Here is a 111,789-nt window from a genome sequence, read left to right on the forward strand (position 1 = left end):
TCGGGGCAGCCCTTAGGCGCAGGCACTGACAGCCCGTCGGGGAATCGATCCACACCGTTCTTGGGTGAGTTGACGTATCAGGCCAGGAGCACGGCCGCCGACACGATGGTCAAGGGGCCCTCTGAGGAAAGCGATTGGGTGCGATGCGTGTGCCCACGTCTGCGGAGCGCGCTGCAGAGCCTGAGCGGTCCGGCTACGTCGTGCCACCGCACGTGTCAGAGGGTTGTCACCTGCCTCACCCCCGGGCGGGACTCTGGTCCGTGACTGGTCCGGGGGCAGTCCTCGTGCAGGACGGCCATCGACTTGAGGCAGCCTGTTGCTTACCCAGAGTGACTCTGACGTCGGGCTACCTGGAGGGCAACGGCGCCTCCAGGCAGCCCGACTTGAGGCTCTAGAAGAACCCAAGTTTCTTCGGGCTGTATGAACAAAGAACGTTCTTCGTCTGCTGGTAGTGGTCCAGCATCATCTTGTGGTTCTCGCGGCCGATGCCGGACTGCTTGTAGCCGCCGAACGCCGCGTGGGCCGGGTAGGCGTGGTAGCAGTTGGTCCAGACGCGGCCCGCCTGGATGGAACGGCCCGCCCGGTACGCCGTGTTGATGTCGCGGGTCCACACCCCGGCGCCGAGGCCGTAGAGGGTGTCGTTGGCGATTTTGATGGCGTCGTCGTAGTCGGCGAAGGAGGCCACGGAGACGACCGGGCCGAAGATCTCCTCCTGGAAGATCCGCATGCGGTTCTGGCCCTCGAAGATGGTCGGCTGGACGTAGTAGCCGCCCGCCAACTCGCCGTCGTACTCGATGCGCCCGCCACCCGTGAGGACCTTCGCGCCCTCCTGCTGGCCGATGTCCAGGTACGAGAGGATCTTCTGGAGCTGGTCGTTGGAGGCCTGGGCGCCGATCATCGTGTCGGTGTCGAGGGGGTGGCCGGGCTTGATGGCCTCGGTGCGGGCGATCGCCGCGTCGAGGAACTCGCTGTAGTGACCCTGCTGGATGAGCGCGCGGGAGGGGCAGGTGCACACCTCGCCCTGGTTGAGGGCGAACATCGTGAAGCCTTCGAGGGCCTTGTCGCGGAAGTCGTCGTCCTTGGCCCAGACGTCGTCGAAGAAGATGTTGGGGGACTTGCCGCCGAGTTCGAGGGTGACCGGCTTGATGTTCTCCGAGGCGTACTGCATGATCAGGCGGCCCGTCGTGGTCTCGCCGGTGAAGGCGACCTTCGCCACGCGGGACGAGGAGGCGAGGGGCTTGCCGGCCTCGACGCCGAAGCCGTTGACGACGTTCACCACGCCTGGCGGCAGGAGGTCCTTGATGAGGTCGAGCCAGACGTGGATCGACGCCGGGGTCTGCTCGGCCGGCTTGATGACCGCCGCGTTGCCGGCCGCGAGGGCCGGGGCGAGCTTCCATGTCGCCATCAGGATGGGGAAGTTCCACGGGATGATCTGCGCGACGACGCCGAGCGGCTCGTGGAAGTGGTACGCGACCGTGTCGTCGTCGATCTCGGAGAGGCTGCCCTCCTGCGCGCGGACCGCGCCCGCGAAGTAGCGGAAGTGGTCGATGGCGAGGGGGATGTCGGCGGCGAGGGTCTCGCGGACCGGCTTGCCGTTCTCCCAGCTCTCCGCGACCGCGAGGAGTTCGAGGTTCTGCTCCATGCGGTCGGCGATCTTCAGGAGGACGTCCGCGCGGGCGCCGGGCGCCGTGCGGCCCCAGGCGGGGGCGGCGGCGTGCGCGGCGTCGAGGGCGCGCTCGACGTCCTCGGCCGTGCCGCGGGCGATCTCGGTGAACGGCTGCCCGTTCACGGGGCTCGGGTTCTCGAAGTACTGGCCGCGGGCGGGCGGTACGTACTCGCCGCCGATGAAGTGGTCGTAGCGGGCCTGGTAGGAGACGACGGAGCCCTGCGTGCCGGGCGCTGCGTAGCGGGTCATGGTGGCTGGCCTCCTGTGCGGCTGCCCGCCGTTGGGCAGCGTTCGAAGGGGAGGCTAGGAGTCCGGACGTTGCAGTCACGTTGCAGTCACGAGCGGAGTTCCGCGTCGAGTGCGGCGGCTCGGGCCAGGAACGGTGGCGTCGGGCGGAGGGCCGCGAGGGCGCGCCACACCTCCAGGTCGTCCTCGCCCCACGGCGCGTGCGCCCAGTCGGCCAGAAGGTCGGGGTCGCCGCGGGCGATCAGGGCCGCCCGGAGTTCGTCCGTGAGGCGGCGGCGGATGCGGGCCACCGCAGGCGCCTGCGAGCCGGGCAGGAGGGGGCCGGTGTACGCGGAGGCCGCCGCCGTGACCGCCCCGGACGCGAGGCGGCGCTCCACCGTGGTGAGGTCCGAGTCGACCGGGGCGGACAGGCGGTAGGGCCGGGAGCGCAGCACGTCCGGGCCCACCACGCGGCGCAGCCGGGCCAGTTCGGCGCGCAGGGTCACCGGGGTCACCGACTCGTCCTCGTACAGGAAGCAGAGGAGCTCGTCGCCGGTCAGGCCCTCCGGGTGGCGGGAGAGGAGGACGAGGAGCTCGCTGTGGCGGCGGCTCAGGCGGAGTTTGTGGCCGGTGGGGGTGAGGAGCAGCGCCTCGTCGCGGCCGAGCGCGGTGAGGCGCAGGGTCGGTTCGGTCGTGGGTGGTGGTGCCTGGAGGGCGAGTTGGGACTCCGCCGCGCGGGCCACCGCCTGTACGAACGCCAGGCTGTGCGGGTGCGCGAGGCGGTCGCCGCCGGTGATGTCGATGGCGCCGAGCAGGCGGCCGGTGTGCGGGTCGTGCACGGGAGCTGCCGCGCACGTCCACGGCTGGACCCGGCGGATGAAGTGCTCGGCCGCGAACACCTGCACCGGACGGTCCACCGCCACGGCGGTACCCGGCGCGTTCGTGCCCATCGCCGACTCCGACCAGCGGGCGCCCGGCACGAAGTTCATCCGGCCCGCCGCCTGCCGCGTACCGGTGTGGCCCTCGACCCACAGCAGCCTGCCGTGCGCGTCGCACACCGCCAGCAGGTGCTCGCCGTCCGCCGCGAACGTGCCCATCAGCTCGCGGAAGAGCGGCATGACGCGGGACAGCGGGTGCTCGGCGCGGTAGGCGTCGAGGTCGCCCTCCGGCATCTCCACCGAGGCCGCGTCGTCCGGGCTGACGTGCGCGCCCGCCGAGCGGCGCCAGGACGCGGCGACGACCGGGCGCACCGGACGGACCACGGTGCCCGCCGTGGTGAACCGGTCGTGCGCGCGGCGCAGCGCCCGGACGCGCTCGGACGGATCGGTGCCCGGCTCCAGGGCGACCCACTGTTCGGTCAACTCGGCCTCCAGGGCGGATCCGTCGCGACGGTGCGGTGGCGCGACCATCGTCGCTCCGGGGAAGCGGGCCGACAAGGAGCGGAACACGGATCGGGCGATTCGGCACATGCCGCACACGCGTGTGGAGACGTGTGCCGTCGCCCACCGGGTAGGCCGGACCCGGGGGAGTGCCGCCCGGGTCAGGTGCCCTGGACAAGGCGCATGTACCGCTCCCAGTCCCAGTAGGGACCCGGATCCGTGTGGTCCGTGCCGGGCACCTCCACGTGCCCGAGGATGTGGTCGCGGGTCTTCGGGATGCCGTAGCGCGTGCAGATCGACGCGGTCAGCGCCGCGGACTCCCGGTACATCGCGTCGGTGAAGTACTGCGGTTTGTCGACCCACCCCTCGTGCTCGATGCCGATGCTGCGCGTGTTGTAGTTCCAGTTCCCCGCGTGCCAGGCGACGTCCTTCTCGCGCACCATCTGGGCGATGTGTCCGTCGGAGGAGCGGACGACGTAGTGCGCGGAGACCTGCTTGGCCGGGTTCTTGAAGATGTCGAGCGTCGTCGCGTAGTTCTCCTGCGTGACGTGGACGATCACGAAGTCGATCGGGTACGACAACGGGCGCCCGGACACCGTGTAGTTGGACTTGCTCGCGGGCACGGACTCGGCCTTCGGGTAGTCCACCGCGAGCGATCGGGCCTCGGCCCGGCCCGTGGCCAGGAGGGTGGTGGGCACCGCGGCGAGTGCCCCGAGCTGGAGCATGCGGCGCCGGCTCGGGAAGGGGGAGCTTGCGTTTGTTGCTCGGTCCATGTCAATCCTGCCTCTCGGGTCACCGGTGGGGCGGTCGGAGCGGGGGGTGCAGGGTGCGGCGGGCGGTGTGCAGTGTGCGGTGCGGTGCGGTGAGTGGGTGAGTGGGTGAGTGGGGGTGGGCTCAGAGTTCCGGGCGGGGCAGTGTCGTCGCGCTCTCGCGCAGCCGGGCGTGCAGCCCGCGGTGCGTCTCGCGGGCGGGCAGCCACTCCTTGCGGAGCTTGGCGACGCACGTGTAGTTGGTGTCGCAGACGTTCGCCAGCGGCGATTCCACGGTCTGCGTCACGAACTGGTAGGCGTCCAACTCGCTGAACCCGTAGTCCCGTACGAGCCACTGCACCAGGTCGAGCTGCGATATTCGGAAGGCGTCCTCGAGGGGGCGCGCCGAACCGGTCGAGACGAGGTGCGTGTCCGACTCGATGCGCGGCCACGGCGTCGTCACGCCCTTGAGCAGTTCCACGATGACGACGGTCCGCATGGCGCACTCCACGGCCACGCCGCAGGTCTCGCCCTCGCCCTGCCGGGCGTGCCCGTCGCCGAGGCTGAGCAGCGCCCCCGGCACGTTCACCCCGAGGTAGCAGGTGACGCCCGCCCGCATCTCCGGCGTGTCCATGTTCCCGCCGTGTGCGTCCGGGACGAGGGCCGATCGCACCTCCAGGTTCGCGGGCGCGACGCCCACCGTGCCGTGCATCGGGTCCATGGGGAGTTCGACGGTGAACTCGCTGTCCCTGGCCGCGAATCGGGCGGTGCGGCGCGACCGGTCGAGCTGCCAGATCCAGACGGTCTCGGGGAGCGGCGGCTGCAGCGTCGCCGTCGTGTGCGTCGAGGTCAGCGCGCCGAACAGCGGCACAGTCGTGGACGCCGCCCAGTCTCGCGCGGGCTCCACCGACACGAAGTGCACCGCGACGGTGTCGCCCGGCTCGGCGCCCTCGATGTGGAACGGGCCCGTCTGCGGGTTGAGGAACGGAAATTCGCAGACCTCCGATACGAGGTCCTTCTCCGAGCGCACCCGGCCCGCGAAACAGTCCTCCGTGCAGAGGTCGAGCGCCGTGCCCGGCGCGATGCGCGCGACCGGTGGCGCGCCGCCGAACGTCCAGGCGTACTCGCCCGGTTCGGGGCGGACGGTCAGCATCCGGAGATCGCTCATGGGGACTGCGCTCCGCTCTGTGGGGAGTGGGTGAGGGCCGTGGCGCCACGCACCAGCGGTATGCCCGCGACTGGACCCGCGTAGACCCAGTCGTTGATGTCTCCCGACACGGCAATCCCCCTCCCCGTGCGCGCGCCGTCCCCGCCGGACGGACAGGAGCAACGGCGCCTCGCGTGAATCACGTTACGGGGCCCGCAGGTTGGGGCGGAAGGGGGCGCGGAAGATCTGTGGACAACCGGCGCGTTGTGAACAACCGCACGTCAGAGGTCCGAACCAGTGGCACTGGGGCACCCCGTCCCGATGCCGGAGCTACGCCGCGGTGACCGCCCCCATCGGATCGTCCAGCACCGCCCGTACCACCGAATGCGCCGCCCCCAGCAACGGCCCGTCCGAACCGAGCCCGGAGACGAGGACGCCGTCCTCCGGTGATGCCGTACGACGGGTCAACTCACGTTCCAGGGACGGAAGGAGCCACGGCGCGAGGCGGGACAGCGCGCCCCCGAGGACCACCGCACGCGGGTCCACGAGGTTCACCGCCCCGGTCAGCGCGATGCCGAGCGCCGTGCCCGCCGAACGCAGCGCCCGCCGCGTCGCGGTGTCACCGTCGGCGGCCCGCTCGGCGAGCAGCGTCACCCGGTCGGGGCCCGGCTCGATGCCCGCGGCGTGCAGCACCGCCTCCTCACCCGCGTACTGCTCCAGACAGCCCCGCCCGCCGCACGGGCACGCGGGCCCCTCGGGGCGCACCGGCACATGGCCGAGTTCGCCCGCGAACCCGCGTGTGCCGCGCAGCAGTTGACCGTCGACGACGAGCGCCGCACCGATGCCGATCTCCGCCGAGACGTGGAGGAAGTCGGCGGGGGACTCCTCGCCGAGCCACAGTTCGGCGAGGGCGCCGAAGTTGGCCTCGTTCTCGACGGTGACCGGCACGTCGCCCTGGAGCAGGGCCGCGACATCCGTGTCGTGCCAGTCGAGGTTGGGGGCCCGCACGACGGTCGTGGTGCCGCGTGCCACCAGGCCGGGCACGGCGATCGCCAGTCCGGCGGGGTGCAATCCGGCCGACCGCGCCTGCGCGCCCACCTCCCGTACGAGTTCCGCGAGTTCGTCCAGTACGGGCTTGGGCGCACGCCCCCGGTTGCTCACCCGGCGCCGTGCGCGCGCCCGCACCTCGCCGCGCAGATCCACCGCGCACACCGCGAGATGGTCGACGCCCACCTCGGCGCCCAGCCCCGCGGGACCGCGGCCGCTGACGGCGAGCGCGGAGCCGGGCCGGCCGACGCCGCCGGGACGCTGCGGCCCCAACTCCTCCAGGAGCCCCGCCCGGATCAACTCGTCGACGAGGGTCGAGACGGCCGCCCTGGTGAGGCCGATGTGCTGCGCCACCGCGGCCCGCGACAGCGGTCCCTCGGCGGCCACCGCGTGCATGACGCGGGACAGGTTGCGGCGGCGCATGGCCTGCTGGGTGTCGGACGTGCCCGGTCGCGGCCGGTGCAGTGGTGCGGTCATACGGACATGCTCCCAGGGGCGGTGGGGTGCGGTGGGGTGGAGTGGCGTGGACGCGGGTTCGGCCCGCGAGGGGGCCGCTCAGCCCTCGCCGACTCCCTCCGCGTCGCCGAGCAGCACCCCGGCACCCGCCAACACCCCGGAGATCCGCTCCATCGTCGCCTCGTCCCTGCGCTCCACCGGATCGAGCAGCGGCCCCCGCGCGGTGTCCCAGCGCCGCGCCACCGCCCCCGGGTCCTCGCCGGTGAGCAGGGCCGCGGCCTGCGCCGCCGCGCCCAGCGCCACCAACTCGCGGGCCTCGGGCACCTGCACCGCCCGCCCCGACAGCCGCCGCACCGTCTCCTGCCAGGCCGTCCCGCGCGCCCCGCCGCCGATGAGGAGCAGGGGAGCCGTCGGGTCGGCGTCCGCGTCGAGGACCCGGTCGAGGGCGGCGAGCAGCGCGTGCACCGCGCCGTCGTACGCCGACTGAAGGAGCTGGCCGCCCGTCGTGTCGTGCCGCAGACCCGTCAACAGGCCGGAGGCGTCCGGCAGGTTGGGGGTCCGCTCGCCGTCCAGGTACGGCAGGATCGTCGCCGTGCCGCCCGGCTCGACCGCCTCCCGGTCGAGGCCGAGGAGCGCCGCGATCCGGTCCACCGCGAGCGTGCAGTTCAACGTGCAGGCCAGCGGCAGCCAGTCGCCGCGCGCGTCCGCGAAACCCGCGACCGTACCGGAGGGGTCGGTCGGGCGGTTCCGGGACACCGCGTACACCGTGCCCGAAGTGCCCAGGCTCAGCACGGGAGTTCCGGGGAGCAGGCCGAGGCCGAGCGCCGCGGCGGCGTTGTCGCCCGTGCCCGCCGCCACCAGCGTGCCCTTGGCGAAGGGCAGTTCTCCGCCCGAAGTGTGCACCGTGCCCGCGACCTCACCCGGTCCGACCACTCTCGGCAGCAGCGCCGGGTCGAGGCCCACACGCCCCAGCACGTCCTCGTCGTACGCCTCGGTCGCCGACGCCCACCACCCCGTACCGGACGCGTCGCCCCGGTCCGTCGTGCCGTCACCCGTCAGCCGTCCGGTCAGGTAGTCGTGCGGCAGCCGCACCGCGGCCGTCGCGCGCACCGCGTCCGGCTCGTGCTCGGCCAGCCACGCCCACTTCGACACCGTGAAAGAGGCGGCCGGCACGCTGCCGAACCGCTCCGCCCACGCCTTCGCGCCGCCCAGCTCGGTCACGAGCCTGGCGGCCTGCGGCGCCGAGCGCACGTCGTTCCACAGCAGCGCTGGACGCACCGGGCGCCCCCGTGCGTCCAGCGTCACCAGTCCGTGCTGCTGCCCGCCGACCGACACCGCCGAGGCGCGCCGGGCCGCGTCGCCGCACTGGGCGAGCGCCTCGCGCAGCGCCCGGTACCACTCCTCGGGGTCACTCTCGCGGCCCGCGCCAGAGGTGACGGTGTGCGGAGCCTGGCCGCTCGCCACCGTCGCGCCCGTGGCGACATCGACGACCAGGACCTTCGTGGACTGCGTGGAACTGTCGACTCCTACGACGAGGGGGCCATCGGCAGCTGACATGCGGCTCTCCTGAAATCTCGGCAAGTCTCTGTCTGTACATGTCGGTCTGTACATCTCGGTCTGTGCATCTCGGTCTGTACATCTCGGGAAATCTGGGTCTGTGACGCGGTCGGCTCTTCCCAGCGGCGTTCCCGCATACTAATTTGTAAAGCGCCATGACGAAATAGTCGGCGAGGGAGCCGCAAGATGACGTACCAGCCCACCCCTGACGACAAGTTCAGCTTCGGCCTGTGGACGGTCGGCTGGCAGGGCCGCGACCCGTTCGGCGACGCCACCCGGGCGGCGCTCGACCCGGTGGAGTCCGTGCAGCGCCTGTCCGAGCTCGGCGCCTACGGAGTGACCTTCCACGACGACGACCTGATCCCGTTCGGCGCCTCCGAGGCCGAGCGCGAGTCCCACATCAAGCGCTTCCGGCAGGCCCTCGACGCCACCGGCATGGTCGTCCCGATGGCCACCACGAACCTCTTCACGCACCCGGTCTTCAAGGACGGCGGCTTCACCGCCAACGACCGCGACGTACGCCGCTACGCGCTGCGCAAGGTCATCCGGAACATCGACCTCGCCGCCGAGCTCGGCGCCAAGACGTACGTCGCGTGGGGCGGCCGCGAGGGCGCCGAGTCCGGCGGAGCCAAGGACGTGCGCGACGCGCTGGACCGCATGAAGGAGGCCTTCGACCTCCTCGGCGAGTACGTCGTCGAGCAGGGCTACGACCTCAAGTTCGCCATCGAGCCCAAGCCGAACGAGCCGCGCGGCGACATCCTCCTGCCGACCGTCGGCCACGCCCTCGCGTTCATCGAGCGCCTGGAGCGGCCCGAGATGTACGGCGTGAACCCCGAGGTCGGACACGAGCAGATGGCGGGCCTCAACTTCCCGCACGGCATCGCCCAGGCTCTGTGGGCGGGCAAGCTGTTCCACATCGACCTCAACGGCCAGTCCGGCATCAAGTACGACCAGGACCTGCGCTTCGGCGCCGGCGACCTGCGCGCCGCGTTCTGGCTCGTCGACCTCCTGGAGCAGGCCGGTTACGAGGGCCCGCGGCACTTCGACTTCAAGCCGCCGCGGACCGAGGACTTCGACGGCGTGTGGGCCTCGGCCGCGGGCTGCATGCGCAACTACCTGATCCTCAAGGACCGGGCCGCCGCCTTCCGCGACGACCCGGAGGTCCAGGAGGCGCTGGCCGCCTCCCGGCTCGACCAGCTCGCGCAGCCGACCGCCGCCGACGGCCTCTCCTCGCTGCTCGCCGACAAGAGCGCATTCGAGGAGTTCGACGTCGAGGCCGCCGCCGAGCGCGGCATGGCGTTCGAGCGCCTCGACCAGCTGGCGATGGACCACCTGCTGGGTGTGCGCGGCTGACACCACACGGGAACCGGGCCCCTCAACTCCGTTGAGGGGCTCGCGTGTTGGCCGTCGGGAGGCAATCCTGGAGGGGTGTCCCTTCCACCGGTGCCACCGTCACCGCCACCGCCGCCGAACGATGCCCCACCGCCCGGCGGCGGCTTCGGCGCGCCGCCGCCCGACGGGCCGCGCCGTCCGGAACGGCAGCGTAGATTCCTGCTGATCGCCGTCGTCCTGGCGGCGCTGATCATCACGTCTGCCGTGGCCCTCGTGGTGACGCGCGATCTCGACTCCAAGGAAGAGAAGAAGTCGCCCGACAAGAGCAGCCAACGGGCCACGCCCTCGCCCTCGTTGAGCATCCCGAGCGAGCTGCCGTCCTCGCTGCGCAGCAAGCTGCCGAGCGAACTCCCCAGCAAGCTGCCGAGCGGACTGCCATCGGAGTTGCCGAGCGAATTGCCTACGGGGCTGTTCGGCTAGGACCTGATCCGAGCGGCAGGCTCTGGACGTGCCGCGCCGGGCCCCACCTGTAGGCGCCGCGCCACCTGTAGGCGCTGGGTCACCTACAGGGCGCCCTTCGGCAGCTTCACGCGCGTCACCTTCGTCTCGACGCCGCTGTCCACGAGCCGGCCGTCCGCGTCGAAGGCCTCGGCGCCGTCGGTCATCCCGAAGTCGTTGTCGTTGATGAGGGCGAGTTCGTCGCGGCCCGCGAGCGCGATGCCCTCGATCTTGTCCGGTACGCCGTCCACCTTGTCCAGGTCCACCACGAGGCGCTTGCCGAGGACCGGGACGCCGCTCGCCGCCGGGTCGGGCAACTGCTCCAGGGACGGGGACATGGCGTCGTCGTCCCAGCGCCCGCCCAGGATGTCGGCGCCGCGCGTCAGGCGCACCTCCTGAAGGCGGGCCGCCTTGTCGGTGCGCTCCTCCACGAGCAGCCGGTCGCCGCCGACCGCGACGATGGACGAGATCTTCAGCTCGGAGGGGTCGTCCTCGCCCGGGTCGACCACGTCCACCGGGTCGAAGCGGTACGCGTACTCGGCCGTGACCGCCTGGCTCTTCGGCGAGAACCGCAGCAGGCGCGTCGTCCGCGAGGCCTCGCCCGCGTCCTCGTCCGGCAGCGACAGCGGACTCTGCACCGCGAGCACCAGGTCACCGCCCGGCAGTTGGGCCAGTCCCTCGAAGCCCCGATTGACCTTGCGGTGCAGCAGCACGGACGGCAGCGACTCGACGACCGGGTAGTCGGCGCCCTTCAGGTTCAGGCCCTTCGGCACGTGCCGGGCGAGGACCTGGCCGTCCGCGGACACGTGCACGAGCGAGGGGCCGTACTCGTCGACGAGCCAGAAGCCGCCGTCCGCCGCCCGCACGATGCCCTCGGTGTCGAGGCCGTTCGGGTCGTACGAGAGCGGGGACTCGGCATCGTAGGAGTACGGCTTCTCGTCGCGGCCCTCCTGGTTCGACAGGCCGGTGACGGGCTTGCCGGACCGTGTGGTGAGCGGGATCGCGTCCAGGACCTGAACCTTCTCGCCCGCCACGCGGATCTTCACGATCGCCGGGTCGAAACCGGGCACCGGGAACGTGCGCCGCTTCGTCCCGTCGACCTTGATCTGGCCGTTCGGGCCGCGGTCGGTCACCGTCCAGAACTCGCCGTCGCGGCCCGCCGGGAAGAGGTCCGAGCCGATGCCGCCGAGGTCCACGCCCCGGTCGTTGCCGACCGAGTCCGGCAGCAGTGCGTTGGAGAACTCGCCCAGGGGTATGTCGCCGAGCGTCGCGCTGCCGGTGACCTCGGCCGCGCCGGACCCGGTGGGCGCGCCCGTCGCCGCCGGGGCCGCACCGAGCGCCACGAGCGCGGCGATCGGCACGCCGGCGGCGACGGCGAGTCCGACGGTGCGGCGCTTGCCGGGAACGAGCGGGGACATGGAGACCTCCTGCGGCGCGGGAACGGTGTGCGGCTGTAACGGTGTTGTGCGGCTGAACCGATGTACCGCGCACACGCTCTGCCCCCGCCCCGAACACGGAGTGACGCCAGGGTGAACAGGGCGGCTCAGGAAGGCGACTTGATCTCGACCGGGAACGCCAGCTTCACCGAGAGCCAGGCGTACACCGGCCCGAGCGCGTTCATGGCGACCACGCACAGCCAGGCCGCCCAGGGATTGCCCGCGTCGTAGCCGAACCCTCCGAAGAACGTCGCGAAGTAGCTCGCGAAACCGAAGAACATGCCGGGAATGAGCGAGAAGAACCGGACCCGGCCCGTGTACATCAGTGCGCTGTTCAGGACGAGGATACAGACGGCCCCGAAGGCATTGCGGGCCAACTGGCTCTCGCCGAACGCCGTCCCCGCGTTCGTCTCCAGGAGCACGATGAGCAGCGCGTACGTCGACCCCACCGGCATCGCGCACCACAGGCGGCGCGCGTTGGCGAGGCTCGGGCCGCCCAGCAGGAACGTACCCGCCCATGAGATGAAGATCGCCCACGGTGGCAGGTGCAGGGCCGTTCCGCCCACGAAAGCGGTCGTCGCGGCGAGCACCGACGCCACGATCTCGTGCGGAATCCGGTCCCGTACGACGGGTGTCACCTGGGTCGCCGGGGTCGTCCCGGTCGTCGCCTCGGCCATGTCACGCCACCTCGCCCGCGATGAGGGAACCGTCGAGTTCGGCGGAGAACGCCGAACGGGCCACCACCCGCCCCGACTTGACGACCGCCGTGCGCGCGGGCCGGTCCAGGAGCAGCGTGGCGTGGTCCCGGGTGTCCAGGACCACGAGGTCCGCCACCGCGCCCTCGCGCACCCCGTAGTCCGCGTCCGGGACGCCGATCACGCGCGCGGCGTCGTACGTCACCATGCGCAGCACGCGACGCAGGTCGGAGGGGCCCGAGAGGTGTGCGACGCGGGCGAGCAGCAGCGCGGTCTCCAGGACGTCGCCGGTGCCGTACGGGGTGAACGCGTTGCGGATGTTGTTCGTGGCGCAGGCGGTCAGGACGTCCGCGTCCCAGAGTTCGCGCACCGGGGCGAGGCCGCGGCGCGGCGCCGTGTCGTCGCCCCGGCCGCCCAGGAACAGGTCCGTCGCGGGCAGCGGCACGACCGCCACCCCGGCGGCCGCGAGCGCGGCGAGGGCGGCGCGCCGCTCGGTGGGCGGGCGGCCGCCGAGCGAGGTGGCGTGGCCGAGGGTGACACGTCCCTGGAGGCCGCGTTCGGCGGTGCGGGAGGCGATGAACTCGGCGAGCGCGAAGCGGGGGTCGGCGGCGTCGTCGCCGAAGTCCGCGTGCAGATCGGCCGGGACGCCGTACTCCGCCGCGAGGTCGAGGACCAGCTCCACGTGCCGGTGGCAGTCGGCGAGCGAGGCCTCGTTATACGTACAACCTCCGACGGCGTCGGCGCCCGCGTCGAGCGCCTCGCGCAGCAGCTTCTCCGTGCCGGGCGCCTTGAAGATCCCTTCCTGGGGGAACGCGACGACCTGGAGGGTCACCAACGCCGCCCACTTCTCGCGCAGTTCGAGCAGGACCTTGAGCCCGGTGAGCCCCGCCACCGGGTCGACGTCCGGGTGGGCGCGGACCGCCGTCGTCCCGTTGAGCACGCACATCCGGAGCACCTGCTCGGCACGCGCGCGTACTTCGTCATACGTAAAACCCGCCTTGAGCTGGGCGGTGATACGGATGGCGTCGGCGAGCGAGCCGGTGCCCTCCGGGCCTTCCTGGGGCAGGCCGTCGAGCAACGCCTTGTCAGGGTGCAGGTGGGCCTCGATGAGACCGGGTATGACGACGCGGCCCGCGCAGTCGACGACCTCGGCGCCGATGCCCTCCGGTGGTGCGAGGCCGGGGCCGATGGCCTCGATGCGGCCGCCCCGGACGCGGATGTCGGTCGGGTCGGGGGAGTCCTCCACACGCGCATGGCGCAGCAGCAGAGCGGTCACGGTGGTTCTCCTTCGGTTGGGGGAGCGTGCCGACGGGTGCGGGTGCGGGTGCGGGTGCGGGTGTGGCTTGTGGGTCCGGAATCTTGGTCACGTTCCGGCGGGGAAGTCCGCCTTGCGGATCAGGCAGTGGACGCCCTTGATCTGGTCGACGACCTGCGAGACCTCGAAGTCGGCAGCCGCGCTCAGATACGCGTACGCCGTGGCCCGGTCCATGCCGGTACGTGCCGTCAGGAAGCCGAGCGCGGAGCGCACGCACTGGCGCATCGCCTCGTCGAGGTCGGCGTCGAGGCCGAGCGCGATCCAGTGCGTGCGGGTCTCGGCGAACGGCTCCCCGAGCAGCCCGGTCACCCGGCGCGCCGCCGCACCCCGCACGACGGACAGCTGGAACGTGGCACGCAGCGGTGCCTCAAGGGCGGTCAGTGCCACCTCGCCGTTGCCCTGGGCGAAGTGCGGATCGCCCGCGTAGAAGCCGGCGCCGTCCGTGCGCACCGGCAGATACAGGGTCGATCCGCACGTCAGGTGTTTGATGTCGAGGTTGCCGCCGTAGCGGCCCGGCGGCACCGAGCCGAGGGTGTCCGGGCCGTCGGCCGTCACGCCCATGATCCCGACGAACGGGTCGAGCGGGAATCGCGCGCTCAGCGTCGGCGTACAGCGCAGCACCCCGAACTCGGCGCCGTCGCCGTCGCGTTCCACGGTGCAGAACGTGGAGACGGTGCCCTCCTGGGCGCGCCGCGTGTCAGGGCCGGTGAACTCGGCGGCCGGGTCCGGGAGTTCGTCGGGGAGGGAGCCGCGCGTGTGGCGGTTGGAGACGATGCCGTAGTGCGTACGCCGGTACAGGCTCAGCGTGCGCACCGCCAACAGGTCGCCGGGCCTGGCGCCGCGCACCGCGACGGGGCCGGTGACGACGTGTGGGCCGAGCATGCCCTCCGGGCCGCGCGCGAGGTCCGATGCCGCGATCTCCTGGGCGTCGCGCGGCACTTGCTCGGCCGGAACCCCGTACGAGCCGAAGAACGCGACCGGGTCCCGGCCCTGGTCCGGCAGGATGCCCTCGTGGGAGACGAGGTCCAGGGTGACCGTGTCTCCGTCGGCGACCTTCAGCACGGGGGCGCTGTCCGCGCGGGGGAGTTCACCCCAGCGCACGGTGTCGGGCGTGGTGGTGAGGTGGTGGCGGCCGTCCGGAGGCAGGCTGTCGGGGGTGGGGTCGGCGGTGGTCAGCGTCATGGGTGGTCCTCCGGCCGTCGTGGGGGAGTGGGCTGCTGAGAGCGTGAAGTGATCTTGCTTCCGGCGTGTTAAGGCTCCGAACCCGTCGTGTTTCGGGTCCCGCCGCCCACCCGGGGATCCGGCACGACACGTGTCCCGGTCGCGCCGCGCAGCGCGTCGCTCAGGGCGCCCGGCGACGTGATCAGGACCCGGTGCCCGCCGGCTGCCAGGAAGTCCAGGGCGGCCCGCACCTTCGGGCCCATGCTGCCCTCGGGGAACTGCCCCGCCGCCAGGTGCTCGCGGGCCTGCGTCGCGTCCATGCGGTCGAGGTCGCGGTGGCGCGGCGTGCCCCAGTCGAGGGCGACCCGCTCCACCCCGGTCGTCACGATCAGTTCGTCCGCGCCGAGCGCCGAGGCGAGCAGCGCGGACGTCGCGTCCTTGTCGACGACCGCCTCTACACCGCGCAGCGCCCCGTCGGCTCCGCGTGTGACGGGAATGCCGCCGCCCCCGCCCGCCACCACGACGTGCTCGGCGTCCAACAGGGCGGCGACGGCGCCCAGTTCGACGATCGCGCGCGGCTCCGGCGAGGGGACGAGGCGACGCCAGCCGCGCCCCGCGTCGTCGGCGACCGTCCACCCGTGCCGGGCGGCGAGCCGCTCCGCCTCCGCGCGCTCGTAGTGGGCGCCGATCGGCTTGGTGGGCCGGGCGAACGCCGGGTCGTCCGGGTCGACGACGGTGTGCGTGAGCAGCGCCACCGGCCGGGACCCCGGCGGCAGGGCGTCCGACAGTCCGCGTACGAGGATGTAGCCGAGGCTGCCCTGCGAGTCGGCGACACACATGTCGAGGTCGAGCAGCGGGAGTTCGGGGGCCAGTTCGGCCGCGAGGTCGGCGCGCCGCTTGATGAAGCCGACCTGCGGGCCGTTGCCGTGCGTGACGACCACGCGGTGTCCCGCGCGGACGAGTTCGGCGACCGGCCGCGCCAACTGCCGGGCGGCGGTGAACTGTTCGGCGATGGTGGCGCGCGGGCCGCCGTTCAGCAGGGCGTTGCCGCCGATGGCGAGGACCGTGACGGGGGCGGGGGGAGGCGTCACGGTCGCCGGTCGCGCGGCGGAAGCGGCAGGTGGAGGCGCGGTTCCAGGAGGCATGCCAGGACGATAGGAACGCCGGACGCGGCGGTCATGGGCAGTCGGTGCCAGCGTGTGTGCGGGGGAGTTGACGCTCGCTGACAGTGCCTCGGACGGGCGTCGGTGGTGCCGGTCCTGTGCCCCGTCGTGGTCCGGTGGGTGCGCCCAAGAATCGTATACAACCTTGCGTCACGAGCGTTTACAGCCCCCGGAAGGGCGCCCATAGTGAGCTGCGTGACCCCTGTTCCGCGCACCGTGACGGCGCCCCGTCCCGCAGGGGCCGCGGCCCTGACCGTGGCCCAGGCGCTGGAGCTGCCCGCGCTCGCGGGCGCCCGCCTGGCGGCAGGGGAGCGGGGCGCGCGCCGCCCGATCCGGGTCGCCAACATCATGGAAGTGCCGGACATCATCCGCTGGATGCGCGGCGGCGAGTTCCTGCTCACCACCGCCTACGCCGTCCGCGACGACGAGCGCGCGCTCACCGGACTCGTCCCCGAACTCGCCGACCGGGGCCTCGCCGCCCTCGGTGTGAAGGTGGGCCCCTATCTGCCGCGCCTGCCGGGTCCGATGCTGCGCAGCGCCGACGAACTGGGCTTCCCCATCGTCGAGTTGCCCGGCGACGTCATGCTCAACGACATCCTCTCCGAGGTCATCGGCACCGTACTCAACCGGCAGGCCCTCAGCCTGGAGCGCTCGCAGGCGCTGCGCGACCGGCTGTCGCAGGCCGTCCTCGGCGGCGGCTCCTACCGCGAACTCGTCGCGCTGCTCGCCGGGGAGACCGGCTGCCCCGCCGCCATCCGAGGCCCGGACGGCGCGCTCCTCGCGGCGGCCGGCCACGTGCCCGAGCACGCGCCCGCGTCCGTGACCAGGCCGATCTCGGTCGGCCACCGCAGCGGCGGCGAGGTCGCCCTGTGGGCCGGGCCCGGCTGCGTACCCGACGAGGAGTGGGCCACCGCAGCGGACCACGTGGCGAGCCTCGCCGGGATGCTCGCCGTGCAGGAACGGGTCCTCGCCGAACGCGAACGCCGTTACCGCACCCTGCTGTTGACCGAACTCGTCTCGCATCCGCCGCGCGATCGCGCGGAGTCGGCGCGGCGGGCCGCGGCCCTCGGCTGGGACCTGGAGAGGCCCCGCGCCGCCGTGGTCGTCGAGGCCGCGGCGGGACCGGAGGGCGGCGGCGTACGCCTCACCGAGGAACGCCTGCTCGCCGCCGCCCGCACCGCACTCGGCGCGCACACCCCCGCCTGGGGTACCCCCGGAGGGCTGACGGCCCTCGTGGCGTCCGGCGGCGACGAACTGCGCGCCCGGTGCGAGGAGTTGCGGCGCGCCGTCGCCGCCGCCTGCCCGGGGCGGGTCGTCGCCGTCGCGGCGGGCACCGTCCGCGACGACTTCGCCGAACTGCACCTCAGCCACAGCGAAGCCCTCAGCGCGCTCGCCCTCGGCCGCGAACTCGAAGGCCCGGCACGGTCGTTCGTGCGGCTGCACGAGGAGAGCGGCGTCTACCGGCTGCTCGACCAGTTGCCCACCGGTGAGCTCCAGGCGCTCGTCGACGACGCCCTCGGTCCGCTCCTCACCTACGACGCCGGGCACGACGGCAGCCTCGTGCACAGCCTCACCGTGTATCTGCGGCGCGACCGCAACGGCGTCGAGGCCGCCGAGGAACTCCACGTGCACTACAACACGCTGCGCTACCGCCTCAAGCAGATCGAACGGCTCACCGGCGCACCCGACAAGGATCCGATGCGCCGGCTCCAGACCGAACTCGCGGTCCACGCGCACCGGTTGCTCAGCGCGCGCGCTCGCTGAGCGCCGCCGCGGGCCCGCCGACCGCTGTGGCGGCGGCCGGACCCCGGCGACGTAGCCGCCGCGCGGAGAACAGCAGATACAGCACCGCGCCCGTCAGCGGCAGCACGTGCCACAACTCGTCGCCCAGGACGAATCCGAGTACGAGATTGATGGCGAGGCCGACCGAGAACGCCGCCACCGCACGCCAGTTGACCGCCGCCACGGCGGCCTCCGACAGGTCGTAACTCCCGCGCCGTACAAGGAAGTAGTCGGCGAGCAGGATGCCCGGGATGAGGGGGATGGCGTAGCCGAGATAGCCGAGGTACGTGAGGAACGCGTCGAGGATTCCGGCGGAGAGACCGTAGTACGCGAGGCCGCAGGCGAGCAGGCCCGCGACGGCGTTCACCGCGATGCGCGGCACGTCGAAAGCGGACCGCCCGGCCAGCGACGCCGCGTACATGTTGTTCACCTCGTGCGGAAAACCCTGCACGAAGATGGCGACGGTGGCGAGCGCGCCCACCCCGACGACGGCGAACGCCGCGCCCATGTCGGACTCGCCGACCCCGAGGCCGAGCAGGATGCCGAGCAGGTTGAAGCCGAGGTTGCCGACGATGAACTCGGCGATCGTCGTCGTCCACACGACTGTGTCGCTGCGCGCGAAGCGGGTGATGTCCGGGGTGACGGTCGCGCCCGTCATCCACTTGTTGACGCCGAGCGCGAACAGGCCGAGCGCCGTCGCCTCCCCGGCCCGCACCGGGTCGCTGCCCACGACGGCGCCGAGCCCGCCCGCGTGCCGGACCGTCGCCACGACCGCGACCAGTACGGTCACCAGCATCAGCGGCACACTGACCCGGCCCACCCACGTAAGCCCCTTGCCGAAGCCGACGATCGACACCGCCGTGTACGCGGCGCTGAGCACGACGCAGTAGCCGAGGCCCAGCCACGGGTGGTCGCCGCCCGGCAGCACCCCGGCCGTGATGCCCGTGCTGTAGCCGACGAACCCGGCCGACAGCAGCGCGATCACGAACGACGGGATCCGGCTGCCACCCCGCCCGAACGCCGCCCGCAGCCCGAGCGCCGTCGTGATCCCCTCCCGGCGCCCGATCAGCCCGCACAGGATCGACACCGCGCTGACGACGACCGACGAGCCGAGCGCGATCAACAACGCCGTCCAGAACGGGAAGAAGAGCCCGAGCGACATCCCGTACAGCAGATCCGTCGCCGAGACCGTGAACCCCATCCGCACCAACATGATGGAGAGCGTCGGGCGCGAACTGCCGGGCGGCAGCCGCTCGTCGGCGAAGTCCTCGGTCGCGGCGGCGGCGCGGTGGGCGCGGGTCGGTGGGGTGTGGGCGGGTGCGGTGCGAGGCGGTGGGGTGTGAGGCGGTGGGGTGTGGGGGTCGGTCATGGGGGACACCTTTCGAATGCGTCTACGTCGACGGGGGTGGCCGGTGTGGTTGCGGGTGTCCCCGACCATGCTGGTGCGCGCCCGCGCCGCCGGTCACTGTCAGTCGCTGCCGGTGATCCACACCCGCGCGCTGGCACCGCTCGCCGAAGACCACGGCCGGGAGGCGGCCGTAGCGTCGATGGCATGGAGCCCACCCCGCCCGCCACCGACGGCCCTTCCGCCACCGACGACTCCCGCGCCCCGGGCACCCTGACCACGAACTCCGTGCGGTGCGACGCCTACGCCGACTCCGTCGCCCTGATGCGCGCGGCCCAGCACCTCACCGCGCTGCCCGGCATCACGGCCGCCAGCCTCGTCATGGCGACCGAACCCAATCTGCGGCTGCTCGCCGACGCCGGACTGCTCACCGACGAGGGCCGCGCCGCACGGCCCGCCGACCTGATCGTCGCGCTGCGCGGCGCCGCCGAGGCCATCGAGGGCGCCCTGCGCGAGGTGCCGACGCTGCTCGAACAGCCCGCCGCCCCGGAGGCCGATGCCGCTGACGCCTGGGTGCCACGCGCGCTCGTAGAGGCGGACCCCGCTACCTCGCTCGCGCTGATCTCCACCCCCGGCCCGTACGCCGCCGCCGAAGCGCTCAAGGCGCTGCGCGGCGGCATGCACGCCTTCGTCTTCAGCGACAACGTGCCGCTGGAGCAGGAGATCCGCATCAAGGAGGAGGCCCACCAGCGCGGTCTGCTCGCCATGGGGCCCGACTGCGGCACCGGCATGCTCGACGGCGTACCGCTCGGCTTCGCCAACGTCCTGCGCCCCGGCCGCGTCGGCCTGATCGGCGCCTCGGGAACCGGACTTCAACAGGTGTCGTGCCTGCTCGACGCGGCAGGTGAAGGCGTCCGGCAGATGATCGGGACGGGCGGCCGTGACCTGAGCGCGGAGGTCGGCGCGCGCACCACCCTCGACGCGCTCGACCTCCTCGCCGCCGACCCCGGCTGCGAGTTGATCGTGCTGGTGTCGAAGCCGCCCGCGCCGGAGGTGGCCGAGCGGGTCGTCGCGCGCGCGGCGCGTGCGGGCAAGCCGGTCGTCGCGGCGTTCCTCGGCACCGAACGCCCGGTGGCGCGTGGGCAGTTGACGGGTGGGCGGGTGTCGCCCGGGTCGGTGTCGGTGGTCGGTACGCTGCGCGACGCCGTGCGGGAGGCGGTGCGGACGCTGGGCGGTGCCGCTCCGGAGCCGTGGACACCGCCACCGGACGTGTCACCAGGCCCCGGCCGGTACCTGCGCGCCTTGTACGCGGGCGGCACCTTCGCGTACGAGGCGCGGCAGCTGCTGCCCGGAGCGGCCACGGAGCTCGCGCCCTACGTTCCCGGGCGCGAAGTCCGCCTCCCGGAACGCCACTTGGTGCTCGACCTCGGCGACGACGCCTACACCGCGGGCCGCCCGCACCCGATGATCGACCCGACGGTGCGCGCTGCCCACCTGCGCGCCGCGCTCGCCGACCCGCGCACGGCGGCCGTGGTGCTCGACGTCGTACTGGGGCATGGTGCGGGGCCCGATCCGGCCGGGGCGCTGGCGGCTGAGCTGGAGCGGGGGCGTGTGACGGAGCGGGGACGTGTGACGGAGCAAGGACGTGTGACGGAGTGGGGGAGGCCGCCGGTCATCGCGTTCGTCGTCGGGACGGAGGGCGATCCCCAGGGTGCGGCGGCGCAGCGGGAACGTCTTGAGGAGGCCGGCGCGCGACTGGCACCGACCAGTACGGACGCCGCCGAATGGGCCGTGTCGCTGGTGGCCGGTCGGCCCGGCCCGAGCGCCCACGATGCCACCCCGACTCTTCGCCAGGAGGCCGAACATGACCACGCACTTGGTGCCTGATCCGGTGTCACCCGCGCCGGACCTGCTCGGCGCGGGTGACACCCCGCCACGTATCGCCGCCGTCGGCGTGGCCGATTTCGCCGAGGTGCCCCGCACCGCGGGCGCCCACGTCAGCACGCTCGACTGGCGGCCCCCGGCCGGCGGCGACCCCGACCTCGCCTGGAAGCTCGCCGAACTCACCGGACACGCCCGCGTCGAGGCGGCCAACCGGACCGCCGTCGACCGGCTGCTCGCCGTCCGCCCCGTGTGGCGCGACGTGCGCACCGCCCGCGACGTCCTCCCGGTGCTCGACGACCGCGCCACCGGCGAACGCGTCCTGCTGCACGCCGGACCCCCCATCGCCTGGCCCGACATGTGCGGCCCGATGCGTGCCGGTGTCATCGGCGCCGTACTCCTCGAAGGCTGGGCGGACACCCCGGAGCAGGCCGAACGCCTCGTCGACGCGGGGGAGTTGCGCTTCGAGCCGTGCCACCACCACGAGGCCGTGGGACCCATGGGCGGCATTACGTCCCCGTCGATGCCCGTGCTCGTCGTCGAGGACCCGGCCACCGGGCGCCGCGCCTACGCCAATCTCAACGAGGGCGCGGGCCGTTGCCTGCGCTACGGGGCGCTGGGCGACGACGTGATGGACCGCCTGCGCTGGATGGCCGACGTGCTCGCCCCGGCGCTGCGCGCCGCCCTGGCCGCGCGGCCCGACGGGGTGGACCTGCGTTCCGTCGTCGCCCAGGCGCTTCAGATGGGCGACGAGTGCCACAGCCGCAACACCGCCGCTTCCGCCCTGCTGCTGCGCGAACTCGCCGCGCCGCTCGCCCGCGTACCGCACGGCCCCGAGGTCCTGGAATTCCTCGCCGACAACCACTACTGGTTCCTCAACTTCTCGATGGCCGCCGCGAAACTCGCCACCTCCGCCGCCCACGGCGTCGCCCACTCCACGCTCGTCACCGCGTTCGCCCGCAACGGCGTCGAGGTCGGCATCCGCGTCAGCGGCCTCGGCGACGCCTGGTTCACGGCGCCCGCCGCCGAGGTGCGGGGGCTGTACTTCGCTGGATACGGGCCCGAGGACGCCAACCCCGACATCGGCGACAGCGCCATCACCGAAACGAACGGCCTCGGCGGCTTCGCCCTCGCCGCCGCGCCCGCCATCACCGGATTCGTGGGCGGCACCGTGGCCGAGGCGCTGCGGACCAGCCGTGACATGGCCCGCATCACCCTGGCCCGCCACGAGGCGTACCGGCTGCCCGCCCTCGGCGGTATCGGCTCCCCGGTCGGCATCGACGTGCGCGCCGTCCTCGACACCGGCATCGAACCGGTCGTCACGACGGGCATCGCCCACCGCGAGCCCGGCATCGGCCAGATCGGCGCGGGCCTCGCGCACGCCCCGCTGGAGTGCTTCCGCAAGGCGCTGGCCGCGTTCGCCGTGCCGGACCTGGCGGCGTCCGCCGTACCGGACCTGGCGGCGTCCGCCGTACCGGACGCGGCGGACGCCAACCCGCTGGCGCAACCGGCTCACGCGACCCACCAGTACCCATGAGTCCCGCCCAACTCCTCTGCGCCGCGAGCACTTTGGCCCGCGAAACCCTCACCGGGCCGCCCCGCCCCGCCCGTGTCATCGCCGTCGCCCGGCAGGCGCTGTACCTGCTCCCGCACGGCGGCGACACCCCGCTCGCCGTGCTGGCGCCGCAGGCCGTGCGGGTGCCGAACGCCGTCGTCGTGCCGAACGCCGCGGGGGAGCGGCCGTTCCACGGTGTCGCGGTCGGCGACGCGGGGCGCGTCGGGTGCGGGCGCCTCGCGATCGGGCCGCTGCGCCTGGCCGCGCGGGAGTTCTGGGCACCGCCCCGCGCCCAGGACACCCCACCCGGCCCGACGCTCGACCGGCTCGCCCGCCTGCGCCCACCCCGGCCGCTTGCCGCGCAGGCCCGCCCCGCCGCGACAGCGCTCGTCCGCGCGCTCGCGCAAGGGGCACCGACCGTTCAACGCCGCGCGGCAGTCGCCCTGTTGGGCCTCGGCCCCGGCGCGACCCCGTCCGGCGACGACTTCCTCTGCGGACTGCTGCTCACCGCCCGACTGGCGCGACGTCCCCCCGCCTGGCTGCCCGCCCTCGCCGACATCGCGACCCACGCGGAAGCGCACACGCCGCCGGTCTCCGCCGCACTGCTACGGCATGCCGCCGCCGGCTACTGCGTCCCGCAAGCGGCAGCGCTCCTCGACGCGGCGGCGACCGGAACCGACCTCACGGCGCCGGTCGCCGCCCTCCTCGCCGTGGGGCACAGCTCCGGAAGCGACCTGCTGCACGGGCTGTGCGCGGGCGCCCGGCTCGACGATCGGGCGCGGCACCCGGCCCTCGCCGTCAGGCGCCGATCCACACCGTCGTGACGTTGCAGAACTCCTTGATGCCGTGGTCCGACAACTCGCGCCCGTAACCGGAGCGCTTCGCGCCGCCGAAGGGGAGCGCCGGGTGCGAGGCCGTCATGCCGTTGACGAAGACGCCGCCCGCCTGGCTGTCGCGGACGAACCGCTCGATCTCGTCCTCGTCCCGCGTCCACAGGTTGGAACTCAGCCCGAAGGGCGTGTCGTTGGCGACGGCGATCGCCTCGTCGAGGTCCGCGACCCGGTACAACGTGGCCACCGGGCCGAACGTCTCCTCCCGGTGGATGCGCATCTCCGGCGTCACATCCGCGATGACGGTCGGCTCGTAGAACCAGCCGCGGTCGGCGAAGTCCTTCGGCCGCTGCCCACCGCACAGCACCGTCGCCCCGCTCTCGACCGCGTCGTCGACCAGCTCCTCCAGATCGCGGCGCCCCTGCTCGCTGGAGAGCGGCCCGACGTCCGTGTCCTCGTCGAGCGGATCGCCCACCCGCAACTCCCGCATCCCGGCCACGAACGCGTCCCGGAACTCCTCGAACACCGTCTCGTGCACGATGAACCGCTTCGCCGCGATGCACGACTGCCCGTTGTTCTGCACCCGCGCCGTGACAGCCGTCCTCGCCGCCTTCGCCACGTCCGCCGAAGGCAGCACCACATACGGGTCGCTGCCGCCCAGCTCCAGAACCGTCTTCTTCACCTCGTCGCCCGCGATCGACGCCACGGAACGCCCGGCCGGCTCACTGCCCGTGAGTGTCGCCGCCACCACCCGCTCGTCGCGCAGAATCCCCTCGACCGCACCCGACCCGATCAGCAACGTCTGGAAACACCCCTCAGGGAACCCGGCCCGCCGGAACAGATCCTCCAGATAGAGCGCCGTCTGCGGAACGTTCGACGCGTGCTTCAACAGGCCCACGTTCCCCGCCATCAGCGCGGGCGCCGCGAACCGCACGACCTGCCACAACGGGAAGTTCCACGGCATCACCGCGAGCACCGGCCCGAGCGGCCGGAAGCGCACATGCGCCCGCGCCGCTCCCGAGTCCTGCACGTCCGGCTCTGCCGGATGCTCGTCCGCCAGCAGCCGCGCCGCGTGCTCCGCGTACCAGCGCATCGTCTTCACGCACTTCAGTGCCTCGGCCCGGGCCGCCGCCACCGGCTTGCCCATCTCGGTCGTCATCACGCGCGCGATGTCCGGCGCGTCCGCCTCCAGCAGGTCGGCGGCCCGCTGCAGCAGCCTCGCCCGGTCGAAGAACGTCGTCGTGCGGTACGCGTCGAACGCGCTCGCCGCCAGGGCGACCCTGCGCTCGATCTCCTTCGAGGACAGGGCCTCGTACGTCTTGAGCGTCTCGCCGTTCGCGGGGTTGACCGTCGCGATGGGCATGCTGCCGACCTCCTCTGCGCGGTTCCTACGACCTTCCCGCGCGCCACCGGGCCGCGCAACGCGGGCCGCGGTCGCGGCACCGGGTACCCGTGGCGCGGCACGTCAGACGTAGATCGCCGCCCCGTCCGCCCGCGCCGCGACGGCGCCTCACAGCAGCTCCGCGAGCCGGTCCACGAACACCGTCTGCGCCTTCGCCATCCTTCCGCGCGCCGCGTCAAGACCGAACCAGGCCACCCGGTCCAGCTCGGGGAACTCCGCCGTACGACCGGAACCGCGCGGCCACTCCATCGTGAACGTCCCCGGCACCACATCCGCCGGATCCAGATCCGCCTCCATCGCCCACACCGTCACATGCTTGCCCCCCGACTGCACCGTCTCGCCCAGCGGCAGCGCCGCCCCCTCCGGCGGCGGCAGCCCCAGCTCCTCCCGGAACTCGCGGCGCGCCGCCTCCCACGCCGTCTCACCCTCCTCGTATTCGCCCTTCGGCACACCCCACGCCCCCACGTCCTTGCGCGCCCAGAACGGGCCGCCCATGTGCCCGAGCAGCACCTCGACGCCCTCCGGCGCGTGCCGGAAGAGCAGTAGGCCCGCGCTGCGCTTCGTCCGCCTCGTCCCGTCAGCCATGCGTCAAGTCTCGGTGCAGGAAGCGGATGACCGCGAGCACACGGCGATTGTGATCCTCCGAAGACGGCAGGCCCAGCTTCCCGAACACCGCCGCGACATGCTTCTCGACCGTCCCCGCCGACACATGCAGGGACTCGGCGATCGCCGCGTTCGACCGGCCCTCCGCCATCAGCTCCAGCACATCCCGCTCCCGCTCCGTGAGCGAACCCAGCTCCTCCGCCGCTCGGCCCGCCCCCGCGAGCTGGGTCACCACCTCGGGGTCGAGCGCGGTGCCGCCCGCCGCGACCCGGGTGAGCGCGTCCGTGAACTCCGCGACGTTCGCCACCCGCTCCTTGAGCAGATACCCGACACCCGCCGAACCCTCGGCGAGCAGCCGTGTCGCGTACTTCGTCTCCACGTACTGCGAGAACAGCAGCACCCCGGTCCCCGGATACTCCCGTCGCAGGTCGATCGCCGCCCGCAGCCCGTCGTCCGTGTGCGTCGGCGGCATCCGGATGTCGACCACCGTCACGTCCGGCCGGTGCTCCGCCACGGCCGCCCGCAGCGCGTCGGCGTCACTGACGGCCGCCACCACCTCGTGCCCCCGCATCGAGAGCATCTGGGCCAGCAACTCCCGCAGCACGGCGGCGTCCTCGGCGATCACTACACGCATGGCCGGGATCGTCTCACGGTCCCTCACCGCATCCTCCTCACTCCCGTTCCGTCCGTCCGCGCCTATGTGCGCAGCGGCAGCGACACCGTCACCGACGTCGGCCCACCCTCCGGACTCGTCACCTCAAGTGACCCGTCCACGGTGCGTGCCCGCTGCACAAGCCCCGCGAGGCCACCGCCCGGTTCCATCCGTGCGCCCCCCTTCCCGTCGTCCGTCACCCGCAGCCGCAACGTGCCGTCCCCCGCCGCCACCTCCACCCCGCACCGCTTCGCCCCGCTGTGCTTTATCGCGTTGGCCAGCAGCTCCGCCACGCAGAAGTAGGCGAGGCTCTCCATCGCGGGCGCCGGGCGCCGCGGCAGATCCACGCTCACGTCGACCGGCAGCGTGCTGCGCGCCGCGAGCGTGCCCAGCGCGTCCCCGAGCCCGCCGTCCAGCGCGGGCGGATGCAGTCCGCGCGAGAGGTCGCGCAGCTCGGTGAGGACCTCCGTCGCGTTGTCCCGCGCCGTCTCCACCATGCGGTGCAGCTCCGGCCGGTCCCGGTCGTCGAGCTGCTCGCGCACCATGTCCAGGCTCATCGCGAGCGCCACGAGCCTGACCTGCGCACCGTCGTGCAGATCCCGCTCCAGCCGCCGCAACCGCTCGTTGGCGTCCTCCACCGCCAACGCCCGCTTCTCCTCCAACTCCCGTACACGGGCGTCCAGTTCGCCCGGACCGAGCAGCGCCGGCAGCAGCGTGCGCTCCGCCCGCACGGCGATCCGCGTCACCCACGGAGCGACCACCACGATCAGCAGCCCACGCAGCGCGACCTCGAAGGCCCCGCCCAGCGAGTGCACCTGTGGCTGCCCGCCCCACGGCAACGGCGAAACCAACGTCAGATCGTTCGGCGCGACCGCCCACCGCACCGGAGCCACGACGTTCACCGCGCCGACCACCCACCACACCACCCCGTACAGGCCCACCGTCGCCAGCGGCAGCTTCACCAGCACATACGCCACCGCCCGCCACGCCGCGCCGTCCCGCAGCCGCGCCTCCCACCGCGCGAACACCCCGCCCTCGGCCCGCGGCGCGGCCGGCGCCGCGACCCGCTCGCCGAGCAGCGCGCCCGCGAGCCACCGGTGCAGCGCCCCGAGGCCGCGTGCAAGGCCGAGCCCCGCCAGCAGGAACAGCACACCGAGGACCGCCCCGACCACCGTCAGCGTCAGCGCCGACCCCACGGCCAGGGCGACCACGACGAGGAGGAACCCCGCGAGCGCGGGGACGTAGGACAGGAGGCAGTACGCCGCCTCCGCCCACGCCCGCCGCGTCACGCACGCCGTCAGGGCCGCCCGCAGGCTCGGCAGGCCGACGGCCGGGAAGTCAGGCATCGCGGCGCGCCAGCAACCGGTCGCCCACGGCGAGGAACGCCGCCGTGTACAGGCACAGCACCAGGAACCCGGCCCACGGCGACAGCATCCCGTCGACCGGCACCGTCACCGCCAGCGAGTTGCCCGCGATCATCGTCGGGAAGAACTTCGCTATCGACGTCCCCGTGGTCCCCGCCAACAGCGCGGGCAGCACGTAGGTGATTCCGACCAAGACACCTATCGCACTCGCCGTGTGCCGTGTGATCGCGCCGATCCCGAGACCCATCAGGCCGACCATCGCCAGATACGCGCCCGACATGAGCACGGCGCGCAGCACCGCGGGGTCGCCCAGCGAGGGGTGCGGCACACCAGGGGCGAGCGCCGCGGTCCCCGCGAGGAACGTCACGAACGTGACCACCTCGCCGATGACCAGGGCGAGAACGCCGAACACCGCCGCCTTCGCCGCCAGCGCGAGCCGCCGGTCCGGTACCGCGGCCAGGGTCGAGCGGATCGACCCCGACGAGTACTCGCCGGACATCACGAGGACCCCGAGCACCCCGATGATGAGCTGGCCGAGGGCCACGCCCGCCAGCACATTGTTCGTCGGATCGAAGGACGCCACCTTAGCGGCGCCCTGTGGCGCCTTGGTGTTGGCCATCGTCACGACACCCATGGCGATCATGCCGACCACCGTCAGGAGCAGCGAGTACATCGTGGACCGCAGGCCGCGGAGTTTTATCCACTCCATCCGGGCGGCCTGCCGGAAGCCGTAGTGCCCCGCCGGGACGGGCGGCGCGTACGTCGTGGTGCTCATCGGACTCCTCCTGCCCGGTACATGGCCGCGCCCTGCGTGAGCGCGAAGAACGACTCCTCCAACGAACGCCCGCTCGCCGTGAGTTCGGCGACCGAGGTGTCCGCGAGCAGTCGGCCCTGGCCGATCACCAGGAGGCGGTCGGCCGTCAGCGCCATCTCGCTGATCAGATGGCTCGACAGCAGGACCGTACGTCCCTCCGCGGCGAGCGAACGCAGCAACTCCCGTATCCAGCGGACCCCTTCGGGATCCAGGCCGTTCACCGGCTCGTCGAACAGCAGCACCGCCGGATCCCCCAGGAGCGCCGTCGCGATGCCGAGGCGCTGCGCCATGCCGAGCGAGAACGACCCCGCCCGCTTGTGCGCCACCGACGCCAGGCCGACGGTCTCCAGCACCGTGTCCACCCGCGCCGGATCGATCCCGCCGCCCGCGGCGAGCGCCGCGAGATGGCCGCGCGCGCTGCGGCCCGGATGGAACGTGCGGGCCTCCAGGAGCGCGCCGACCTCGCGCAGCGGCCAGGCCAATTCGGTGTACGGGCGGCCGCCGATCGTGGCGCGCCCGGCGTCCGGCCGGTCGAGGCCCATGATCATGCGCATGGTCGTGGACTTGCCCGACCCGTTCGGCCCGAGGAAGCCCGTGACGCTCCCGGGGCGCACCCGAAAACTGAGGTCCTCCACGGCGACCGTCTCGCCGTACCGCTTGGTGAGACCCTTGGCCTCGATCATCACGACTCCCTGTGCCCATGCGTCCTGCCCGGATGCCGCGCCGACTGTCGACGAGCTGTGTCGACGCGCCCTTCGTCCGACATCCACGCTAGAAATCGGGACGATCCGCCGGAACGAGGTTGTCCTCCGACCTGCCTGGGGGAAATCCCCCAGGCCACCGACACACCCCACCGACACACCCCACCGACACACCCCCACCAACACACCCCACACCCTCACGCACCCCGCACACGACGGAGGAGCTGGCGTCCGCTCAGCCCCGCCCCCGCGGCACCACACCCAGCGCCGTCGCGTCCGCGAGATGCTGCCCCAAACGCAGCTGCAGCGCACCGAGCGGCCCCGCCCGCTCCGACAGCAGGCTCAGCGACCCGACCGCCGCCGCCCGGTCCTCGGCCCGCAGCGGCACCGCCACCACGCACGCGAAACCCAGGCTGCGCGCCATCGCGGTGTACGACGGCCAGTTGGCCCGCGCGTACGGATGCGCGAGCGGAACACCGCTGATGGCCGTCGACGAACTGCGGCAGTCCCGGCCGGGGCCCTCGCCCCAGGTCAGCGCGGCCTGCTCCAGGCGAAGGACGCGCGGGTCCGACGCCGCGACCTCGAGCCGGCCCGCCGGCGGATTCAGCACCGCCACTGCGGACGCCACACCGAGCAGGGACACACAGCTGCCGACGAGCGCCGAAAGGGCCTGCGGGCCACCTCGTACGGCGGCGTCGGCCACTTCCACGAACGCCGTCGCCAGACGCTCGCTGTCCACCTGGTACGCCTCGTACGGCACGCCACGCATGACGGCCCCCTCGACCTTGTCCCGTCCGCCCCGCACAGCGCATCCACCCGCCCTGTCGGCCGACGGCCGAGCGGACTTTGCTCAGGGGGTATGCCCCGTGGATGGGCCGCGCGAACCGGCGTCGCGTAAACCAGCGGCGCGCAAACCGGCGTCGCGCGAACCCCGTCACAAGCCCCCTCACATGTGCACGGCACCCTCGCCCGACGTCGCCTTCGGCGGCCCCGCCCGGTACAGCAGCAGCGTCACGACGACGCCCACCGCGAAGAACGCGGCCGACCACCAGTAGGCGGTCGAATAGCTCTCGATCGCGGCGTTCGCGCGCACCAGCGGCGTGGGCCGCTTGCCGACGAGGTAGTTGGTCGCCGCGGTCGTGGCCAGCGTGTTCAGCAGCGCCGTACCGATCGAACCGCCCACCTGCTGGCTCGTGTTGACCATCGCGGAGGCCACGCCCGCGTCGTGCGCGGCGACTCCGGACGTGGCCAGGTTCATGCCCGTAGCGAAGATCATGCCCATCCCGACGCCCTGCACGAGCAGCGGCGGCAGCACATGCGCCGCGTAACTGCTGTCCAGGTCCAGGAAGGTGAGCCACACCATCGCCAGCGCCGCGAGCGCCATGCCCAGCGGCACGATGGGCTTCGGACCGAGCTTCGGCACCAGGACGTTCGTCGTGATGATCGACGAGACCACCATGCAGGCCACCATGGGCAGGAAGGCCACACCCGTGGACACCGGCGAGTACTGCAGGATCTGCTGGAGGTAGTACGTCAGGAACAGGAACACGCCGAACATGCCCGCACCGGCGATGAACATCGCCAGGTACGAGGCGCCGCGGTCCCGGTCGAGGACCACGCGCAACGGCAGCAGCGGATGCTTCGCCCGCGTCTCGAACCAGGCGAAGACCGCGAGCAGCACCACACCGGCGACGAGGAACCCCCACACCTGGGCCTCGCCCCAGTCGTGCGTCTCCGCCTTCGAGAACCCGAAGACGATGCAGAACAGTCCTACGGAGACCAAGGCCGTGCCCGGCACGTCCAGTTGCGGCCGGTCCGCGGGGCGCCCGCCGATCAGCAGCCGCGCGCCACCGAGCATGGCGACGACGGCGAAGGCCAGGTTCACGAACAGGCACCAGCGCCAGTCCAGGTACTCGGTCAGCACCCCGCCGAGCAGCAGGCCGACGGCGCCGCCCGCACCGGCGATCGCGCCATAGACGCCGAACGCCTTGGCACGCTCCTTCGGGTCGGTGAACGTCGTGGTCAGCAGCGACAGCGCGGCCGGCGCCAGCAGCGCGCCGAACATGCCCTGCAGCGCACGGGCGATCACCAGCATCTCGAATCCGGTCGCCGCACCACCGAGCGCCGAGGCCACGGCGAACCCGGCGAGGCCGATCAGGAAGACCGCCTTGCGGCCCACCAGGTCGGCGATCCGCCCACCGAGGAGCAGCAGGCTGCCGAAGGCGAGCGAGTACGCGGTCACGATCCACTGCCGGTCGCCGTCGGAGAACCCCAGGTCCCGCTGGGCGGACGGCAGCGCGATGTTCACGATCGTGGCATCGAGGACGACCATCAGCTGCGCCAGGCCGATCACGGCGAGGATCAGCCAACGGTGCTCGTGCCTGCCCCCACCCGCGTACGGCACGGAGCCGCCCTCAGGAGGGGCGTTCTGTATGCCGGGTTCCGCGGGGGCCTGCGGGGTGTCGGGCGAGCGATCCATAGGGGCCTCCAAACCACCCGTGCCCCCCGGTCGGCTTCGCCCACTACGCTAAGCGCCCTGGTCATGGCGGGCGACTGGAGAGAGAACGGGGCCGTTCCCCACGGTTGGAGAACGGCCCCGGAACACGTACAGCGGCTCCGTCATACGTAAAACGGAGTCCCGTCATATGTGACGCGGTCGCCCGTCATACGTATAACGCCCGCGCGTCTCCACGCGCCCCGCCCGTCATACGTAAAACGTCACCGGCTGTGCTCGTCGACCGGTGCCGGCTTCTCCTCCGTGCGCGGCTCGGGAACGGCGTCCACCGCTGCCTTCGTCGGTGTCGACTGCTGCCGGAACAGCCGCTGCGCGAGCGGCTGCGCGTACCGCGCGGTCAGCGGTCCGACGATCACCAGGATCAGCACGTACGCCGTGGCCAGCGGGCCGAGGCGGGGCTCGATGCCGGAGGTGACGGCGAGGCCCGCGATGACGATGGAGAACTCGCCGCGCGCCACGAGGGCGCCGCCGGCCCGCCAGCGTCCCTTGACGGAGACCCCGGCGCGGCGCGCCGCCCAGTAACCCGTCGCGATTTTCGTGCAGGCAGTGACGACGGCGAGCAGCAGCGCGGGCAGCAGCACCGGCGGGATGCTCGCCGGGTCGGTGTGCAGGCCGAAGAAGACGAAGAAGACGGCCGCGAACAGGTCCCGGAGCGGGGACAGCAGCGTATGCGTGTTCTCGGCGACCTCGCCGGACAGCGCGATGCCGACGAGGAACGCGCCCACGGCCGCGGACACCTGGAGCTGCTGGGCGAGCCCCGCGACCAGGATGGTCAGACCGAGCACGACGAGAAGCAGCTTCTCCGGGTCGTCGCTCGACACGAACTTGGAGATGTGCCGCCCGAACCGGACGGCGATGAACAGCACCAGGCCCGCGGCGCCGAGCGCGATGGCGAGCGTGAGCCCGCCGGCCGCCCAGCCGACCCCCGCCAACAGCGCGGTGATGATGGGCAGATACACGGCCATCGCCAGGTCCTCGAGGACCAGAATGCTGAGGATCACCGGCGTCTCGCGGTTGCCGAGCCGGCCCAGGTCACCGAGCACCTTCGCGATCACGCCCGATGACGAGATCCAGGTGACACCGGCGAGCACCACCGCGGCCACCGGACCCCACCCCATGAGCAGCGCGGCGACGGCGCCGGGCAGGGCGTTGAACGTCATGTCGACAAGACCGGCCGGGTACTGCGTCTTCAGATTGGAGACGAGATCGCTGGCCGTGTACTCGAGACCGAGCATCAACAGCAGCAGGATCACACCGATTTCGGAGCCGATGGCGACGAACTCCTCGCTCGCGCCGAGCGGCAGCAGACCGCCCTCGCCGAACGCGAGCCCCGCCAGCAGGTACAGCGGAATCGGCGAGAAGCTGAATCTGCCCGCGAGCCTGCCGAGCAGCCCGAGGGCCAGCGTGATCGCCCCGAACTCGATGAGAAACACAGCGCTGTGCATACGTTCACTCCCGCCCCAGAATGGTGGCCGCCGCGTCGACGCCCTCGCGGGTGCCGATCACGATGACCGTGTCGCCGCCCGCGAGCCGGAAGTCCGGCGTCGGCGACGGGTGGGCGTCGGCGCGGCGCAGCACGGCCACGATCGAGGCGCCGGTCTCGGTCCGCATCTTCGTCTCGCCCAGCAGCCGGCCGTTCCAGACCGAGGCGCCCGGAATCTCGATGCGTTCGGCGACGAGCCCCAGGTCGGTGGTGTGCAGCAGGTTCGGGCTGTGGTGCGAGGGCGTCAATGCGTCGATCAGATACGCGGCTTCACCCGACGTCAGCTTCAGCGACAGATCGCAGGCGTCCGGATCGTCGGCCTGGTACGCGCTGAGCGTGCGGCCCCCGTCCCGGTGCGCGACGACCGACAGCTGGCGCTGTTCGCGGGTCGTGAGGTCGTAGCGGTAGCCGATCCCCGGCAATGGTGTCCTGCTCAGGCGTGAAGCGGGCACGTCTCTCCCCTTGTCCGTGCGTGGTCCCCGTGTGATCGCCGTCCCGGCGACCATTAGGTGGCGGATGCATCATTAGTTGGATGTCCGTCACCCTATCCGGGACAAGGTTTGGCAAAAAAACGGTCAGGCGTCGAGCGGCGGATGCGCGGCGAGCACCGTCTCCACCGTGTCCGCCTGCGTGGCCGTTTTGTCCTCCCGGTACCGCACCACGCGCGCGAAGCGGAGCGTCACGCCCGCCGGATAGCGGCTGGACCGCTGCAAGCCGTCGTAGGCGATCTCCACGACCAACTCGGGACGTACGGTCACCACATGCCCGTCGTCGTTGACGGCCAGCTCCAGCAGGCGCTCCGTCTGCCAGGTCAGGAGCGCGTCGGTGAGCCCCTTGAAGGTCTTGCCGAGCATCGCGTACGTGCCGTCGGGGCGGCGCGCGCCCAGGTGCAGATTGGACAGCTTGCCGGTGCGCCGCCCGTGCCCCCACTCGGCGGCGAGCACGACGAGGTCGAGCGTGTGCACGGGCTTGACCTTCAGCCAGGAGGCACCGCGGCGCCCCGCGCTGTACGGGGCTTCGAGCCCTTTCGCGACGACACCTTCGTGCCCGCGCCCGATGGTCTCGGTGAAGAACGCCTCGGCGGCGTGCCGCTGTTCGGCGTCGGCCTCGTCCTCGACGACGACGCGCCGCACCCGCATCGGTTCCGGCACGAGCCGCGTCAACTGTTCGTGCCGCTTGGCGAACGCCAGGTCGAGCAGATCCCGCCCGTCGACGTACAGCACATCGAAGAAGACGGGGGAGACCGGCAGGGCGGCCGCCGCCCGCGCGACGTCGACCCGCGACCCGACCCGCCCGGCGACGTCCTGGAACGCCCGCGGCCGCCCGTCCTCGCCGAGCGCGATCACCTCACCGTCGAGAATGAACCGCTCGCTCGCGAACTCCCTTACGGCGCCGGTGACTTCAGGGAGCCGATCGCCGATCTCGTCGAGCGTCCGCGTGTAGACACGCACCTCGTCCCCGTCCCGGTGCACCTGTACGCGAATGCCGTCGAGCTTCTCCTCCACGGCGCAGGCGCCCAGCTTGTCCAGCGCCGCGCCCACGTCACCCGCGCTGTGCGCGAGCATCGGCTGCACGGGCCGGCCGACGGTGAGCCGGAACTCGTCGAGCGCGTCGGGCCCGCGCGCCAACAGCGCTCGCGCCACGTCCTGCAGCCCGCCCGCCACCATCACCGCGCGCCGTACGTCGGCGGGCGCGGCGCCGGTCGCCCGCGCGAGCCCCTCGGTCGCGACCGCGTCCAGGGCGCCCTGCCGCACCTCGCCGCTGACGAGCCCGAACAGAAACCGCTGCTCGCCCTCAGTGGCGGCCCCCATCAGCTCCCCGACGAGCCGCTTCCGCTCGGCCTGCGAACCGGCGCCGGACACATCCCCCAACTCGGTCATCACGGCGTCGACGTCCTGCACGCTCAACCGCGGCTCCGCCGCCGCCTCCACCCGCTCGCTCAACACCCGCCACCCGACCCCGAGCCGCCCCTGCGGCAGCCGCCCCGCCAGATACGGAATGACGATCGGCACGTCATCGGGCTCGGCATCGCGGAACAACTCGGCGAGCAACTCGACCTTCCGCGAGCGTGCGGAGGTAGCGGCGACTTCCTGTGACACCTGAGCGAGCCGGGCGAACAACATGCGGCCATCGTGCTACGGAGGGGCCGGACACGCACCCGTACGCCCCGGCCCCGCCAAGGGGGTGTCAGCTGCCCGCCGCGAGCTCCCGCTCGATGGCCGCCACGACCTCGGGGGCGTCCGGCGTCGTCTGCGGCGAGAAGCGGGCGACGACGTCTCCGGCGGGATTAATGAGGAACTTTTCGAAGTTCCAACGCACGTCGCCCGTGTGCCCCTCGGCGTCCGCCGTGGCCACCAGGTTCACGTACAGCGGGTGCCGCCCCTCGCCGTTGACGTCGACCTTCTCCGTCATCGGGAACGTCACCCCGTACGTCGCCGAGCAGAACTCGGCGATCTCGTCGGCGGTGCCGGGCTCCTGGCCCATGAACTGGTTGCACGGCACCCCGAGGACGGTGAAGCCGCGGTCCGCGTACTGCTTCTGAAGCTCTTCCAGGGCGGTGTACTGCGGGGTCAGGCCGCACTTCGAGGCCACGTTGACGACAAGGACGGCCTTGCCGAGGTACTGGTCCAGGTCGGCGGATCCGCCCTGAAGGCTGTCAATTTCCACTGCGTCGTAAACGGTCATGAAGCGGAGCGTACGCCGCCATTGCACCGTGATCACGACCTGCCCCTCGTGAGGCGACGGATCTGCAACGTAGGAAGTCCGCACTACGGAGGAGATCCGCAGATGAGGAAGAGTCGCGCAGTGACCATCGGAGGCCACCAAGGAGTAGCGCCTGGCTGGTGTCTGAACCGAGTGTGTCTCGATCACGACCCACAAGCACGGCAGCGCAACGGCGGGGCAGTCCGGCGGGACGACGGGATCCGCTTCAACGGCGTTGAGTACTGCCTCGATGGGAACTTCCAGTTCTCGGGGGTGGCCTGGCACGCAGTCGACGCCATATGCAGGTGTGGCCGCTCACGTAGAGGTTCCTGGGGCCGAGCCAACGACGCAGTGCTCACTTCTTCGAACTCTACGGCGTCGTGTCGGCGTGGTTCAGCGGTGGTTCTTGAAGTGGTCGACGAGCTCGTCGTGGCACGTGCCCTCGCCCTTGGTGCCGATCGAGACGGCCGTGAGGGTGTGGACCTTTTCGGCGCCCTCGTCGCCCTCGTCGTTCTGTCGCGTCTTGGCCAGTTGTTTCTCGAAGTCGGCGATGGCTCCGGCGCATTCGGCGCGGGCCGGGTCCTCGGGGTGTGTCGCCTGGGCCGAGGAGGAGTTCAGCGCGGCGGTGGCGGCGAGTCCGGCCGCGCACAGCGCCGCCCACGCGGCAATCCACGTGCGGCGGTTGATGGGTGGGCGCTTGGGCATCCCGGCATCGTAGAGCCTGTCCGGGCGGCCGTGGGCGGAGCCCGGCGAACTAAGGACGTGCACATGGTCAAGGACAAGAGGGCTCTGGGCTGTGCACTCGCGCTGGTCGTCGCGGTCGGTGGCGTGGTGACGACGGCCGGCCCGGCGGCCGCTGCCGCCACCGGGTCGGCCGCCCGGCCATCCGACGCCGATCACGGTCGCGGCCGTGGGCATGACGCCCGACTCCAGGCGATTCTGGGCAGGTTGACGAGCGTCGACGGCGCCCCCGGCGCGCTCCTCGACGCGCGGGACCGGCGCGGCGGCGCGACCCTGACCAGTGGTGTCGGGGATGTACGAAGCCGCGCGGAGGTGCGTCCCGACAGCCGGTTCCGGATCGGCAGCATGACGAAGATGTTCACGGCGACCGTGGTGCTGCAGTTGGTGGCGGAGCGGCGCGTCGAGCTGGACGCTCCCGTGGAGCGCTACCTTCCGGGTGTCGTGCGTGGACACGGGAACGACGGCCGCGGGATCACGGTGCGGCAGCTGCTCCAGCACACCAGCGGGCTGCCCGACTTCCTCGACCACCTCAAGCCGCAGGACGTACTCAAGGATCCGCTCGCACACCACGACGCCCGTGAACTCGTGGACATCGCGCTCGCCCACCCGCCGACCTTCGAGCCGGGGACCGGATGGAGTTACTCGAACACGGGGTACGTGCTGGCCGGAATGCTCGTCGAAGACGTCACCGGACGCGACTACGCCGACGAGGTCCGGCGGCGCGTCATCGGTCCGCTCGGGCTGCGTGGAACGTCCGTGCCCGGTGACTCCCCGGCGATCCCCGGGCCGCACACGCGCGGATACGCGAACCCGGGCGGGGACGGCGAGTTGATCGATGTCACCAGGGTCAATCCGACGATCGGGGGAGCGGCGGGCGGCGTGATCTCCACGGGTCGGGACCTCAACCGTTTCCTGGGCGCGCTCCTGGGTGGCCGGCTGCTGCCGCCCGCCCAGCTGAAGGCGATGATGTCGCCCCGGCCGACCGGCAGTGCGGACGGGCGGGCCTACGGGCTCGGTCTTGAGCGCACGCAGCTGCCCTGCGGGGGCAACTACTGGGGGCACACAGGCGACTTCCTCGGTTTCGAGACGGCGAGCGGAGCCACCCTCGACGGGAGGCGGGCGTCGGTCATGGTCAACTCCGGCCCCGGTGGCTCGCAAGCGCAGAGCGACGACATCAAGTCCGCTGTAGAGACGGCGCTTTGCCACGGCGGCCGACCGTAGTCCGGCGCCCGGTGGCGCGGATGCGAGACTACCCCCGCGCCCCCTAGGGTCACTCCCCGGACGTTTCCCCCAGATACGTCGCCCCCTCTCGTTTTGTTCACTTACCTCCCGTTAGCTGAGGGTATGCCCGACGTCCTGCTCTATGGCCTTCTCGTTCTGTGCGTCATGCCCCCGCTGGTGCCGAATTCATGGCTGCTCATCACCGCCGGGGCCATGGTGGCGGACGGCCGGCTCTCGCCCGCCCTGGTGCTGTTGGTGGTGGCGGGCGCCGCCTGCGCAGGTGACCTGATGGTGTACCGGTGCACGCGCCGGTTCGGCGGGCCGGTGCTGCGGTGGCTGCGGCGGAGTCGGCGGCGGGCCGCGCTGCTCGACTGGGCGGCGCTGCGGGTGCGTCGGCACGGCATCCCGTTCGTCATCGGGATTCGTTTCCTGCCCACCGGGCGATTCGTCGGTGCGGTCGCCGCCGGTCTCGTCGAGTTCAGGCTGAGCCGCTTCCTCTGCGCGTCGGGAATCGCCGAGACGGTGTGGGCCTCGTACTCGCTGGCTGTGGGTGTGCTCGGTGGGATCGCCGCAGGTGGGCCGTTCTTCGGGGCGCTGGCCGGGGTGGCGCTCTCGTGCGCCGTGGCGACGTTGGCGGGCGGCGTGCAGTGGTTCGCGCGGTGGCCCGAAGGTGTCACATCGCGCGCAGGAACGTCGTGAGTGCCTCGTTGAAGGCGGCCGGCTCTTCCATGTTCGGGTAGTGCGCGGAATCGGGAAGGGACATCGAACCGCCGTCGGCGACGCTCTTCGTCAGGCGCTCGGCCATGCCGATGTGGTCCGGTGAGTCGAGGGCGCCGTTGATGGCGCGGACCGGGACCGTGAGTGCGGCGGCCCGGTTCCAGGTGTCGGGCAGCGGGACACTCCAGTCGGGTTCGTCGGCGGTGTGCTTGGACATGGTGCTCCATGTCATCGCGCGCAACCGGTCGACGACTTGGGGGTCGAGATCGTCGAGCGCCCGGTGCGGGCCCGCACCGAAGGCCGTGAACGCCTCGACCGCGGCCGCCACGTCACCCGCGGCCATCGCGGACTGCCACGTGCCCCAGAGCCCGGTGGTCCACGGGTCCGTGAAGTACGGCTCGCTCGTCCCGGCGCCGCTGATGATCACGCCGTCGACCAGCTCCGGGTGCTCAAGGGCGGTGTCGACGGCGAGGCTCGCGCCCATCGAGACGCCCACCAGGACCGCCGGGCCGAGCCCCAAGTGCCGCAGCAGCGCGGCCAGATCGTCGGTGTGCCGGAAGGGCGCCGTGGCGTTGGGTGACTGCCCGTGGCCCCGGGCGTCGGGCGCGATGACGCGATGCTCCGAGGACAGGAAAGGGATCTGGTCGTCCCACATGCGGTGGTCGAGGAAGCCGCCGTGCAGGAGGACGAGCGGGCGGCCGGAACGGGTGCCTTCGTCGAGCCAGAAGAGGTCGGACATGACAACCAGGTTGTCATGTCCTGCGGTCACCGGCAAGGCGAATGACAACCCAGGTGTCATGATGGCGGGGTGAGTGAGAAGAGAGCAGACGTGGCGGAACGCCTCTTCGAGGTCTTCGACCTCGTGGGCCCGCTGTACCGCCGTACGTACGTCAAAGTGGAGCGCGACGTCGCCGCCGAAGGGCTGTCCGTAGGGGTGCGCGCCGTGCTCACCATGCTGTACGGGAGGGGCCCCATGACGGTCCCGCAGATGGGCCGGTTCCAGGCGCTGAGCCGCCAGTTCGTGCAGCGCATGGTCAACGACGCCGCCGCGCTCGGCTACGTGGAGACGGCACCCAACCCCGCCCACAAACGCTCCTCCCTGATCCGGCTGACCGAGGAGGGGCGCACCGTCATCGGCTCCGTGCACGACCGCGAGCGGGACGCCCTGCACGGAATCGCCGGAGACCTCACCGAGGAGGACATCGACACGACCCTGCGCGTCCTGTCCAGCCTGCTCACCGTCATGGACGACTGAGCCTCGCTGTCGTGGACGCCTGAGTCCCGCCGTCATGGACGACTGAGCCGCCCCCGCGCCACCAGCTCCACCGTCGTCGCCACCGCGATCGCCTGTACGGCCATCAGCGCCACCAGCACGAACAGTTGCACCGCACCGGCGTTCACCGGCGACGCCCCGCCCAGCAGCATCCCCACGAACGCCCCGGGCAGCGTCACGAGCCCCACCGTGCGCGTCTGGTCCAGGCCGGGGAGCAGGGCGTCGGACGCGGTGGGGCGGGCGATCTCCAGGCGCGCCTCGTGGGGGAGCAGGCCGAGCGCCAGGCACGCCTCCACCTCGCCCTTGCGCGCCGTCAGTTCGTCGAGGGCGCGGCGCCCCGCGAGCACGGTCGCCGTGAGGGCGCCGCCGATGAGGATGCCGGTCACCGGGATCACGGCGATGCCCCGCAGCGGGAGGAGGCCGCAGGCGATGAGCGCCGCGACGAGCGGCGCCACCGGCGCCACGATCGGCAGCGCCGCCCACACCCAGGTCCGGTTCGACGTGAGACGGCGGCCCGCCGTGCGCGCGGCCACCGCCGACATGAGCAGCAGGAAGGCCAGCAGCGCCGCGCCGTGCCGCACCACCCAGCCGATCACGAGCGACACCACGGCCAGCTGCGCCGCCGCCCGCACCCCCGCGACCGCGATGTCCCGGGCCCGCCGCCGCGAGCCGTCAGGGGAGAGCCGGTACACCGCCGCCACGGCGGCCGCGATCGCCAGCAGGGCGACGAGCGCCGCCGCGAGGGTGCCGCCCACGGGGAGGAGGGTCGCCGCTGCCTGGACTCGAACACGCACGCAAGCAGCGTAGAGCGCCCCGACCTGGGAACCGGTGCTGTTCACTGCTTGATCAGTGAGCGAGGATGGGCGGGTAACGATGCGCGATGACGATGCGTGAAGTTGCCGCGACTGAGAACGCGACTGAGAAAGAGGGCTGACCGTCATGGCACAGCAGGTGCAGGGCGTGATCGCGCGGGCCAAGGGCGCCCCCGTGGAGATGGCGACGATCACGGTGCCGGACCCGGGTCCCGGCGAGGCCGTGGTGAAGATCCAGGCGTGCGGGGTCTGCCACACCGATCTGCACTACCGGGAGGGCGGGATCAACGACGAGTTCCCGTTCCTGCTCGGTCACGAGGCGGCGGGTGTCGTCGAATCGGTGGGGGACGGGGTGAGCGAGGTCGCCCCCGGTGACTTCGTGATCCTCAACTGGCGCGCGGTGTGCGGACAGTGCCGCGCCTGCAAACGAGGACGCCCGCAGTACTGCTTCGACACCCACAACGCGAAGCAGCGGATGACCCTGGCCGACGGCACCGAGCTGTCGCCCGCGCTCGGCATCGGGGCCTTCGCCGAGAAGACCCTCGTCGCCGCCGGGCAGTGCACCAAGGTGGACCCGGCCGCCTCGCCGGCCGCCGCCGGCCTCCTCGGCTGCGGCGTGATGGCCGGGCTCGGCGCCGCGATCAACACCGGGAACGTGGGGCGCGGCGACTCCGTCGCCGTCATCGGCTGCGGCGGCGTGGGCAACGCCTCCGTCGTCGGCGCCCGCCTGGCAGGCGCCGCGAAGATCATCGCCGTGGACATCGACGACAAGAAGCTCGCCACGGCGCGCGAGCTGGGCGCCACCCACACCGTCAACTCCCGCTCCACCGACCCGGTCGAGGCCGTGCGCCAGCTCACCAGCGGCTTCGGCGCCGACGTCGTCATCGACGCGGTGGGCCGCCCGGAGACGTACGAGCAGGCCTTCTACGCGCGCGACCTGGCGGGCACCGTCGTCCTCGTCGGCGTGCCGACGCCGGAGATGAAGCTCGAACTGCCGCTGCTCGACGTGTTCGGGCGCGGCGGCGCGCTCAAGTCGTCCTGGTACGGCGACTGCCTGCCGTCCCGCGACTTCCCGATGCTCGTCGACCTCTACCTCCAGGGCCGCCTCGACCTCGACGCGTTCGTGACCGAGACCATCGCCCTGGACGACGTGGAGAAGGCGTTCGAGCGGATGCACCACGGCGACGTACTGCGTTCGGTGGTGGTGTTCTGATGACCGGGACGACCGCTGACGGGGCCCGCGTCGACCACCTCGTCACCTCCGGCACGTTCTCCCTCGACGGGGGCACGTGGGACGTCGACAACAACGTGTGGATCGTCGGCGACGACCGCGAGGCGATCGTCATCGACGCCGCGCACGACGCCGACGCCATCGCCGAGGCCGTCGGCGAGCGGCGGCTCGTCGCGATCGTGTGCACGCACGCCCACGACGACCACATCGACGCCGCCCCCGCGCTCGCCGAACGCACCGGCGCGCCGATCCTGCTGCACCCCGCCGACACCGAGCTGTGGGCCCGTACGTACCCGGACCGCAAGCCCGACGGTGAGCTCGCCGATGGCCAGCGACTCGTCGTCGCGGGCGTGGAGTTGACGGTGCTGCACACGCCGGGGCACTGCCACGGCGCGGTCAGCCTGTACGCTCCCGCGCTCGGCACCGTGTTCACCGGGGACACCCTCTTCCAGGGCGGCCCCGGCGCCACCGGGCGGACCTTCAGCGACTTCCCGACCATCGTGGAGTCGATCAAGGAGCGGCTGCTCACGCTGTCGGCCGAGACCGTCGTACGCACCGGACACGGCGACAGCACGACGATCGGAGCCGAGGCTCCGCACCTCGACGAGTGGATCGCGCGGGGTCACTGACCCTTCGGTCCGGGGTGGGTCCGACGGCGTTTCGGCCGCGGGGCTCCGCCCCGGACCCCGCTGCTCAATCGCCGCAGGGGCTCAAGTGGGCCAGAACCGTCTTGCCGCCCCTCGGGTCCGCCCGCACGCTCCAGCGGCGGGCGAGTGCCTGCACCAGGGTGATGCCCCGGCCCGACTCGGCCGTCCGGGAATCCGGCTTCAGGTGGGGGACCCCCGGCGCGTCGTCGTGCACGGCCACGGTCAGCTCGCCGGAGTCCAGGCGCAGGCTCATCCGGCAGTGATGTCCCCGCTCCTTGGTCGCGTTGGCGACCAGCTCGGACGCCACCAGCTCGGCGTCCGGCGCGGTGGCTCCGCCGTGCCCGGCCAGAAACCGTCGGGTCAGCCGCCGGGCCCAGCGGGCGGCGCCCGAGCCCTGCGGCATCAGGAATTCCACGCGCGCGGCACGCCGGTCGGCGTCCCTCGACGCACGCATGACGACCACTCCCTCTCTCGCTTTCCGTACGCGGGTGGTGCCCGGTGACGGTCCCTCTTCCCGCCGCGCCGCGGCGCCACCCACACCTCGTGCACCGAGTGCCCCGCACCGGCGGGTTCAGGCCGTGTCAGCCGCTTTCGGTGGGATGCGGGTGCGCCAGGGTGTCGAGGAAGCGGTCGAGCGCGGGCGAAGAGGCGCCGTCGGCGCAGTGGGAGCGCTCCACCTGCGGTATCGGCAACTTGCCCAGATGTGGTGCACGGGTTTCCAGGGCCCGGGTCAAATGGAGCCGCTCCAGGGCCCGCTCGGCGGCGCAGGAGCGTACGTACTCGATCACGGTGACGCCCAGATGGTCCGCGTGACTGCGGACCGCGGCGTACTCATCGGGCGTGAAGAGCTCCCGCAGGAGCGCGGTACTACCGTCCATGTCGGCATGATGCCGCCCCGCGTCCCGCCGCGCGGGCGGATGGCATATTCACCCCTCGTTAGCGTGGAGTTGGGGTCGTTCGATGGCGCGCGCCCGGGGCGACGCCACTCAGAAGCGGTCGGGATCCGCCGCCGCCCAGTCGGCGGCCCAGGCCGCGGGCGGCTCACCGGTCAACTCGCCGGGCTCCAGCCACTGGTGGAGGTGCGCGTAGGACACCGGCAGGTCCGCCGTGTTGCGCCGCATGAGCTGGTGCGGGCGCAGTTCGCGCGGATCGCTCACCCCCATCGACGCCATGATCTGCGTGGCGCTGCGCACGGTCGCCTGCTGGTAGCGGTGGACGCGCTCGGCCTTGTCGGCGACGTCCAGGGCGCGCACGCGCCGCGGGTCCTGCGTGGTGACGCCGACCGGGCAGGTGTTGGTGTGGCAGCGCTGGGCCTGGATGCAGCCGACCGCGAACATCATGGCGCGCGCCGCGTTCGTGAAGTCGGCGCCCTGGACGAGGCGTTTGACGATGTCGGCGCCGGTGGCGACCTTGCCGCTCGCGCCGATCCGGATGTGCTCGCGCAGGCCAGAGCCGACGAGCGCGTTGTGGACCGTGATCAGGCCTTCGGTGAGCGGGGTGCCGAGGTGGTCGGCGAACTCCAGCGGCGCCGCGCCCGTGCCGCCCTCCGAGCCGTCCACGATCACGAAGTCCGGCGTCACGCCCTCCGCGGCCATCGCCTTGCACACCGCGAGGAACTGCGCGCGCGAACCCACGCACAGCTTGAACCCGACCGGCTTGCCGTGCGTCAGCTCCCGCAACTCGGCGAGAAATCTCACCAGTTGGCGTGGCGTGTCGAACTCGCGATGGTACGGCGGTGACACCACGGTCCGCCCTTCGGGCACGTCCCGTACGCGGGCGATCTCCGCGTTGACCTTGCCGCCCGGCAGTACGCCGCCGATCCCCGGCTTCGCGCCCTGTGACAGCTTCAGGGACACGCACTTGACCCGGTCGTCGGCCGCCTTGTCGGCGAACTCGGCACGGTCGAAGCGGCCGTCGCTCGTGCGGCAGCCGAAGTAGCCGGTGCCGATCTCCCACACCAGGTCGCCGCCGTGCGCGAGGTGGTGGTCGGACAGGCCGCCCTCCCCGGTGTCGTGCGCGAAACCCCCGAGGGCCGCGCCCTTGTTGAGGGCGCGGATCGCGTGGCTGGACAGGGCGCCGAAGCTCATCGCGGACACGTTGAGCAGCGCCATGTCGTACGGCCGGGCGCAGTCGGGGCCGCCGACGCGGACGGTGGGCGGCCGCTCGGGCGGGTCGACCGGGCGCAGTGACGGCACCAGGAACTCGTGCCCGGAGGCGTACACGTCGCGCTCGGTGCCGAACGGCTCCTCGGCCTCCGCCCGCTTCGCCCGCTCGTACACGATGCTGCGTACGTCCCGGTCGTAGGGCCTGCCGTCGTAATTGCGCTCCACGAAGTACTGCTGCATCTCGGGGCGCAGGGACTCCATCAGGAAGCGCAGGTGCCCGGCGATCGGATAGTTGCGCAGGACGGAGTGGCGCGACTGGACGAGATCCCACACGCCGAGCGAGGCGAGGGCGAGGAGCGGGCCCGCGGCCGCCCACCACCACGGTGAGAGCAGCAGCGACAGAGCCACGGTGGCGGCCGACCCGGCGACGGCGACGAGGAACACGACGAATCTGCGCACCCGTCGAGTCAATCGCACACGGAGCCGCGCGTCATTCCGGCGGGCGGGGTGGACCCCCGCCGATGATCTCCGATAAGTTAGGCAAGGCTTACCTAATGGAGGTTCGGGATGGGTGTCCGACAGATCGCTGCCGCCGTGCCCAGCACGGCGGCCCACGCACGCTCCGTGCTCGCCGCCGCATGGACCTGCGGCGTCACCACCGATGTGGGGCAGGACGACCTCGTCGGCGCGCACCGCGTCGCCGACGACGGCAGCGTGCGCATCACGCCGCCGGACGACAGTGTGCTGGCCGCCGCCGTGCTCTGCTCACCGCACGGACGGCCCACCGCACTCCTGGAGTTCGCCGACGCGGCGCCCGTCCCCGTGCGCGACCGGGTGCGCGCGCGGGTGTGGCTGTCGGGTGAACTGGTCCCGGAGGGCGAGGAGTTGGTGCTGCGTGCCGAACGCGCGGTCGTGCAGAGCCGCGGCGAGCGCGTCGGCGTCGACCTCGACGAACTCGCCGCCACCGCCCCTGACCCGCTGGCGCTCGCCGAACCCCGCCTGCTCACCCATCTCGCCGACGCCCACCCGGAGGCCGTCGAGCAGCTCACCCGGCTCATCACGCCCGACAGCCTGCACGGCGTCGTCCGCGTGCAGCCGCTGGCAGTCGACCGGCACGGTCTGACGCTGCGTCTGGAACGGGCGCGCGGACAGGCCGACGTGCGCCTCGCGTTCCACCGGCCGGCCGACGACCTCGGCTCGCTCACCGAGCGCATGCACTGCCTGCTCGCCTCGGCGCAGTCCGTCAGCCGCCGCCGGCGCTGACCTTCTCGCGGGCCGCCGACTGCTCGGGCAGCGACTGCCGCCCGCTCGGCGGTCGCCGGAACGCCCAGTCCATGCGGGGCTCCACGACGTACCGGAACACGCGGCGCACCGGCTCCGTGCACAGCACCGTGATGAGCGCGATCGCCGCCGCCGTCACGGCCAGTTCGCCGAGCGGGGTGTGCAGCCACGGGTGGTCGTACCACTGCCCGAACCGGGAGGCCTTGATGACGAAACCGTGCAGCAGGTACGCGTAGATCGTCCCCGTCCCGAGCACCGTGAACCACAGCCTGCGACCCGGCACCCACGCCAGGAAGCAGGCGGTCAGCACGAGCGCGAGGACGAACAGGGCGGGCGTCGCGAACAGGCCCGCCCACGCGGGCACGCCCCGCCCCACCACGCTGCCCCGGTGGAAGAACCAGCCCGCGTCGAACCACGGCGCCGCCCAGTACGCCGCGACCAGGGTCACGAACGCCACCGGCAGCGCCGCCCACCGCACCCGCCACGTCCGCAGCCGCGAGAAGTGCTCGGGCCGCAGCACCAGGCCCACCACGAAGAACGGCAGGAACTGCAGGACCCGTTGGAGCGCCAGGTCGCCGCCGGTGTCCGGGGACATCGACACGGCGGTGGCCACGACGAGCGAGATCAGCACGGGGTGGCGCAGTTGCAGCCACAGCGGCGTGGTGAGCCGCCAGATGAAGAGGGCCACCAGGAACCACATCAGATACCACGGGTCCAACAGGCTGATCGGATAGCCCGGATCGTCCTGCGCCCAGCGGTAGAACAGCGTGTACGCCACCTCGAAGACGACGTACGGCACGACGACGCCGGTCACCAGGCGCTTCAGCCGCTTCGGCGCCATGTCGAAACTGCGCGAGAAGTACCCCGAGACCAGCGCGAACGCCGGCATGTGGAAGGCGTAGACGGTCAGATACACCGCCGTCACCGCGCGCGAGCCGTACGTCAGTGGTTCCCACGCGTGGCCACAGGCCACGAGGACGATCGTCAGGAACTTGACGTTGTCGAAGTACGATTCGCGCGCCATAGGCCGTTGGTTGAGCGATGCCATCGCGTGGTGTGTGCCCCTCGTCGAAAGACGGTCCAAGCCCCCGCCTGTACCCGTCGCCGACCGTTCCATGACTTGAGGCGTGAAACAAGGGTCTTTTGGGGCAGTAGAGGCATTCTTTGGTCACGAGGCACACGAAAGGGGCCCTCGGCGACGGTGGGGGAACCGTCGCCGAGGGCCCGTCCGGGGCGGTGGATCAGACCGCGGTGTACGCGCCGTCCACCAGGTGGTAGCTGCCGGCGACGAACGATGCGCGGTCCGACAGCAGGAACGCGATCAGTTCGGCGACCTCTTCGGCGTGACCGAGGCGGCCCGCCGGGTGCAGCGCGACGAGACCGTCGTGGGCGGCCTTGTCCATCTCCTTGAGCAGCGGCGTCTCGATGAAGCCAGGGCCGACCGCGTTGACGCGAATGCCCTTGGCCGCGTACTCGGCGGCCGCCGTCTTCGTCAGTCCTACGACGCCGTGCTTCGCGGCGACGTACGCGGGCGATCCCGCGAAGCCGACCGAGCCGAGGATCGAGGCGACGTTCACGATGGCGCCGCCCTTGCCCGCGGCCTGCATCGCGGGGAGTTCGTAGCGCATCGAGTAGAAGACGCCGTCGAGGTTCGTGCGCACGACGCGGTTGTAGACGTCGATGTCGTACTCGCCGGTGGGCGCGCTCGCGCCGCCGATACCGGCGTTGTTCACGGCCAGGTCGAGCCCGCCGAACGTGTCGACGGCGAAGCCGACGGCCGCCTCCACGGAGGCCGGGTCGGTCACGTCGACGGCGACGGCGGCGGCCTTCAGGCCCTCCGACTTCAGCGTCTCGGCGGCCTCCTTGGCGCCCTGCTCGTTGTAGTCCGCGATGACGACGCTCGCGCCGCCTCGGCCGAGGCGGCGGGCGGTGGCCAGGCCGATGCCGGAGGCGGCGCCGGTGACGAGGGCGGTCTTCCCCGCGAACTCGGCGGCGTAGTCGGGAAGTTGGGCGGTGGTGGGGGTGGTGCTCATGGTGCGGTTCACTTTCTGGTGGCGTCTTCGGGGGCTGCCGCGCGGGCGGCCTCCGCTATGAGGGCGTCGTAGGCCCGCGCGACCAGATCGGCGAGGTCTTCGGCGTCCGTGCTGTCCGCGCCGCGCGCCCAGGTGCGCAGCGCGGCGGTCAGCACTCCGGCGGCGGCGCCGACGACGACCTCGGGACGCGGGTCCCTGGTCGGGTCGGTGCCGAGCCGGTCGGCGATGATCGTTACGGATTCGTCCTGGGCGTCCACCCGGATCCGTTCGTACGCGGCGAACAGGGCGGGCTCCGCGTCGACGACGGCGTACAGCTCGCGCAGCCGCGGACGGTGGTGCCAGGCGGGGGTGGACCGGTCGGAGAGGTAGTCCGCGACCGCGCCCCGGTAGGCGAGCAGTGGGGGCTCGTCGGCGGGGCGGGCGCGCAGCGCCGCGTTGATGCCGGCGCCGTCGGCGCGGGTGAAGTCGAGGGCCGCGTCCTCCTTGCCGGAGAAGTGCCGGCTGAAGGTGCGGCGCGTGACGTCGGCGCGTTCGGCGATCGCCTCGACGGTGACGTCCGCGAGCCCGCGTTCCAGGACCAGCTCCACGGCGGCCTCCGCGAGCGCCTCGCGCGTCCGCCCGGCCTTGGCCTTGCGGCGGTCGCCGGTGGGCGGGGTGGTGGTCGCGTCGTTCGCCTTCATGCCTTCGAGGGTACACCTTCATGTCCCGATGGGACATATGTCCCGTTGAGACATTTCTGCGGGGTCCTGGGGAGTGGCGTCAGGCGTGCCAGTGCCCGTGCAGGGCGGCGGTGGTGAAGCCGGGCCCGTAGGCGACCATCGTGCCGCGGGCGCCTGCGGCGGGCGGTTCGTGGTGGGTGCGTTCCAGGACGCGCAGGACGCTCGGCGCCCCGAGGTTGCCCTCGTCGGCCAGCGTGTCCGTGGAGTGCCGTGCGGCTTCGGCCCCCAGGTCGAGCGCCGCCGCCGTGTCGGTGATGATGCGCGTGCTGCCGGGGTGGATCACGGGGAAGTCGGTTCTGCGGCCGTCCAGCCAGCCGACGAGCGCGGGCAGTACGTCGTCGGCCGCCGTCAGAGCCGCCTTGGTCGAGTCGAAGTGGAAGCCGTCCGGTGCGACCCGGCCGCTGTAACGGTCGACGCTGTCCGGGAGCACGTACTCGAAGCTCTCCTCGACGGCCATGCCAGGGCCCCGGGGCCGGGCCGTGACGATCGCCGCGGCGGCCGCGTCGCCGAAGAGCGCCTTGTAGATCATCGACTGGATGGTGGTGTCGCTGTGCTGATAGACGCCGGAGATGGCCTCCGCCGCGACCACGAGCACGGTGTCGTCCGGCCGGGCCGCCACCAGGTCCGCGGCGCGGATCAGGGCCTGCGTGCCACCGGCGCACGCCAGGGTGGTGAGGGCGATGCGCCGGGTGGTCGGCGGGAGCCCGAGCCGGTTCATGAGGTGGATGTCGAGGTTCGGGACGGACCAGCCGGTCGAATGCGTCGTGATGACGGCGTCGATGTCCCCGGCGGTGAGCCCGCCCGCTTCGAGCGCGGCCGTGGCCGCCTGCTCGGCGAGGTCGAGCGCGTCCAGGAACGTGGTGCGGGACCGTTCCTGCACCCCCGAAGTGCCCGACACCGTCGGCGAGTCGAGCGGCCGGGCGAAGTACCGCGTGCGGACGCCGCAGTTGGCGATGACGCGCAGGATCGCGGCGAGGCGCGGGTGGTCGTGGTGGTGGGAGCGGATGTCCTCGGCGATCTCGGCGGTGCCTATCTTGTGGGCGCCGAAGACGGTCTGGGGCTGTGATATGTAGGCGGGCACGAAGCGACTCCCACTCGGCTGGGTTCGGGCGTGGGGGGTGTCGCTCAACGTACTTCACCGTGCCGAACGGGTCTCCTGTCGCCTCCGTTCAGCTCGCGTGAAGGTAGGGGGCACGCAGATGGGCCCGGCGCGAACCGGGGTGGAAGACGAGGATGATCAGGCGGGCGCCCGGGGCCGTGAGCGGCTGGGCGGCGCAGGTGGTGACCCAGCCCGGACCGTGCTTCGCGTGCAGCAGCGGGCGTTCGTCGCCGTCGGGGTGGACGGACGCGCCGCCGGCCTCGTAGATGGGCGCCGCCTCGGGGTCTGCGAGGATCTCCTTCTCGATCTGCAACAGGGTGTCGTCGTCGGGTCGCGAGGCCAGTGCCGCGCGCAACTGGGGCATGACCAACGGGGCCCACGCCGTGGACCAGTTCGTCAGGGACGTGCGGGCCGCCGCGTCGAGCAGCATCCAGCGCATGGTGTTCGTCGGGACCCGGGAGTCCGGGAACAGCTCGGTGAACGCCGCGTTGCACGCCAGCAGGTCCCACGACGCGTCCGTCACATAGGCCATGTGCGAGATGCCGTCGACCGCCTCCTGCCACACGCCGGGAACCTCCTTGCCTGCGCTGAAGTTCAGCGGCCCCGGAGGGTCCTGCAGCAGCGCGTACCGGCAGAGCAGGATCCACTCCTGCTCGTTCAGCCCGAACAGCCGGGCCACGTCCCGCAGCAGCTCCGCCGGAGCGTTGGGGTAGGTGCCCGACTCCAGCCGGTGATAGGTGCCGAGCGTCCGGTGCAGCAGCTGGTCGACCTGGTGCTGGGAGAGTCCGGGGGCGCGGCGCCCCTGTCCCGTCGGCCTGCTGAAGCCATGGGATTCAGGGGCGATGAGGGCGCGCCGTTCACGGAGCAGGGCGCGAAGCGCCTTCTTGTTCATGGTGGGTAATCCCTCGTTGTTCACGCCGAGTTGAGCGAGAGCAGTCTAAATAGTCCTAAGGTCTTTGGTAATAAACATTGCCCGAAGAAAACGATCAGACGGTGCGTCATGATGAGCGGAGTTGGGTTGCCCACCTGCTGGTTTCTTCGGTCATGAGCGAGTGAGCACGGCCGCGCGGCACCTGTGCCGGGCCGCTCGAAAATGGCCGAAATTTCCCGCTGGAGGTAACCCACGCACCTCCGGGGCCGTTCACGTGAGTGCGAGTGGGGCCGGGCCACCAATTGCGATCGATGTGGCCGGAAAATGCGTTGCGAGACGCAAACGCCCACGCTCGTCCGGGCGGCCGACGGAGGTCACTGGCTGCGGTCGGTGCCGTCACTCGCCATCACGTAGCGGCCACGGTACCGACCGCGCCCGGTCCTCACGGCCGTGTCACCCACCGGCCCTGTGCACCGCGCGCACATAGTCCTCCGCCGCCGCGTCGAGACCGATGTCGTGCTGGGCGCGCTCCGACAAGTACCAGCGGTGTTCCAGGAGTTGGTGGTACAGCTCGGCCGGATCCATGGCGCTGGGAACGCGGTCGCGGACGGCGCGCACCGTGGGGCGGAACACGTCACGGACCCAGCGGTGGGCGAGCACTTCCGGCCGCGCGTCGGTGGCGTCCTCCTGCGTCGCCATCCAGCTCTCCAGGTCGCCGAGCAGCCGCCGCGCCTGGTTCTCCTCGGCGTCCATTCCGGTCAGCCGCAGCAGCTGACGCTGGTGGTGCCCCGCGTCGACGACCTTCGGTACGAAGGTGACGGTGTCGCCGTGCGGGGAGCGCGATATCTGCATCTCGGCCACGTCGAAACCCAGGTCGTTCAGGCGGCGGATGCGGCGCTCCATGTAGTGGTGCTTGCCCGCCGGATACACGGACGTGCGGGTGAGCTCGCTCCACAGGTCCGAATAGCGCGACACGATCTCCGTGCCGAACTCGATCGGGTCGATGGAGGGGTGCAGCGCGCCCGAGGCCTCCAGGTCGAGCATCTCGCCCGCGATGTTCACGCGCGCGAGATCGATGTCGTACTCGCGCTGCCCGTCGCTCAGCCGCGGATGCAGCTCGCCGGTCTCGGCGTCCACGAGATACGCGGCGTACGCGCCCGCGTCCCTGCGGAAGAGGGTGTTGGACAGCGAGCAGTCGCCCCACGCGAAACCGCTCAGGTGCAGGCGGACGAGGAGCACCGCGAGCGCGTCCATCAGACGGTGCACGGTCGTCGGCCGCAGCGTCGTCTCGAACATGGAGCGGTAGGGCTGAGAGCCGCCCAGGTGGCGGGTGATGAGGACGGGTTCGAGGGGCGTGCCGTCCGGCTGCTCGCGGCCCGTCACCACGGCCAGCGGGTCCACCGCCGGGATGCCCAGGCGGTCGAGCGTGCGCAGCAGTTCGTACTCGCGCAGCGCCGGGCGCTCGGCCAGCTCCTTCACGGCGACGACCTCGTCGCCCGCGCGCGCGTAGCGCACCACGTGCCGCGAGATGCCGCGCGGCAGCGGCACCAGGTACTCCTGCGGCCACTCCTCCAACGGGATGTGCCAGGGGAGGGCGAGCAGGAGCACCGGGTGCTCCGGGTTCGTGGCGCTGATCTCGAGCGGCATGACCAACAGCGTACGGGCGCCCTGTGACAACGCCTCAGTGGTGCCGGACGGCCACCGGGTCGAAGGCGACGACCGTCCGGGCGCCGTCGGCCCACGTGACGGTCAACTCACTGTCCATGTAGGTCACTTCGGACACCGCGTCGGCGAGCGGCTGCGACTCGCCGGCCGTCAGTGACGCCAGCGCCGCGAACACCGCTGTGCCCGTCACGTCCGCCGCGAGCCTCGGCACCCGCACCCACGCCTCGTACGCCGTGCCCTCGGGCGCCCGCGCCTCGTCCCGGTCCTCCCAGCCGCGCAGCCCGACGAGGTCCGAGCGCAGGGCGTCCGTCGCCCACCCGGTCAGCGTCACGCGCGCTCCGTGCGGGGCGCCGACGACCCGGTGCACCCGCAGTTCGTACGCGCCCCGGGCCACGGTCACGCTCTCGACGCGCAGGCCCGGCACCATCGGCGGGCCCGACGTGAAGGCCGGCCGGTGCCAGGAGGCGGCCCAGCCCCAGCTGTCGCCGTGGCCCGCGCCCAGCGGATGGATGCGGCGGCGCACGCTGCCCGCGCCACCGACCTCGACCGACAGGTGGTTGTCCGCCGGGTTGGTGGGCGAGGTGGGTCCGGTGTGCGTGGAATAGGCGTGGCGGCTGTAGTGCGCGTCCACCCCTGACGCCGACTCGCCCACGTGCGGGCCGACATGGTCGCTGCCGTGGTTGTGCAGCCGCACGATCCCGTCCGCTTCAGTGGACTGCACCAGCAGGCCCGGCGCGGGCAGCGCGAGCACCCGGTCGGGGCCCTCGCTCGGCGCCGGTTCCTCGGTCGCCGTCCACAGCGGGTCGTCCTCGCCCGCGAGCAGCGCCACGAAGCCCTTCGACGCCCAGTACGGGGACGCGGGGCCCGAGTAGTGCTGGAGCGTCGCGTCGTGCGGGCCGTACCAGCCGAGGCCGAGCAGGCCCTCGTCCGTGACCGCGCCCCGGTCGAGGAAGTGCCGCAGGTTGCCGCTGATGAGGCGGCGCGACGTGCCGGGGGACAGGGGAGTGTGGCCGGTGACCGCGCCGATGCCGACGGCCGCCGACGCCGCGAACCGGTAGGTGAGCGAACGCCCGTAGTGCATCGGCGCCCCATCGCCCCCGAAGAACAGGGAGTAGCCCTCCAGGTGTTCACGCAGGCGCCCGCCGAAGCGCTCGGAGAGCGCGGTGTCGCCGGTCAGGTGCGCGTGCAGCAGCGGATACAGGTGCAGCGCCCACCCGTTGTAGTGGTCGAAGGCCCGGCCGTCGCCGTCCCGGTACCAGCCGTCGCCCTCGTACCAGGTCTCCATCAGGTCGAGGGCCCGCTGGATCGCCCGGTCCGTCGCCGCGTCGGAGCGGCCGACCGACTCCAGGAACGACGCCACCATGAACGGGAAGAGGTACCAGTTGTTCGGGGCCGGCGTGTGCGTGATCGCGCCGCGCAGCCACTTCTCCGCCCGGTCCTGTACGTCGCCGTCGAGGCGGTCCCACAGCCACGGCCGGGTCAGCGACAGGCCGAGCGCCACCGAAGCCGACTCCACCATCGGCTGGCCCTGTACGTGGTGGTCGAGGATCAGCGGCCAGGACTCGGCGTCGTCGAGGCCCGGCGTGCGGGTGCCCGCGGCGATCCCGCGCGCGTACCGGTCCAGCCAGCCGTGCGGGTCCTTGCCGCCGGCGCCCGCGACCCGGAACCCGGCCGCGAGGAACGTACGGGCGTAGCCTTCGAGGCCGTCCGAGCGGACACCGGAACCGGAGGGGCGGCCCGGCAGGTCGAGCAGGGCGCCCTCGGGGGTGGCCCAGCGCCAGGCGGCGCCGAGCAGCCCGTCGGCGACGGCCTCCCAGTGCGCGCGGGTGTAGCCGGTGTGCGGGCTCAGCGCGCGGTCCTCCGCGGGCAGTTGGAACGGGGTGGTGTTCGACCGGGTGCTGTTCAACGGGGCGGTGCTCATGCGAGGAACGCCAGCCTTTCGCGTCGTACGGGATGGGCGAAGCCGTCGCCCGCGGCCCAGCGCGCCAGTTCGCCGACCGCGGTGTCGGCGAGGCGCTGCCACTCGCTGCCCTGGGCGCCGGCCAGATGGGGCGTGATCAGCGCGTTCGGGCAGTCCCACAGCGGGTGCTCCGGGGGCAGCACCTCCGGGTCCGTCACGTCGAGCACCGCACGGATCCGGCCCGCGCGGACGACGTCGGTGAGGGCGTCCTGGTCGAGGACGGCGCCGCGCGCGGTGTTGATGAGCGCGGCGCCTGGCCGCATCGAGTTCAGCAGCTCCCGGCTCACCAGGCCGCGCGTGGCGGGCAGCAGCGGAGTGTGGACGCTCAACAGCTCGCTGCGCGTGAACAGTTCGGGCAGCGAGACCTGTTCCACGCCGAGTTCGGCGGCGTCCTCTTCGGAGACGTACGGGTCGTGCAGCAGCACCTCGAAGTCGAACGGTCGCAGGAGCTCGATGACCCTGCGGCCGATCAGCGAGGCGGACAGGATGCCCACCGTGCGGCCGTAGTTGCCGACCTCACGGGAGGTGAGCAGCCAGTCGCCGCGTTCGCGCGTGCGGTGGAAGTCGCGGGCCGATTCCAGGACGCGTTTTCCGTGCAGCAGGATCATCGCGAGGGTGTACTCGGCGACCGGCAGCGCGTTCGCCGCGGCGGCCGAGGACACCTCGATGCCGCGCTCCCAGCAGGCGTCGGTGACATGCCCGCGCACCGAACCGGCCGAGTGCACCACGGCCTTGAGGCGTGGCGCCGCCGCGAGCGCGTCCGCGTCGAGCGGCGGGCAGCCCCAGCCCGTGACGAGGACATCGACGTCGGCGAGCACCTCCTTGGCCCGCACCGTCGTCAGATCGTCGAGCACGGGCAGCGGCGCGAGGTCGCAGACCTCCGTGAGCGCGGCCATGGACCGGGGCGCGAAGACGGCCGCCGCGGCCTGGGGGGACATGGCCAGCGCCACGCGGGGCTTGCTCACTTGACCGCCCCCGCCGTGAGTCCTGACCGCCAGAAGCGCTGGAGGAAGACGAACGCGAGGACAAGGGGGAGCACCGCGAGGAGCGAGCCCATAATCACCACCGGGTAGTACTCGGGAGAGGTGGAGGCCTGACTGTTCCACTGGAACAGACCCAGGCTCACGGGGTACAGATCCTGGTTCGACAGCATCACCATCGGCAGGAAGAAGTTGTTCCAGATCGTGGTGAGCTGGAAGAGGAAGACCGTCACGAGGCCGGGCCCCAGCATCCGCAGCGCGACCTTGAAGTACGTCGCCAGCTCGCCCGCGCCGTCCACCCGCGCGGCCTCCAGGATCTCGTTCGGCACGTACCCCTGGGCGAAGATGCGGCCCAGGTACACGCCGAACGGGTTGAACAGGACCGGGACGAACACCGACCAGAAGGTGTTCACGACGCCCATCTGCGAGGCGATCAGATACAGCGGCAGCGCGAGCACCGTCTGCGGCACCATGACCGCCGCGAGCACCAGGCCGAACAGCTTCTCCTTGTGCCGGAAGTGGTACTTGTCGAAGGCGTAGCCGCAGGCGACGCTGATCAGCGCGCCGAGCGCCGCGCCCAGGACCGCGTACAGCAGGCTGTTGCCGTACCAGCGCGCGTAGAGGCCGCCGTCCATGGCGAACACGTCCTTCAGGTTCTGCACGAACGAGAAGTCGCTGAACGACAGGATGGTGCTGCTGAACAGGGCGTCGCGGGACTTGGACGCGGCGAGCACCAGCCACAGGACCGGGAGCAGCGTGTAGAGGACGGAGATCCCGACGACGACGTTGACGGTCGTGCGGCCCAGCAGCCGCGGGCGCAGGAGAGTGGAGCCGCTTGACTCGACAGTGCTCATCGGGCGTTCTCCTCGGCCGAGTTGACGCGGTTGGTCCAGCGGGTGACCCCGTAGGACAGGGCGATGGTGACGATCAGCAGGACCACCGAGGCCGCCGCGGCGAGCGAGTAGTTGTTGCGGCCGAACGCGGCGTCGTAGATGTACATGCTCGGCGAGAAGCGCGAGCTCACCATCTGCGAGGACTGGTGGAGCAGCATCGGCTCGGTGTAGAGCTGCAGCGACCAGATCATGGTGAACATCGCGACCATGACGATGGAGGACCGCACGAGCGGTGCCTTGACCTGGAGCGCCGTGCGCACCGGCCCCGCGCCGTCGACGACCGAGGCCTCCAGGACCTCCCGCGGGACTGCCTGCAGAGCCGCGTAGAAGACGACCATGTTGTAGCCGAGGTTGGACCACAGGGCGATGTTCACGATCGACGGCAGCGTGGTGTGCAGGCCGAAGAAGTCGATCGTGATGTCGGCCTTGCCGAGCACCTCGATGATCGGGCTGATGCCGGGCGTGTACAGGTACACCCAGATCAGGGCGGCGATGATGCCGGGCACCGCGTGCGGCAGGAACAGGCCCAACTGGGCCCAGGAACGCAGCCGTACGACACCGGAGTCCAGCAGCAGCGCGAGCGCGAGGGAGCCGATCACCATCAGCGGAATGTAGATCACGCAGTACAGCGCGACCGTGCTGAGACCGTCCAGGAACGTCGGGTCGCCGAGCACGGCGGCGTACGAGCGCAGGCCCACGAAGACGCTGCGTTCGGCGCCGAAGCCGAGGCCCGGCTGGTCGTCGCTGAACAGGCTCAGCCAGATCGCCGTCGCCACCGGGGCCAGGAAGACCAGGCCGAGGAGGACGAAGAACGGGGTCATCAAGACGCCCGCCGCACCGCCTCGCCGGCGCCTGGCCGCCCGCCGTGCCTTGTGTCCGGGCTGTTCACCGGCCGGCTTCGGCGGGGCCGGGGCCGTGGGGGCATGGGCTGTCGCTGTCATGGGGGTCACCTGCCTTTCGGGGCGCGGGCGTTCATGTGGAGTGCTGGGTGGTGCTGAGGCCGAGCGCCTTGAGGTCCGGCATCGTGCCGTCCTGCGCGGCGTGCATGGAGGACAGGACCGTGCCCGCACCGGCGCCCGCGCGGGCGAAGGAGTCCTGGATGACGGTGCCGGTGGCGGTCATCCGCGGGCCCCAGGTCCAGTCGGCGCCGATCTTGTGGGCCTCCTCCTCGAAGAGGCCGTAGATGTCCTGGCCGCCGTAGTACCCCTCGTCGAACGCCTCGCGGCCCACCGGGACGAGCTCCGTCACCGCCGGGTACGCGCTGCTCACACCGCTGGTCAGACGCGCCTTGAGGGCGTCGGGGCTGGCGACCTGCCACTCGAGGAACTCCATGGCGGCCTCGGGATGGCGGCTGTCCTTCGTCACGGCGAACGAGGAACCGCCGTGGGTGCCGAGGCTCGGACGCTTCGCATCCCACTGCGGCAGCGGGGCGATCCGCCACTTGCCCTTCTGCCCGGGCTGCTTCGTCAGCTGCGCGCCCGCTTCCCAGGCGCCGCTGAGCCGGGTCAGGACCTGGCCGTTGCCGATCTGGGCGTCGTAGATGCGGGCCGTGGAGGAGTTGACGTAGACGAGCTCCTCGTCGATGAGGCGCTGCCAGTACGCGGCGATCTTCCGCGTCGGGGCGTCCGTCAGGGAGACGTTCCAGGCGCCCTTCGACGTGTCGAACCACTGGGCGCCTGCCTGCCAGGCCCAGCAGGCGAACTGCGTGAAGCTGTCCGTGGGGAACACGGTCAGCCTGCGGCCGCCGCCGGTGCGCCGCACGGCCCGCGCGAGCGCGGCGAACTCGTCCCAGGTACCGGGGACTTCGAACCCGTAGTGGTCGAAGAGGTCCTTGCGGTAGTGCATGACCATCGGCTCGATGTCGCTCGGGACGGCGTGGGTGTGCTTCTCGAACGTCGTCTGCGCGAGCGACTGGGGCAGCAGCTTCCTCTTGAGGTCGTCGCTCATCAGCGACGTGATGTCGAGGGTGACGCCGTCGATGGCGAAGCCCGGCAGTTGGGGGTACTCGATGGTGGCGATGTCGGGGGCGTTGCCCGCGCGCGCCGCGTTGCTGAGCTTCATGTACCCCTGCGTGCCGGCGGGGGTCTGCTCGTACTCGACCCGGATGTGGTCGTGGGTCCTGTTGAACTCGTCCACCACGGCCTGGCTGCCGCGCATCGCGGACCAGAACGTGATGGTCGTCCTGCCACTGCTACCGGCGGTGCCGGACGTGCCGGATGTGCTGCTTTCGCTCCGAGATCCTGTGGACGCGCTGTCGTCCCCGCTACAGGCGCTCAGGGCGCCCGTCAGCGGCAGCGCGGAGATCGCGGCGAGCATGGATCGACGGTTCGGTCGACCAGGCATGGGTGCCTCCCGCGGCTCTGCGGCTCCTGCGTGTTCGAGTCACGGGAATCCTGATCGGTTCGCGAGAGACGGTCAATAGATCGATCAGAAGAAAATGAATCGATCAAACGCTCATTGTGCGGCGGGGGTTGAGGGAACCGGATCGCGATACGGGGCGGAACGGGTGGAACCCCGCACCTTGAGCGTCGGCAGCACCTGGACGCGGTGGGCGGGTCCGGCCGGGCCGCCCGCCGCCTGCTCGCCGAGGCGGCGCAGCAGCAGTTCTGCGGCCGTCCGGCCGATCTCCGCCTTCGGCGGGGACACTGCCGTCAGCGGGGTGCCGCCGAGGCCGGCGACGACATCGTCGTACGCGATGGCGGAACAGTCCTCCGGGACGCGGAGCCCGGCGTCGCGCAGCGACTGGACGAGCATCAGGGCGTCGACGTCGCCGTGCAGCAAGGCGCCCGTGGCGCCCAACTCGCCCAGCAGGGACGGGAGATCGAGTGGTTTCCCGGAGTGTCCCGCCGCCTCGTCAGCGTCGGCTGTGGCGCTCGGCGAGCTGAGGGCGAGCGCCCACTTGTCGACCCGCGGGTGCTCGGCGGCGATCTCGGTGAACGCGGCGCGCACGGCGCGCGCCGTCGGGCTGTCGTCGCGCGCCGCGAGCACGATGCGCCGGTGGCCGAGCCCCGTGAGGTGCTCGACGGCGAGGTGCACCCCGTACCAGTGGTCCGTGCACACGGTGTCCACGGCGTGCACCGCGCTGCCCCTGCGCGGCCTGCGCTCCATCACGACCGTGGGCACGTCGACGCGCGCCAGCCAGGCGTAGTCGTCCTCCTCGGTGGCGCGGCTGCGCCAGCGCGGCGCGATCAGCAGGGCGCGCGCCCCGTCCGCCAACGCCCGCTCCACGATGGGCTGTTCGGCGCCCGGCGCGGCCGGCGCGATGTGCAGGGCGATGCGGACCCCGGCCTCCTCGAACGCGGTACGGGCGCCGTGCAGCATCTCGTACAGGTACGCGTGGCGTTCGGGGACGACGACGGCGACGGGGCCGCCGTCCGGTGCCGGGTCGAGCGCGGACGCGGCACCCTCTGTGCGCTCACGGCCCTGGCCCGCGTCCTGCTCCGGCAGGATCGGGCGGACGGTGCCGTGGCCGCGCCGCAGCTTGCCGGTGCGCGCGAGTTCCTCCACGTCGCGGCGGAGCGTCACGACCGACACCGCGAGCTCCGTGGCCAGGTCGCTGACCCGCGCCGCGCCGCGCGCCTGTACGGCGGCGAGGATCCGTTGCCGCCTCAGATCGACCGGTTCGCGCATGCTGCTGGCCCCCTCGTAACCCGCTGGTATCGCTGTTCGTTTGAGCGTTTTTCTGAACGCTTCGGCCGAGCATAACCAGCGGGCGCGGGCGGGCGTCAGCCCTCCGTCGGATTCGGCTCCGGCGGTACGCGATCGAGGACGATGCCGAAGTGCTGGTCGTAGGCCTTGAGAACGGCGGCGTCGGTGGGGAGTTCGGTGCGGGTGCGCTCGCCGTCCACGGTGCTGGTGAGCGTATGACCGCTGAGGGTGATCCGACCGTCCTCCGTGAGCAGCGAACAGACCAGGGAGCGGGTGAAGTGGGAGGCGGGGGAGGTGCGGTGGTACCAGGCGCCGGCCTCGAAGTCCCGCAGCGCACGGGGGCGTTGATCGAGGAGGTACTGGGGCTCGCCGTCGCGCAGCACGAGGAGGTCGTCCGCGGCGGCGCCCTCGATGGTGTCCGGCGTGCCGTCCCCGACGGTGTCCGGCGTGACGTCCTCGATGCGGAACACGCCGCCCGGGTCCGGCTGGTCGCCCCGCTCCTCGTACGCCAGCGGATAGTGCGTGTGCGTGCCGAACCCGACGTCCGCGAGCCACGTCGTGCCCTCGGTGGTGCGCACGCGCAGGGCCAGGTGGTCGTACGGGATGCCGAGGCGGCCGTCCCCGCCGACGACGCGCGCCTGGAGCAGCGACACATCGAAGCCCAGCGCCGCGAGGAGCGCCCCGAACGCGCCGTTGAGCTCGTAGCAGAAGCCGCCGCGGCCACGGTCCACCAGCTTCGCCACGAGCGCGTCCGCGTCGAGGGTGATGTCCTCGCCCAGGTGCACCGAGAGGTTCTCGAACGGCACGGCGCGCAGATGCGCCAGGTGCAGCGCGCGCAACGCGTCGGCGGTCGGCGCCGCCGGGCGGTCGGCGCCGATGCGGTGGAGGTAGGCGTCGGTCCGGTCGTGGTTCATGGCGGCAGTCTCGCAGTTCGGCTCCCGCCGGGCCGGGCCGGGCACCTACGGGGAATCCGCGTCGAGCCGGAGATCGTAGATCCGCTCAAGCAGCCACGCCTCGTTGCCCGCGAGGCCCGCCCTGCGCAGTGCCTCGTCGGCCTCGGCGATCGGCACCGTGAGCACGGCCGCCGTGGCGGGCGGTTCGGAGCCCGAGAGCGCGGCGCGTGCCGTGTGCATGAGGCGCAGACAGGCCTGCGCGGCGGCCAACTCGGGGTTCTTGGTCTGCTGTCCGTGGTTCCTGGTCCCGTTCATGGGTCCACTCTTGCGCATGGGTCTGACAATCCCGTTCCGCCGACGCGGGGCTACCCTCGGGAAGATCAACCAGTTGGAGAGGATGGGAGAGGAGGGGCCCGCTCTTGCAGTCGCCCTTGCCGTCGTCGCTCGCGTTCTCCCTGTTCGACCCGGACGCGGGGCAAGGCCTGCGACAGCTCGCCGAGTTGGGACTCGCGCTGGTGCTCTCCACGCTGATCGGGGCCGAGCGCGCGGTCCAGCAGAAGAGCGCGGGGCTGCGCACGCACACCCTCGTCGGGGTGGGCAGCGCGCTGTTCATGGAGGTGTCGCAGCACGGCTTCAACTCCGTGCTCGGCATGGGAGGCGTGGCGCTCGACCCGTCGCGGGTCGCCGCGCAGATCGTCTCCGGCATCGGGTTCATCGGCGGCGGACTCATCTTCGTACGACGCGACGCGGTGCGCGGACTGACCACGGCGGCGACCGTGTGGCTGACGTGTGCCATAGGGATGGCGTGCGGCGGCGGGCTGCCGCTGCTGGCGTTCGCCGCGACCGCCTGCCACTTCCTGGTGGTGCGCGGCTACCCCTGGTTGACCCGCCGGGTGCCGGCCCTGGCCACGGAGCGGCGCACGGGCCTGCACCTCGCCTACCGGGTCGGCTCCAGCGTCCTCACCCGTGTCCTGGAGGAGTGCACCCGGCGCGGCTTCCGCGTCGTCGAACTCCGTAACGACAGTGCCGACTGGGCGCCCGTAAGAGGGCGCGTCGGCACGATGGCCGTACGGATGGAGATCGAGGGCGCGTCCGACGTGCCGGAACTCGTGGCCGTGCTCGCGGAGTTGGACGGAGTCCTCGATGTGGCGTCACTTGCGTCAGTGCCGGACGACTGACCTCTACGGAGCGGTGCGGCTCACCTACGGGTGAGCTGCAGCCGCAGTCCGCGCGGCATCAGCGTCAGGCGCTCCGTGACCGCGAGCCGGTACCCGGGCTCGGGGTGCAGGTCGTAGCGGCGCAGCAGCAGGCCGAGCACCAACGTGGCCTCGTGCAGGGCGAACTGGCGGCCGATGCAGGCCCGGGCCCCCGTGCCGAACGGCTTGAAGACGTGGCCGGGGCGGGACCGGACCGCCTGCGGAGTGAAGCGGTCCGGGTCGAAGGAGTCCGGGTCGTCGCCCCACGCGGCCGGGTCGCGGTGCAGCATCGTCGCCAGGACGAGCGCCCAGGCGCCGCGCCGCATCGGATGCCTGCCGCCCAGCGTGGTGTCCGCGACGGCCTCGCGCGCGAACGCGGGCGCCGTCGGCCACAGCCGCAGCGACTCGTCCAGCACGCGCCGGAGATAGCGCAACTTCGCGACCTGCTCGTACGCGGGCACGTCCGCGTCGCCCCACACCCGGTCGACCTCCTCGCGCGCCTTCGCAAGCACCTCGGGGTTCTGCGCCAAGTAGTGCAGCGCGAAGGACAGCGCACCCGATGTCGTCTCGTGCCCCGCCACCAGGAACGTGATGACCTGCTTACGGATGTTCTCCGGCGCGAGCCGCTCGCCCGTCTCCGGGTGCGCCACCTCCAGCATGCGGTCGAGCAGATCACCCGTGCCGCCGCCGGAGGTGCGCCGCGCCGCGATCACGTCGTCGACCGTGCGGTTCAGATACGCGCGGTCCGCCGCGTTGCGCTTCTCGGCGCCGCGCAGCAGCACGGTCGACAGCAGCGGCGGCACCACGTTGCGCCGCTGCGCGAACGTCAGCGCGCCCACCATGGCCGTCACGAACGGATGCGGCTTCTCGCGCTCGAACGAACCGAAGTCGTGCCCGAACCCGGTGCGCGCGATCGTCTCCAGGGTCAGCTTGGTCATGTCGGCCGGCACGTCCACCGTGCGGCCCGCGGCCTCGCTCTTGTCCCACGAGGCCATCAACTGTCCGGCCACGTCCAGCATCAGCGGGTGGTAGCCCGCCATCGCGTCGCGGCTGAAGCCCGGCGCCAGAATGTCGTGCGCCAGCTGCCAGTTGGGCTCGTGGTTGTACGCGGTGAACAGGCCGTCGCCCGCCATCGGGCGCAGATTGGCGACGCCGAGCCCGACGTGCTTGGCGAACCGCGACTCGTCGGCGAGCTCCGCCGCGAGCTCCGCGCCCCACACGAACACGATCTCCTTGCCGAACCCCTTGCGCCGGAAGATCGGCCCGAGTTCGGCGGCCAGCTTCATCGAATCCTGCAACGGAGTGCGGACGTTCGCGCCCACCACGTCGCCGATCACCGGGACCCGCCGGGCGGGATGCGGTATCAGGTCCAGGCGCGGCCACCCCTGCTCGGCGCTGCGAAAACCGCGCGGCAGCGGAGCGTCCGCCGCCCGCGGCATCTGCGGAGTCGTCGTCATCGTGTCCATCTCCCTTGCGCGAGTGCGCCGTTGGAACACCCGGACCACACTGTTAGACGTGGATTCAATAACGCGGCACAGTCTGAGCCTGTTATTGAACTCACGTCAAGTAAGCGGTGTTGTGTCGAGTAGGGTGCGCCCATGACCAGGGAGCGAGGGGGAACGGCGGCACCGGGGGAGCGCACCCGGCGCAGGCTGAGCACGCAGGAGCGCCGCGAGCAACTGCTCGCCGTAGGGGCCAAGTTGTTCGCGCAGGCTCCGTACGACGACGTATGGATCGAAGAGGTCGCCGAGATCGCCGGTGTCTCGCGCGGGCTGCTGTACCACTACTTTCCGAACAAACGGGACTTCTTCGCCGCCGTCGTCCAGCGGGAGAGCGCGCGCATGCTGCGGCTGACCGCCGCCGTGCCCGGCATCCCGGTCCGCGACCAGCTCGGCACGGGCCTCGACACCTTCCTCGACTACGTCGTCACGCACGCGCACGGCTTCCGCGCCTTCCACAGCGCCGAGGCGGCGGGCGACCCGGCCGTGCGCGCCGCGTACCGGGAGGGGCTCGCCGCGCACGAGGCGCAGATCATGGCCGCGCTCGCAGCGGACCCGCACATCGCCGACAGGCTTCCGGAACCGGCCGTGCTGCGCCTCGCCGTGCGCGGCTGGCTCGCGTTCCTGGTCGGCGTCTGCCTGGACTGGCTCGACGGGGGCGAGCTCGCGCGCGAGCAGGTGCGGGACCTGTGTGCGCGGGCGCTGGTCGGGGCGATCGGCATCTGACTCGCCGGGCGTGCACGGGGTCGTAAGGGTAACTTGCAAGGCTTCCTGTCTAACTCGTACGGTGGCGGCATGTCAGGAACCGGTGTGCCAGGAACGCAGTCAGCCACAGGGGGCGAGGGTTCGGGCGGCGAGCCGCCCACCGAGCGGATCGCCGCCGATCTCGCCACCGTCGTCGGCCGGCTCTCGCGCCGGCTGCGCACCGCGTCGCCGGACAGCCTGCTCACCCCCACCCAGCGCACCGTCCTCGCCCGCCTCGAAGGGGAGGGCCCCGCCACCACGGCCGCGCTCGCCCGCTCCGAGTACGTGCGCCCGCAGTCCATGCGGCTCACGCTCGGTGCCCTTGAGGAGCAGGGCTTCGTGTCCCGCGCGCCGGACCCGAACGACGGGCGGCAGTCCGTCGTGTCGATCACCGACAGCGGCCGCGCCACCCTCGACTCCGTCCGCGCGGCCAAGCACGGCTGGCTCACCCAGGCGCTCACCGACGAGCTCGGCGACGACGAGCGGCGCACCATCGCAGAGGCGACCGCGCTCCTCGAACGGCTGGTGCGCAAGTGACCGAGGGCGTGGGGGACCCGGCGGTCGCCACCGGCGGCGGACGGGTTCCCGCGCAGGCGGCGGCGGACACCCGGGAGCAGGGCTTCCGGGCCCGGCTCACCGCTCCGCTGCTCCTCGGCTCGGTGCTCAACCCGCTCAACACCACGATGATCTCCACCGCCCTGGTGGCGATCGGGCACGACTTCGGGATCGGCGCGGCCGACACGGCCTGGCTGATCTCCGTCCTCTACCTCGCGAGCGCCGTCGCCCAGCCCGTGCTCGGCAAGCTCGCCGACACGCTCGGCCCGCGCCGGGTGTTCCTCGTCGGGCTCGTCGTCGTGTGTGCCTCCGGGATCGTCGGAGCCGTGGCCCCCGCCTTCGGGTGGCTCATCGTCTCCCGGCTGCTCCTCGGCATCGGCACCTCCGCCGCCTACCCGGCCGCGATGGCCGTGCTGCGCGACGAGGGCCGCCGGGTGGGCCGCCGCCCGCCGCGCACCGTCATGGGGCGGCTGTCCTTCGCCGCGCTCGGCAGCGCGGCCGTCGGGCCGACGCTCGGCGGAGTGCTCGTCATGCTCGTCGGCTGGCGCGGCATCTTCGCGGTCAACGTGCCCGTGGCGGCGATCGCGTTCGCCCTCGCCGTGCTGTGGATCCCGCGCGACCCGCCGCGCGTCCAGGACGGCGAACCGGCGCCGCGCGCCGCCCTCGACCCCCTCGGCATCGGCCTGTTCACCACCGCCCTGACGGTTCTGGTCTTCTTCCTCCTCGACCTGTCCGACCCCATGTGGTGGCTGCTCGCGCCCTTCGTGGTGCTCACCGGCGCGCTCGTGTGGTGGCAGTTGCGGGCCAGGGCCCCGTTCATCGACGTCCGCATGCTCGCCGGGAACGGACCGCTCGCCCGTACCTACCTCCGCCACGGACTGAGCTATCTGCTCATCTACTGCGTCATGTACGGCTTCACCCAGTGGCTGGAGGAGGGGCGCGGCTATTCGTCCGGGTACACCGGGCTGCTGATGCTCCCCATGTCGCTCGCGGCGATGGTGTGTTCGCTGCTCGGAGCCCGTACGAAGGGCATTCGCGCGCCGCTCGTCGTCGCGGGCGTGCTGCTCACCTCGGGCGCGGGGCTGCTGGCCTTCCTCGACGGGGACACGCCGCTGGTGCTGCTGCTCGTGGCGGGCGCGTGCTTCGGCATTCCGCAGGGGTTCGTCGGCACGTGCAACCAGGCGGCCGTCCAGGAGTACGCGCCGGCAGCCGAAATCGGCTCGGCGGCCGGGCTGCAGCGCACCGCCCAGTACATCGGCGCCATCACCGCGTCGAGCCTCATCGCGCTCGCCTACGGGCAGCGCGCGAGCGACGGCGGCCTGCATCTCATGGCGGGCGTCTCCGTCGTCCTCGGCGTCCTCCTGGTGGGGCTGACCGTGACGGACCGGGCGCTGCGCAGGAGTTGAGGTTCAGGAGGCGGGCGGGCCCTGCTGCTGTGCGCGCTCCAGGAAGCGCAGCAGCTCGACCGGGAACGGCAGCACCAGCGTCGAGTTCTTCTCCGCCGCGACCGCCACCACGGTCTGCAGCAGCCGCAGTTGGAGGGCGGCCGGCTGGTCCGACATCTGCTTCGCCGCCTCGGACAGCTTCTTCGACGCCTGCAACTCGGCGTCGGCGTTGATGACCCGGGCCCGCCGCTCACGGTCGGCCTCGGCCTGCCGCGCCATCGACCGCTTCATCGACTCGGGCAGCGATACGTCCTTGATCTCGACGCGGTCGATCTGCACACCCCAGCCCACGGCCGGGCTGTCGATCATCAACTCCAGGCCCTGGTTGAGCTTCTCCCGGTCGGAGAGCAGATCGTCGAGCTCGCTCTTGCCGATGATGGAACGCAGCGAGGTCTGTGCCATCTGGGAGACCGCGAACCGGTAGTCCTCGACCTGGACCAGCGCGTTCGCCGCGTCGACGACCTTGAAGTAGACGACGGCGTCGACCCGCACCGTCACGTTGTCCCGCGTGATGCCCTCCTGGGCGGGCACGGGCATCGTCACGATCTGCATGTTCACCTTGCGCAGCCGGTCGACCACCGGCACGACCATCGTGAGCCCCGGCTCCCGCACACTCCCGGCGAGCCGCCCCAGACGGAACACGACACCACGCTCGTACTGCTTCACGACGCGGGCCGCTGCCGCCGCGTACAGCAGGCACACACAGACCAGCGCCACGCCCGCGATCGTGAGTTCCTGGACCATGACGACACCCCCAGGTGTCCGAGTCCTCCGCTTAATCAACGATATGCCGGGAATGTGGCCGCGGTCGAGAGGGTTGGCCGCGCGGGCCCGCGGACCCGTGCCGACGGCAGTCGTACGGAGTGTTCGGTGGGGTAATGTGGCCGGTCCGAACAGCACCGCGAGGGAACGAGGAGGTGAGTCCGATCACCGTTGTGTCAGGTCGGGAGCTCCCTTCTCCCGCCGTACGCCCCGTCCGTCCGCACTGAGCGACGCCACGGCCGTCCGGCGACCGGGAGAGCCCATCGGCAGCCCGAGAGGCCCCACCCTTCATGTCGCTTTCCCCGTTGCCCCGTTGCCCCCTCCCGCTCGATCCCGACTCCGTGGTCGCGGCCCTGCGCGCCGCAGGCTGCGTCTTCGCCGAGGACGAGGCGCGGATCCTGCTGTCCACCGCCCGTGACACCGCCGAACTGGCCGTCCTGGTCGAGCGCCGCGCGAGCGGGCTGCCCCTGGAACACGTCGTCGGCTGGGCCGAGTTCTGCGGGCTGCGGGTCGCCGTCGACCCGAACGTCTTCGTGCCGCGCCGCCGCACCGAGTTCCTCGCGCGCCAGGCCCTCGCCCACACCCCGCCCGGAGCCGTCGTCGTCGACCTCTGCTGCGGCACGGGCGCCGTCGCCGCCGTCCTGGCCGACCGCCGCCCGGCGCGGCTGCACGCGGCCGACCTGGACCCCGCCGCCGCGCGCTGCGCCCGCCGCAACCTCGACCCGCTCGGCGGCCTGGTCCACGAGGGCGACCTGTACGCGCCGCTGCCCGCAGACCTCAAGGGCCGCGTCGACACGCTCATAGCCAACGGCCCCTACGTCCCCACCGGCGACGTCCCGCTGCTGCCCCCGGAGGCCCGCGAGCACGAGCGGCTCATCGCGCTCGACGGCGGACGGGACGGCCTCGACGTGCTGCGCCGCGTCGCCGACGAGGCGCCCGAGTGGCTCGCGCCCGGCGGGCACCTCTTCGTCGAGACGAGCGAGCGTCAGGCCGCCGCCGCGCGGGCGGCGGTCCGCGCGGCGGGCCTGCACGCGCGCGTGGTCGCGGACGACGACCTGTACGCCACGATCGTCATCGGCACACGCACCGCCTGACGTCGGGTTTGGCCCGGCGCCTCGCCGGTACCCGGACCGGCCGGACACCGGCGACGTACCAACCGAGCACCGCCGACGCGGCGACGAAGAGGGAGCAGCCACCATGACCGACACGCCTCCCGTCCACGGCTTCGCCCCCACAGTGGTGGGCGTGGCCCTCAGCGACTGCACGCCTCAGGACGCGGCGACGGTCCTGCGCGTCCTGTGCACGGCCTTCCGCTCGGACCGCACACCCACCGAGCACCCCGAGGAGGACGCCACGGTCTGGCTCGCCACGCTGGACGCCGCGACCCTCCCGGCGCCCTCCGTGGCCAGGCCGCTGTCCGCGCCCGTCACGGCGGACATCCAAGGCGGCCACGAGGCCCTCGACCGGGTGCGGGCCGCGCTGACGAAGGCGTTCACCCTCACCGAGTCGACGATCGCCTCCGGCGACCAGGAACAGGAACTGCACCTGCGCCTGATGACGCCGCACTGAGCGCACTGAGCCACCGGGTGCACCCGCGGGCTCACGTGCCGTACGAGACGTCGACCTCCCGGAACCCCAGCGACCGCAGCAGTCCGCGCATCATGTCCGTCGTGTTCCGCTCGGCGCGCCCCGTGAGGCCGCTGTCCCGGGCCGCCTCGCCGATGTGCCGGGCGGCGAGTTGGCGCACCGCCCGCTCGTCGCCCGGGTTGTCGGAGAAGAGGTCGCCGAGACGGTCGAGCAGCCCCCGCTGCTTCGCCACGGCGTACGAGCGGTCGGTGTCGAGCGTGGGCGCGGCGAGCCGGGCGTGCGGCAGCCGCAGCGTCGCGGAGGTGCGGTCCCGGTTCACCCGCACGTCGTCCTGCCCGACCTTCCCCAGGTCCACGTACGCGTTCACCGTGCCCGCGCCTACGTAGAGCGTGCGCGTGCCCTGGATCGCGTCCGGCAGGTACTTGGAGTCCTTGTCGAGGTCGACCACCACCTGGTAGTTCCCCGCCGCGGCTTCGTAACGGCTCAGATCCCGTACGGACTTGAGCAGCGCGGGCCCCGAGCGGTCGTGCGTCTCCGTGCCGAACACGTCGTCCAGCCGGTGCATCAGGCTCAGGCCGGTGAAGAGGACCGCGAGCACCACGGCGAGCGCGATCACCGCCTTCGTCCAGCGGGGTAACAGCGCGGCCCATCGGGGCAGTGAGGTCCTCGGCGTCATGGGGCGGCCTCCTTCCCATGACTACGAAATGCCACCGGGAGCCGTGATCACGCCACTTTCAACGAGATGCGAAGCGCCGTACGTACCGCTTCTGCCACGGCGTCTCAACCGCCCCGCGCGCGTAGTGCGCACGTACGTAGTCGACCGCCTCACCCGCCGCTACGCCGTCCAGCACCGCCAGACACGCGAGCGCCGTCCCCGTACGACCGCGTCCACCCGCGCACGCCACCTCCACCCGCTCGTTTGCACAGCGCCGCCACGCCTCCGTGAGCACGGCACGCGCGCGTGCACGGTCGCTGGGCAGCCGGAAGTCGGGCCAGCGCAGCCACGTCGACTCCCAGTCGCTGGGCGGCGGTTCGCCGCCCAGCAAGTAGACGCCGTACGCCGGCGGGGGCCCGGCGGGGAGCGGCTCACGCACCCCCCTGCCCCGTACGAGGCGCCCGGAGGGCAGTCGCAGCACGCCCGGCGCCCCGGCCTCCCAGGTCGTCACGCCGCGTCCTTCGCCGCCGACAGCAGGAAGGCGGCCATCCGGCGCGCCCGGCCGAACGCGTCCGGGAACACGTCCAGGCCGTCCGAGACCAGCGCGCCCTCGTGCAGCAGCATCAGCGAACGCCCGAGTTCCCGTGCCGGAGCCGGCGCCACGTCCCGCGCGAGCCGGGTGAACAGGTCCAGCATCCACCGCTTCTGACCCGTGATCACCGCGTATGCGGGGTGCGCGGGGTCGCTGATCTCGGCGTGCGCGTTGACCATGCTGCAGCCCTTGCCGCTGTTCTCGCGCATCCACTCCTCGGAGGCGTCGAAGACGGCCAGGACGCGGTCGGTGGGGGAGCGTTCGGCGTTCTCCTGGTGCTCGGCGAGATAGGCGCGCCAGCGGGCGTCGCGGGTCGCCAGATAGTCGACGACGATCTGCTCCTTCGAACCGAAGCGGTCGTACAGCGTCTTCTTCGTGACGCCCGCCTCCGCCGCGATCAGGTCGACGCCGACGGCGTGGATGCCGCGCTCGTAGAACAGCCGTGAGGCGGTCTCCAGGACCTTTCTCGCGGCCGGTGTGAGGTCGGGGCGGGACGGGTCGACGGTCGGCGGCGCGGCCGGCGGGGCGGAGGTCATCGCGGAGTTCGTCGTCGTACGCATGACTCCAGACTAGACCGATCTGTATAGTGGTGCCAGGTAAACAGATCTGTATACCCGCATCCCCCTGAAGTCGATCACGCGAGGCGGTGGCCGCGCCATGAACGTCCTTTTGTCCCTCGGATTCGTCCTGACCTGGAGCTCCGGCTTCATCGGAGCCAAGCTCGGCGCCGACGACGCGAGCGCCGTGACCACACTGATGTGGCGCTTCCTGCCGCTGGCGCTCGTCCTCGGCGCCGTCGCGGTGACGGCCGGCAGAAAGCGGTGGCGCGGCCTTGGAGCGCGGACGATCGGCCGGCAGGTCGTCATCGGCGCCCTCTCGCAGAGCGGCTACCTGCTGACTGTCTACTACGCCATCCAACTCGGCGTCTCCAGCGGCACCACCGCCCTCATCGACGGCACCCAGCCCCTCGTCGCGGGCGCGCTCGCCGGACCGCTGCTGCGCCAGTACGTCACCGCGCGGCAGTGGCTCGGCCTGTGCCTGGGGCTCGCCGGGGTCGTCGTCGTGACCACGGCCGACGCGGGCGCCGTCGCGGGCGTGCCGTGGTGGGCGTACGGCGTCCCGTTCCTCGGCATGCTGTCGCTGGTCGCGGCCACCTTCGTAGAGAGCCGTTCGGCCACGAAGGTCGAGCCGATGGTCGCCCTGACCGTGCACTGCGCCACCAGCGCCGTCGTCTTCACCGGCCTCGCCCTCGCCGCCGGTGCGGCCGCGCCGCCCGCCGCGCCGTCCTTCTGGCTCTCCATCGCCTGGCTGGTCGGCCTGTCGACGTTCGGCGGCTACGGTCTCTACTGGATCGTGCTGCGGCGCCACGGCCTCACACAGGTCAACACGTTGATGTTCCTCATGGCGCCGGTGACCGCCGTATGGGGAGCGCTGATGTTCGGCGAGCCCTTCGGCGTGCGGACCGCGCTCGGCCTCGTCCTGGGCCTCGCGGCCGTCGTCGTCGTGCGGCTCGGCGGCACGCGCGCGTACCGGCTACGTACCCGTGGCGACGAGGTGGCGGTTCGGGAGCACTGCCGCGTCGGCTAGTTCGGGCACCTCCACGACGACCACACCCGCCTGTGCAAGGACCCCGATCCCGTCGGCGCCCGGCACGAACGTGTCCGGCTCCCGCCACGCCGTCACCACCCGCCGCACGCCCGCGTCGACGATGAGCCGGGCGCACGGCTTAGGTCGCGAGGCGCGGCGGGCGCACGGTTCCAGGCTGCTGTAGACGGTGGCCGCGGCCAGGCGCGGGTCGTCTCCGGCGAGCTTCGCGAGAGCGGCCTCCTCGGCGTGCACCACCGGGTCCCCGCCCTCCCGCGAGTAGCCGCGCGCCAGCTCCGTGCCGTCCTCGGCGACGACCACCGCTCCGACGCTGAACGCGGTCTCCGACGGCGGGCACTCGGCGGCGAGTTCACACGCGAGGCGCAGCCAGTGCCGGTCCGCCGCCGTGGCCTGAGCGGCGGGCCCCGGCACCGTCGGCGCGTACCGCGTCACGATCACGTCCCCGACCCGCTCCGTCCCGAGCACCCGCATCCGGCTGCGCGGCCCTCCCGGGTACGAGCCAGGACCGAACAGGCGCGGCGCGCCCGGCTCGCCGACCACCAACGGGGCGACGGCGAGCCGCAGTTCATCGGCGAGGCCCAGTTGCAGCAACTGCGTGTGCACGCGCGCGCCACCCTCGACGAGCAGCCGCCGCACACCGCGCGCCCCGAGGTCGTCGAGGAGCGCCGCCCAGTCGAGCCGCTGCCCCAGCTCCACCACGTCGGCCGCGCCACCTACGCGCGTGCGCGCCAGCGCGTGGCCCGACTCCGTGGTGTAGACGAGCCGTTCGCCGCCCGTCGTCCAGAACGGGTCACCCGGATCCAGGTCCCCCGACGCGGTGACCGCCACCTTCAACGGGTACGCGGACCGCCCGTCGTCGACCCGCTTGGCGCGCCGCGCGGGGGAGTTGACCAGCAGCCGTGGCCGGTCCGCGCGCAGCGTGCCCGCCCCGACGAGGACCGCGTCGCTCGCCGCCCGCACCGCGTCCACCCGCTCGAAATCCTCCGCCCCGGACAGCAGCAGCCGCTCAGGACCGGTGTCGTCGAGGCATCCGTCGAGCGACACGGCGGCGGACAACAACACGTGCGGGCGGGACATGGCGACTCCGTGACCAGGTGGGACGTATGAGCAGAGCCTACAAAGACGCCGGCGGCGTCCCCTCCCCGAAGGGGCGCCCGCCGAGCTTCTCCCGGCCGTGCGGCTCCCACCACCCCGACGGATCGGGGCCGAGCGGCACGATCCGCGTCGGGTTGATGCCGGTGTGCACCTGGTAGTAGTGCCGCTTGATGTGGTCGAAGTCGACCGTGTCGCCGAACCCGGGCGTCTGGAACAGGTCCCGCGCGTACGCCCACAGGACCGGGTCCTCGGCCAGCTTGTTGCGGTTGCACTTGAAGTGACCGTGGTAGACGGCGTCGAAGCGGACCAGCGTCGTGAAGAGCCGGACGTCCGCCTCCGTGATCGTGTCGCCGACGAGATACCGCTGCCCTGCGAGGCGCCGCGACACCGTGTCGAGCCGCGCGAACACATCCCCGTACGCCTCCTCGTACGCGCCCTGCTCGCTCGCGAACCCGGCCCGGTACACGCCGTTGTTCACGTCCCGGTAGACGCCGTCCATCACCTCGTCGATCTCTTCGCGCAGCGCCTGCGGATACAGGTCGGGCGCCCCCGGCCGGTGCAGCGCCGTCCACTCCGTCTCCAGGTCGAGCGTCAGCTGCTGGAAGTCGTTCGTGACGAGCTTCCCGGACGGCACGTCGACGATCGCGGGCACGCTGACCCCGCCCGGATACCCGGTCTCCCGGGCGTCGTACGCCTCGCTGAGATACCGGATGCCGAGCACCGGGTCGCGTCCGTCCGGATCCAGGGTGAAGCGCCAACTGCGGTCGTCCTGGATCGGGTCGGCGACCGCGAGCGACAGGGCGTCCTCCAGGCCGAGCAGCCGCCGCACCACCAGCGCGCGACTCGCCCACGGACAGGCCAGGCTGACGACGAGCCGGTACCGGCCCGCCTCCACCGGCCAGCCGTCGCGGCCGTCGGCGGTGATCCGGTCGGCGAAGTGACTGCGGGACCGTTTGAAGGCCTTCTTGCCGTACGAGGCGTTGCCGGGCACGTGGGTCTCCCTCCGGGGTCGGACACGATCCGGTCGCCACGAGCCTGCCCGAGGAACCGGCCCCTCACCACCGTGGCGGAGGCGACTGTCAGTGCTCGGTGAGAGGCTTCGGAGTGGGAAAGACAGCAGCGACGGCACGGAAGGCTCAGGCATGACGACCACCACCGGCAGCTACCTCACCCTGGACGACGGCCGTCCCGGCGTCCGGTTCACCCGCACGTTCGACCGGCCGATCGACCGGGTCTGGCGGTACGTGACCGACCCCGTCGACCTGGCGCACTGGTTCCCGTCCAAGTTCGAGGCCGGGGAACTGACCCCCGGCGCGCAGATCCGCTTCTTCGACGACCCGAACATGCCGGAGTCCGTGGGCACGGTCGTCACGGCCGAGCCCCCGCGCCACTTCGCCTTCACGTGGGGAGGTGACGAGCTGCAGTACGACCTGGAGGAGCGCGGCGACGGCGGTACCCACCTGACGCTCACGAACGTGCTGGAGAGCGCGGACGCCGCCGCGCGCAACGCGGCGGGCTGGGAGGTCTGCCTGCTCGCCCTCGACGCCGCCGACCGCGGCGAACCGCTCACCGAGGAGCACACGAGGGCGACGCCGCCCTGGAAGGAGCTGTACGACGCCTACACGGCGGCCGGCTTCCCCTCCGGCGCGCCCGTGCCCGGCATGGACGAGGAGGCCTGAGCCACCCGCGGACCGTGTGCGCACGGTCACCGTCTGAATAGCGGGATCCCACGAGCGGGCGCAAAATCGGACGCATGTCCTTTATGTCCGCGAGTGTGACGTGGCTCGGACTCGGCCTCACGGTCGGTACCGCGGGACTGGTGACCTACGGTCTTGCGGCGCTCCCGTGCGGGGCTTCGGTCCGGCAGGAGGAAGCCGAGGCGGTCTGCCGCCCGGCACGACGGACGGCGCTCGCCCTGGGGGCGCTCGGTATCGCGGCGTTCGTCGTCGGAACGGTGTTCCTCTTCATGGATGTGACGAACTTCGGCTGACGGCCGGAGGGAGGGGAGAAGTTTCTTCGCGGAAGCCGTCACATGTCGGCGGTGGTGGGTGTCGTAGCAGTGAGAGTCACGTAACGAATGAAGGAGAGTTCCCCATGACCACCGGCCAGCACACGATCATCACCCCGGTCCGCGACCTCGACGCCGCCAAGGCCGTCTACACCAAGCTGCTCGGCGTGGAACCGTCGTCCGACGAGGCGTACTACGTGGGCTACGACGTGGCGGGACAGCACTTCGGACTGAATCCGAACGGGCACCAGCAGGGCATGACGGGCCCCGTGGGCTACTGGACCGTCGACGACATCCAGGGAATGGTCAAGTCCCTGGCCGACTCGGGCGCCGAGGTCGTCCAGGACGTCACGGAAGTGGGCCCCGGCCGCCGGATCGCATCCCTGAAGGACGCGGACGGCAACGTGTTCGGCCTGCTCCAGGACAGCTGACCGGGGCCGGGGCCACGCAACCCGTCCCTACTGGCCGCCGCTGCCGTAGGGGCGGGTGATCACTTCCATCGCGTGGTTCGAGGGGTCCATGAAGTACACGCCACGACCGCCGTCGTTGTGGTTGATCTCGCCCGGCTGCTTGCGGTGCGGATCGGCGTAGTACGTGAGCCCCGCGTCCTTGATGCGCTGGAAGATCTCGTCGAACTCCGCCTCCGTGATGAGGAAGGCGTAGTGCTGCGTGACGATGGACTCGGCGGGGATGGTCGCGAAGTCCAGGGTCACGCCGTTGCTCAGGTCGAGCGGAATGAACGGACCCCATTCATCGCCCGCTTCGAGCCCCAGGATGTGCGCGAGGAACTCGGCGGACTCCCGCTTGTCGCGGGAGTGAACGATGGTGTGATTGAGCTGAACTGCCATGGTGGATTGCCTCCAGAAGGCAACTCCGGCACCTCCATGTCTCACCCGGCCGGTGACCGACACGCGATGCTGGCCGGGATCTTAGACACGAGGACCCGGTCGGGGCCAGTGGGTTTCCGGCTCAGTCGAGCGCCAGCTCCGGGTTGTACATGTCCAGCCAGAGCGCCAGGTCGAGAGTGCGCTCAAGGCCGCGCCGCGAGGCCTGCGTGATCTGCGGCGTCTCGCGGTGCGCGGCCTGGGCCACGCGCTCGCGGTCCAGCAGGTCGAAGACGCGGTGCGAGGGCCGGGACAGCAGGTCCTTCGCGTGCTCCTGGAGCGCGACCGCGTACTTCGGGTCCTGCGTCGACGGATACGGGCTCTTGACCCGCTCGTACACCGACGTCGGCAGCACGTCCGCGGTCGCCTCGCGCAGCAGGGACTTCTCCCGGCCGTCGAAGGACTTCAGCGCCCACGGCGTGTTGTAGACGTACTCGACGAGCCGGTGGTCGCAGAACGGCACCCGAACCTCCAGGCCCACCGCCATGCTCGCCCGGTCCTTGCGGTCGAGCAGGACGCGCACGAAGCGGGTCAGGTGGAGGTGGCAGATGCGGCGCATCCGGTACTCGAAGTCGCTCTCGCCGTCGAGGCGTTGGATGCCGGCCACCGCGCCCGCGTAGTTGTCGGCGATGTATCCGGGGATGTCGAGGCGCTTGCCGAGGTCGGAGCGGAGGACGTCGGAGTCGTCGCCGAAGTGCTGCCCGAACTGCACCAGCCAGGGGAACGTGTCCGCGTTGCGCGACTCCTCGTCGAAGAAGTGCCGGTAGCCGCCGAAGACCTCGTCCGCGGACTCGCCGGACAGGGCGACCGTCGAGTGCTCCCGGATCGCCTTGAAGAGCAGGTACAGCGAGGCGTCCATGTCGCCGAAGCCGGCCGGGATGTCCCGGGCGCGGATCACGCGGGCGCGCACCTCGGGGTCGGCGAGGGCGTTCGAGTCCAGCACGATGTCCTGGTGGTCGGTGCCGGAGGCGCGCGCCACATCGTGCACGTACGGGGTGTCGGGGGTGCCGCGCAGCTCGTCGGCGACGAAGTTCTCCGCCTGGCCGAGGAAGTCGACCGCGAAGCTGCGCACCGTCTCGCCCTGGCCGCCGAGCTGCTTGGCCGCGATCGCCGTCATCGCCGAGGAGTCGAGGCCGCCGGAGAGCAGGGTGCAGCGCGGCACGTCCGAGACGAGCTGGCGGCGCACGATGTCGTCGAGCAGCTCGCGGACGTGGGCGACGGTGGCGTCCCGGTCGTCGGTGTGCGGCTTCGTCTCCAGCGTCCAGTAAGCACGCTTGCGCAGCCCGTTCCGGTCGACGGTGACGACGGTGCCCGGCTCGACCTCGTGCATGCCGTCCCACACGGCGTGCCCCGGAGTCTTCACGAACGTGAAGAGCTCACGCACCCCGTCGAGCGTCACGCGCGGCGTGGCGAGCGGGTTGGCGAGGATCGCCTTGGGCTCGGAGCCGAACAGGACGCCGTCCGGGGTCTCGTAGAAGTAGAAGGGCTTGATGCCCATCCGGTCGCGGATCATCAGCAGCTTGCCGACGCGCCCGTCCCAGATGGCGAACGCGTACATGCCGTTGAGCCGCTCCGGCAGCCGCTCGCCCCACTCCAGGTAGCCGCGCAGCACGACCTCGGTGTCCGAGTCGGTCGTGAACCTGTGCCCACGCGCGGTCAGTTGCTCGCGCAACTCGGTGTAGTTGTACGTCTCTCCCGAGTACACGAGCGCGATCTTGCCCTCCGCGGTGTCGAGGGCCATGGGCTGCCTGCCGCCCGGCAGGTCGATGATGGCGAGCCTGCGGTGACCGAGCGCCGCGGGGCCCTCGATCCAGGTGCCGCGATCGTCCGGACCACGGCACTCCATGGTCCGGGTCATCGCATCCAACGTTTCGGCCGAGGTCCGCAGATCGCGGTCGAAGGAGACCCAGCCAGTGATTCCACACATGTGCTTCCTCCCGCAAACAAGATGTACGCAGCAGCTATGTTTCGAGCGTGTGTCATCGCGGCGGGGCCGGTCAATGCGCCCGTAACGCACGGGAGATGGCGGACCGAGCAATTTCAGCCCCGCGCGGGCCGAAAAACGGAACCGTCCCCTTCGCAAACCCCCGGCAGCGTGGGCTTCGTGAATTAAGTTGCCTGAGGCGACCAGAGCGATCCGGCCAACGGCAAAGAATTGATCAATCCTCGCGAGTGCCCGCGGTCTCGGCCAGTGACCCGTCGAAAGTCGCCGCCGCGAGCCCGAACGACAGCGTCATCCCGATTCCCGACGTCACCGACAGGGCACGGACGCCGGGTGCCACCTCGCGTACGAGGAGCGGGCCGCGGGGGCTGCTGGCGTAGACGCCCTGCCAGCGCTCGGTGACCTCGACGGTGGGGGTGCCGAGGACGCGGGCCGCCTCGCGGAGGAGGAGTCCGGTCGTCGCCTCGTCCTGGAACGGGATCTCCGTCGTGTCGTAGGCGTGCGAGTCGCCGACCAGGACCGTGCCGTCGGGGAGGCGGGTGAACATCACGTTGGCGACGACGTCCAGCAACTCGGGGCTGTGGGACGTGACTTCGGAGCGGAGTCGGTCGGCGGAGGGCATGGCCGTGAAGCCGTCGTAGCGGAGCATCGAGGTCGCGGTCAGCACCGCCGAGTCGGTGCGGAAGGCGGCCGGCGCCGTCACCCGGGCCATCGAGAGGCGGCAGCGTTCGATGCCGTGCGCCTCGGCCTCCGCGGGGTAGAGGCGGTCCAGGTCGTGGCCGACGCAGAGGAGTATCCGGTCGCCGTGGACCGGGCCGCGGCTGGTGTGCACCGTGCCGGATTCGGCGCCGAGCACGTTCGTGCCCCAGGCGAACGTCACGCCGGGCTGCCGTGCCAGCCAGTCGGCGAGCCGCGGGGCCGCTTCGCGCGGGTTGACGCGCAGGTCGGCGGGGAGGAGGGCGCCGCCGACGAGGTCGTCGCGGGCTTCGGGGGCGCGGCCGAGCGCATCGCCGACCTCGTCGCGCGTGCGCAGCCGCACCGCGTCCGCGCCGCGCTCCTCCCGCAGCTCCTCCAGGACCGCCAGTTCGGTCGTCGACCTGGCCACCACGAGCGCGCCCGCCTCCGGCGCCCACATCCCGGCCGACTTGGCGGCGTCCAGCCACCCGGAGCGCGAGCGCAGCGCGAGGTCGAGGAGATCGCCGCGCTGGGCGGTGATGCAGCAGTGGCCGAAGTTGCGCACGGAGGCGCCCACCGGCCGCCGGTCGCGCTCGATCACCGTGACGCTGAGTCCGCGGCGTACCGCCTCGAAGGCGTGGGCGAGGCCCACGATGCCGGCGCCGACCACCACGAGGTCGCTGCGGCCGGACGGCAGGGGAGAGGTGGAAGGGGTGGCGGGCGCGGAGGGTGCTGATGCGGTGTCGTTGTTCATGGGGACAGCCTGCGGACCGCTGGAAGCCACCCGCAAGACCTGTCTATACAAGTTTCCGGATTGTTTACCAGCTGTGCGCCAAGACTCTCCTTGTGCTGATCGTTGGCCGACTGCGAGACTTGAAGTTGTGAAGACAAGTAGCACTGAGGGTGGGCCGCTGCATCAGCGGCTCGGCGCCGAGTTCCGGCGGCGCATCGAGGCGGGGGAGTGGCCCGAAGGGGTGCCCGTGCCGAGTGAGGCGCAGCTCTGCGAGGAGTTCGGCACCTCGCGCGGCCCCGTACGACAGGCGCTCGCGCAGCTGCGGGCGGACGGGCATCTGGTCGGCGGGCGCGGCAAGCCGCCCGTCGCCCGGAAGGTCACGCCCTCGCAGCCGTTCGCGTCGCTGATGTCGTTCACGCAGTGGGCCGAGTCCATCGGGCGCACCCCCGGCCAGCACACCGTGGAGGTGGCCAGGCGCGGCGCGCACCCCGAGGCCGCCGCCCGCCTCGGCCTCGACGAGGGCGCGCCCGCCGTCGACCTGGTCCGGCTGCGCAGCCTCGACGACGTGCCGGCGATGGTCGAGCGGTCCACGTTCGTCCTCGACGTCGGCTCGCACCTGTTCGCGTTCGACCCCGACGAGGGCTCCGTCTACGGCACGCTCACCTCGCGCGGCGTCGACCTGAACCACGCCCGACACACCATCGACGCGGTCGCCGCGTCCCCCCAGGACGCCGAACTCCTCGGCGTCGAACCAGGCCAACCCCTGCTCCGCGTAAGGAGGTTGGCGTACACGGGCGACGGCAGGCCCGTCGAGTACGCGGACGACCGCTATCTGCCGGCCATGGCCACGTTCACCATCGAGAACACCATGGACGGCCGCACCGTCGCGGCCCGCGGCGGCACCCCCGACACGACAAGCGCCACTACCAGCACCCGCATCAGTCCGAGTACCAGCACCCGCACCAGTGCGAGTACCAGCACCCGCACCAGCACCACACGTAAGGAAGTCCAGTGATCGATCTCGCCGTCTTCGACATGGCAGGCACCACCATCGACGAGCACGGTGCCGTATACGAAGCGTTGCGGCACGCCGTCGAGGCCACCGGTGTCACCGTCGACCCGGTCGACCTGCAGACCTGGATGGGCACCGACAAGCGCGAGGCCATCGCCGCGCTCGTCCGTATCGGCGGCGGCGCCCCCGACGCGGACCTGGTCGAGCGGCAGTACGCGGCCTTCCGCACGTACCTGCGCGAGAGCTACGCGGAGCGTCCCCCGCAGCCGATCGCCCACGCCGACAAGGCACTTGAGCAACTGCGGGCCAGTGGCATCAAGGTCGCCCTCACCACCGGTTTCAGCGCCGACGTGGCACTGCCCCTGCTCGAATCGCTCGGCTGGTCCACCGGTGAGGGCGGCAACCTCGACGCGGTCGTCACCTCCGACGAGGTGCCGCGCGGCCGCCCCGCCCCGTACATGATCCAGCGCGCGATGGAGAAGACCGGGGTCATCGACGTACGGAAGGTCCTCGTGGCCGGGGACACCGTCGTCGACATGGAAGCCGGGTTCAACGCGGGAGCGGGTGTCGTGGTCGGCGTGCTCACGGGTCAGCTCACCCGCGAGCAGCTCGAACTCCACCCGCACAGCTACGTGTTGGACGGCGTCGCCGACATCCCCGGCCTCCCGGAGGCGCGCCCCGTCAGCTGAGCGCCGCGTCCACGATCGCCTGCGCCTCGCTCTGCACCTGGGCGAGGTGTTCGGCGCCGTGGAAGGACTCGGCGTAGATCTTGTAGACGTCCTCCGTGCCGCTGGGCCGGGCCGCGAACCAGGCGTTCTCGGTGGTGACCTTGAGGCCGCCGATGGCCGCGCCGTTGCCCGGAGCCTCGGAGAGGCGGGCCGTGATCGGCTCGCCCGCGAGGGTGTCGGCGGTGATCGCGTCGCCGGTCAGCCGCGCGAGCCGGGCCTTCTGCTCCTTGGTGGCCTTGGCGTCGATGCGGGCGTACGCGGCGCCGGACGCGCCGTGCTCGGCGGCGAGTTCGGCGTAGTACACCGAAGGTGTCTTCCCGGTGACGGCGGTGATCTCGGCGGCGAGCAGGGCCAGCAGGATGCCGTCCTTGTCGGTGGTCCACACGCTGCCGTCGGTGCGGACGAAGCTCGCCCCGGCGCTCTCCTCGCCGCCGAAGGCCACGGACCCGTCGACGAGTCCGGGCACGAACCACTTGAACCCGACGGGTACTTCGACGAGTTCGCGGCCGAGCGAGGCGGCGATCCGGTCGATGACGGCGGACGACACGAGCGTCTTGCCGATGGCCGCCGACGCCGACCAGTGGGGCCGGTGGCTGAACAGGTAGTGGATGGCGACGGCCAGGTAGTGGTTCGGGTTCATCAGGCCCGCGTCCGGGGTGACGATGCCGTGCCGGTCGGCGTCGGCGTCGTTGCCGGTCAGCAGGTCGAAGTCGTGGCGCCGCGCGAGGACGGAGGCCATCGCGGGGGCGGACGACGGATCCATGCGGATCTTGCCGTCCCAGTCGAGCGTCATGAAACGCCACGTCGGGTCGGTCTGCGGGTTCACGACGGTCAGGTCGAGCCCGTACATCTCGGCGATCCGCGCCCAGTAGTTCACGCTCGCCCCGCCCAGCGGATCGGCGCCGACGCGCACACCGCTCGCCCGGATGGCGTCGATGTCGACGATGTTCGCGAGGTCCTCTACGTAGCGCTCACGGAAGTCGTACGGCTCCCAGGACTCGGTGTCCGCCGTGCGCGGCGCCCAACTGGCGTCCGCGAGCAGCTCGTTGGCGCGGTCCGCGATCCATGCGGTCATGGTGGAGTCGGCGGGGCCGCCGTGCGGCGGGTTGTACTTGAAGCCGCCGTCGCGGGGCGGGTTGTGGCTGGGCGTGATGACGATGCCGTCGGCGCGCTCGGCGGCATCGTCGGCCTTGTCCCGGTTCCAGGCCAGGATCGCGTGGCTGAGCGCGGGCGTCGGCACGAAGTCCTCGTGCGCGTCGGCCAGCACCCGCACCCCGTGTGCCGCGAGCACACCCAGGGCGGTCTTGAGGGCGGGCCGGGACAGGGCGTGGGTGTCCGGGCCGATGAAGAGGGGGCCCGTGATGCCCTCGGCGGTGCGGTGCTCGACGATCGCCTGGGTGATCGCGGCGATGTGCCTCTCGTTGAAGGCGCCGTCGAGGCTGGAGCCGCGGTGGCCGCTCGTGCCGAACACGACGCGCTGCTCGGGGCGTGTGACGTCGGGCCGCCTCGTGTAGTAGGCGTCGATCAGCTCGTCGACGTCGACGAGGTCGCCCGGCAGGGCGGGGGTTCCTGAGCGCTCAGCAGTCATGGCAGCAGTCTCCCACCTGCGCCTATGAAGAAAAGCGGGCGGCACAGGCGGGAGACAGGAACGCGTGGACGATGGCCGAAACAGCCCCTGCTCGGCCAAGAGTCCGCACTCGGCCAAGAGTCTGCACCCGGCCAAGAGCCCGCACTCGGCCACGAGCCCCTACTCGGCCCCGGACTCCTCCTGGTTCTTCACGATCTCCGCGAGCGTCGCGAGGACCTGCGACTCGGCCTGCTCCTTGTCGATACCGAGCCCGTGCAGCAGGCCCGAACCGTTCTCGTGCTCAAGGAGTGCGAGCAGGATGTGCTCGGTGCCGACGTAGTTGTGGCCGAGGCGCAGCGCCTCGCGGAACGTCAGCTCCAGGGACTTCTTGGCGTCGGCGTCGAACGGCACCAGCGCCGGCATGTCGTCGGACGTCTCGGGCAGCCGCTCCGTGGCGGCCTGCCGCACGGTGTCGAGCAGCACGTCCTGCGCGAGGATCGCCTTGGCGGCGAGGCCCTCCGGCTCGTGCAGCAGGCCGAGCACCAGGTGCGCGGGCGTGATGGTGGCGTTGTTCGCGGCGCGGGCCTCGTTCTGCGCTGAGACGATCACGTTGCGGGCGCGCTCGGTGTAGTGATTGAAGCCCTGGCCGGAGTTGAGGTCGTTCTCGGACCCCTTGGGCACGAAGCGCTTCTGGGCGGCCTGCCGTGTGACGCCCATGCTCTTGCCGATCTCCGTCCAGGAGGCGCCGGAGCGGCGGGCCTGGTCGACGAAGTGGCCGATCAGATGGTCGGCGACGTCACCGAGGTGGTCCGCGGCGATGACGGCGTTCTGGAGTTGGTCGAGTGCGTCGGTGTTGGACTTCTTGATGGCCTCGATCAGGTCGTCGAGACGGATGTTGGGTGAGCTGCCGCCGGAGTTCGTCATGATGCAACCGTAGGTTGACAGCGCTTCGCCGTCAACCCGAAGTTGACACTCGCCGGTAGAGGCTGTCCGCGCCGGGTCTTCGCGAGCGAGTAGTACCCCTGGTGCGCGATGAACCCCCGGCGTCGTACGGACCCTCGCCGGCGGGGAAACCCCTTGATCGCTCAGCCAGTTGAAAGGCGTGCACGCACTAACGGGCTTGATGTCCCGTTAGTGCGTGCCGTGGCTGTAGCAGGATCAAGGACGGTAACTCGGGCTGCCTACGGCTGAAGGTTGATCTTGAACGTCGACGTCGTATTGCGGACGTCCACCGCGTTGTCACTCAACTTCAGGTTGTGGAACGTGACTTCACCGACCGCCGGGCCCTGGCCCGCCTCCGGCATCTCGTTCGCCCACAGCCCGAAGCCGGACTTCGCGTCGTAGGCGTCACCGCTCTTGCGGGCGCCGGTGATCGTCACGTCCGTGAGGATCGTGTCCTTGATGGGGTATTGAGGCTGGCCTCCCACGTAGTTGGTCTGGAACATGACTCCGCTGTACGTCGGGTCGACGATGTCGACGTCATTGACGCGGATCCCCTGGAACACCTTCGACGCCGAGAACATCCAGATGCCGGGGAAGGTCTGCCCGCCCCAGAAGTGCCCGCCGGAGCGGACGATCGAGGTGTTCTCCAGCTTCGTCGGCCCCGTGCCGAAGCCGTTCATCGGATACCCGAAGTCCAGCGAGCTGATGGTGACTCCGGAGTAGACGAGGGTGTCCGCGATGAGGATGTTGCGGAACGTGTTGTCGTAGCCGCCGTACACCGCGATGCCCGCCGCCCGCCACGTGAGCAGCGAGGTCAGGTTCTCGTACACGTTGTTCTTCTCGTCGGCGCCGCCCGCGTCGATCGCCGAGAACAGCGCGAAGCTGTCGTCGCCGGTCGCCCGCGACTCGTTGTTGACGACGTGGTTGTCCGTCGACCCGTTCGTCATGTTGACGCCGTCGGCGAACGTGTCACGGATCCGGGCGTTCTTGATGGTGATGTTGTCGGTGTTGGCGCCCCAGTACAGGCACACCGTGTGCTCGTTCCAGATGTCGTCGATGGTGATGTTCGCGACGTTCGAGAAGTCGAAGACCTTGCCGGGTCCGTCGATGCGCGACGTGTAGTTCCCGAAGAAGGAGAAGTGCGCGAACGTCGAACCGTTGGCGCTCGCCTCCGCCCGGAAGCCCGCGTCCGTGTTCTCCTGCGACGACGGCGTGTGGAACCGCGTGAACCACGGGCCCGCGCCGACGACCTTGACCGCCTTCCCGTACACCTGGAACTTGTTCGACGTCTCGTAGTCACCCGCCGGCAGATACACGCCGACGAGCTTGCCGCTCGTGTCCATCCGCACCTTGTCCAGCGCGTCCTGCACGGCCTGGTGCGAGAAGCCGGTCGGCACGGCGTACGCCGCCGGGTCCGGGTTGGGGAGCTGCTTCGCCTCCTCGAAGTTCACGAAGTCGACCGCGTACGTGGAGTCGTTCGCGGCGTCCTTCTGCAACCGGATCTTGCTGCCCTGCGGGACGGTCGTGCCGAGCAGCAGGTTCGCCTCGTCGTAGATGTGCCGGGGCGCGCCCGAACCGGGGGAGTTGCCGGGCCCGGTCTCGGACCCGTACAGCCACGCGTACTTCGACGTCAGGTCGATGGCCTTCAGGAACGTGCCGTCGACGTACACGTTCAGCGTCGAGTTCTTGCCTCCGCCGCCCGCCGCGTCCGGCATCGAGACACGGGTGACGAGCGTGTTCGTCGGCGCCTTCGTGGTGAACTCGACGTAGCTGCCGGTGGATTCGAGCGTGACGGCCTTGCGGCCCGAGGCCTCTCCGGCTATGTCGCCGACGGTCCGGTTCGGGCCGACGACCTTCGCGCCGCCGCCGACCGTGCCGTCCTCCGCCTCGTACATGTCGTACGGCATGCTGGCGCCGCGCCCCACGAACAGGGGCTGCGTGGACGTGTTGTTGGCGCGCTTGACCGGGAGCTCGTTCGCGTCGTCGGCGATCACCGTCTTCACCGTGAACTTGCCCTTGCCCGCCGTCCACGTGCCCAGCTTCACCGCGGGCGCGGTGTCACCGGCCGCGATCGTCCCGTCGTACGAGCCGGTGAGCGTCTTGACGACGCTGCCGCCGGAGTCGGTGACGGTGAGCGTGATGCCGTGCGCACCACTCGAACTCGCCTGATTTCCTTGGTTCTTGACGGCGACCGAGAAGTTCACGGTGTCGCCCTCGCTCGGCGCGCTCGGCGACCACGCCACCGAGGACGCCACCAGGTCCGCGCTCGTCACCGGCTTCACGACCAGGTTCGTCGGGCTCGTGTAGTCGTTGTTCGCCTCGTCGCGCTCCACGACCAGCTTGCTCGCGTCGGCGACCGCGCCCACCTGGTACGAGCCCGCCTCGTGCGCGCCGATCTCCGCGCTCACCGTGGCCGACGCACCGGCCGCGAGCGCGCCCACAGGGCTGTTGCCCACCTTCTGCGAGCCCAGCTTGAAGTCGACGTCCGTCGCGTCGGACGGCTCGGTGCCCGCGTTGCGCACCGTCGCCGACAGCGTGATCTTGTCGGACTCGACCGGTGACTCCGGCTTCGACGTGATGCCCGTGACGACGAGATCCGGGTTCGGTGCGGGCTCGCCCAGCACCTGGAACTCCGCCAACTGGCCCGCCGTACCACCGGAGTTGGCTGTGAAGACGAGCCGTACGTCCGCGACGCGCGCGGTCAGCGGAATGGTCACCTTGTTTCCGCTCGCCGGATCGAAGCCGTACTCCTTCGCCGCAGCCAGCGTCGTGAACTCCGACGCCTTCTGCTCGCGCCCCAGCACCTCGATCCTCTGCGTGCGCGCCGACCACACCGCGTCCGGGTTCAGCTTCAGGACGAGCGAGTCGACATCCGCGTTCGCCCCCAGCTTCACGGTCAGGCTGTTCGGGTACGAGCCCGGGGCGCCCTCCCAGTACGTGCTGGTGTCGTCGTCCACCGCGTTCTCCGCTACGTACGAGTACACGGACGACGACGCCGACACCGGCTTTCCGGCCGCCAGGTTCGCGGACTCGGTCGTGGAGCCGTTGCGGGTCACGGAGTTGCTGGGGGCGGACTCGTTGCCCGCCGCGTCCTTCGCGCGCACGTAGTACGTCACCGTCGCCGACGCGGGCTGCGTGTCGGTGTACGAAGTGACGTCACCGGCAAGGGACTTGAGCAGCTTTCCGTTCGCGTACACGTCGTACGCGGTGACCTTCACGTTGTCCGTCGAGGCCCGCCAGTCGAGCTTGACCTGGCCCTTCGTCTCCTCCGTGAAGGAGAGCGTGCCGGGCGCGGTGGGCGCTTGCGTGTCACCCGAATCGCCCTTGCGGGTCACGGAGTTGCTGTTCGGCGACTGGTTGCCCGCCGCGTCCTTCGCGCGGACGTAGTACGTCAGCGTGGCCGAGGCCGGCTGCGTGTCCGTGTAGGTGAGGGTGTCGCCGTCGACCGAGGCGCGCAGCTGCCCGTCCGCGTAGACGTCGTACCCGGTGACCTTGGTGTTGTCGGTCGCCGCCTTCCACGTCAGCTTGATCTGGCCGGTCGAGGGCTCCGTGTACGCGAGTCCGGACGGCGCCGTGGGGGCCTCGGTGTCACCGGTCGTCGGCCCGTACACCTCCAACTCGCTGAGCTGGCCCGCTGGTTGGCGCGTGTTGGCCGTCACGAGCACCCGCACGTAGCGCGTCGTCACCGCGTCGAACGTGATGTTCTGCGCCTGCCCGCCGGCCGCGCTGAACTCGTACGCCTTCGAAGCCGCCAGGTCCGTGAAGTCGGAGCCGTTCGTGCTGCCCTTCACCGCCAGCGTCTGCGTACGGGTCTCCCAGCTCGACGGCAGCCGCAGCGTCACCCGGTTCACCCGCACCGACGCGCCGAGGTCCACCTGCACCCACTGGGGCAGCGCGTCGTTCTTGCTCTCCCAGTAGCTGGAGATGTCGCCGTCGCCCGCGTTGGCCGCCGCGTACGTCTGCGTCACGGAGCTCGCCGTGAACGTCTTGCCACGCGCCAGGTTGGCCGAGGAGTCGGTCGCGCCGTTCACCTCGAGCTCCGCCAACTGGGCCGCCTTCCAGCCGGAGTTGGCGGTCACGACGACCCGCACGAACCGGGTCTGCGTCGCGGGGAACGAGACGCTCACCGTGTTCCCCGAACCGGGCGAGAAGGCGTACTGCGCCGAGGACTTGAGGGTGTCGAACGTCGTGCCGTCGGCGCTGCCCTGCACCGACAACGTCTGCGTACGGCTCTCCCACGAGGCCGGCAGGCGCAGCGTCACCTCGTCGACGCGGGCGGCCGAACCCAGGTCGACCTGCGCCCACTGCGGCCAGTCGTCGCCCGAACTCTCCCAGTACGTCGAGGAGTTGCCGTCGGAGACGTTCGCCGAGCCGTACCCCGACTTCGCGCTGCTCGCCTTGGTCTGCGCGCCCGCCGCGAGGTTGGGGCCGCCCGCCGCCTGCGCGGCCACGGCAGGGAGGCCGAGGAGGGCGAGGGCGAGCGCCAGGAACACCACCGGGAGGCCCCGCCACCTCCGTCTCCCGTCGGATCTGAACACGCTCTGCCCGTTCATGCTGCTCCTGTTCCGGCGTCGTCGAGCCGACGCCGTTGTGAGTGAAATGAAGGACGTGCATCAGGTTCTTGCGTTCAGTTGTTGGAGAATTGCAGAGCTGTGTCGCCGAGTCCACTGTTTGAACAGAGGTAGTTGCGGTGGGGGAGAATCGAAGGCACCACGAACCGCCGCACCATGCCAGGGGAGTCAGACCGATGCCCGCAGCTCACGTCACCCTCGCCGACGTCCTCGGCGCCGCCGCGCCGGACGCCACCGGCGCCCTCTGGCGGCTCGACGGCGCGGCCCGCCAGCTCGACGCCAACGTCGTGCGCCTACGGCCCGGCGGGGGAGGCGACGCGTACGTGGAGGGCGAACTCGACGTGCTCCTCCTCGTCGTCGAGGGGCACGGAACGCTCCACTGGGCGGGCGAGGGCGAGGAGTTGGCGCCCGGCACCCTCGTGTTCGTGCCGCGCGGCGAACGGCGCGCGGTCAGCGCGGGCGACGCGGGGCTCGTCTACGTCACGGCCCACCGCAGGCGCCCCGGAATGACGATCCGCCGCGCCGAACCGCAGGTCGCGGCCGAGGGCGGCGAAGCGCCCTGCCTGCTGCCGCGCGTGTGCGCCTCCTGCGGCCGGGCCGCCGAGGACGCGGGGGCGCTGTACTGCGCCCGGTGCGGGGAGCGCCTCGAAGCGCAGGGTTCCGGTCGACCTTGAGGCGAAGGGATCACGCCAGACGGCCCGTGCGGCGCATCAACATCCGCCGTGCGTAAGGGCTTTGACGCCCCACTGGCGTAACTTCTCGCCACTGATTCAACACGTGAAGTTACCGAAAGCCGGGGGTCCCGGATGAAGTCCGCGGCCGGCCCCGGCAGACTCTGCGGCACGGCGGCCGTCCACTCGGGCGGCGGCCGCCAGGGGAGGGAGCACCACCGGGGAGTCCGCGGGCGTGGGGCACGCGGACTCCCCCTCCCGCCGCCCGACACCCCGGAGCCGCTGCGCGCGGCGGAACCCGCTCCTGGTTACGGTTCCGGCATGGCCGACTACCGCATTGAGACCGTACGCAACGGCGAACGTGACTGGACCGCGCGCAACGACCGCGGCGCCGAGGTCCGTATCGCCCCCGCCGACAGCGCGGACGCCCAGCCGTCCTTCACCCCCGTCGAACTGCTCCTCGCCGCGCTCGGCGGCTGCGGCGGCCTCGTCGTCGACCGCACCGCCCGCACCGCGCCCCACGACGAACTGCGCATCACCGTCGAGTCCGTGTCGAAGCCGGAGGACGACGGGCGGGTGGGCGCCGTACGTGTCTCGTACGAGATCGAGCTGCCGGAGGGTGACACCAAGGCCGCCGAGGCCCTGGAGCGCGGGATCCGGCTGACCCACGAGAAGTACTGCACGGTCAGCCGCACCGTCGAGCACGGCGCGCGCGTCGAGGCGGTCGGCCCCGACGGCACGATGCTCTTCATGGGCGGCTGACACGGCGCAGAGCCGGTGGCCAGCGGCCACCGGCTCAACCATCCGAAGCTCCCTACGGCAGTGAGTGCACCTTCGGGCCCACCGCGTTCGACCAGGCATTGCCCGCCGTCGCGTCCCAGTTCGTGGACCAGGTCATCGCGCCCCGCAGCCCCGGATACGTCTTCGCGGGCTTGAACGAACCGCAGCTCGTGCCGCGCGCCAGACAGTCGAGCGCGCTGTTCACGACCGACGGAGCCACATACCCGCTGCCCGCGCCGCGCGTCGACGCCGGCACACCGAGACCCACCTGCGAGGCGTCCAGGCCGCCCTCCAGCTGGATGCAGGCGAGCGCCGTCAGGAAGTCGACGGAGCCCTGGCTGTAGACTTTGCCGTCGCAGCCCAGCATCGAACCACTGTTGTAGTACTGCATGTTGACGACCGTGAGGATGTCCTTCACGTTCAGCGCCGTCTTGAAGTACTCGCCGGACGTCGACTGCATGTCGATGGTCTGCGGCGCCATCGTCAGGACCAGCTTGCCGCCCGCCTTCGCCGCCAACTGGCGCAGCGCCTTCGTCATGTACGTCGAGTTGAGGCCGTTCTCCAGGTCGATGTCGACGCCGTCGAAGCCGTACTCCTGCATCAGCTTGTACGCGCTGTCCGCGAACGCCGTCGCCGACGCGTCGCTGTTGACGGAGATGGTGCCCTTCTCGCCGCCGACCGACAGGACGACGGCCTTGCCCGCCGCGTGCTTGGCGGCGATGTCCGCCTTGAAGTCGCCGACGTTCGCGTAGCCGACGGCCGGGTCCAGGTTGAAGGTGATCTGGCCGGGCGTGGTGGTGGCGTCCGCGAAGGAGACCGCGATGATGTCGTACTGCGACTGCACGTCGCGCAGCTTCTGCACCGTCGCGCCGTTGTTGAAGTTCTGCCAGTAGCCGGTCAGCGCGTGCTTCGGCACGGTGCCGCCGCCCGGGTCGCCCGCGGTGGCGGTCTTCGCGGTCACCGCCGCCGACTTCGGGGACTCGCCCGCCGCGTTCGTCGCCGTGACCTGGAAGCTGTACGAGGTGTTGGCCGTCAGCCCGGTGACCTCCGCCGAGGCACCCGTGACCGCGGCGACCTTCGTGCCGTCCCGGTACACGTTGTAGCCGGTGGCGTTCGAGACCGGGGACCAGGACAGCGGGACCGAGGTCGAGGTGGCCGTGCCCGCCGCGAGGCCCGTGGGTGCGGCAGGGATCACGACCGGGTCGGAACCGCCGCCGCCGTCGGGGCCGAACACGTTCACGTCGTCGACGTAGTACGCGCTCTGCCCGTACCAGCCGTGCGTGTAGATCGTCACGGACGTCGTGCTCGCGCCGGTCTTGAAGCTGGTCGTGAGCTGCTGCCAGGAGGAGCCGCCCGGCGTCCACGTCGACACGTCGGTGGTGCCGGTGCCGCTCGCGCCGAGGTACGCGTAACTGCCCTGCACCCAACTGCTCAGCGTGTACGTCGAGTTGGGCTTCACCGCGACGGTCTGGCTGCACTTGGCGTTGTCCTGGCCCGACGGGGTGGCCTTGAGGGCCTTCGCGCCGCCGTGCACGGGCGAGGTCACGACGGACCCGCTGCCCGCGGTGCACGTCCAGTTGCTCAGGTCGGACTCGAAGCCGGCGTTCTTGGCCACGTTGACGTCGGCGGCCTGCGCGGGCGCGGCGAGCGCGGTGACGCCGAGCGAAGCGGCCGCCACGACGGCGAGCGCGAGACCGGGTCTGTACCGGCGATGGCGTGCACGGTCCACGGGGAGCCTCCTGGGGAGAGGTGAAGGATGCGGATGTGAACGGTGGCCACCGCTGTAGGCGCCAAAGTTGGTTCAGACCAATCGAGTTGTCAAGACCTCTGGCACGAGCTCGTACACAGACGGGAACGGCGCCGGACGTGTCGTCCGGCGCCGTCCCCAGAGGCGGATGGTGGTCTGGTTCAGCGCAGTCCGCGCAGGTAGGCGGCCTGCCCCACGTGCTGCAAGTCGTCCGACAGGACGCTGACGAGCCGGACCCCCAGCGTGACGGGCGGATCCCAGCCCTCGTCCACGACCCGGTCGAGATCGGCGTCCTTCAACCCGCCGAGAAAGCCGAGCGTCTGCTCGTGCACCGCGTCGTAATAGCCGACCAGCAGCTCGCCGGAATCGACCCGCACCTGACCGACCTGCTTCGGAGTGTGCCCGAATCCCGTGTCCGACTCGGCGAGCGGCAGATCGAACCGCTCGGCCCAGCCGCCCGCGAGCCACACCTGCTCCCAACCCGCGGCGTCGGCGACATGGTCGTCCTGGACGCGGGTGAGATGCCAGATCAACCAGGCGATGGAATTCGCCGTGTCATCGGGGCGCTCGTGCAGTTCATCGGCGGAAAGCCCCTCGACGGCGGCGTGCACCTCTTCCCGAATTCGGTTGTAGCCGTCCATGAGTACGTCATGTGAGCGCATGCGTGCAGTGTCTCCGACGTGGAGGATTTCAGCCAACGAGGGCCGTGAATATGCCCGGAGACTGGCGTGAATCCAATGGTGACTCCTGTTTCCAAGAGCCGATACTTGACCACGGAACGGTTGAACGTTGCTCGTAGGCGGCGTGACTCGGGCCCCCAATTGCCCTGCGAATTCTCGTCGTTGCGGTGGATCACTGTATGTGCCCAGGGGGAGACCGTGCACGACGAATTCCTGTGCCATGTCACCGCGTACGGAATCTGCGGCGGACGGCGTGTGGGAGTTCCGCTCGGCACCTATCGCGCCCCCACTCTTCCGCTCGCCCTGTGGTGGCTGCGCGACCGGGCCACGTGGATCGCCGAGCGCCTCGACCCGAGCCCCGGCCTGAGCTATGTGCCCGAGCGGGCGCTGACCCCGATGGGCGTGGACACCCCCGACGTGCCGGGCCAGTTAAGGGCCTGGTGCGCGGACCCGGAGCAACAGGAACAGGTCGCCGAGGACCTGGCGTCCGGACGGCTCGTGAGGATCGCGACCCGCGACGAGACCACCGAGTACGAACTGCTCGCCGAGTCCGTCGACGCCCTCCGCATGGCCCGCACCCAGCCCCGCCGCCGTGACCCCTGGCGCCGTATGACAGTCACGAATAGTCACTGACAAGGGTGACACGGAGCGTGAACGCGCGGCCGCCGGGGGAATCTGGTCACGCACAGTAAGACCGATCACTCCGGGGTCCCCGTATGAAACCGTCCATCAAGCACAGATCCGTGCTGCTCGCCCTCTCACTCCTCACCCTCCCGGCCCTCGCCGCCGCCTCTCCGGCCACTGCCTCTCCGGCCACTGCCTCTCCGGCCGCCGCTTCTCCGGCCGCCGTCCCGCCCGGCCAGGTCTGCTTCTGGACCGAAACCGGCATGCACGGCCAGGCCTGGTGCTACGGACCGCCCGGCTACGCCGACGCCGAGAACGGCACGGCGCGGCACGCCGCCTCCTTCGACTCCCGCGTCCCGGGAACCGTCTACGCCATCAGCTACACGGCGACCGGTTGCCTGTACCGGGAGATCAGGCTCGACGACTACTCCGAGGACTGGGAGTGGGCCGGAAAACTCGACGGCGTCGCCGACACCACCATGGGGTGCGAGCCGGGCTGACCGCGCCATGAACCGCCGAACCCGCACCCGCACCCTCGCCCTCGCCGCGCTGGCCTGCGCCCTCGTGCTCCCGCTCACGGGCTGCGACACCGCGCGACGCCCCGACCGGCCGGCCCTCACCCCCGACGACACCATCAGGGCCGCGACCCGGACCCTCACCGATCGCTGCCTCACCCGCCAGGGCCTCACCCCGCCACGACCGGGTCAGCGCCCGGCGAACCGGGCCGAGGAACAGCGCGTCGCCGCCGCCCTCTTCGGCCGCCCGCCCGCCGAACTCTCCCTCACCCTCGCGAACGGCATCCCCGTACGCGCCCACACCGACGGCTGCCTCGCCGCCGCCCAACGCACTCTCTACGGCGACCAGAAACGCTGGTTCCGGGTGTCGACCGTCGTCAACAACCTCAAGCCCGAGGCCGCCCACCGCGACCTCAGCCTCGCCTCCGTGCGCGCACGCCACCGCGCGGAGCTCACCGACTGGCGGCACCTGCGCGAGCGCGCGATCGAAGCGTCCGCCCGTGTGCTGCACAGCACCGATCGCTGAACCACCGAACCGACAAGGAGAACCACCACCATGAGACACCCACTCGCCCTCGTCACCGCCGTCGTGCTCGCCCTCGGCGGCGCCGCCGTCACCACCAGCGCGTACGCCGCCCAATGCCCCAGCGGCGAGTTCTGCGCCTGGACCGACGCCAACTACGCCGGGATGCGCTGGAACTGGTCGGGCGACGACCAGGACTGGGAAGGCGACATCCAGGACGCGGACTCCTCCTGGGCCAACCACGGCATCACGGGCCCCGGCGTCAAGGACCACGTCCAGGTCTACGAGAACCCGGGCCTCGTCGGACTCGGCACCGTGTGCCTCGGACCCGGCCAGGAGATCGCCTCCGACGACTGGGCCAACGACAGCGGCGACTCCCACACGTGGACCATGGAGTGCTGAACCCACTTCGACCCGCCTCGACCAGCTGAACCCGCCTGAGTACGGCGTGAGTTCAGAACGAGTCACAGGTGTGCGGAAGTAGTTCCGTGCGCAGCGCGGCGTCGAGCATCGACGCCGCGCCCTGCTTGTGCTCCACCACAAGACCCGCGCGCACCAGCTCCGCCACCGGCGCCGCCCCCATGTACGCGGTCGCGAGATCGCGGACCTCCAGGGTCAGGTCCGGCGCGTCGTCCGTGGGCGCGTACGAGAAGCCGTCCGGCGACGCGATCAGCCGGAACGACCCCGCGTTCGCCGGGAGCGGCGTGTCACGTACCGCGAGCACCACGTCCACGGGCGCCGCCCACGCCCGCGCCGCGAGCGCCGCGCGCACATCCACCAGGCGCACCCACAGCGCCGGTTCGACGCGGCTCACCCCGACCTGGTCGCGGTCCGCCGCGAACAGCGGCAGCGGATCGTCGAGCGGCCGGCCGTGAGCGCGCACCGTGCCGGTGAGGTCGATCCCGGCGAGACAGCGCCACAGCGCCGCCGCGACCTGGGGCGAATCCGCCTCCAGCTCCTCGACGCTCACGAGCCCGGGAACGTCCTTGACGTAGTCGCCCCCCTTGGTCCGATAGATCGCGTAACCGGCGAGCGGCTCGCCGAGCGTCACGACGCGCGGCGGCGACAGCGCCTCGTCCTCCTCGTCCCGCCGCGCGAGGCGCTGCTCGCGCCACCACGTCTCCGTACGCGCGTGCCGCCCCGCGCGCGACCCGCGCGTGGCCTCGAAGTACGGGGCGAGGACCGCGGGGGCGGCGGCCGTGTCCAGGAGGCGGGGCGCACGCTCGTCCGGCGCGATGCGCAGCGCGAGAGCGCGCCGCGAGTCGACCTCCAGCGTCGCTCCGTACGTGCCGGGCCCGAAGCCGAACCGGCCGTAGATGGCCGCCTCCGACGCCCACAGCGCGGCCAGCGGCGCGCCCTGTCCTGCGCAGCGGGCGAACAGCTCGGACATCATCGCCGACAGCACGCCGCGCCTGCGGTGCGTGGGCGCCACCGAGACGTACGAAAGGCCAGGACAGGGGAGTTCACCGCCGCCCGGCACGGAGACGGTGAAGGGGTGCGCCGCCGCGAAGCCGACCAGCTCCTCGCCGTCGTAGGCGCCGATCCGCAGACAGCCCGACAGCATCTCCCGCTGTCGCTTGCGCCGTTCGTCGTCGGACGACTCGTGGAAGACGAGACGGGCGAGCGCCAGGGCTCGATCGATCTCGGACTCGGGTACGTCTCGAAGGCTGACGGGGCGAGTGTTCATGATCATCGACTGTAGTCGGGTGCCGCGGGCGGTGGGGCCCGCGGCACCCGGGTTTCAGCGGCGCCGACTCCGCTGAGGGGACAGGCAGCGGGGTCTGGGCCGCCTGTGACGGTGCCGTCCCGGAGGGGGCGGACGGCACACTGGGGGATTCGGCCCGGGGTGGCCGCGCGGATGCGGCCGGGGCCGACGAATCTCAGTCCGGGTCGGCCGCGGCGCCCAGTCGTCCGCCGAGGCGCCGCATGCCGCGCCGGGCGTGGCTCTTGACCGTGCCCAGGGGCCAGCCGGTGCGCTCGGCGATCTGTGGCTGCGTCAGATCCTCGTAGAACGTCAGGCGCAGCACCGTGCGCTGCGTGCTCGGCAGGCGGGCCAACTCCTGGGACAGCGTGACCCGTTCGACGACCTGGCCCATGCCGTCACCACGCGCGACCATGCCGTCGTGCCGGGCGACCGCGGCCTCGAACAGGGCCGCGCGACGGCCGCGGGCGGCCAGGGCGTCGGCGACCCGGTGCCGGGCGATGCCCGTCAACCAGGCGGCCGGCGGGCCCAGTTGCCGCCGGTAGCCGGATCTGCCGCGCCACGCGGCGAGGAACACCTGTTGCATCACGTCCTCCGCCTCGAAGCGGTCGCCGAGTGCCCGCTGGGCCAGGCCCCGTACGAGGGGGGACCACCTGCGGTACACCTCGGCGACGCAGGCCACGTCACCGGCTACCAGACCGTCCGCAAGGACGGCGTCCGACACCTCACGCGGATCGACATCCCGCGACAGCAAGCCTCTGACCATCAATGCCCCGTCAACTCCCTTGAACGATCGCGAAATCGCCTTCTCGCGCCACGGACCGGTCATCCTGGGGCGGTCCCTGTCGGCCGACAACTCGCATCGGTTGTGCGTCGTATCGTGAGCCGATGGACGAGGAGCCGGACGCGCCGAACACGGCAGACGCGCAGGACGACGCACGAGACCGAGACGTACGAGACCGAGACGCACGGGACGCCGGCGGGCGGGACGCGCGGAGCGCGGCGCCGCCGGAGGTCGGGGTCACCACCGGTGCCCTCGCGCGGCGGCTCGGGGTCTCCCCGACGACCCTGCGCAGTTGGGACCGCCGCTACGGCCTCGGCCCCGCCCAGCGGTCGACGGGCCACCACCGGCGCTGGACCGCGCAGGACGTCGCGGTCGTCGAGGAGATGTGCCGGCTGACCACGACGGGGCTGCCGCCCGCGGAGGCCGCCCGGATCGCGGGCAAGCGGCTGGAGACGGAGTCCGCCGGGCTGCCGCGCCCACGGCCCGCGCCCGAGCCCGTATCGGCGGCCACGCTGGAGCGCCGGTGCCGGGGCATCTCCCGCGCCGCGACCCGCATGGACGCCCCGACCGTGCAGAACCTGCTGACCGAAGCCGTGGACCGGTACGGCCTCGTCAGCGCCTGGCAGGACGTGATGGCGCCGGTGCTGCACGCGGTGGGCCGCAAGTGGGAGGAGGCGGGCGACCGGTACGTGGAGGTCGAGCACCTGCTGTCCTGGCACGTCTCCCGCACCCTGCACCGCGCCGCCGCGCCCACCGAGCCGACGACGGCCGTGCCACCGCTGGTCCTCGCCTGCGTCCCCGCCGAACAGCACGTCCTGGCGCTGGAGGCGCTGAGCGTCGGGCTCGGTCAACTGGGCGTACCGCAAAGGATGTTCGGGGCGGCCGTGCCCGTCGAGGCGGTGTCGGCCGCCGTACGAAGGATCGGGCCGCGCGTCGTCGTGCTGTGGGCGCAGGCCCGCTCCACGGCGAGCCTGCCGCTGGCCAGGCACCTCGCCGAGACCCGGTGGGGTGTGCGCGGCGCACGCGGCAAACCCGCCGTGATGCTGGCCGGGCCCGGCTGGGCGGGCCGTGGCGTGCGCGGCGCGCTGCACCCGGCGACGCTGCCCCAGGCGCTCGACCAGATCGGGCGCCACTACCCGGAGGTCAGTCCAGGTCCCGGGCCCGCCTGAACCGGGCGAGCGCGTCCGGCAGTTCGACGATCGGGTCGGGATAGTCGTCGAGGGCGGCCCGGTCAAGGCCTGCCGCCTTCCACGGCGTGTGCACCGCGGGCCCCTCGACACCGGCCAACTCCGGTACCCAGCGCCGCACATACGCGCCGTCCGGGTCGTACCGCTTCGCCTGCGTCACCGGATTGAGCACCCGGTTCGGCCGGCTGTCCGTGCCGGTGCCCGCCACCCACTGCCAGTTCAACTGGTTGTTCGCGACGTCCCCGTCCACCAGCAGCCCCAGGAAGTGCCGCGCGCCCACCCGCCAGTCCACGTACAGCGTCTTGGCGAGGAACGACGCGGTGAGCAGCCGCCCCCGGTTGTGCATCCAGCCCTCGTGGCGCAGCTGCCGCATCGCCGCGTCGACCACCGGATATCCCGTACGCCCCTCCTGCCACGCCTCGACCTCCTCGGGCGCCGTGCGCCAACGGTCGCCCTTGGAGCGGTAGTCGGCGTGCGCGGCGTCCGGCCGCGCGGCCAGCACCTGGTGGTGGAAGTCCCGCCACGCGAGCTGCCGCACGAAGGCATCGGCGCCGGGCCCACCGACCGCGTCGGCCCGCCGCACCGCCTCGACCGGGCCCAGCGTGCCGAAGTGCAGATGCGGCGACAGCCGCGACGTGGCGTCGCCCGCGAGGTCGTCGTGCCGGTCCTCGTACGCGGCGATCCCCGAGCGCAGCCAGCCGGTCAGGAGCGCGCGGGCCGCCCGTTCACCGCCCTCGGCGAGCCCCGGCGACACCCCCGTCACATCCGCCCGCGCGGGCAGCACCTCGGAGCCGACGCCGTCGGGGACCCGGACCGCGCGCGGCGCCCGTACGACCGACCGCGGTCCGTGCTCGGACCAGCGCCGGTGATAGGGCGTGAACACCGCGAAGTGGTCCCGGGCGTCGGGCGTGACGGCGCCGGGCGGGACGCAGGTGACGACGCCGTCGTGGGCCACCAGCTCGCAGCCGAGGCGGCGCAGCGTGTCCCTGAGCCGGTCCTCCCTGCGGTGCGCGTACGCGGAGACGCCGCCCGCCACGTGCACGGCGCACGCGTCCGTCTCGGTCACCACCTTCGCCACCTCGTCGACCACGTCGCCCGAGCGCACCACGAGCCGCCCGCCCCGCTCCCGCAGCGCCGCGTCCAGGTCCCGCAGACAGTCGGCGAGGAACGCCTCCCGGTTCGGCGCGAGGAACCCCGCCGTCCCCGTGTCCCGGACGAACAGCGGCACGACGGCGTCCGCCGAGCTCAACGCCGCCCGCAGCGGCGGGTGATCGTGCACTCGGAGGTCGGAGGTGAACAGGACGACGCGGACACGCACGGATGAACTCCTGGTCGATGTCAGGGGGAGGGGGAGGCGATGCGATGCGATGCGACGGTGGGCTGCGTCAGCCTTTGTTGGCCGCGTCAGCGCTTCTTGGCCGCGTCAGCCCTTCTCGGCCGAGGGCGCCCGCGGATGCACCGAGCGCCCGGACGGGCCTCGCTCCGCCGTCGCCGCGATGTTGCGCGCCATCCCGCCGAACACCACGGAGTGGAACGGCGCCACGCTCCACCAGTACGCCTGCCCCGCGAGGCCGTGCGGGTGGAACAGCGCCCGCTGCCGGTAGCGGGCCCGGCCGCCGTCCGCCGGCTCCACGGACAGTTCGAGCCAGGCCAGACCCGGCAGGCGCATCTCGGCGCGCAACCGCAGCAGCCGCCCCGGCTCGATCTCCTCCACCCGCCAGAAGTCCAGCGAGTCGCCGACCCGCAGCCGTGCCGCGTCCCGCCGCCCGCGCCGCAGCCCCACGCCGCCCACGAACCGGTCGAGCCAGCCGCGCACCGCCCACGCGAGCGGGAACGAGTACCAGCCGTGCTCCCCGCCGATGCCCTCGACCACGTCCCACAGCCGCTCGGGCGAGGCGTCGACGAACCGCTCCCGCTCGTCCGTGTACAGGCTGCCGCCCGCCCAGTCCGGGTCGGTGGGCAGCGGATCGCTGGGGGCGCCAGGCAGCGCGGCGGACGACCAGCGGGTGGCCACCCGCGCCTCCTGGACCCGGCGCAGCGCAAGCGCCACCGCCTCGTCGAACCCGACCGGGGAGCCCGGCGGATACGCCGCCCACCGCTCGATGTCCCGCTCCTGGCACACGACCTCGTGGCGCAGCGACTCGGTGAGCGGCCGGGCGATCGCGGCGGGGACCGGGGTCACCAGGCCCACCCAGTGGCTCGACAGGCCGGGGCTGAGCATCGGCACCCCGACCACGACCCGCCGGGGCAGCCGCGCCACCGCCGCGTACCGGAGCATCATGTCGCGGTAGGTGAGCACGTCGGGGCCGCCGATGTCGAAGGCGCGGGACACCTCGGGCGGCAGCGTCGCCGCGGCCACGAGGCAGCGCAGCACGTCGCGGACCGCGATCGGCTGGATCCGGGTGCGCACCCAGCTCGGCGTCACCATCACCGGCAGCCGCTCCGTCAGATAACGCAGCATCTCGAACGAAGCGGAGCCGGAACCGATGATCACGGCGGCGCGCAGCACCGTCGTCGGCACGCCCGAGTCCAGCAGGATGCGGCCGACCTCCGCCCGCGAGCGCAGATGCGGCGACAGCTCCCGCTCGGGCACCCCGGCGGGCGTGAGCCCGCCCAGATACACGATCCGCCGCACACCCGCCTTGCGGGCCTCCTCCGCGAAGAGCGTCGCCGCCTCGCGGTCGGTGCGCTCGAAGTCCCGGCCGGTGCCGAGCGCGTGCACCAGGTAGTACGCGACATCGATGCCGCGCAGCGCCGCGCCGACCGACTCCCGGTCCAGGACATCGCCGCGCGCGATCTCCACGCTGCCCGCCCAGGGATGGTCGCGGAGCTTGCCGGGGGAGCGGGCCAGGCACCGCACCCGGCGGCCCGCCGCGAGCAGCTCCGGGACGAGCCGGCCGCCGATGTAGCCGGTCGCCCCGGTGACCAGGCAACGCCGCCCGGAGCGGTCCGCGTGCACGTTCATGGGTCTCCCTCGTTCGCCCCCTTCCACCACCGTCCACCCCATGAACGACTTCCGCATCGACGGGGCTGGTGGATGCACCCGTTCCGGATGGCCTGCGGCGCCACGGCCTGCGGCGCCACGGTCCGCGGCGCCACGGTGAGCGACGCAATGGTCAACGGTGCTCGGGTGCCACCTCCGTCAGCCGTTCCCCGGTGTCGAGGCGGGCCGTCACGCGGACCGTGCCGTGCTCGGGCGCGCGCACGGCCAGGGTGCGGCCCTTGTGGGACTCGCGCACCGCGCCGCTCGCCTCGATCCGGGTGACCGCCCGGCTCCCCGCCGCCAGCAGATACCAGTGGCCGTCCGGCGACTTCCACCGGGTGTCGGCCACCACGTGCTGACCGAACCGGCTGCACGCCGCCGTGTGCCGGGCCTCGCCGACGAGCCGGGCCGGTGCCGCGGCGGCGGAGCCGGGCGTGCGCAGCAGCAGCGCGACATCGCCGGGACCCCGCCACGTGGCGGCCCGCACACAGGACCACACGCCCTGACCCCCGTCCTTCGGCAACGGCTGCTCGGCGAAGTCCCAGGCGTTCACGGCCCGGACGCCGCCGCCCCGCCACGCCGTGAGCCGGCAGGCGGTGTGCGCCCACGCGACGAGCGCAGGCCCGCCGGTGGCCTCGCGCGGCTGCCGGGGCGGCGGCGTGCCGTGGCCCGGCGGCGGCGTGTACGTGAGGTGCACCGGGGAGAGCCCGCCGAGGTCGGCGAGGAGGAACGAGTGGTTCTCCACGATCCGTGGCGAGGACCGCAGTTGGAGCACAGGACGCCGCGCGCAGCCGTCCGTGGGCGCGACGGGAACGTCGTCGGTCACCCCGTCGTCCGACACCCCAAGCGGCCGCCCCGGAGTGTCCGGCCGCAGCAGGTCCCGCGTCGTGGCCTCGGTGACCCACGGCGCCGTCAGATAGCGGGCGGAGCCGTGCGACCGGGCGAGGACGACGGCCGCCGCCGTGGTCACGTCGGCGTCGTCGACCCGGGCCAGGGCGAGGGCGGCGGCGCCGTCCCCGGCGGGCTCGGTGTAGCGGGCCAGGCGTTCGCCGTCGGTCAGGAGGACCACGGCGCGGCCGTCGACGTCGCCCGCGAACAGCAGTTGCGGGGCGCGCGGCGGCGCGTCGGCCGGGGTGTCCTGGGTCCGCTGGACGCGTACGGAATCGGAGGGCTCGGCCCACGCGGCGAGCGCCCGGTCCAGCAGGGCCCTGTCGTCGTCGCGGTCGCCGCGCGCGGGCCAGGCAGTGAAGTCGACCCGCGAGGTGTCCGCCCAGGTGTCACGCCCGGCACGGGCGAGGTCGCCGTAACGGGAGGCCGCTGTGGCCGGGGCGCCGCCCGTCGCCTCCTGCGGAGGGGCGGAACCGGGGGCGAGCAGCGTCAGCGCCGCGACGACGGCCGCGGCTCCCACGGCGAGGGCCGCCGCCCGGGTCCGCCGCGCCCGCCGCAGCAGATCGGTGGGGCGGGTCTGCACCGAGCAGGCGTCGAACTCCTGGGAGCGCAGCAACGCCTCGGCGGCGGGCCCCGCCACGGCGTCCAGGGCGGCGGACTCCCGCACCGCGTCCCGCGGCTCCGCCACACCGGCCGCGGCGAGCAGCGCCGCCGCCCGCCCGTCGTCCGCCCCGTCGACGTGTCGGAGCACGAACGCGGCGCGCGCCGGGGCCGACGCGCCCGCGAGGGCCCGGACGAGCGCGAGCTCCTCGGCGCCACCGGAGCGCGGAAACAGCCGCAGCCCCCAGACGACCGGGAGCCGGGGCGTCAGGGCGCGCGGCGGCGGCAGCGCGCCGGGCCAGCCCGGCGGCCGGTGCCCGGCGGACAGGGCGGCCCCGAGCACCCGCACCCGCAGCGCGTCTCCCGCGTCTCCCGGGTCTCCCGCGGCGTCGGCGGCGTCCTCCGGGGCCCGGGGCGCGGGCACCGCGGCGGGCCGCCGTCCCGGCAGGGCGCGCTGCACGGCGGTGTGCGCGAGCAGCACCCGGCGATGGCGGGTGAAGGCGTCGGGGAGGGTGAGATAGGCCAGGCGCACGAGGGCGGTGTACTCCTCGAGCAGCGCGCTCTCGGCCCGGTCGGAGGCTATCCGTGTCCGGGGGATACTGGTCGCGCGGTGGAGCTTGGGCATGATGGGCCTCTCCCCGAAGTTCGAAGTGACGCTGTGTCGTCCTTCAAACGACGCTCCCGGGAGAACGGTCACCTCGTCGGAAATTCGACAGGACTGCGCGGCCTCAAGCGGGGTATCAGCAGGCTGCGGGTCCCCATCACGGAGTTCCGCAGGCGTGAAAGAGACACGAATGACCGAGTACATGGACGGGGCAGTGATCCCCCCGGGCTTCGACGAGGAAGTCGGGCCACTGAGGCAGGCGACCCACTACGCCGGAGACGAGGGGTGCCTGGCCGACGCGCGCGGGTTCGCCGACGTGTTCCTCACCCGGCTGCGCCAGGAGTGGTGCGTCGAACTCGACCCGCGGACGGCCGGGGACGTCCTCCTCGTCGTCAGCGAACTGATCACCAACGCGGACCGGCACAGCACCGGACCGTACGTCCTGGAACTCGAGGGCTCGACGCGGCACATCGCCGTCACCGTCTACGACAGCAGCGCCGCCGTGCCGATCCGCTTCCCGTGGGACCCGGGGCGCGTGGGCGGGCACGGCATGGAGATCGTCGACGCGCTCGCCGCCGTGACCGTCGAGCGGGTGCCGGTCGGCAAGCGCGTACGCGCGGTGCTGACGCTCGCCTCCTGAACCCGAGCGCCTCCTGAACCCGAGCCTGTTGGGCGTCCCGCCCGAAGGCGGCGCGAGGCGCTGATCCATCATGGTGTGCCGACGTTCACCCACGGACGCGCCGGTGAGGCACACCTGTTCAGGAGGCACGACATCAACACCCCGGACATGACAGGCACGGTGCGCGAACTCGCCGCCGCGCTCCCGGACAGCACCCTCGTCACCGACCCGGACGTCCTCGCGTCCCTCGGCCACGACGACGCCGAGTGGGCCCCCATGGGCCGGCCGCTCGCCGCGCTGCGAGCCGGCTCCGCCGAGGAGGTCGAGGCCGCGGTGCGGGTCTGCGCCGCGCGCGGCATACCCGTCGTCACCCGCGGCGCGGGCACCGGCCTGTCGGGCGGGGCGAACGCCGTCGACGGCTGCCTCGTGCTCGACGTGTCGAGGATGAACCGGATCCTGGAGATCGACACGGAGAACCTGATCGCCGTCGTCGAGCCGGGCGTCGTCAACAACGACCTCAAGGCCGCCGTCGCCGAACACGGCCTCTGGTACCCGCCGGACCCGGCCAGCGCCCCCTGGTCCACGATCGGCGGCAACGTCTCCACGAACGCGGGCGGCCTGTGCTGCCTGAAGTACGGCGTCACCCGCGACTACGTCCTCGGCATGGAGGTCGTCATGGGCGGCCCGGCGGGGGAGTACGGCAGCCGGGTGCGGCTCGGCAGGCGCACCACGAAGGGCGTCGCGGGCTACGACCTGACCAGCCTGTTCGTGGGCTCCGAAGGCACCTTCGGCGTCATCACCGAGATCACGCTGAAGCTGCGGCCCGCTCCCGCCGCGCAGCCGCGCACCGTCGTCGGCAACTTCGACAGCCTCGTCGCGGCGGGCGCCGCCGTCGCCCTCCTCACCAGCCGCGGCCTCGCGCCCGCCGCCCTCGAACTCCTCGACCGCGCCTGCATGGAGGCCGTCGAGAACTGGAAGCACCTCGGCATCGAACCCGGCGCCGAGGCGATGCTCCTCGCCCGTGTCGACGCCCCGGGCGACGCGGGCGAGACCGAGGCGAGCGCGATCGCCGATGCCTTCCGGGAGGCGGGCGCGCTGTGGGCCGAGCAGTCCACCGACGCCGTGGAGGCGGAGGCCCTGTTCGACGTACGACGTCTCGCGTATCCCGCGCTCGAGCGGCTCGGCCCGGTGCTCACCGAGGACCTGTGCGTGCCCCGGTCTGCCGTGCCGGGGATGCTCGCCACCATCGAGAAGATCGGGCGCGCGCACGGCGTACGCATCGCGACCATCGCGCACGCGGGGGACGGCAATCTGCACCCGCTGCTGATCACCGAGCCCGGCGACGAGGCGCAGCGCGTCGCGGCGCAGGCGGCGTTCGAGGAACTCCTCCAGGCCGCGATCGCCGCGGGCGGCACCGTCACCGGCGAGCACGGCGTGGGCCTGCTCAAGCGCGGCGGCATGCGCGACGAACTGGGGCCCGCCGTCTGCGCGTTGCAGCGCGCCGTGAAGCAGACCCTGGATCCGCTCGACCTCTTCAATCCCGGCAAGGTCGTCGGCGAGGACTGAGGCTCCGACTCCTGGCAGCCCGCACCTGGGTGCCTCTTTGCGCGGCACGCCGCCCTAAATGAGGCAATTGTCCGTTTATCGGCCCTACGGTGCGGGGGTCGGTGTCCGTGTGGGGGGACGCACAACGCCCCTGCGCGGGGCGCGGATTGGGTTGCCCATGGAGTCCAGCGGAATCAGTCGTAGACGTATGGCGGGTCTCGGCCTCGGCGCCGGTCTCGGCGCCGCCGCCGGGGCCCTCGCCGGTTGCGGGACGAGCGGCCGGGAGAAGGGAAGTCCACCTCCGGCAGGCCCCGCCCGGCACCCCGAACGCCCCGCCAAGAAGGCACTGCCCCGCCTCATCGGCGACGGCTCCACCTCGTACACGGGCAGGCAGCCCAAGCAGCCCGCCGCGCCCGCCGCCCTCGAACCCGGCCAGACGCCACCCCAGTTCGTCGTCTTCTCCTGGGACGGCGCGGGCGAGGTCGGAGGCGGCCTGTTCCCCCGCTTCCTCGAACTGGCCCGGCAGCACGACGCCCGCATGACCTTCTTCCTGTCCGGGCTCTACCTCCTGCCCGAAGCGCAGAAGCGCCGCTACGTACCGCCGAACAACCCCGTAGGCGCCTCCGACATCGGCTACCTCACCGACCCGCACGTCAAGGAGACCCTGAAGTACGTCCATCAGGCCTGGCTCGACGGGCACGAGATCGGCACCCACTTCAACGGGCACTTCTGCGGCGGCGCGGGCTCCGTCGCCCACTGGAGCTCCAAGCAGTGGCGCGACGAGATCGAACAGGCCCGCACCTTCGTCAAGTCCTGGCGCACGCACACCGGTTGGCACGACCAGCCGGCGCTGCCCTTCGACTACGACAAGGAACTCGTCGGCGGCCGCACGCCCTGTCTGCTCGGCCAGGAGAACCTGCTGCCCGTCGCCCGCGAACTCGGCTGGCGCTACGACGCCTCCTCGCCCGGCGGACTGCAACGCTGGCCGGACAAGCGGCACGGCGTCTGGGACCTGCCGCTCCAGGGCGTCCCGTTCCCCGGGCACGGCTTCGACGTGCTGTCCATGGACTACAACATCCTCGCCAACCAGTCGAAGAACTCCACCCGCGCCCCGTCCCACAACTATCCGGCCTGGCGCACCCAGGCCACCGAGGCGTACCTCGCCGGTTTCCGGCGCGCGTACGAGACGAACCGCGCGCCCTTCTTCATCGGCAACCACTTCGAGGACTGGAACGGCGGCATCTACATGGACGCCGTCGAGGAGGCCCTGAAGCGGATCGCCGACAAGGCCGCAGGCGGCGACGTACGACTGGTGTCCTTCCGGCAGTTCGTCGACTGGCTCGACGCGCAGGACCCGGCCGTCCTCGCCAAGCTGCGCGAACTCCAGGTGGGGGAGCGGCCGGCGGGCGGCTGGAACAAGTATCTGCGAGTGTCGAAGAGCCCGTCGGCAGCCTGAGTAGAACCGGCACGCACCGGACAGACAGCCCACGAGAGCCAGACCGTACGGACAGGACGAGGAGGCGGTGTGATGACCCGGCCCATCACCGCGGGCGTGGACGGATCTCCGGAGAGCGCGGCGGCGGCCGCCTGGGCGGCGCGCGAGGCGGTGCGGCGCGCACTGCCGCTGCGCCTGGTGCACGTGGGCGAGCCCGCCTCCGACACCCTGGCGCTCGCCGCGGACGATTCGGCCCTCGCCCAGTGGGCGGGCGACCTGCTCGCCGACACCGAGCAGGAGATCGCCGAACGCCACCCCGGGCTCGCCGTCACCACCGACGTCCTCGACGAGGCCGCCCCGGCCGACTCCCTGCTGGCCGCCGCGGGCGACGCGGAGAGCCTCGTGCTCGGCTCGCGCGGGCACGGCGTCATCGTCGGGTTCCTGCTCGGCTCGGTCGGGCAGCAGGTCATCGCCAAGGCCACCCGGCCCGTCGTCCTCGTCCGCGCGGACGACGCGGCGTCGGCCGACGCCAGCGGGCGCGACGTCGTCGTCGGGCAGGAGGGCGAGCCCGAGGACAGCGCCGCCGCGATGGAGTTCGCCTTCACCACCGCACAGGCCCGCGGCGTCGCCGTGCGGGCCGTGCGCGCGTGGAGCCTGCCGCCGGTCTTCGCCTACAGCCCCGGCTCCCTCGAACTGCTCGACGACGCGGGCGGCATGGAACCGTACGAGAAGAAGGCCCTCGCCACCGCCCTCGCCCCCTGGCGCGAGCGCTTCCCCGACGTCGCCGTGCGCGAGCACGTCGAGATCGGCAGCGCGGGACAGGTGCTGCTCTCGGTCGCCTCCGACGCCCAGCTGCTCGTCGTCGGCCGCCGCGCGCGCCGCACCGCCATCGGCTCCCGCATCGGCTCGGTCGCGCACGCGGTGCTGCACCACGCGCCGTGCCCCGTGGCCGTGGTCCCGAACGTCTGACCTGGGTGTTCGCGCACCCGAGCGGCGATATTCAGATGCATGATCGACGGGCGGCTTTGTAGGGTCCAGGGTGTGGAACCACTCACTGACAAACAGATCCGCTCGTCCTTCGTGAACTGCACCAAGGGCGAGGCGTCCCGCCTGAAGCTGCCGCTGGACTTCGCCGAGACGCCCTGGCAGGACCTGGACTTCCTCGGCTGGGTGGACCCGGGCGCGCCGCTGCGCTCGTACATCGTGCGCCCCACGGACGACGGGCCGCTCGGCATCACCCTGCGCGTCCCGCAGAGCGGGCGCACCGGCGCCATGAAGTCGAGCCTGTGCCAGATCTGCCTCACCGGACACGCCTCGTCCGGCGTCTCCCTGCTCGCCGCGCCCCTCGCGGGGGCCCGCGGCCGCGAGGGCAACACGGTGGGCCTGTACGTCTGCGCCGACCTGGCCTGCTCGCTCTACCTGCGCGGCAAGAAGCAGCCGAAGCTGCGCGACGCCCGCTACGAGGAGTCGCTCACGCTGGACCAGCGGGTGGAGCGGGCGCTCGGGAACCTGGACGCGTTCATCGCGCGGATCACCGGCTGACCCGCGTCTACGTAGGCGTGACCACGTAGCCCGCGTCTACGTAGTCACGCCTTGAGCGCGACCACGGCCTCGTCCGTGTAGGGCAGGAACGTCAGGGTCTGGTGGAAGTACAGGTCGACGCCGTGCGCGTCGTGCCCGCTGTAGCCGATCGCCAGGTCCTGGCCGAGCCGCAGTTCGAAGTCGCCGCCGCGTGTCGACAGCACGAACGCCCCGTTCAGGGCAGGCGCCCAGATCGGCGTGCCGTCCAGGATCCGGCCCAGGTGGCCCGCGATCGGATAGCCGTGGTCGGAGGTCTCGCTCACCGCCGTGTACGCGTCGGCGCCCAGCAGCAGCGCGTACGGGCCGTCGACACCGGCGAGCCGCAGCGCCGTGAGCGCCTTGCTGATCGTGTCCGGGTAGTCGAGGGCCTCGGCCGGCAGGCTCAGGACCGGGTTCGAGGTGCGCTCGCGCAGCCCCTCGATGCCCGCCGCCGCGTACCCGTCGAAGATCGCCTGGTCCTCGGCGTACGCCATGGAGCGCGCCGCGTCCTTCACCGGCTGCCAGTCGGAGTCCTTGGAGCCGCGCTCCACATCGTCCACGGCCTGCCGGCTCACCGTGAACGGCACCCGCAGCTCGACCAGCGGCTTGACGCCACGAAGGCGGGCCGTCACGCCGGGCGCGGGCGGCGCGATGTCGTCGAGGTGGCCGGTGCCGACGGCGGACAGCTCGGAGCCGTCCGGACCCGTGACGTCGACGACGCGGCGGCCCGCGACATGGCGCTGGAAGGTGCGGGACGCCTCCTCCTCGATCTCGGCCCACGCGGCGGGCGTGATCGGGGCGAGCTCGCGGTGCAGGTTGTTGCTGGGGGTGGGGTTCGGGGCGGTGGTCATGGTCTTCAGGCTCCTTAGGCTCCTTTGAGGCTGCCGATGCCGAGGGATCCGTCGGCGGAGCCGGCGGTGTCAGTGGAGTCGGCGGTGTCAGCGGATTCGGCGGCGCCGGACGGCGGCTCGGGCAGGTCGTCGAGGAAGTCGGCGCTCGGCACGTGGAACAGGCAGCCGGTGACCGCCGTCGAGAAGTCGAGGATCCGGTCGTGGCTGCCGGGCGGGTCGCCGAGGAACATGTTGCGCAGCATCCGCTCGGTGACGTCCGGGGTGCGCGCGTAGCCGATGAAGTACGTGCCGAACTCGCCGTCGCCGACGCTGCCGAACGGCATGTTCTCGCGCAGGATCTGCCGCTCCGTGCCGTCCTCGTCGACGATCGTGTTGAGCGCGACGTGCGAGTCGGCGGGCTTCACGTCGTCGTCCAGCTCGATGTTCGCGGTCTTCGTGCGGCCGATGACCTTCTCCTGCTCGGTCGAGTCCAGCGCCTCCCAGGCCGCCATGTCGTGCACGTACTTCTGCACGATGACGTACGAGCCGCCGCTGAAGTCCGGGTCCTCGTCGCCCACGTACACGGACTCGGCCGCGGCCCGCCCGGTCGGGTTCTCGCTGCCGTCGACGAAGCCGAGCAGATCGCTGTCGTCGAAGTACTTGAAGCCGTGCACCTCGTCGACGACGGTGACGGCGGAGCCGAGCCTGCCGATGAGGACGCGGGCCAGCTCGAAGCAGAGGTCCATGCGCCGGGACCGCAGGTGGAAGAGCAGGTCGCCGGGTGTCGCGGGGGCCAGGTGGCGGGGGCCCGCGAGCGCCTGGAACGGGTGCAGCTCGCGCGGCCGTGGCCCGCTGAACAGGCGGTCCCAGGCGGTCGAGCCGATCCCGGCGATGCAGCCGAGCGCGGCGTCCCGGTCCCGGAACCCGACGGAGCGGCTCAGCCCCGACAGGTCTTCCAGGGTGTCGCGGACGGTGCTCTCGCCGCCGGGCGCGACGGTGACCACCAGGAACATGGCGGTCTTCGCGGGTGGGGAGAGGAGGACGGGCTGTGGTTCGGCCACGAGTGCTCCGTTGGTCCGAAGGTCCGATGGCAAAGGACGGTGCTTGCTGGCTTTTGTCACCATATGGGCTGAGACGGTGAGCGGCACTCGCGCCGGAAAAGGGCTGGTCTCGGCGGTCTAAATGGCCGATCTAAAGGGCAGATGAAGGGATGTGTCGGACCTCACGTTCCATGGGTCGTCGATCCGGCGTCGGGTGCCGTCCAGGTGCTGTTAAACTTTGAACCAGGCCCCGACCGTTCTCCCCCGTACGGTCGGGGTCCTTTTTTGTGCCGTTTTCCTGTCGTGTCGCATGTCCCGTCGAGACACATGTCCCAATGGGACGCGACCGCGTTATCGTGGAAGGGCGGGGGTCCGCGAGAGCGACAAAGGAGTCGAGTCATGAAGGCACTTCAGTACCGGACCGTCGGGGCAGCGCCCGAGGTCGTCACCGTCCCGGACCCCGAGCCCGGCCCCGGACAGGTCCTGCTGAAGGTCACCGCCGCCGGAGTGTGCCACTCCGACATCGCCGTGATGAGCTGGCCCGCCGAGGGCTTCCCCTACGAACTGCCGCTGACCCTCGGCCACGAGGGCGTCGGCACCGTCGCCGCGCTGGGCGCCGGAGTCACCGGCTTCGCCGAGGGCGACGCCGTCGCCGTGTACGGGCCGTGGGGCTGCGGTGCCTGCGCCAAGTGCGCCGAGGGCAAGGAGAACTACTGCCTGCGCGCCGACGAGCTCGGCATCCGCCCGCCCGGACTCGGCGCCCCCGGCTCCATGGCCGAGTACATGATCGTCGACGACGCGCGGCACCTCGTGCCGATCGACGGCCTCGACCCCGTCGCGACCGTGCCGCTCACCGACGCCGGCCTCACCCCGTACCACGCCATCAAGCGCTCGCTGCCCAAGCTGGTGCCCGGCTCCACCGCCGTCGTCATCGGCACCGGCGGCCTCGGCCACGTCGCCATCCAGCTCCTTCGCGCCATGACCGCCGCCCGCGTCGTCGCCCTCGACGTCACCGAGGACAAGCTCGCCCTCGCCCGCACCGTCGGCGCCCACGAGGCGATCCTGTCGAACGCGGAGGCCGCCGCGAAGGTCAAGGAGCTGACCGGCGGGCGCGGCGCCGAGGCCGTCTTCGACTTCGTCGGCGTCCAGCCCACCGTCGAGACCGCCGGGGCCGTCGCCGCTGTCGAGGGTGACGTCACGATCGTCGGCATCGGCGGCGGCACCCTCCCCGTCGGCTTCGGCGCCACCAACTTCGAGGTCAACGTCACCGCCCCGTACTGGGGCAGCCGCGGCGAGCTCGTCGAGGTCCTCGACCTCGCGCGGGCCGGCGCCGTCTCCGTGCACACCGAGACCTTCTCGCTCGACGATGCCCCCAAGGCGTACGAGCTGCTGCACGACGGCAAGATCAACGGGCGTGCGGTGATCCTGCCGAACGGCTGACACGGGGCCGGCACCGGGGCTCCCACCGGGTGGGGGTGTACGTACTGACGGGCGGTCAATAGGCTGAGGTTTACCGCCCGTTACACCCCCGCCGTACCGTCACAGGAGCCCCATGTCCGCCGCCCAGGCCCCCGACATCCTCTCGCCGGAATTCGCCGCCGACCCGTACCCCGCCTACCGCGCGATGCGCGAGTCCGACCCGCTCATCTGGCACGAGGCGACGCAGAGTTGGATCGTCTCGCGGTACGCGGACGTGGAGCGCGTCTTCAAGGACAAAGAGGCCACCTTCACCACCGACAACTACGACTGGCAGCTCGAACCCGTGCACGGCCGCACCATCCTGCAGATGAGCGGCCGCGAGCACGCCGTGCGCCGCGCGCTCGTCGCGCCCGCCTTCCGCGGCAGCGAACTTCAGGACAAGTTCCTGCCGGTCATCGAGCGCAACTCCCGTGAGCTGATAGACAAGTTCAGGGACGCGGGCGCGGCCGATCTCGTCGCCGACTACGCCACCCGGCTCCCCGTCAACGTCATCGCGGACATGCTCGGCCTCGACAAGGCCGACCACACCCGCTTCCACGGCTGGTACACCGCCGTCATCAACTTCCTGTCGAACCTGTCGGGCGACCCGGACGTCGCGGCGGCGGGGGAGCGCACGCGCGTCGAGTTCGCCGAGTACATGATCCCGGTCATCCAGGAGCGCCGCGAGAACCCCGGCGACGACCTGCTGTCCGCGCTCTGCGCCGCCGAGGTCGACGGGGTGCGGATGAGCGACGAGGACATCAAGGCGTTCTGCAGCCTGCTGCTCGCGGCCGGCGGCGAGACCACCGACAAGGCGATCGCCAGCATCTTCGCCAACCTCCTCGCGAACCCCGAGCAGTTGGCGGCCGTGCGCGCCGACCGGACGCTGATCCCGCGCGCCTTCGCCGAGACGCTGCGCGTCACCCCGCCCGTCCACATGATCATGCGCCAGTCCGCCGTCGACGTGGAGCTGACCGGCGGCACCGTCCCCGCGGGCGCCACCGTCACCTGCCTCATCGGCGCCGCCAACCGCGACGAGAACCGGTACAAGGACGCGGACCGCTTCGATCTGTTCCGCGAGGACCTGACCACCACGACCGCGTTCTCCGCCGCCGCCGACCACCTGGCCTTCGCCCTCGGCCGGCACTTCTGCGTCGGCGCGCTGCTCGCCAAGGCGGAGGTGGAGACCGGCGTCAACCAGCTCCTCGACGCGATGCCCGACCTGCGGCTCGCCGAGGGCTTCGAACCGGTCGAGCGGGGCGTCTTCACGCGCGGGCCCGTGGCGCTGCCGGTGCGTTTCACGCCGGTCGCGGGCTGACCGACACAGGCCGCGGCCGCCAGGCCCGACAGGTGTACGATTGCGTTATGCATCGTTCTACGTGTCTCAACTGGTGGCGCCTCACTTAGAGGCGGCCGCACAGTCAAGCACGTACAAGGGCCGTCCCCGGACGGCCCTTTTCCCATGCCCTCCCCGCCGGAGGCCACGCCGTCCCGAGGACGCCCGTGACCAGGGGAGAAGAGACCACCATGAGCAGCACCGACAGCAACGACGTCCTCGATACCACCGACGTCCTCGGCACCACCGCCGCGCGGGCCCGCAGCGCCGAGCTCGAACAACTCATCCGCAAGGACCCCGGACGGTTCCGCGTCCTCACCGGCGACCGGCCCACCGGACGCCTGCACCTCGGGCACTACTTCGGCACCCTCCACAACCGCGTACGCCTCCAGGACCTCGGCGTCGAGACCTTCGTCCTGATCGCCGACTACCAGGTCCTCACCGACCGCGACGTCGCCGAGAACCTGACCGCGCACGTCGAGGAACTGGTCCTCGACCACCTCGCCATCGGCATCGACCCCGAGCGGTCCACGATCTTCACGCACAGCGCGCTTCCCGCCCTGAACCAGCTGCTGCTGCCGTTCCTCAGCCTCGTGTCCGTCGCCGAGCTGCACCGCAACCCCACGGTCAAGGACG

104 protein-coding genes and 1 pseudogene (1 of these 105 only partly in view) are annotated in these 111,789 nt (G+C 71.9%); 39 read left to right on the plus strand and 66 right to left on the minus strand.

The annotated features are described in order from the left end of the window. Positions 1-391 precede the first annotated feature (391 nt). The 6 genes from RBJ65_RS38480 to xylB all read right to left on the minus strand — a co-directional run bounded on the left by RBJ65_RS38480 (position 392) and on the right by xylB (position 8,226). Positions 392-1,915, minus strand: coding sequence for an aldehyde dehydrogenase family protein (locus tag RBJ65_RS38480; RefSeq protein ID WP_306323226.1), 1,524 nt, complete (start codon positions 1,913-1,915; stop codon positions 392-394). An 86-nt stretch (positions 1,916-2,001) separates the two neighbouring features. After that, positions 2,002-3,252 (minus strand): GAF domain-containing protein, encoded by a 1,251-nt coding sequence (locus RBJ65_RS38485; RefSeq protein ID WP_306323230.1) that lies wholly within the window; start codon positions 3,250-3,252, stop codon positions 2,002-2,004. A gap of 179 nt (positions 3,253-3,431) precedes the next feature. Next, a complete protein-coding gene (locus tag RBJ65_RS38490) occupies positions 3,432-4,043 on the minus strand; it encodes an N-acetylmuramoyl-L-alanine amidase (protein ID WP_306323225.1) in 612 nt (203 codons plus the stop codon). A 121-nt stretch (positions 4,044-4,164) separates the two neighbouring features. Beyond that, complete coding sequence (locus RBJ65_RS38495; RefSeq protein WP_306323224.1) at positions 4,165-5,187, minus strand: acetamidase/formamidase family protein; 1,023 nt, start codon at positions 5,185-5,187, stop codon at positions 4,165-4,167. A 309-nt stretch (positions 5,188-5,496) separates the two neighbouring features. Then, positions 5,497-6,690, minus strand: coding sequence for an ROK family transcriptional regulator (locus tag RBJ65_RS38500; RefSeq protein ID WP_306323223.1), 1,194 nt, complete (start codon positions 6,688-6,690; stop codon positions 5,497-5,499). Positions 6,691-6,768: 78 nt separating this feature from the next. Then, on the minus strand, positions 6,769-8,226 hold the full coding sequence (gene xylB, locus RBJ65_RS38505) for a xylulokinase (RefSeq protein WP_306323222.1): 1,458 nt from the start codon (positions 8,224-8,226) through the stop codon (positions 6,769-6,771). Between the two features lie 186 nt (positions 8,227-8,412). On the opposite strand from xylB, the gene xylA reads away from it, so the two are divergent. Both xylA and RBJ65_RS38515 read left to right on the plus strand, forming a co-directional pair. Then, complete coding sequence (xylA, locus tag RBJ65_RS38510; RefSeq protein ID WP_306323221.1) at positions 8,413-9,579, plus strand: xylose isomerase; 1,167 nt, start codon at positions 8,413-8,415, stop codon at positions 9,577-9,579. A gap of 75 nt (positions 9,580-9,654) precedes the next feature. Next, positions 9,655-10,038, plus strand: coding sequence for a hypothetical protein (locus RBJ65_RS38515; RefSeq protein ID WP_306332201.1), 384 nt, complete (start codon positions 9,655-9,657; stop codon positions 10,036-10,038). A gap of 83 nt (positions 10,039-10,121) precedes the next feature. Here RBJ65_RS38515 and RBJ65_RS38520 read toward each other — a convergent pair whose 3' ends face one another. The 5 genes from RBJ65_RS38520 to RBJ65_RS38540 form a co-directional block, all read right to left on the minus strand. Beyond that, positions 10,122-11,474 (minus strand): esterase-like activity of phytase family protein, encoded by a 1,353-nt coding sequence (locus RBJ65_RS38520; protein WP_306323219.1) that lies wholly within the window; start codon positions 11,472-11,474, stop codon positions 10,122-10,124. A 125-nt stretch (positions 11,475-11,599) separates the two neighbouring features. Then, positions 11,600-12,169, minus strand: coding sequence for a DUF1097 domain-containing protein (locus RBJ65_RS38525; RefSeq protein WP_306323218.1), 570 nt, complete (start codon positions 12,167-12,169; stop codon positions 11,600-11,602). Position 12,170: 1 nt separating this feature from the next. Next, the gene (locus RBJ65_RS38530) at positions 12,171-13,463 is read right to left on the minus strand and encodes an amidohydrolase family protein (RefSeq protein ID WP_306323217.1); all 1,293 of its coding nucleotides are present in this window, start codon (positions 13,461-13,463) and stop codon (positions 12,171-12,173) included. A gap of 87 nt (positions 13,464-13,550) precedes the next feature. Continuing rightward, the gene (locus RBJ65_RS38535; RefSeq protein ID WP_306323216.1) at positions 13,551-14,684 is read right to left on the minus strand and encodes an acetamidase/formamidase family protein; all 1,134 of its coding nucleotides are present in this window, start codon (positions 14,682-14,684) and stop codon (positions 13,551-13,553) included. A gap of 68 nt (positions 14,685-14,752) precedes the next feature. Beyond that, on the minus strand, positions 14,753-15,808 hold the full coding sequence (locus tag RBJ65_RS38540; RefSeq protein ID WP_306323215.1) for a carbamate kinase: 1,056 nt from the start codon (positions 15,806-15,808) through the stop codon (positions 14,753-14,755). Between the two features lie 213 nt (positions 15,809-16,021). Between RBJ65_RS38540 and RBJ65_RS38545 the strand changes: the two genes are divergently transcribed. Beyond that, a complete protein-coding gene (locus tag RBJ65_RS38545) occupies positions 16,022-17,590 on the plus strand; it encodes a PucR family transcriptional regulator (RefSeq protein ID WP_306323214.1) in 1,569 nt (522 codons plus the stop codon). Here the strand turns inward: RBJ65_RS38545 and RBJ65_RS38550 are convergent. Continuing rightward, positions 17,571-18,977: a cytosine permease gene (locus RBJ65_RS38550; RefSeq protein WP_306323213.1), complete on the minus strand. Its 1,407-nt coding sequence runs from the start codon at positions 18,975-18,977 to the stop codon at positions 17,571-17,573. The genes RBJ65_RS38545 and RBJ65_RS38550 overlap by 20 nt on opposite strands. A gap of 183 nt (positions 18,978-19,160) precedes the next feature. Between RBJ65_RS38550 and RBJ65_RS38555 the strand changes: the two genes are divergently transcribed. The 3 genes from RBJ65_RS38555 to RBJ65_RS38565 are packed head-to-tail and all read left to right on the plus strand — an operon-like array spanning position 19,161 to position 23,213. Then, positions 19,161-20,840, plus strand: coding sequence for a transcriptional regulator (locus tag RBJ65_RS38555; protein ID WP_306323212.1), 1,680 nt, complete (start codon positions 19,161-19,163; stop codon positions 20,838-20,840). Further along, positions 20,818-22,371, plus strand: a complete 1,554-nt coding sequence (locus RBJ65_RS38560) for a DUF1116 domain-containing protein (protein ID WP_306323211.1) — start codon at positions 20,818-20,820, stop codon at positions 22,369-22,371. The genes RBJ65_RS38555 and RBJ65_RS38560 overlap by 23 nt, the downstream gene beginning before the upstream one ends. Further along, positions 22,368-23,213: a DUF2877 domain-containing protein gene (locus RBJ65_RS38565; RefSeq protein WP_306323210.1), complete on the plus strand. Its 846-nt coding sequence runs from the start codon at positions 22,368-22,370 to the stop codon at positions 23,211-23,213. The genes RBJ65_RS38560 and RBJ65_RS38565 overlap by 4 nt, the downstream gene beginning before the upstream one ends. Here the strand turns inward: RBJ65_RS38565 and RBJ65_RS38570 are convergent. The 13 genes and pseudogenes from RBJ65_RS38570 to RBJ65_RS38630 form a co-directional block, all read right to left on the minus strand. Beyond that, positions 23,188-24,582, minus strand: a complete 1,395-nt coding sequence (locus RBJ65_RS38570; RefSeq protein ID WP_306323209.1) for an NADP-dependent succinic semialdehyde dehydrogenase — start codon at positions 24,580-24,582, stop codon at positions 23,188-23,190. The two genes, RBJ65_RS38565 and RBJ65_RS38570, sit on opposite strands and share 26 nt — an antisense overlap. A 147-nt stretch (positions 24,583-24,729) precedes the next feature. Beyond that, on the minus strand, positions 24,730-25,206 hold the full coding sequence (locus RBJ65_RS38575; RefSeq protein ID WP_306323208.1) for an NUDIX domain-containing protein: 477 nt from the start codon (positions 25,204-25,206) through the stop codon (positions 24,730-24,732). Beyond that, on the minus strand, positions 25,199-25,858 hold the full coding sequence (locus tag RBJ65_RS38580; protein ID WP_306323207.1) for a response regulator transcription factor: 660 nt from the start codon (positions 25,856-25,858) through the stop codon (positions 25,199-25,201). Before RBJ65_RS38580 ends, RBJ65_RS38575 begins: the two co-directional genes overlap by 8 nt. 62 nt (positions 25,859-25,920) lie before the next feature. After that, on the minus strand, positions 25,921-27,222 hold the full coding sequence (locus RBJ65_RS38585) for a sensor histidine kinase (protein WP_306323206.1): 1,302 nt from the start codon (positions 27,220-27,222) through the stop codon (positions 25,921-25,923). Continuing rightward, entirely contained in the window at positions 27,215-28,015 is an 801-nt protein-coding gene (locus RBJ65_RS38590) for an ABC transporter permease (protein ID WP_306323205.1), read from the minus strand. Before RBJ65_RS38590 ends, RBJ65_RS38585 begins: the two co-directional genes overlap by 8 nt. Positions 28,016-28,089: 74 nt before the next feature. Continuing rightward, positions 28,090-28,737 (minus strand): annotated as a pseudogene (locus tag RBJ65_RS38595) (ATP-binding cassette domain-containing protein); the annotation flags it as partial. A gap of 253 nt (positions 28,738-28,990) precedes the next feature. Next, positions 28,991-29,524, minus strand: coding sequence for a hypothetical protein (locus tag RBJ65_RS38600; protein WP_306323204.1), 534 nt, complete (start codon positions 29,522-29,524; stop codon positions 28,991-28,993). A gap of 177 nt (positions 29,525-29,701) precedes the next feature. Next, on the minus strand, positions 29,702-31,234 hold the full coding sequence (locus RBJ65_RS38605; protein ID WP_306323203.1) for an MFS transporter: 1,533 nt from the start codon (positions 31,232-31,234) through the stop codon (positions 29,702-29,704). Between the two features lie 239 nt (positions 31,235-31,473). Continuing rightward, on the minus strand, positions 31,474-32,715 hold the full coding sequence (locus RBJ65_RS38610) for a cation:proton antiporter (RefSeq protein WP_306323202.1): 1,242 nt from the start codon (positions 32,713-32,715) through the stop codon (positions 31,474-31,476). A gap of 4 nt (positions 32,716-32,719) precedes the next feature. Then, on the minus strand, positions 32,720-33,205 hold the full coding sequence (locus RBJ65_RS38615) for a cation:proton antiporter regulatory subunit (RefSeq protein ID WP_306323201.1): 486 nt from the start codon (positions 33,203-33,205) through the stop codon (positions 32,720-32,722). A gap of 123 nt (positions 33,206-33,328) precedes the next feature. After that, positions 33,329-34,876, minus strand: coding sequence for an ATP-dependent DNA ligase (locus RBJ65_RS38620; RefSeq protein WP_306323200.1), 1,548 nt, complete (start codon positions 34,874-34,876; stop codon positions 33,329-33,331). Between the two features lie 64 nt (positions 34,877-34,940). After that, positions 34,941-35,438 (minus strand): glutathione peroxidase, encoded by a 498-nt coding sequence (locus RBJ65_RS38625; RefSeq protein ID WP_306323199.1) that lies wholly within the window; start codon positions 35,436-35,438, stop codon positions 34,941-34,943. 411 nt (positions 35,439-35,849) lie between these two features. After that, positions 35,850-36,161: a hypothetical protein gene (locus tag RBJ65_RS38630; protein ID WP_306323198.1), complete on the minus strand. Its 312-nt coding sequence runs from the start codon at positions 36,159-36,161 to the stop codon at positions 35,850-35,852. A 63-nt stretch (positions 36,162-36,224) separates the two neighbouring features. Between RBJ65_RS38630 and RBJ65_RS38635 the strand changes: the two genes are divergently transcribed. Together RBJ65_RS38635 and RBJ65_RS38640 are read left to right on the plus strand one after the other, a co-directional pair. Next, positions 36,225-37,418: a serine hydrolase gene (locus tag RBJ65_RS38635; protein WP_306323197.1), complete on the plus strand. Its 1,194-nt coding sequence runs from the start codon at positions 36,225-36,227 to the stop codon at positions 37,416-37,418. A 123-nt stretch (positions 37,419-37,541) separates the two neighbouring features. Next, the gene (locus RBJ65_RS38640; protein ID WP_306323196.1) at positions 37,542-38,117 is read left to right on the plus strand and encodes a DedA family protein; all 576 of its coding nucleotides are present in this window, start codon (positions 37,542-37,544) and stop codon (positions 38,115-38,117) included. Here the strand turns inward: RBJ65_RS38640 and RBJ65_RS38645 are convergent. After that, positions 38,092-38,874, minus strand: coding sequence for an alpha/beta fold hydrolase (locus RBJ65_RS38645; protein WP_306323195.1), 783 nt, complete (start codon positions 38,872-38,874; stop codon positions 38,092-38,094). The two genes, RBJ65_RS38640 and RBJ65_RS38645, sit on opposite strands and share 26 nt — an antisense overlap. Before the next feature lie 69 nt (positions 38,875-38,943). Between RBJ65_RS38645 and RBJ65_RS38650 the strand changes: the two genes are divergently transcribed. Beyond that, complete coding sequence (locus RBJ65_RS38650; RefSeq protein ID WP_306323194.1) at positions 38,944-39,390, plus strand: MarR family winged helix-turn-helix transcriptional regulator; 447 nt, start codon at positions 38,944-38,946, stop codon at positions 39,388-39,390. A 32-nt stretch (positions 39,391-39,422) separates the two neighbouring features. On the opposite strand, the gene RBJ65_RS38655 is transcribed toward RBJ65_RS38650, so the two are convergent. Beyond that, positions 39,423-40,202 carry an ABC transporter permease gene (locus tag RBJ65_RS38655; RefSeq protein WP_306323193.1) on the minus strand — a complete coding sequence of 260 codons (780 nt, stop codon included), beginning with the start codon at positions 40,200-40,202 and terminating at the stop codon, positions 39,423-39,425. A gap of 145 nt (positions 40,203-40,347) precedes the next feature. Here RBJ65_RS38655 and RBJ65_RS38660 point away from each other — a divergent pair, with 145 nt between their 5' ends. After that, positions 40,348-41,433, plus strand: a complete 1,086-nt coding sequence (locus RBJ65_RS38660) for an S-(hydroxymethyl)mycothiol dehydrogenase (RefSeq protein WP_306323192.1) — start codon at positions 40,348-40,350, stop codon at positions 41,431-41,433. Beyond that, entirely contained in the window at positions 41,433-42,080 is a 648-nt protein-coding gene (locus tag RBJ65_RS38665; protein WP_306323191.1) for an MBL fold metallo-hydrolase, read from the plus strand. Before RBJ65_RS38660 ends, RBJ65_RS38665 begins: the two co-directional genes overlap by 1 nt. A gap of 64 nt (positions 42,081-42,144) precedes the next feature. On the opposite strand, the gene RBJ65_RS38670 is transcribed toward RBJ65_RS38665, so the two are convergent. The 3 genes from RBJ65_RS38670 to RBJ65_RS38680 all read right to left on the minus strand — a co-directional run bounded on the left by RBJ65_RS38670 (position 42,145) and on the right by RBJ65_RS38680 (position 44,647). Beyond that, entirely contained in the window at positions 42,145-42,552 is a 408-nt protein-coding gene (locus tag RBJ65_RS38670) for an ATP-binding protein (protein ID WP_306323190.1), read from the minus strand. 127 nt (positions 42,553-42,679) lie between these two features. After that, complete coding sequence (locus RBJ65_RS38675) at positions 42,680-42,976, minus strand: hypothetical protein (protein WP_306323189.1); 297 nt, start codon at positions 42,974-42,976, stop codon at positions 42,680-42,682. Positions 42,977-43,084: 108 nt separating this feature from the next. Beyond that, positions 43,085-44,647 (minus strand): FMN-binding glutamate synthase family protein, encoded by a 1,563-nt coding sequence (locus RBJ65_RS38680; protein ID WP_372341436.1) that lies wholly within the window; start codon positions 44,645-44,647, stop codon positions 43,085-43,087. Positions 44,648-44,770: 123 nt separating this feature from the next. Here RBJ65_RS38680 and RBJ65_RS38685 point away from each other — a divergent pair, with 123 nt between their 5' ends. After that, positions 44,771-45,466, plus strand: a complete 696-nt coding sequence (locus RBJ65_RS38685; protein WP_306323187.1) for a DUF2470 domain-containing protein — start codon at positions 44,771-44,773, stop codon at positions 45,464-45,466. Here RBJ65_RS38685 and RBJ65_RS38690 read toward each other — a convergent pair. The 14 genes from RBJ65_RS38690 to RBJ65_RS38755 form a co-directional block, all read right to left on the minus strand. After that, positions 45,447-46,508, minus strand: coding sequence for an acyltransferase family protein (locus RBJ65_RS38690; RefSeq protein ID WP_306323186.1), 1,062 nt, complete (start codon positions 46,506-46,508; stop codon positions 45,447-45,449). The genes RBJ65_RS38685 and RBJ65_RS38690 overlap by 20 nt on opposite strands. Before the next feature lie 217 nt (positions 46,509-46,725). Then, positions 46,726-47,517 (minus strand): SDR family NAD(P)-dependent oxidoreductase, encoded by a 792-nt coding sequence (locus tag RBJ65_RS38695; RefSeq protein ID WP_306323185.1) that lies wholly within the window; start codon positions 47,515-47,517, stop codon positions 46,726-46,728. An 8-nt stretch (positions 47,518-47,525) separates the two neighbouring features. Continuing rightward, positions 47,526-48,197: a TetR/AcrR family transcriptional regulator gene (locus tag RBJ65_RS38700; protein WP_306323184.1), complete on the minus strand. Its 672-nt coding sequence runs from the start codon at positions 48,195-48,197 to the stop codon at positions 47,526-47,528. Between the two features lie 79 nt (positions 48,198-48,276). Then, positions 48,277-49,317 carry a PhlD gene (locus RBJ65_RS38705; RefSeq protein WP_306323183.1) on the minus strand — a complete coding sequence of 347 codons (1,041 nt, stop codon included), beginning with the start codon at positions 49,315-49,317 and terminating at the stop codon, positions 48,277-48,279. Positions 49,318-49,405: 88 nt separating this feature from the next. Next, entirely contained in the window at positions 49,406-50,227 is an 822-nt protein-coding gene (locus RBJ65_RS38710; protein ID WP_306323182.1) for a helix-turn-helix domain-containing protein, read from the minus strand. Positions 50,228-50,659: 432 nt separating this feature from the next. Beyond that, a complete protein-coding gene (locus RBJ65_RS38715) occupies positions 50,660-51,853 on the minus strand; it encodes a DUF4032 domain-containing protein (protein WP_306323181.1) in 1,194 nt (397 codons plus the stop codon). Between the two features lie 34 nt (positions 51,854-51,887). Then, complete coding sequence (locus tag RBJ65_RS38720) at positions 51,888-53,792, minus strand: DUF2264 domain-containing protein (protein ID WP_306323180.1); 1,905 nt, start codon at positions 53,790-53,792, stop codon at positions 51,888-51,890. Next, positions 53,789-54,769: a hydroxyacid dehydrogenase gene (locus RBJ65_RS38725; protein ID WP_306323229.1), complete on the minus strand. Its 981-nt coding sequence runs from the start codon at positions 54,767-54,769 to the stop codon at positions 53,789-53,791. The genes RBJ65_RS38720 and RBJ65_RS38725 overlap by 4 nt, the downstream gene beginning before the upstream one ends. Positions 54,770-54,792: 23 nt before the next feature. Then, positions 54,793-55,665: a carbohydrate ABC transporter permease gene (locus RBJ65_RS38730; RefSeq protein ID WP_306323179.1), complete on the minus strand. Its 873-nt coding sequence runs from the start codon at positions 55,663-55,665 to the stop codon at positions 54,793-54,795. Then, a complete protein-coding gene (locus tag RBJ65_RS38735) occupies positions 55,662-56,645 on the minus strand; it encodes a carbohydrate ABC transporter permease (protein ID WP_306323178.1) in 984 nt (327 codons plus the stop codon). The genes RBJ65_RS38730 and RBJ65_RS38735 overlap by 4 nt, the downstream gene beginning before the upstream one ends. A gap of 31 nt (positions 56,646-56,676) precedes the next feature. After that, positions 56,677-58,047 (minus strand): ABC transporter substrate-binding protein, encoded by a 1,371-nt coding sequence (locus RBJ65_RS38740; RefSeq protein WP_306323177.1) that lies wholly within the window; start codon positions 58,045-58,047, stop codon positions 56,677-56,679. A gap of 111 nt (positions 58,048-58,158) precedes the next feature. Beyond that, positions 58,159-59,334 (minus strand): substrate-binding domain-containing protein, encoded by a 1,176-nt coding sequence (locus tag RBJ65_RS38745; RefSeq protein ID WP_306323176.1) that lies wholly within the window; start codon positions 59,332-59,334, stop codon positions 58,159-58,161. 95 nt (positions 59,335-59,429) lie between these two features. Further along, the gene (locus RBJ65_RS38750) at positions 59,430-60,266 is read right to left on the minus strand and encodes an arylamine N-acetyltransferase (RefSeq protein WP_306323175.1); all 837 of its coding nucleotides are present in this window, start codon (positions 60,264-60,266) and stop codon (positions 59,430-59,432) included. A gap of 45 nt (positions 60,267-60,311) precedes the next feature. After that, positions 60,312-60,560 (minus strand): hypothetical protein, encoded by a 249-nt coding sequence (locus RBJ65_RS38755; RefSeq protein WP_306323174.1) that lies wholly within the window; start codon positions 60,558-60,560, stop codon positions 60,312-60,314. Positions 60,561-60,664: 104 nt separating this feature from the next. Here RBJ65_RS38755 and RBJ65_RS38760 point away from each other — a divergent pair, with 104 nt between their 5' ends. Continuing rightward, positions 60,665-61,423: an MgtC/SapB family protein gene (locus tag RBJ65_RS38760; protein WP_306323173.1), complete on the plus strand. Its 759-nt coding sequence runs from the start codon at positions 60,665-60,667 to the stop codon at positions 61,421-61,423. A gap of 20 nt (positions 61,424-61,443) precedes the next feature. On the opposite strand, the gene RBJ65_RS38765 is transcribed toward RBJ65_RS38760, so the two are convergent. Next, positions 61,444-62,898, minus strand: coding sequence for a cytochrome P450 (locus RBJ65_RS38765; protein ID WP_306323172.1), 1,455 nt, complete (start codon positions 62,896-62,898; stop codon positions 61,444-61,446). 141 nt (positions 62,899-63,039) lie between these two features. Between RBJ65_RS38765 and RBJ65_RS38770 the strand changes: the two genes are divergently transcribed. From RBJ65_RS38770 to RBJ65_RS38780, 3 genes are all read left to right on the plus strand, one after another. Then, positions 63,040-63,666 carry a TetR/AcrR family transcriptional regulator gene (locus tag RBJ65_RS38770; protein ID WP_306323171.1) on the plus strand — a complete coding sequence of 209 codons (627 nt, stop codon included), beginning with the start codon at positions 63,040-63,042 and terminating at the stop codon, positions 63,664-63,666. A gap of 69 nt (positions 63,667-63,735) precedes the next feature. After that, positions 63,736-64,221, plus strand: coding sequence for a MarR family winged helix-turn-helix transcriptional regulator (locus RBJ65_RS38775; RefSeq protein ID WP_306323170.1), 486 nt, complete (start codon positions 63,736-63,738; stop codon positions 64,219-64,221). After that, a complete protein-coding gene (locus tag RBJ65_RS38780; RefSeq protein ID WP_372341435.1) occupies positions 64,218-65,645 on the plus strand; it encodes an MFS transporter in 1,428 nt (475 codons plus the stop codon). The genes RBJ65_RS38775 and RBJ65_RS38780 overlap by 4 nt, the downstream gene beginning before the upstream one ends. Positions 65,646-65,648: 3 nt before the next feature. Here RBJ65_RS38780 and RBJ65_RS38785 read toward each other — a convergent pair whose 3' ends face one another. Next, positions 65,649-66,428, minus strand: coding sequence for a slipin family protein (locus RBJ65_RS38785; RefSeq protein WP_306323169.1), 780 nt, complete (start codon positions 66,426-66,428; stop codon positions 65,649-65,651). Positions 66,429-66,736: 308 nt separating this feature from the next. On the opposite strand from RBJ65_RS38785, the gene RBJ65_RS38790 reads away from it, so the two are divergent. Continuing rightward, a complete protein-coding gene (locus tag RBJ65_RS38790) occupies positions 66,737-67,540 on the plus strand; it encodes a putative protein N(5)-glutamine methyltransferase (protein WP_306323168.1) in 804 nt (267 codons plus the stop codon). Positions 67,541-67,643: 103 nt separating this feature from the next. After that, positions 67,644-68,015 (plus strand): hypothetical protein, encoded by a 372-nt coding sequence (locus tag RBJ65_RS38795; RefSeq protein WP_306323167.1) that lies wholly within the window; start codon positions 67,644-67,646, stop codon positions 68,013-68,015. Between the two features lie 31 nt (positions 68,016-68,046). Here the strand turns inward: RBJ65_RS38795 and RBJ65_RS38800 are convergent, their stop codons facing one another. The 3 genes from RBJ65_RS38800 to RBJ65_RS38810 are packed head-to-tail and all read right to left on the minus strand — an operon-like array spanning position 68,047 to position 69,816. Continuing rightward, positions 68,047-68,709: a DUF4230 domain-containing protein gene (locus RBJ65_RS38800; protein ID WP_306323166.1), complete on the minus strand. Its 663-nt coding sequence runs from the start codon at positions 68,707-68,709 to the stop codon at positions 68,047-68,049. Between the two features lie 58 nt (positions 68,710-68,767). Beyond that, positions 68,768-69,199 (minus strand): protein-tyrosine phosphatase family protein, encoded by a 432-nt coding sequence (locus tag RBJ65_RS38805; RefSeq protein WP_306323165.1) that lies wholly within the window; start codon positions 69,197-69,199, stop codon positions 68,768-68,770. Further along, positions 69,196-69,816, minus strand: coding sequence for a TetR/AcrR family transcriptional regulator (locus RBJ65_RS38810; RefSeq protein ID WP_306323227.1), 621 nt, complete (start codon positions 69,814-69,816; stop codon positions 69,196-69,198). Before RBJ65_RS38810 ends, RBJ65_RS38805 begins: the two co-directional genes overlap by 4 nt. Positions 69,817-69,937: 121 nt before the next feature. Between RBJ65_RS38810 and RBJ65_RS38815 the strand changes: the two genes are divergently transcribed. Then, entirely contained in the window at positions 69,938-70,867 is a 930-nt protein-coding gene (locus tag RBJ65_RS38815; RefSeq protein ID WP_306323164.1) for a DMT family transporter, read from the plus strand. Here the strand turns inward: RBJ65_RS38815 and RBJ65_RS38820 are convergent. After that, positions 70,814-71,962 (minus strand): dihydrofolate reductase family protein, encoded by a 1,149-nt coding sequence (locus tag RBJ65_RS38820; protein WP_306323163.1) that lies wholly within the window; start codon positions 71,960-71,962, stop codon positions 70,814-70,816. The genes RBJ65_RS38815 and RBJ65_RS38820 overlap by 54 nt on opposite strands. Before the next feature lie 37 nt (positions 71,963-71,999). Continuing rightward, positions 72,000-72,971, minus strand: a complete 972-nt coding sequence (locus RBJ65_RS38825) for a glutathione S-transferase family protein (RefSeq protein ID WP_306323162.1) — start codon at positions 72,969-72,971, stop codon at positions 72,000-72,002. A 151-nt stretch (positions 72,972-73,122) separates the two neighbouring features. On the opposite strand from RBJ65_RS38825, the gene RBJ65_RS38830 reads away from it, so the two are divergent. The 3 genes from RBJ65_RS38830 (at position 73,123) to RBJ65_RS38840 (ending at position 74,419) form a co-directional block, all read left to right on the plus strand. Then, the gene (locus RBJ65_RS38830; RefSeq protein ID WP_306323161.1) at positions 73,123-73,659 is read left to right on the plus strand and encodes an SRPBCC domain-containing protein; all 537 of its coding nucleotides are present in this window, start codon (positions 73,123-73,125) and stop codon (positions 73,657-73,659) included. A gap of 74 nt (positions 73,660-73,733) precedes the next feature. Next, on the plus strand, positions 73,734-73,970 hold the full coding sequence (locus tag RBJ65_RS38835) for a hypothetical protein (RefSeq protein WP_306323160.1): 237 nt from the start codon (positions 73,734-73,736) through the stop codon (positions 73,968-73,970). Between the two features lie 104 nt (positions 73,971-74,074). Beyond that, positions 74,075-74,419: a VOC family protein gene (locus RBJ65_RS38840; protein WP_306323159.1), complete on the plus strand. Its 345-nt coding sequence runs from the start codon at positions 74,075-74,077 to the stop codon at positions 74,417-74,419. 27 nt (positions 74,420-74,446) lie between these two features. Here RBJ65_RS38840 and RBJ65_RS38845 read toward each other — a convergent pair whose 3' ends face one another. The 3 genes from RBJ65_RS38845 to RBJ65_RS38855 all read right to left on the minus strand — a co-directional run bounded on the left by RBJ65_RS38845 (position 74,447) and on the right by RBJ65_RS38855 (position 78,243). Continuing rightward, positions 74,447-74,836 carry a VOC family protein gene (locus RBJ65_RS38845; RefSeq protein ID WP_306323158.1) on the minus strand — a complete coding sequence of 130 codons (390 nt, stop codon included), beginning with the start codon at positions 74,834-74,836 and terminating at the stop codon, positions 74,447-74,449. 121 nt (positions 74,837-74,957) lie between these two features. Next, the gene (gene asnB / locus RBJ65_RS38850) at positions 74,958-76,799 is read right to left on the minus strand and encodes an asparagine synthase (glutamine-hydrolyzing) (protein WP_306323157.1); all 1,842 of its coding nucleotides are present in this window, start codon (positions 76,797-76,799) and stop codon (positions 74,958-74,960) included. Between the two features lie 232 nt (positions 76,800-77,031). Next, positions 77,032-78,243 (minus strand): TIGR03364 family FAD-dependent oxidoreductase, encoded by a 1,212-nt coding sequence (locus RBJ65_RS38855; RefSeq protein WP_306323156.1) that lies wholly within the window; start codon positions 78,241-78,243, stop codon positions 77,032-77,034. A gap of 127 nt (positions 78,244-78,370) precedes the next feature. On the opposite strand from RBJ65_RS38855, the gene RBJ65_RS38860 reads away from it, so the two are divergent. Further along, positions 78,371-79,237, plus strand: coding sequence for a GntR family transcriptional regulator (locus tag RBJ65_RS38860; RefSeq protein WP_306323155.1), 867 nt, complete (start codon positions 78,371-78,373; stop codon positions 79,235-79,237). Further along, positions 79,234-79,923, plus strand: coding sequence for a phosphonatase-like hydrolase (locus tag RBJ65_RS38865; protein WP_306323154.1), 690 nt, complete (start codon positions 79,234-79,236; stop codon positions 79,921-79,923). The genes RBJ65_RS38860 and RBJ65_RS38865 overlap by 4 nt, the downstream gene beginning before the upstream one ends. Here RBJ65_RS38865 and pgm read toward each other — a convergent pair. The 3 genes from pgm to RBJ65_RS38880 form a co-directional block, all read right to left on the minus strand. After that, a complete protein-coding gene (pgm, locus tag RBJ65_RS38870; protein WP_306323153.1) occupies positions 79,916-81,550 on the minus strand; it encodes a phosphoglucomutase (alpha-D-glucose-1,6-bisphosphate-dependent) in 1,635 nt (544 codons plus the stop codon). The genes RBJ65_RS38865 and pgm overlap by 8 nt on opposite strands. A gap of 159 nt (positions 81,551-81,709) precedes the next feature. Next, positions 81,710-82,453 (minus strand): Clp protease N-terminal domain-containing protein, encoded by a 744-nt coding sequence (locus RBJ65_RS38875; RefSeq protein WP_306323152.1) that lies wholly within the window; start codon positions 82,451-82,453, stop codon positions 81,710-81,712. Positions 82,454-82,710: 257 nt separating this feature from the next. Next, positions 82,711-87,024 (minus strand): discoidin domain-containing protein, encoded by a 4,314-nt coding sequence (locus tag RBJ65_RS38880; RefSeq protein ID WP_306323151.1) that lies wholly within the window; start codon positions 87,022-87,024, stop codon positions 82,711-82,713. 194 nt (positions 87,025-87,218) lie between these two features. Here RBJ65_RS38880 and RBJ65_RS38885 point away from each other — a divergent pair, with 194 nt between their 5' ends. Beyond that, positions 87,219-87,716 (plus strand): cupin domain-containing protein, encoded by a 498-nt coding sequence (locus tag RBJ65_RS38885; RefSeq protein ID WP_306323150.1) that lies wholly within the window; start codon positions 87,219-87,221, stop codon positions 87,714-87,716. A gap of 318 nt (positions 87,717-88,034) precedes the next feature. Further along, positions 88,035-88,475, plus strand: coding sequence for an OsmC family protein (locus RBJ65_RS38890; RefSeq protein WP_306323149.1), 441 nt, complete (start codon positions 88,035-88,037; stop codon positions 88,473-88,475). 52 nt (positions 88,476-88,527) lie between these two features. Here RBJ65_RS38890 and RBJ65_RS38895 read toward each other — a convergent pair whose 3' ends face one another. Then, positions 88,528-90,222: a chitinase gene (locus RBJ65_RS38895; RefSeq protein WP_306323148.1), complete on the minus strand. Its 1,695-nt coding sequence runs from the start codon at positions 90,220-90,222 to the stop codon at positions 88,528-88,530. A 179-nt stretch (positions 90,223-90,401) separates the two neighbouring features. Then, complete coding sequence (locus tag RBJ65_RS38900) at positions 90,402-90,902, minus strand: DinB family protein (protein WP_306323147.1); 501 nt, start codon at positions 90,900-90,902, stop codon at positions 90,402-90,404. A gap of 216 nt (positions 90,903-91,118) precedes the next feature. On the opposite strand from RBJ65_RS38900, the gene RBJ65_RS38905 reads away from it, so the two are divergent. The 4 genes from RBJ65_RS38905 to RBJ65_RS38920 all read left to right on the plus strand — a co-directional run bounded on the left by RBJ65_RS38905 (position 91,119) and on the right by RBJ65_RS38920 (position 92,984). After that, positions 91,119-91,553 (plus strand): hypothetical protein, encoded by a 435-nt coding sequence (locus RBJ65_RS38905; RefSeq protein ID WP_306323146.1) that lies wholly within the window; start codon positions 91,119-91,121, stop codon positions 91,551-91,553. Between the two features lie 83 nt (positions 91,554-91,636). Continuing rightward, the gene (locus RBJ65_RS38910) at positions 91,637-92,044 is read left to right on the plus strand and encodes a hypothetical protein (protein WP_306323145.1); all 408 of its coding nucleotides are present in this window, start codon (positions 91,637-91,639) and stop codon (positions 92,042-92,044) included. A gap of 7 nt (positions 92,045-92,051) precedes the next feature. Beyond that, positions 92,052-92,585, plus strand: coding sequence for a hypothetical protein (locus RBJ65_RS38915; protein ID WP_306323144.1), 534 nt, complete (start codon positions 92,052-92,054; stop codon positions 92,583-92,585). A gap of 30 nt (positions 92,586-92,615) precedes the next feature. Next, positions 92,616-92,984, plus strand: coding sequence for a peptidase inhibitor family I36 protein (locus RBJ65_RS38920; protein ID WP_306323143.1), 369 nt, complete (start codon positions 92,616-92,618; stop codon positions 92,982-92,984). Between the two features lie 52 nt (positions 92,985-93,036). Here the strand turns inward: RBJ65_RS38920 and RBJ65_RS38925 are convergent, their stop codons facing one another. Beyond that, a complete protein-coding gene (locus RBJ65_RS38925; RefSeq protein WP_306323142.1) occupies positions 93,037-94,269 on the minus strand; it encodes a GNAT family N-acetyltransferase in 1,233 nt (410 codons plus the stop codon). Positions 94,270-94,462: 193 nt separating this feature from the next. Then, a complete protein-coding gene (locus RBJ65_RS38930) occupies positions 94,463-95,050 on the minus strand; it encodes an RNA polymerase sigma factor (RefSeq protein WP_306332202.1) in 588 nt (195 codons plus the stop codon). Between the two features lie 122 nt (positions 95,051-95,172). Between RBJ65_RS38930 and RBJ65_RS38935 the strand changes: the two genes are divergently transcribed. Beyond that, positions 95,173-96,237: a MerR family transcriptional regulator gene (locus RBJ65_RS38935; protein WP_306323140.1), complete on the plus strand. Its 1,065-nt coding sequence runs from the start codon at positions 95,173-95,175 to the stop codon at positions 96,235-96,237. Here RBJ65_RS38935 and RBJ65_RS38940 read toward each other — a convergent pair. The 3 genes from RBJ65_RS38940 to RBJ65_RS38950 all read right to left on the minus strand — a co-directional run bounded on the left by RBJ65_RS38940 (position 96,212) and on the right by RBJ65_RS38950 (position 101,351). Beyond that, a complete protein-coding gene (locus RBJ65_RS38940) occupies positions 96,212-97,573 on the minus strand; it encodes a deoxyribodipyrimidine photo-lyase (protein WP_306323139.1) in 1,362 nt (453 codons plus the stop codon). The genes RBJ65_RS38935 and RBJ65_RS38940 overlap by 26 nt on opposite strands. 105 nt (positions 97,574-97,678) lie before the next feature. Beyond that, positions 97,679-99,220, minus strand: a complete 1,542-nt coding sequence (locus RBJ65_RS38945) for an SDR family oxidoreductase (protein WP_306323138.1) — start codon at positions 99,218-99,220, stop codon at positions 97,679-97,681. Between the two features lie 151 nt (positions 99,221-99,371). After that, entirely contained in the window at positions 99,372-101,351 is a 1,980-nt protein-coding gene (locus RBJ65_RS38950; protein WP_306332203.1) for a hypothetical protein, read from the minus strand. A gap of 169 nt (positions 101,352-101,520) precedes the next feature. Between RBJ65_RS38950 and RBJ65_RS38955 the strand changes: the two genes are divergently transcribed. From RBJ65_RS38955 to RBJ65_RS38975, 5 genes are all read left to right on the plus strand, one after another. Beyond that, positions 101,521-101,970 (plus strand): ATP-binding protein, encoded by a 450-nt coding sequence (locus RBJ65_RS38955; RefSeq protein ID WP_306322050.1) that lies wholly within the window; start codon positions 101,521-101,523, stop codon positions 101,968-101,970. 147 nt (positions 101,971-102,117) lie between these two features. Beyond that, positions 102,118-103,515 carry an FAD-binding oxidoreductase gene (locus RBJ65_RS38960; protein ID WP_306322049.1) on the plus strand — a complete coding sequence of 466 codons (1,398 nt, stop codon included), beginning with the start codon at positions 102,118-102,120 and terminating at the stop codon, positions 103,513-103,515. Positions 103,516-103,672: 157 nt separating this feature from the next. After that, positions 103,673-104,950: a hypothetical protein gene (locus RBJ65_RS38965; RefSeq protein WP_306322041.1), complete on the plus strand. Its 1,278-nt coding sequence runs from the start codon at positions 103,673-103,675 to the stop codon at positions 104,948-104,950. A 72-nt stretch (positions 104,951-105,022) separates the two neighbouring features. Further along, positions 105,023-105,898, plus strand: coding sequence for a universal stress protein (locus tag RBJ65_RS38970; RefSeq protein ID WP_306322040.1), 876 nt, complete (start codon positions 105,023-105,025; stop codon positions 105,896-105,898). 72 nt (positions 105,899-105,970) lie between these two features. After that, positions 105,971-106,471 (plus strand): FBP domain-containing protein, encoded by a 501-nt coding sequence (locus RBJ65_RS38975; protein ID WP_306322039.1) that lies wholly within the window; start codon positions 105,971-105,973, stop codon positions 106,469-106,471. A 44-nt stretch (positions 106,472-106,515) separates the two neighbouring features. Here RBJ65_RS38975 and RBJ65_RS38980 read toward each other — a convergent pair whose 3' ends face one another. Together RBJ65_RS38980 and RBJ65_RS38985 are read right to left on the minus strand one after the other, a co-directional pair. Beyond that, positions 106,516-107,340: a family 1 encapsulin nanocompartment shell protein gene (locus tag RBJ65_RS38980; RefSeq protein ID WP_306322038.1), complete on the minus strand. Its 825-nt coding sequence runs from the start codon at positions 107,338-107,340 to the stop codon at positions 106,516-106,518. Between the two features lie 14 nt (positions 107,341-107,354). After that, positions 107,355-108,380 carry a Dyp-type peroxidase gene (locus tag RBJ65_RS38985; protein WP_306322037.1) on the minus strand — a complete coding sequence of 342 codons (1,026 nt, stop codon included), beginning with the start codon at positions 108,378-108,380 and terminating at the stop codon, positions 107,355-107,357. A gap of 378 nt (positions 108,381-108,758) precedes the next feature. On the opposite strand from RBJ65_RS38985, the gene RBJ65_RS38990 reads away from it, so the two are divergent. The 3 genes from RBJ65_RS38990 to trpS all read left to right on the plus strand — a co-directional run. Then, complete coding sequence (locus RBJ65_RS38990; protein WP_306322036.1) at positions 108,759-109,799, plus strand: NAD(P)-dependent alcohol dehydrogenase; 1,041 nt, start codon at positions 108,759-108,761, stop codon at positions 109,797-109,799. A gap of 112 nt (positions 109,800-109,911) precedes the next feature. Next, positions 109,912-111,135 (plus strand): cytochrome P450, encoded by a 1,224-nt coding sequence (locus RBJ65_RS38995; RefSeq protein WP_306322035.1) that lies wholly within the window; start codon positions 109,912-109,914, stop codon positions 111,133-111,135. A gap of 209 nt (positions 111,136-111,344) precedes the next feature. Beyond that, on the plus strand, positions 111,345-111,789 hold the 5' end (the start) of the coding sequence (trpS, locus tag RBJ65_RS39000; protein ID WP_306322034.1) for a tryptophan--tRNA ligase. 650 nt of this gene lie beyond the right edge of the window; the window shows 445 of its 1,095 coding nt (coding positions 1-445); it begins with the start codon at positions 111,345-111,347; its stop codon lies off the right edge, out of view.

The sequence above is a fragment of the Streptomyces sp. KL109B genome (genome assembly GCF_030766935.1).
Lineage (GTDB): Bacteria > Actinomycetota > Actinomycetes > Streptomycetales > Streptomycetaceae > Streptomyces.

Excerpts from the sequence above, each read along its gene's own strand:
- RBJ65_RS38480 (WP_306323226.1), bottom strand. The coding sequence starts at position 1,915 with ATGACCCGCTACGCAGCGCCCGGCACGCAGGGCTCCGTCGTCTCCTAC.
- RBJ65_RS38490 (WP_306323225.1), bottom strand. The coding sequence starts at position 4,043 with ATGGACCGAGCAACAAACGCAAGCTCCCCCTTCCCGAGCCGGCGCCGC.
- RBJ65_RS38495 (WP_306323224.1), bottom strand. The coding sequence starts at position 5,187 with ATGAGCGATCTCCGGATGCTGACCGTCCGCCCCGAACCGGGCGAGTAC.
- RBJ65_RS38500 (WP_306323223.1), bottom strand. The coding sequence starts at position 6,690 with ATGACCGCACCACTGCACCGGCCGCGACCGGGCACGTCCGACACCCAG.
- xylB (WP_306323222.1), bottom strand. The coding sequence starts at position 8,226 with ATGTCAGCTGCCGATGGCCCCCTCGTCGTAGGAGTCGACAGTTCCACG.
- xylA (WP_306323221.1), top strand. The coding sequence starts at position 8,413 with ATGACGTACCAGCCCACCCCTGACGACAAGTTCAGCTTCGGCCTGTGG.
- RBJ65_RS38520 (WP_306323219.1), bottom strand. The coding sequence starts at position 11,474 with ATGTCCCCGCTCGTTCCCGGCAAGCGCCGCACCGTCGGACTCGCCGTC.
- RBJ65_RS38525 (WP_306323218.1), bottom strand. The coding sequence starts at position 12,169 with ATGGCCGAGGCGACGACCGGGACGACCCCGGCGACCCAGGTGACACCC.
- RBJ65_RS38535 (WP_306323216.1), bottom strand. The coding sequence starts at position 14,684 with ATGACGCTGACCACCGCCGACCCCACCCCCGACAGCCTGCCTCCGGAC.
- RBJ65_RS38540 (WP_306323215.1), bottom strand. The coding sequence starts at position 15,808 with ATGCCTCCTGGAACCGCGCCTCCACCTGCCGCTTCCGCCGCGCGACCG.
- RBJ65_RS38550 (WP_306323213.1), bottom strand. The coding sequence starts at position 18,977 with ATGACCGACCCCCACACCCCACCGCCTCACACCCCACCGCCTCGCACC.
- RBJ65_RS38555 (WP_306323212.1), top strand. The coding sequence starts at position 19,161 with ATGGAGCCCACCCCGCCCGCCACCGACGGCCCTTCCGCCACCGACGAC.
- RBJ65_RS38560 (WP_306323211.1), top strand. The coding sequence starts at position 20,818 with ATGACCACGCACTTGGTGCCTGATCCGGTGTCACCCGCGCCGGACCTG.
- RBJ65_RS38565 (WP_306323210.1), top strand. The coding sequence starts at position 22,368 with ATGAGTCCCGCCCAACTCCTCTGCGCCGCGAGCACTTTGGCCCGCGAA.
- RBJ65_RS38570 (WP_306323209.1), bottom strand. The coding sequence starts at position 24,582 with ATGCCCATCGCGACGGTCAACCCCGCGAACGGCGAGACGCTCAAGACG.
- RBJ65_RS38575 (WP_306323208.1), bottom strand. The coding sequence starts at position 25,206 with ATGGCTGACGGGACGAGGCGGACGAAGCGCAGCGCGGGCCTACTGCTC.
- RBJ65_RS38580 (WP_306323207.1), bottom strand. The coding sequence starts at position 25,858 with ATGCGTGTAGTGATCGCCGAGGACGCCGCCGTGCTGCGGGAGTTGCTG.
- RBJ65_RS38585 (WP_306323206.1), bottom strand. The coding sequence starts at position 27,222 with ATGCCTGACTTCCCGGCCGTCGGCCTGCCGAGCCTGCGGGCGGCCCTG.
- RBJ65_RS38590 (WP_306323205.1), bottom strand. The coding sequence starts at position 28,015 with ATGAGCACCACGACGTACGCGCCGCCCGTCCCGGCGGGGCACTACGGC.
- RBJ65_RS38600 (WP_306323204.1), bottom strand. The coding sequence starts at position 29,524 with ATGCGTGGCGTGCCGTACGAGGCGTACCAGGTGGACAGCGAGCGTCTG.
- RBJ65_RS38605 (WP_306323203.1), bottom strand. The coding sequence starts at position 31,234 with ATGGATCGCTCGCCCGACACCCCGCAGGCCCCCGCGGAACCCGGCATA.
- RBJ65_RS38610 (WP_306323202.1), bottom strand. The coding sequence starts at position 32,715 with ATGCACAGCGCTGTGTTTCTCATCGAGTTCGGGGCGATCACGCTGGCC.
- RBJ65_RS38620 (WP_306323200.1), bottom strand. The coding sequence starts at position 34,876 with ATGTTGTTCGCCCGGCTCGCTCAGGTGTCACAGGAAGTCGCCGCTACC.
- RBJ65_RS38625 (WP_306323199.1), bottom strand. The coding sequence starts at position 35,438 with ATGACCGTTTACGACGCAGTGGAAATTGACAGCCTTCAGGGCGGATCC.
- RBJ65_RS38630 (WP_306323198.1), bottom strand. The coding sequence starts at position 36,161 with ATGCCCAAGCGCCCACCCATCAACCGCCGCACGTGGATTGCCGCGTGG.
- RBJ65_RS38635 (WP_306323197.1), top strand. The coding sequence starts at position 36,225 with ATGGTCAAGGACAAGAGGGCTCTGGGCTGTGCACTCGCGCTGGTCGTC.
- RBJ65_RS38640 (WP_306323196.1), top strand. The coding sequence starts at position 37,542 with ATGCCCGACGTCCTGCTCTATGGCCTTCTCGTTCTGTGCGTCATGCCC.
- RBJ65_RS38645 (WP_306323195.1), bottom strand. The coding sequence starts at position 38,874 with ATGTCCGACCTCTTCTGGCTCGACGAAGGCACCCGTTCCGGCCGCCCG.
- RBJ65_RS38660 (WP_306323192.1), top strand. The coding sequence starts at position 40,348 with ATGGCACAGCAGGTGCAGGGCGTGATCGCGCGGGCCAAGGGCGCCCCC.
- RBJ65_RS38665 (WP_306323191.1), top strand. The coding sequence starts at position 41,433 with ATGACCGGGACGACCGCTGACGGGGCCCGCGTCGACCACCTCGTCACC.
- RBJ65_RS38670 (WP_306323190.1), bottom strand. The coding sequence starts at position 42,552 with ATGCGTGCGTCGAGGGACGCCGACCGGCGTGCCGCGCGCGTGGAATTC.
- RBJ65_RS38675 (WP_306323189.1), bottom strand. The coding sequence starts at position 42,976 with ATGGACGGTAGTACCGCGCTCCTGCGGGAGCTCTTCACGCCCGATGAG.
- RBJ65_RS38685 (WP_306323187.1), top strand. The coding sequence starts at position 44,771 with ATGGGTGTCCGACAGATCGCTGCCGCCGTGCCCAGCACGGCGGCCCAC.
- RBJ65_RS38690 (WP_306323186.1), bottom strand. The coding sequence starts at position 46,508 with ATGGCGCGCGAATCGTACTTCGACAACGTCAAGTTCCTGACGATCGTC.
- RBJ65_RS38695 (WP_306323185.1), bottom strand. The coding sequence starts at position 47,517 with ATGAGCACCACCCCCACCACCGCCCAACTTCCCGACTACGCCGCCGAG.
- RBJ65_RS38700 (WP_306323184.1), bottom strand. The coding sequence starts at position 48,197 with ATGAAGGCGAACGACGCGACCACCACCCCGCCCACCGGCGACCGCCGC.
- RBJ65_RS38710 (WP_306323182.1), bottom strand. The coding sequence starts at position 50,227 with ATGAACAAGAAGGCGCTTCGCGCCCTGCTCCGTGAACGGCGCGCCCTC.
- RBJ65_RS38715 (WP_306323181.1), bottom strand. The coding sequence starts at position 51,853 with ATGCCGCTCGAGATCAGCGCCACGAACCCGGAGCACCCGGTGCTCCTG.
- RBJ65_RS38720 (WP_306323180.1), bottom strand. The coding sequence starts at position 53,792 with ATGAGCACCGCCCCGTTGAACAGCACCCGGTCGAACACCACCCCGTTC.
- RBJ65_RS38725 (WP_306323229.1), bottom strand. The coding sequence starts at position 54,769 with ATGTCCCCCCAGGCCGCGGCGGCCGTCTTCGCGCCCCGGTCCATGGCC.
- RBJ65_RS38730 (WP_306323179.1), bottom strand. The coding sequence starts at position 55,665 with ATGAGCACTGTCGAGTCAAGCGGCTCCACTCTCCTGCGCCCGCGGCTG.
- RBJ65_RS38735 (WP_306323178.1), bottom strand. The coding sequence starts at position 56,645 with ATGACAGCGACAGCCCATGCCCCCACGGCCCCGGCCCCGCCGAAGCCG.
- RBJ65_RS38740 (WP_306323177.1), bottom strand. The coding sequence starts at position 58,047 with ATGCCTGGTCGACCGAACCGTCGATCCATGCTCGCCGCGATCTCCGCG.
- RBJ65_RS38745 (WP_306323176.1), bottom strand. The coding sequence starts at position 59,334 with ATGCGCGAACCGGTCGATCTGAGGCGGCAACGGATCCTCGCCGCCGTA.
- RBJ65_RS38750 (WP_306323175.1), bottom strand. The coding sequence starts at position 60,266 with ATGAACCACGACCGGACCGACGCCTACCTCCACCGCATCGGCGCCGAC.
- RBJ65_RS38755 (WP_306323174.1), bottom strand. The coding sequence starts at position 60,560 with ATGAACGGGACCAGGAACCACGGACAGCAGACCAAGAACCCCGAGTTG.
- RBJ65_RS38765 (WP_306323172.1), bottom strand. The coding sequence starts at position 62,898 with ATGACGACGACTCCGCAGATGCCGCGGGCGGCGGACGCTCCGCTGCCG.
- RBJ65_RS38770 (WP_306323171.1), top strand. The coding sequence starts at position 63,040 with ATGACCAGGGAGCGAGGGGGAACGGCGGCACCGGGGGAGCGCACCCGG.
- RBJ65_RS38775 (WP_306323170.1), top strand. The coding sequence starts at position 63,736 with ATGTCAGGAACCGGTGTGCCAGGAACGCAGTCAGCCACAGGGGGCGAG.
- RBJ65_RS38785 (WP_306323169.1), bottom strand. The coding sequence starts at position 66,428 with ATGGTCCAGGAACTCACGATCGCGGGCGTGGCGCTGGTCTGTGTGTGC.
- RBJ65_RS38790 (WP_306323168.1), top strand. The coding sequence starts at position 66,737 with ATGTCGCTTTCCCCGTTGCCCCGTTGCCCCCTCCCGCTCGATCCCGAC.
- RBJ65_RS38795 (WP_306323167.1), top strand. The coding sequence starts at position 67,644 with ATGACCGACACGCCTCCCGTCCACGGCTTCGCCCCCACAGTGGTGGGC.
- RBJ65_RS38800 (WP_306323166.1), bottom strand. The coding sequence starts at position 68,709 with ATGACGCCGAGGACCTCACTGCCCCGATGGGCCGCGCTGTTACCCCGC.
- RBJ65_RS38810 (WP_306323227.1), bottom strand. The coding sequence starts at position 69,816 with ATGACCTCCGCCCCGCCGGCCGCGCCGCCGACCGTCGACCCGTCCCGC.
- RBJ65_RS38815 (WP_306323164.1), top strand. The coding sequence starts at position 69,938 with ATGAACGTCCTTTTGTCCCTCGGATTCGTCCTGACCTGGAGCTCCGGC.
- RBJ65_RS38820 (WP_306323163.1), bottom strand. The coding sequence starts at position 71,962 with ATGTCCCGCCCGCACGTGTTGTTGTCCGCCGCCGTGTCGCTCGACGGA.
- RBJ65_RS38830 (WP_306323161.1), top strand. The coding sequence starts at position 73,123 with ATGACGACCACCACCGGCAGCTACCTCACCCTGGACGACGGCCGTCCC.
- RBJ65_RS38835 (WP_306323160.1), top strand. The coding sequence starts at position 73,734 with ATGTCCTTTATGTCCGCGAGTGTGACGTGGCTCGGACTCGGCCTCACG.
- RBJ65_RS38840 (WP_306323159.1), top strand. The coding sequence starts at position 74,075 with ATGACCACCGGCCAGCACACGATCATCACCCCGGTCCGCGACCTCGAC.
- RBJ65_RS38845 (WP_306323158.1), bottom strand. The coding sequence starts at position 74,836 with ATGGCAGTTCAGCTCAATCACACCATCGTTCACTCCCGCGACAAGCGG.
- asnB (WP_306323157.1), bottom strand. The coding sequence starts at position 76,799 with ATGTGTGGAATCACTGGCTGGGTCTCCTTCGACCGCGATCTGCGGACC.
- RBJ65_RS38855 (WP_306323156.1), bottom strand. The coding sequence starts at position 78,243 with ATGAACAACGACACCGCATCAGCACCCTCCGCGCCCGCCACCCCTTCC.
- pgm (WP_306323153.1), bottom strand. The coding sequence starts at position 81,550 with ATGACTGCTGAGCGCTCAGGAACCCCCGCCCTGCCGGGCGACCTCGTC.
- RBJ65_RS38875 (WP_306323152.1), bottom strand. The coding sequence starts at position 82,453 with ATGACGAACTCCGGCGGCAGCTCACCCAACATCCGTCTCGACGACCTG.
- RBJ65_RS38880 (WP_306323151.1), bottom strand. The coding sequence starts at position 87,024 with ATGAACGGGCAGAGCGTGTTCAGATCCGACGGGAGACGGAGGTGGCGG.
- RBJ65_RS38885 (WP_306323150.1), top strand. The coding sequence starts at position 87,219 with ATGCCCGCAGCTCACGTCACCCTCGCCGACGTCCTCGGCGCCGCCGCG.
- RBJ65_RS38890 (WP_306323149.1), top strand. The coding sequence starts at position 88,035 with ATGGCCGACTACCGCATTGAGACCGTACGCAACGGCGAACGTGACTGG.
- RBJ65_RS38900 (WP_306323147.1), bottom strand. The coding sequence starts at position 90,902 with ATGCGCTCACATGACGTACTCATGGACGGCTACAACCGAATTCGGGAA.
- RBJ65_RS38910 (WP_306323145.1), top strand. The coding sequence starts at position 91,637 with ATGAAACCGTCCATCAAGCACAGATCCGTGCTGCTCGCCCTCTCACTC.
- RBJ65_RS38915 (WP_306323144.1), top strand. The coding sequence starts at position 92,052 with ATGAACCGCCGAACCCGCACCCGCACCCTCGCCCTCGCCGCGCTGGCC.
- RBJ65_RS38920 (WP_306323143.1), top strand. The coding sequence starts at position 92,616 with ATGAGACACCCACTCGCCCTCGTCACCGCCGTCGTGCTCGCCCTCGGC.
- RBJ65_RS38925 (WP_306323142.1), bottom strand. The coding sequence starts at position 94,269 with ATGAACACTCGCCCCGTCAGCCTTCGAGACGTACCCGAGTCCGAGATC.
- RBJ65_RS38930 (WP_306332202.1), bottom strand. The coding sequence starts at position 95,050 with ATGGTCAGAGGCTTGCTGTCGCGGGATGTCGATCCGCGTGAGGTGTCG.
- RBJ65_RS38935 (WP_306323140.1), top strand. The coding sequence starts at position 95,173 with ATGGACGAGGAGCCGGACGCGCCGAACACGGCAGACGCGCAGGACGAC.
- RBJ65_RS38945 (WP_306323138.1), bottom strand. The coding sequence starts at position 99,220 with ATGAACGTGCACGCGGACCGCTCCGGGCGGCGTTGCCTGGTCACCGGG.
- RBJ65_RS38950 (WP_306332203.1), bottom strand. The coding sequence starts at position 101,351 with ATGCCCAAGCTCCACCGCGCGACCAGTATCCCCCGGACACGGATAGCC.
- RBJ65_RS38955 (WP_306322050.1), top strand. The coding sequence starts at position 101,521 with ATGACCGAGTACATGGACGGGGCAGTGATCCCCCCGGGCTTCGACGAG.
- RBJ65_RS38960 (WP_306322049.1), top strand. The coding sequence starts at position 102,118 with ATGACAGGCACGGTGCGCGAACTCGCCGCCGCGCTCCCGGACAGCACC.
- RBJ65_RS38965 (WP_306322041.1), top strand. The coding sequence starts at position 103,673 with ATGGAGTCCAGCGGAATCAGTCGTAGACGTATGGCGGGTCTCGGCCTC.
- RBJ65_RS38970 (WP_306322040.1), top strand. The coding sequence starts at position 105,023 with ATGACCCGGCCCATCACCGCGGGCGTGGACGGATCTCCGGAGAGCGCG.
- RBJ65_RS38980 (WP_306322038.1), bottom strand. The coding sequence starts at position 107,340 with ATGACCACCGCCCCGAACCCCACCCCCAGCAACAACCTGCACCGCGAG.
- RBJ65_RS38990 (WP_306322036.1), top strand. The coding sequence starts at position 108,759 with ATGAAGGCACTTCAGTACCGGACCGTCGGGGCAGCGCCCGAGGTCGTC.
- RBJ65_RS38995 (WP_306322035.1), top strand. The coding sequence starts at position 109,912 with ATGTCCGCCGCCCAGGCCCCCGACATCCTCTCGCCGGAATTCGCCGCC.